At 43.1% G+C, this 115,343-nt stretch carries 100 protein-coding genes, 2 tRNA genes, 2 pseudogenes and 1 riboswitch (1 of these 105 cut by a window edge); of the genes and pseudogenes, 32 read left to right on the top strand and 72 right to left on the bottom strand.

What is annotated here, in order from left to right; all coding sequences use genetic code 11:
- Positions 1 to 106: 106 nt before the first annotated feature.
- On the bottom strand, positions 107 to 550 hold the full coding sequence (locus tag GMA13_RS00975; protein ID WP_255882312.1) for a zinc ribbon domain-containing protein: 444 nt from the start codon (positions 548 to 550) through the stop codon (positions 107 to 109).
- Positions 551 to 812: 262 nt separating this feature from the next.
- Here GMA13_RS00975 and GMA13_RS00970 point away from each other — a divergent pair, with 262 nt between their 5' ends.
- Complete coding sequence (locus GMA13_RS00970; RefSeq protein ID WP_255882311.1) at positions 813 to 1,709, top strand: YARHG domain-containing protein; 897 nt, start codon at positions 813 to 815, stop codon at positions 1,707 to 1,709.
- Between the two features lie 81 nt (positions 1,710 to 1,790).
- Positions 1,791 to 3,044: a serine hydroxymethyltransferase gene (gene glyA, locus GMA13_RS00965; RefSeq protein WP_255882310.1), complete on the top strand. Its 1,254-nt coding sequence runs from the start codon at positions 1,791 to 1,793 to the stop codon at positions 3,042 to 3,044.
- A 215-nt stretch (positions 3,045 to 3,259) separates the two neighbouring features.
- On the opposite strand, the gene GMA13_RS00960 is transcribed toward glyA, so the two are convergent.
- The 6 genes from GMA13_RS00960 to GMA13_RS00935 all read right to left on the bottom strand — a co-directional run bounded on the left by GMA13_RS00960 (position 3,260) and on the right by GMA13_RS00935 (position 9,055).
- Entirely contained in the window at positions 3,260 to 3,937 is a 678-nt protein-coding gene (locus GMA13_RS00960) for an ABC transporter ATP-binding protein (RefSeq protein ID WP_255882309.1), read from the bottom strand.
- Entirely contained in the window at positions 3,937 to 5,031 is a 1,095-nt protein-coding gene (locus tag GMA13_RS00955) for a hypothetical protein (RefSeq protein ID WP_255910236.1), read from the bottom strand. Before GMA13_RS00955 ends, GMA13_RS00960 begins: the two co-directional genes overlap by 1 nt.
- A 161-nt stretch (positions 5,032 to 5,192) precedes the next feature.
- Entirely contained in the window at positions 5,193 to 6,170 is a 978-nt protein-coding gene (locus tag GMA13_RS00950) for an FtsX-like permease family protein (RefSeq protein ID WP_255882307.1), read from the bottom strand.
- Between the two features lie 458 nt (positions 6,171 to 6,628).
- Complete coding sequence (locus GMA13_RS00945; RefSeq protein ID WP_255882306.1) at positions 6,629 to 7,369, bottom strand: amino acid ABC transporter ATP-binding protein; 741 nt, start codon at positions 7,367 to 7,369, stop codon at positions 6,629 to 6,631.
- Positions 7,359 to 8,090: an amino acid ABC transporter permease gene (locus tag GMA13_RS00940; RefSeq protein WP_255882305.1), complete on the bottom strand. Its 732-nt coding sequence runs from the start codon at positions 8,088 to 8,090 to the stop codon at positions 7,359 to 7,361. Before GMA13_RS00940 ends, GMA13_RS00945 begins: the two co-directional genes overlap by 11 nt.
- Before the next feature lie 128 nt (positions 8,091 to 8,218).
- Complete coding sequence (locus GMA13_RS00935) at positions 8,219 to 9,055, bottom strand: transporter substrate-binding domain-containing protein (protein WP_255882304.1); 837 nt, start codon at positions 9,053 to 9,055, stop codon at positions 8,219 to 8,221.
- A 317-nt stretch (positions 9,056 to 9,372) separates the two neighbouring features.
- On the opposite strand from GMA13_RS00935, the gene GMA13_RS00930 reads away from it, so the two are divergent.
- On the top strand, positions 9,373 to 9,861 hold the full coding sequence (locus GMA13_RS00930; RefSeq protein WP_255882303.1) for a deaminase: 489 nt from the start codon (positions 9,373 to 9,375) through the stop codon (positions 9,859 to 9,861).
- 80 nt (positions 9,862 to 9,941) lie between these two features.
- Here the strand turns inward: GMA13_RS00930 and GMA13_RS00925 are convergent, their stop codons facing one another.
- A complete protein-coding gene (locus tag GMA13_RS00925) occupies positions 9,942 to 10,856 on the bottom strand; it encodes a hypothetical protein (protein ID WP_255882302.1) in 915 nt (304 codons plus the stop codon).
- 721 nt (positions 10,857 to 11,577) lie between these two features.
- Here GMA13_RS00925 and adhE point away from each other — a divergent pair.
- The gene (gene adhE, locus GMA13_RS00920; protein WP_255882301.1) at positions 11,578 to 14,196 is read left to right on the top strand and encodes a bifunctional acetaldehyde-CoA/alcohol dehydrogenase; all 2,619 of its coding nucleotides are present in this window, start codon (positions 11,578 to 11,580) and stop codon (positions 14,194 to 14,196) included.
- A gap of 141 nt (positions 14,197 to 14,337) precedes the next feature.
- Here adhE and spo0A read toward each other — a convergent pair whose 3' ends face one another.
- Positions 14,338 to 15,108: a sporulation transcription factor Spo0A gene (spo0A, locus tag GMA13_RS00915; protein WP_255882299.1), complete on the bottom strand. Its 771-nt coding sequence runs from the start codon at positions 15,106 to 15,108 to the stop codon at positions 14,338 to 14,340.
- 319 nt (positions 15,109 to 15,427) lie between these two features.
- Positions 15,428 to 16,648, bottom strand: a complete 1,221-nt coding sequence (gene spoIVB / locus GMA13_RS00910) for a SpoIVB peptidase (RefSeq protein WP_255882298.1) — start codon at positions 16,646 to 16,648, stop codon at positions 15,428 to 15,430.
- A gap of 255 nt (positions 16,649 to 16,903) precedes the next feature.
- On the opposite strand from spoIVB, the gene GMA13_RS00905 reads away from it, so the two are divergent.
- The gene (locus GMA13_RS00905; RefSeq protein ID WP_255882297.1) at positions 16,904 to 19,276 is read left to right on the top strand and encodes a cation-translocating P-type ATPase; all 2,373 of its coding nucleotides are present in this window, start codon (positions 16,904 to 16,906) and stop codon (positions 19,274 to 19,276) included.
- A gap of 54 nt (positions 19,277 to 19,330) precedes the next feature.
- Here the strand turns inward: GMA13_RS00905 and GMA13_RS00900 are convergent, their stop codons facing one another.
- The 3 genes from GMA13_RS00900 to GMA13_RS00890 all read right to left on the bottom strand — a co-directional run bounded on the left by GMA13_RS00900 (position 19,331) and on the right by GMA13_RS00890 (position 22,354).
- Positions 19,331 to 20,722, bottom strand: coding sequence for a dockerin type I domain-containing protein (locus tag GMA13_RS00900; protein WP_255882296.1), 1,392 nt, complete (start codon positions 20,720 to 20,722; stop codon positions 19,331 to 19,333).
- A 105-nt stretch (positions 20,723 to 20,827) separates the two neighbouring features.
- Positions 20,828 to 21,523: a DNA alkylation repair protein gene (locus tag GMA13_RS00895; RefSeq protein ID WP_255882295.1), complete on the bottom strand. Its 696-nt coding sequence runs from the start codon at positions 21,521 to 21,523 to the stop codon at positions 20,828 to 20,830.
- A 96-nt stretch (positions 21,524 to 21,619) separates the two neighbouring features.
- Positions 21,620 to 22,354 (bottom strand): HAD family hydrolase, encoded by a 735-nt coding sequence (locus GMA13_RS00890; protein ID WP_255882294.1) that lies wholly within the window; start codon positions 22,352 to 22,354, stop codon positions 21,620 to 21,622.
- 132 nt (positions 22,355 to 22,486) lie between these two features.
- Here GMA13_RS00890 and nth point away from each other — a divergent pair, with 132 nt between their 5' ends.
- From nth to GMA13_RS00875, 3 genes are read left to right on the top strand one after another with little or no spacing between them, the layout of a single operon-like run.
- Positions 22,487 to 23,122 (top strand): endonuclease III, encoded by a 636-nt coding sequence (gene nth / locus GMA13_RS00885; RefSeq protein WP_255882293.1) that lies wholly within the window; start codon positions 22,487 to 22,489, stop codon positions 23,120 to 23,122.
- Between the two features lie 16 nt (positions 23,123 to 23,138).
- Positions 23,139 to 24,950 (top strand): translation elongation factor 4, encoded by a 1,812-nt coding sequence (gene lepA / locus GMA13_RS00880; protein WP_255882292.1) that lies wholly within the window; start codon positions 23,139 to 23,141, stop codon positions 24,948 to 24,950.
- Between the two features lie 15 nt (positions 24,951 to 24,965).
- Entirely contained in the window at positions 24,966 to 25,352 is a 387-nt protein-coding gene (locus GMA13_RS00875; RefSeq protein ID WP_255882291.1) for a DUF3783 domain-containing protein, read from the top strand.
- Between the two features lie 101 nt (positions 25,353 to 25,453).
- On the opposite strand, the gene tsf is transcribed toward GMA13_RS00875, so the two are convergent.
- From tsf to GMA13_RS00855, 4 genes are all read right to left on the bottom strand, one after another.
- Positions 25,454 to 26,365 carry a translation elongation factor Ts gene (gene tsf / locus GMA13_RS00870; protein ID WP_255882290.1) on the bottom strand — a complete coding sequence of 304 codons (912 nt, stop codon included), beginning with the start codon at positions 26,363 to 26,365 and terminating at the stop codon, positions 25,454 to 25,456.
- Positions 26,366 to 26,445: 80 nt separating this feature from the next.
- Positions 26,446 to 27,198 carry a 30S ribosomal protein S2 gene (gene rpsB / locus GMA13_RS00865; protein WP_255882289.1) on the bottom strand — a complete coding sequence of 251 codons (753 nt, stop codon included), beginning with the start codon at positions 27,196 to 27,198 and terminating at the stop codon, positions 26,446 to 26,448.
- A gap of 171 nt (positions 27,199 to 27,369) precedes the next feature.
- Complete coding sequence (locus GMA13_RS10595; protein ID WP_255882288.1) at positions 27,370 to 28,059, bottom strand: JAB domain-containing protein; 690 nt, start codon at positions 28,057 to 28,059, stop codon at positions 27,370 to 27,372.
- Between the two features lie 35 nt (positions 28,060 to 28,094).
- The gene (locus GMA13_RS00855; protein WP_255882287.1) at positions 28,095 to 29,057 is read right to left on the bottom strand and encodes a glycosyltransferase family 2 protein; all 963 of its coding nucleotides are present in this window, start codon (positions 29,055 to 29,057) and stop codon (positions 28,095 to 28,097) included.
- A gap of 319 nt (positions 29,058 to 29,376) precedes the next feature.
- Between GMA13_RS00855 and GMA13_RS00850 the strand changes: the two genes are divergently transcribed.
- From GMA13_RS00850 to GMA13_RS00810, 9 genes are all read left to right on the top strand, one after another.
- Complete coding sequence (locus tag GMA13_RS00850; protein ID WP_255882286.1) at positions 29,377 to 32,136, top strand: YfhO family protein; 2,760 nt, start codon at positions 29,377 to 29,379, stop codon at positions 32,134 to 32,136.
- The gene (locus GMA13_RS00845) at positions 32,133 to 32,639 is read left to right on the top strand and encodes a GtrA family protein (RefSeq protein WP_255882284.1); all 507 of its coding nucleotides are present in this window, start codon (positions 32,133 to 32,135) and stop codon (positions 32,637 to 32,639) included. Before GMA13_RS00850 ends, GMA13_RS00845 begins: the two co-directional genes overlap by 4 nt.
- A 361-nt stretch (positions 32,640 to 33,000) precedes the next feature.
- Complete coding sequence (aroF, locus tag GMA13_RS00840) at positions 33,001 to 34,017, top strand: 3-deoxy-7-phosphoheptulonate synthase (RefSeq protein WP_255882283.1); 1,017 nt, start codon at positions 33,001 to 33,003, stop codon at positions 34,015 to 34,017.
- Between the two features lie 41 nt (positions 34,018 to 34,058).
- Positions 34,059 to 34,889: a prephenate dehydrogenase gene (locus GMA13_RS00835; RefSeq protein WP_255882282.1), complete on the top strand. Its 831-nt coding sequence runs from the start codon at positions 34,059 to 34,061 to the stop codon at positions 34,887 to 34,889.
- Positions 34,886 to 35,947 (top strand): 3-dehydroquinate synthase, encoded by a 1,062-nt coding sequence (aroB, locus tag GMA13_RS00830; RefSeq protein WP_255882281.1) that lies wholly within the window; start codon positions 34,886 to 34,888, stop codon positions 35,945 to 35,947. Before GMA13_RS00835 ends, aroB begins: the two co-directional genes overlap by 4 nt.
- The gene (gene aroA / locus GMA13_RS00825) at positions 35,944 to 37,212 is read left to right on the top strand and encodes a 3-phosphoshikimate 1-carboxyvinyltransferase (RefSeq protein WP_255882279.1); all 1,269 of its coding nucleotides are present in this window, start codon (positions 35,944 to 35,946) and stop codon (positions 37,210 to 37,212) included. The genes aroB and aroA overlap by 4 nt, the downstream gene beginning before the upstream one ends.
- Positions 37,213 to 37,216: 4 nt before the next feature.
- Entirely contained in the window at positions 37,217 to 38,281 is a 1,065-nt protein-coding gene (aroC, locus tag GMA13_RS00820; protein ID WP_255882278.1) for a chorismate synthase, read from the top strand.
- Between the two features lie 27 nt (positions 38,282 to 38,308).
- Positions 38,309 to 39,439: a prephenate dehydratase gene (gene pheA / locus GMA13_RS00815; RefSeq protein WP_255882277.1), complete on the top strand. Its 1,131-nt coding sequence runs from the start codon at positions 38,309 to 38,311 to the stop codon at positions 39,437 to 39,439.
- Between the two features lie 67 nt (positions 39,440 to 39,506).
- Positions 39,507 to 40,481, top strand: a complete 975-nt coding sequence (locus GMA13_RS00810; RefSeq protein WP_255882276.1) for an aldolase catalytic domain-containing protein — start codon at positions 39,507 to 39,509, stop codon at positions 40,479 to 40,481.
- A gap of 74 nt (positions 40,482 to 40,555) precedes the next feature.
- Here the strand turns inward: GMA13_RS00810 and spoIVA are convergent, their stop codons facing one another.
- The 3 genes from spoIVA to GMA13_RS00795 form a co-directional block, all read right to left on the bottom strand.
- Positions 40,556 to 42,034: a stage IV sporulation protein A gene (gene spoIVA / locus GMA13_RS00805; RefSeq protein ID WP_255882275.1), complete on the bottom strand. Its 1,479-nt coding sequence runs from the start codon at positions 42,032 to 42,034 to the stop codon at positions 40,556 to 40,558.
- Between the two features lie 13 nt (positions 42,035 to 42,047).
- Positions 42,048 to 43,592, bottom strand: a complete 1,545-nt coding sequence (locus tag GMA13_RS00800; protein WP_255882274.1) for an SPOCS domain-containing protein — start codon at positions 43,590 to 43,592, stop codon at positions 42,048 to 42,050.
- 186 nt (positions 43,593 to 43,778) lie between these two features.
- The gene (locus GMA13_RS00795) at positions 43,779 to 47,318 is read right to left on the bottom strand and encodes an ABC transporter ATP-binding protein/permease (protein WP_255882273.1); all 3,540 of its coding nucleotides are present in this window, start codon (positions 47,316 to 47,318) and stop codon (positions 43,779 to 43,781) included.
- A gap of 400 nt (positions 47,319 to 47,718) precedes the next feature.
- Here GMA13_RS00795 and GMA13_RS00790 point away from each other — a divergent pair, with 400 nt between their 5' ends.
- Together GMA13_RS00790 and GMA13_RS00785 are read left to right on the top strand one after the other, a co-directional pair.
- Positions 47,719 to 48,129 (top strand): OadG family transporter subunit, encoded by a 411-nt coding sequence (locus tag GMA13_RS00790; RefSeq protein ID WP_255882272.1) that lies wholly within the window; start codon positions 47,719 to 47,721, stop codon positions 48,127 to 48,129.
- Between the two features lie 28 nt (positions 48,130 to 48,157).
- A complete protein-coding gene (locus GMA13_RS00785) occupies positions 48,158 to 49,399 on the top strand; it encodes a sodium ion-translocating decarboxylase subunit beta (RefSeq protein ID WP_255882271.1) in 1,242 nt (413 codons plus the stop codon).
- Positions 49,400 to 49,547: 148 nt separating this feature from the next.
- Here GMA13_RS00785 and pyrF read toward each other — a convergent pair whose 3' ends face one another.
- From pyrF to acpP, 4 genes are all read right to left on the bottom strand, one after another.
- Entirely contained in the window at positions 49,548 to 50,483 is a 936-nt protein-coding gene (gene pyrF / locus GMA13_RS00780) for an orotidine-5'-phosphate decarboxylase (protein WP_255882270.1), read from the bottom strand.
- 1 nt (position 50,484) lies between these two features.
- Positions 50,485 to 51,750, bottom strand: a complete 1,266-nt coding sequence (locus GMA13_RS00775) for a dihydroorotase (protein WP_255882269.1) — start codon at positions 51,748 to 51,750, stop codon at positions 50,485 to 50,487.
- Positions 51,751 to 51,766: 16 nt separating this feature from the next.
- Positions 51,767 to 53,206, bottom strand: coding sequence for a hypothetical protein (locus tag GMA13_RS00770; protein WP_255910223.1), 1,440 nt, complete (start codon positions 53,204 to 53,206; stop codon positions 51,767 to 51,769).
- Between the two features lie 194 nt (positions 53,207 to 53,400).
- On the bottom strand, positions 53,401 to 53,628 hold the full coding sequence (gene acpP, locus GMA13_RS00765; protein WP_255882267.1) for an acyl carrier protein: 228 nt from the start codon (positions 53,626 to 53,628) through the stop codon (positions 53,401 to 53,403).
- Between the two features lie 259 nt (positions 53,629 to 53,887).
- Here acpP and GMA13_RS00760 point away from each other — a divergent pair, with 259 nt between their 5' ends.
- The 3 genes from GMA13_RS00760 (at position 53,888) to GMA13_RS00750 (ending at position 55,834) form a co-directional block, all read left to right on the top strand.
- Positions 53,888 to 54,745: a shikimate dehydrogenase gene (locus tag GMA13_RS00760; protein ID WP_255882266.1), complete on the top strand. Its 858-nt coding sequence runs from the start codon at positions 53,888 to 53,890 to the stop codon at positions 54,743 to 54,745.
- A 12-nt stretch (positions 54,746 to 54,757) separates the two neighbouring features.
- Positions 54,758 to 55,309, top strand: coding sequence for a shikimate kinase (locus tag GMA13_RS00755; protein ID WP_255882265.1), 552 nt, complete (start codon positions 54,758 to 54,760; stop codon positions 55,307 to 55,309).
- 174 nt (positions 55,310 to 55,483) lie between these two features.
- Complete coding sequence (locus tag GMA13_RS00750; protein ID WP_255882264.1) at positions 55,484 to 55,834, top strand: type II toxin-antitoxin system PemK/MazF family toxin; 351 nt, start codon at positions 55,484 to 55,486, stop codon at positions 55,832 to 55,834.
- A gap of 107 nt (positions 55,835 to 55,941) precedes the next feature.
- Here the strand turns inward: GMA13_RS00750 and GMA13_RS00745 are convergent, their stop codons facing one another.
- From GMA13_RS00745 to GMA13_RS00725, 5 genes are all read right to left on the bottom strand, one after another.
- The gene (locus tag GMA13_RS00745; protein WP_255882263.1) at positions 55,942 to 57,663 is read right to left on the bottom strand and encodes an ammonium transporter; all 1,722 of its coding nucleotides are present in this window, start codon (positions 57,661 to 57,663) and stop codon (positions 55,942 to 55,944) included.
- Positions 57,664 to 57,770: 107 nt separating this feature from the next.
- Entirely contained in the window at positions 57,771 to 59,870 is a 2,100-nt protein-coding gene (locus GMA13_RS00740; protein WP_255882262.1) for a glutamine synthetase III, read from the bottom strand.
- Between the two features lie 330 nt (positions 59,871 to 60,200).
- Positions 60,201 to 61,142: a DUF4097 family beta strand repeat-containing protein gene (locus GMA13_RS00735; RefSeq protein WP_255882261.1), complete on the bottom strand. Its 942-nt coding sequence runs from the start codon at positions 61,140 to 61,142 to the stop codon at positions 60,201 to 60,203.
- 15 nt (positions 61,143 to 61,157) lie between these two features.
- Positions 61,158 to 61,712 carry a DUF1700 domain-containing protein gene (locus tag GMA13_RS00730; RefSeq protein ID WP_255882260.1) on the bottom strand — a complete coding sequence of 185 codons (555 nt, stop codon included), beginning with the start codon at positions 61,710 to 61,712 and terminating at the stop codon, positions 61,158 to 61,160.
- Entirely contained in the window at positions 61,712 to 62,023 is a 312-nt protein-coding gene (locus GMA13_RS00725) for a PadR family transcriptional regulator (RefSeq protein ID WP_255882259.1), read from the bottom strand. Before GMA13_RS00725 ends, GMA13_RS00730 begins: the two co-directional genes overlap by 1 nt.
- 177 nt (positions 62,024 to 62,200) lie before the next feature.
- On the opposite strand from GMA13_RS00725, the gene GMA13_RS00720 reads away from it, so the two are divergent.
- From GMA13_RS00720 to aspS, 4 genes are all read left to right on the top strand, one after another.
- Positions 62,201 to 63,430, top strand: a complete 1,230-nt coding sequence (locus GMA13_RS00720) for an HlyC/CorC family transporter (protein WP_255882258.1) — start codon at positions 62,201 to 62,203, stop codon at positions 63,428 to 63,430.
- A 46-nt stretch (positions 63,431 to 63,476) separates the two neighbouring features.
- A complete protein-coding gene (locus GMA13_RS00715; protein WP_255882257.1) occupies positions 63,477 to 63,848 on the top strand; it encodes a putative ABC transporter permease in 372 nt (123 codons plus the stop codon).
- Between the two features lie 189 nt (positions 63,849 to 64,037).
- Positions 64,038 to 65,336, top strand: coding sequence for a histidine--tRNA ligase (gene hisS, locus GMA13_RS00710; RefSeq protein ID WP_255882256.1), 1,299 nt, complete (start codon positions 64,038 to 64,040; stop codon positions 65,334 to 65,336).
- A 17-nt stretch (positions 65,337 to 65,353) separates the two neighbouring features.
- Positions 65,354 to 67,129 (top strand): aspartate--tRNA ligase, encoded by a 1,776-nt coding sequence (gene aspS, locus GMA13_RS00705; protein ID WP_255882255.1) that lies wholly within the window; start codon positions 65,354 to 65,356, stop codon positions 67,127 to 67,129.
- A gap of 59 nt (positions 67,130 to 67,188) precedes the next feature.
- On the opposite strand, the gene GMA13_RS00700 is transcribed toward aspS, so the two are convergent.
- The 35 genes and pseudogenes from GMA13_RS00700 to GMA13_RS10585 form a co-directional block, all read right to left on the bottom strand.
- Positions 67,189 to 67,653, bottom strand: coding sequence for a hypothetical protein (locus GMA13_RS00700; protein WP_255882254.1), 465 nt, complete (start codon positions 67,651 to 67,653; stop codon positions 67,189 to 67,191).
- A gap of 14 nt (positions 67,654 to 67,667) precedes the next feature.
- Positions 67,668 to 68,246: a putative phage tail protein gene (locus GMA13_RS00695; protein WP_255882253.1), complete on the bottom strand. Its 579-nt coding sequence runs from the start codon at positions 68,244 to 68,246 to the stop codon at positions 67,668 to 67,670.
- Between the two features lie 4 nt (positions 68,247 to 68,250).
- Positions 68,251 to 69,312: a baseplate J/gp47 family protein gene (locus tag GMA13_RS00690; RefSeq protein ID WP_255882252.1), complete on the bottom strand. Its 1,062-nt coding sequence runs from the start codon at positions 69,310 to 69,312 to the stop codon at positions 68,251 to 68,253.
- Positions 69,312 to 69,656 carry a hypothetical protein gene (locus tag GMA13_RS00685; protein WP_255882251.1) on the bottom strand — a complete coding sequence of 115 codons (345 nt, stop codon included), beginning with the start codon at positions 69,654 to 69,656 and terminating at the stop codon, positions 69,312 to 69,314. The genes GMA13_RS00690 and GMA13_RS00685 overlap by 1 nt, the downstream gene beginning before the upstream one ends.
- On the bottom strand, positions 69,656 to 69,991 hold the full coding sequence (locus tag GMA13_RS00680) for a hypothetical protein (protein ID WP_255882250.1): 336 nt from the start codon (positions 69,989 to 69,991) through the stop codon (positions 69,656 to 69,658). Before GMA13_RS00680 ends, GMA13_RS00685 begins: the two co-directional genes overlap by 1 nt.
- Position 69,992: 1 nt before the next feature.
- Positions 69,993 to 70,928 carry a hypothetical protein gene (locus GMA13_RS00675; RefSeq protein WP_255882249.1) on the bottom strand — a complete coding sequence of 312 codons (936 nt, stop codon included), beginning with the start codon at positions 70,926 to 70,928 and terminating at the stop codon, positions 69,993 to 69,995.
- Positions 70,922 to 71,446, bottom strand: coding sequence for a LysM domain-containing protein (locus GMA13_RS10590; protein WP_255882247.1), 525 nt, complete (start codon positions 71,444 to 71,446; stop codon positions 70,922 to 70,924). The genes GMA13_RS00675 and GMA13_RS10590 overlap by 7 nt, the downstream gene beginning before the upstream one ends.
- Complete coding sequence (locus tag GMA13_RS00665) at positions 71,443 to 71,571, bottom strand: hypothetical protein (RefSeq protein ID WP_255882246.1); 129 nt, start codon at positions 71,569 to 71,571, stop codon at positions 71,443 to 71,445. Before GMA13_RS00665 ends, GMA13_RS10590 begins: the two co-directional genes overlap by 4 nt.
- The gene (locus GMA13_RS00660; protein ID WP_255882245.1) at positions 71,561 to 72,322 is read right to left on the bottom strand and encodes a hypothetical protein; all 762 of its coding nucleotides are present in this window, start codon (positions 72,320 to 72,322) and stop codon (positions 71,561 to 71,563) included. Before GMA13_RS00660 ends, GMA13_RS00665 begins: the two co-directional genes overlap by 11 nt.
- Positions 72,312 to 72,677, bottom strand: a complete 366-nt coding sequence (locus GMA13_RS00655; RefSeq protein WP_255882244.1) for a hypothetical protein — start codon at positions 72,675 to 72,677, stop codon at positions 72,312 to 72,314. The genes GMA13_RS00660 and GMA13_RS00655 overlap by 11 nt, the downstream gene beginning before the upstream one ends.
- 1 nt (position 72,678) lies before the next feature.
- Positions 72,679 to 73,038 carry a hypothetical protein gene (locus GMA13_RS00650; protein ID WP_255882243.1) on the bottom strand — a complete coding sequence of 120 codons (360 nt, stop codon included), beginning with the start codon at positions 73,036 to 73,038 and terminating at the stop codon, positions 72,679 to 72,681.
- Positions 73,039 to 73,055: 17 nt separating this feature from the next.
- Positions 73,056 to 74,066 (bottom strand): phage major capsid protein, encoded by a 1,011-nt coding sequence (locus GMA13_RS00645; RefSeq protein ID WP_255882242.1) that lies wholly within the window; start codon positions 74,064 to 74,066, stop codon positions 73,056 to 73,058.
- A gap of 15 nt (positions 74,067 to 74,081) precedes the next feature.
- Positions 74,082 to 74,420, bottom strand: coding sequence for a hypothetical protein (locus GMA13_RS00640; RefSeq protein WP_255882241.1), 339 nt, complete (start codon positions 74,418 to 74,420; stop codon positions 74,082 to 74,084).
- Between the two features lie 14 nt (positions 74,421 to 74,434).
- Positions 74,435 to 75,376, bottom strand: a complete 942-nt coding sequence (locus GMA13_RS00635) for a hypothetical protein (protein WP_255882240.1) — start codon at positions 75,374 to 75,376, stop codon at positions 74,435 to 74,437.
- Positions 75,369 to 76,514: a phage portal protein gene (locus GMA13_RS00630; RefSeq protein ID WP_255882239.1), complete on the bottom strand. Its 1,146-nt coding sequence runs from the start codon at positions 76,512 to 76,514 to the stop codon at positions 75,369 to 75,371. Before GMA13_RS00630 ends, GMA13_RS00635 begins: the two co-directional genes overlap by 8 nt.
- A gap of 12 nt (positions 76,515 to 76,526) precedes the next feature.
- A complete protein-coding gene (locus GMA13_RS00625) occupies positions 76,527 to 77,774 on the bottom strand; it encodes a PBSX family phage terminase large subunit (RefSeq protein WP_255882238.1) in 1,248 nt (415 codons plus the stop codon).
- Positions 77,764 to 78,258 (bottom strand): terminase small subunit, encoded by a 495-nt coding sequence (locus tag GMA13_RS00620; protein ID WP_255882236.1) that lies wholly within the window; start codon positions 78,256 to 78,258, stop codon positions 77,764 to 77,766. The genes GMA13_RS00625 and GMA13_RS00620 overlap by 11 nt, the downstream gene beginning before the upstream one ends.
- Before the next feature lie 588 nt (positions 78,259 to 78,846).
- Positions 78,847 to 80,376, bottom strand: coding sequence for a sodium/proline symporter PutP (putP, locus tag GMA13_RS00615; protein WP_255882234.1), 1,530 nt, complete (start codon positions 80,374 to 80,376; stop codon positions 78,847 to 78,849).
- 203 nt (positions 80,377 to 80,579) lie between these two features.
- Entirely contained in the window at positions 80,580 to 81,257 is a 678-nt protein-coding gene (locus tag GMA13_RS00610; protein ID WP_255882233.1) for a signal peptidase I, read from the bottom strand.
- A 14-nt stretch (positions 81,258 to 81,271) separates the two neighbouring features.
- Entirely contained in the window at positions 81,272 to 81,808 is a 537-nt protein-coding gene (locus tag GMA13_RS00605; RefSeq protein ID WP_255882232.1) for a hypothetical protein, read from the bottom strand.
- 42 nt (positions 81,809 to 81,850) lie between these two features.
- Entirely contained in the window at positions 81,851 to 86,695 is a 4,845-nt protein-coding gene (locus GMA13_RS00600) for a starch-binding protein (RefSeq protein ID WP_255882231.1), read from the bottom strand.
- 19 nt (positions 86,696 to 86,714) lie between these two features.
- Complete coding sequence (locus tag GMA13_RS00595) at positions 86,715 to 88,556, bottom strand: starch-binding protein (protein ID WP_255882230.1); 1,842 nt, start codon at positions 88,554 to 88,556, stop codon at positions 86,715 to 86,717.
- A 29-nt stretch (positions 88,557 to 88,585) separates the two neighbouring features.
- A complete protein-coding gene (locus GMA13_RS00590; RefSeq protein ID WP_255882229.1) occupies positions 88,586 to 89,566 on the bottom strand; it encodes a hypothetical protein in 981 nt (326 codons plus the stop codon).
- A gap of 16 nt (positions 89,567 to 89,582) precedes the next feature.
- Entirely contained in the window at positions 89,583 to 91,706 is a 2,124-nt protein-coding gene (locus tag GMA13_RS00585; protein ID WP_255882228.1) for a hypothetical protein, read from the bottom strand.
- A gap of 20 nt (positions 91,707 to 91,726) precedes the next feature.
- Entirely contained in the window at positions 91,727 to 93,946 is a 2,220-nt protein-coding gene (locus tag GMA13_RS00580) for a hypothetical protein (protein ID WP_255882227.1), read from the bottom strand.
- Positions 93,947 to 93,996: 50 nt separating this feature from the next.
- On the bottom strand, positions 93,997 to 95,532 hold the full coding sequence (locus GMA13_RS00575; protein ID WP_255882226.1) for a hypothetical protein: 1,536 nt from the start codon (positions 95,530 to 95,532) through the stop codon (positions 93,997 to 93,999).
- Between the two features lie 136 nt (positions 95,533 to 95,668).
- Positions 95,669 to 96,370, bottom strand: a complete 702-nt coding sequence (locus tag GMA13_RS00570) for a signal peptidase I (protein WP_255882225.1) — start codon at positions 96,368 to 96,370, stop codon at positions 95,669 to 95,671.
- A gap of 57 nt (positions 96,371 to 96,427) precedes the next feature.
- Positions 96,428 to 97,312 (bottom strand): hypothetical protein, encoded by an 885-nt coding sequence (locus tag GMA13_RS00565; protein WP_255882224.1) that lies wholly within the window; start codon positions 97,310 to 97,312, stop codon positions 96,428 to 96,430.
- Positions 97,313 to 97,354: 42 nt separating this feature from the next.
- Entirely contained in the window at positions 97,355 to 98,179 is an 825-nt protein-coding gene (locus GMA13_RS00560) for a hypothetical protein (protein WP_255882223.1), read from the bottom strand.
- A gap of 27 nt (positions 98,180 to 98,206) precedes the next feature.
- Positions 98,207 to 99,043 carry a neuropeptide Y receptor family protein gene (locus GMA13_RS00555; RefSeq protein ID WP_255882222.1) on the bottom strand — a complete coding sequence of 279 codons (837 nt, stop codon included), beginning with the start codon at positions 99,041 to 99,043 and terminating at the stop codon, positions 98,207 to 98,209.
- A gap of 586 nt (positions 99,044 to 99,629) precedes the next feature.
- The gene (rpsR, locus tag GMA13_RS00550; RefSeq protein ID WP_255882221.1) at positions 99,630 to 99,881 is read right to left on the bottom strand and encodes a 30S ribosomal protein S18; all 252 of its coding nucleotides are present in this window, start codon (positions 99,879 to 99,881) and stop codon (positions 99,630 to 99,632) included.
- Between the two features lie 55 nt (positions 99,882 to 99,936).
- Entirely contained in the window at positions 99,937 to 100,419 is a 483-nt protein-coding gene (locus GMA13_RS00545) for a single-stranded DNA-binding protein (RefSeq protein ID WP_255882344.1), read from the bottom strand.
- A 31-nt stretch (positions 100,420 to 100,450) separates the two neighbouring features.
- A complete protein-coding gene (gene rpsF, locus GMA13_RS00540; protein ID WP_255882220.1) occupies positions 100,451 to 100,747 on the bottom strand; it encodes a 30S ribosomal protein S6 in 297 nt (98 codons plus the stop codon).
- A 233-nt stretch (positions 100,748 to 100,980) separates the two neighbouring features.
- Positions 100,981 to 102,291 carry a dockerin type I repeat-containing protein gene (locus GMA13_RS00535; RefSeq protein ID WP_255882219.1) on the bottom strand — a complete coding sequence of 437 codons (1,311 nt, stop codon included), beginning with the start codon at positions 102,289 to 102,291 and terminating at the stop codon, positions 100,981 to 100,983.
- Between the two features lie 229 nt (positions 102,292 to 102,520).
- A pseudogene (locus GMA13_RS10585) lies at positions 102,521 to 102,811 on the bottom strand (starch-binding protein); the annotation flags it as partial.
- 13 nt (positions 102,812 to 102,824) lie between these two features.
- Here GMA13_RS10585 and GMA13_RS10580 point away from each other — a divergent pair.
- The gene (locus GMA13_RS10580) at positions 102,825 to 103,037 is read left to right on the top strand and encodes a glycine zipper domain-containing protein (protein ID WP_370687031.1); all 213 of its coding nucleotides are present in this window, start codon (positions 102,825 to 102,827) and stop codon (positions 103,035 to 103,037) included.
- Here the strand turns inward: GMA13_RS10580 and pulA are convergent.
- Positions 103,034 to 106,255, bottom strand: a pseudogene (gene pulA / locus GMA13_RS00530) (type I pullulanase); the annotation flags it as partial. The gene GMA13_RS10580 and the pseudogene pulA sit on opposite strands and share 4 nt — an antisense overlap.
- 228 nt (positions 106,256 to 106,483) lie before the next feature.
- Positions 106,484 to 106,596, top strand: a riboswitch (THF riboswitch).
- Between the two features lie 109 nt (positions 106,597 to 106,705).
- On the opposite strand from pulA, the gene GMA13_RS00525 reads away from it, so the two are divergent.
- The gene (locus tag GMA13_RS00525; protein WP_255882217.1) at positions 106,706 to 107,257 is read left to right on the top strand and encodes a folate family ECF transporter S component; all 552 of its coding nucleotides are present in this window, start codon (positions 106,706 to 106,708) and stop codon (positions 107,255 to 107,257) included.
- 79 nt (positions 107,258 to 107,336) lie between these two features.
- On the opposite strand, the gene GMA13_RS00520 is transcribed toward GMA13_RS00525, so the two are convergent.
- Positions 107,337 to 107,516, bottom strand: coding sequence for a DUF1540 domain-containing protein (locus GMA13_RS00520; protein WP_255882216.1), 180 nt, complete (start codon positions 107,514 to 107,516; stop codon positions 107,337 to 107,339).
- A 169-nt stretch (positions 107,517 to 107,685) separates the two neighbouring features.
- On the opposite strand from GMA13_RS00520, the gene GMA13_RS00515 reads away from it, so the two are divergent.
- Positions 107,686 to 108,000 (top strand): hypothetical protein, encoded by a 315-nt coding sequence (locus tag GMA13_RS00515; RefSeq protein ID WP_255882215.1) that lies wholly within the window; start codon positions 107,686 to 107,688, stop codon positions 107,998 to 108,000.
- Between the two features lie 50 nt (positions 108,001 to 108,050).
- Here GMA13_RS00515 and GMA13_RS00510 read toward each other — a convergent pair whose 3' ends face one another.
- The 3 genes from GMA13_RS00510 to GMA13_RS00500 form a co-directional block, all read right to left on the bottom strand.
- Positions 108,051 to 108,929: a carbohydrate ABC transporter permease gene (locus GMA13_RS00510; RefSeq protein WP_255882214.1), complete on the bottom strand. Its 879-nt coding sequence runs from the start codon at positions 108,927 to 108,929 to the stop codon at positions 108,051 to 108,053.
- The gene (locus GMA13_RS00505; RefSeq protein WP_255882213.1) at positions 108,929 to 109,795 is read right to left on the bottom strand and encodes a carbohydrate ABC transporter permease; all 867 of its coding nucleotides are present in this window, start codon (positions 109,793 to 109,795) and stop codon (positions 108,929 to 108,931) included. The genes GMA13_RS00510 and GMA13_RS00505 overlap by 1 nt, the downstream gene beginning before the upstream one ends.
- A 77-nt stretch (positions 109,796 to 109,872) precedes the next feature.
- A complete protein-coding gene (locus GMA13_RS00500) occupies positions 109,873 to 111,228 on the bottom strand; it encodes an ABC transporter substrate-binding protein (protein WP_255882212.1) in 1,356 nt (451 codons plus the stop codon).
- A gap of 414 nt (positions 111,229 to 111,642) precedes the next feature.
- On the opposite strand from GMA13_RS00500, the gene GMA13_RS00495 reads away from it, so the two are divergent.
- From GMA13_RS00495 to GMA13_RS00485, 3 genes are all read left to right on the top strand, one after another.
- Entirely contained in the window at positions 111,643 to 111,951 is a 309-nt protein-coding gene (locus GMA13_RS00495; protein WP_255882211.1) for a hypothetical protein, read from the top strand.
- A gap of 170 nt (positions 111,952 to 112,121) precedes the next feature.
- A tRNA-Gln gene (locus GMA13_RS00490) sits at positions 112,122 to 112,195 on the top strand.
- 31 nt (positions 112,196 to 112,226) lie between these two features.
- Positions 112,227 to 112,303, top strand: a tRNA-Pro gene (locus tag GMA13_RS00485).
- Between the two features lie 662 nt (positions 112,304 to 112,965).
- On the opposite strand, the gene folD is transcribed toward GMA13_RS00485, so the two are convergent.
- The 3 genes in view from folD to yfmH are tightly spaced (each overlapping or abutting the next) and all read right to left on the bottom strand, a layout consistent with a single transcriptional unit that may run on beyond the window.
- Positions 112,966 to 113,820, bottom strand: a complete 855-nt coding sequence (folD, locus tag GMA13_RS00480) for a bifunctional methylenetetrahydrofolate dehydrogenase/methenyltetrahydrofolate cyclohydrolase FolD (protein WP_255882210.1) — start codon at positions 113,818 to 113,820, stop codon at positions 112,966 to 112,968.
- Complete coding sequence (gene lgt, locus GMA13_RS00475) at positions 113,820 to 114,659, bottom strand: prolipoprotein diacylglyceryl transferase (protein WP_255882209.1); 840 nt, start codon at positions 114,657 to 114,659, stop codon at positions 113,820 to 113,822. The genes folD and lgt overlap by 1 nt, the downstream gene beginning before the upstream one ends.
- Positions 114,652 to 115,343, bottom strand: the 3' portion of a protein-coding gene (yfmH, locus tag GMA13_RS00470; protein ID WP_255882208.1) for an EF-P 5-aminopentanol modification-associated protein YfmH. Its footprint extends 592 nt past the window's final position; only the last 692 of its 1,284 coding nucleotides appear in the window; its start codon lies beyond the right edge, outside the window; the stop codon is at positions 114,652 to 114,654. Before yfmH ends, lgt begins: the two co-directional genes overlap by 8 nt.

Below are 115,343 nucleotides of genomic sequence, written 5' to 3'. Positions count from 1 at the left end.
CATTCAAACAGAACATCATAAAAGTATATAACCCACTACGGCACTTTCAAAACTGAAAGGTGACATAGTGGGTTTTCTCTGCAAACTTGAATTTTATCACATAATATTATTTCCAATGCTTAAGCGTTGAAAGAAATGAATCGAATTGACGGCGGCGTTCATTATCGTCGATATTTTCCGGATTGGGCATATGACTTACAAGATAGTCAATTAAAGACTCCTTTGATTTATAAACAAAATTCCCATCCGCATAACACCATTTACAGTAATCCTCATTATAGCTTCCGTCATCTTCACGGCTAATTAAGCCATCATCATTTAGCGGCATTCCGCAGCACTGGCAAACAAGCTGTCTGGGAGAACCAAGAAGGGTATTTATTGATATATTAAATTCCTTTGACAACAATTTTAATGTGTCTGTATTCGGTTGTGTTTCTCCTGTTTCCCAACGGCTGACAGCCTGTCTTGTAACCATTACTCGCTCTGCCATTTGTTCCTGCGTAAGGTTATGGTCCTTACGCAATTTTTTAAGTATTTCTTGCATCTCCATAATGTTTCCTCCTGAACTATGATATGTCAATTATAAACCCGCACAGTGACTTAAGCAAGCAACCGGCTGTTTCTTTTATTAAACTGAATTTGCCTTGTATGAATTATACTGAATTTCACCCAAGGAAATAACTGTAGAAACCTCTTTTGGGGTTGCTTTTTTTCGGATTTTATAACACATTTTTCTTTCTGCGAAATATAGTTGTAATTAAGTGTAAAAAGTTGTATAATCTTGTCAATAACAATCGAAAGGCTGTGAAAAAATGAAATGCACAAACTGCAACAGAGATGTTGAAAACACGGCTAAGTTCTGCCCTAATTGCGGCACTAAGCTTGCAGTACAAGAGGAAAAAACAGAGATTTTCAGCAACAGCGAATTTGCTCCGTATGCCCCCGGTGACATTGACGAGTTCGGCAATGAAAAGCCGAAGAAACACAAAAAAGCTCTTGCAGCCATTATAATCATCGGTGCAATTCTTATAACCGCTATGGTTGTTTTTGCGGCGGTAGTTCTCGGCAATACCTGCACCGGAGGCTCTGCAACTAAGACGTCAGACGCATCCTCAACCGCTCCGACAGCACCCTCGACCGCAACAAAGCTTATGATTGAGCTGCCGGACGCTTGCGGCAAAACTCAGCAGCAGGCAACTGAAGAGCTTGAAAGCCTCGGCTTTAACGTAAGCATAATCAAGCAGAACAGTGACACAGTAGAAAGCGGATATGTTATAAACCAAAGTCCACGTGCCGGCAACACAGCCGAGGCAGGTGCGGCGGTTATACTATCAGTTTCAATCGGTCCGGAAGTAACACAGGCAGAAACCGACCCTGAAACCGAAACCGAGACAGAAACTGAAACGGCAAGCAACCCGACTCAGATTGAAAAAACAATCAGCACCTATATAATTCCCGACAGTAACACACGCTACCTTGACTACTCAGACCTTGAGGGAATTGACGGCGACCGGCTTGTGCTTGCAAGAAATGAAATCTATGCTCGTCACGGAAGATTGTTTGATTCAAAGGAACTGCAAGATTACTTTGACAAATGCACATGGTACAACGGCACAATAGCACCAAACGACTTTAACGAGAGCACCTTGAACAAATACGAAAGGGCAAATATAGACTTCATTCTGCAAAAGGAGTTAAGCGCAAGATAAAATTTACAAATTTTATTGCAATAAAGTGCAGATTGCCATATAATTAAGGGGATAACACAAAATACGAAAGGGATGTTTGAAATGTACAAGGATATGGTAGATACAATAGGCTTCCTCGGCGATTATGACAGCGATGTTGCAAGCGCTATGAACGAGGAGCTTAAAAGACAGAGAAGAAATATTGAGCTTATAGCCTCAGAAAATATCGTTTCACCTGCCGTTATGGCGGCTATGGGCAGTGTTTTGACAAACAAATACGCCGAGGGTTATCCGGGCAAGCGCTACTACGGCGGCTGTCAGTGTGTTGACGTTGTCGAGGAGATTGCACGCAAAAGAGCCTGCGAGCTTTTCGGCGCAGAGCACGCAAATGTACAGCCTCATTCCGGCGCACAGGCTAATATGGCTGTATACTTTGCAATGCTTGAACCGGGCGACACCGTTATGGGTATGAACTTAAGTGAGGGCGGTCACCTCACCCATGGCTCACCGGTAAACCTCAGCGGAAAATACTACAACTTTGTTGCATACGGGGTTGACCCTGAATCACACAGAATTGACTATGACAAGGTAATGGAGCAGGCTTTGGAGTGCAAGCCGAAGCTCATTGTATGCGGTGCAAGCGCATATCCAAGAATTATTGATTTCAAGAAATTCCGTGAAATTGCAGACGCCTGCGGCGCATACCTTATGGTTGATATGGCGCACATTGCAGGACTTGTCGCAGCAGGAGTTCATCCAAACCCTGTGGAGCACGCTCATTTTGTTACAACAACAACCCACAAGACCTTAAGAGGCCCCAGAGGTGGTCTTATCCTGTGCAAGGAGGAGTTTGCAAAGGCAATTGACAAGGCTATATTCCCCGGCACGCAGGGTGGCCCTCTTATGCATACAATCGCTGCAAAGGCTGTTTGCCTCGGCGAAGCATTGAAGCCTGAGTTCAAGGTTTACGGCGAGCAGATTGTCAAAAACTGCAAAGCTCTTGCTGACGGCCTTATTTCAAGAGGTCACAAGCTTGTATCCGGCGGCACAGACAACCATGTTTTACTGCTCGACTTAAAGGACACAGAGCTTACAGGCAAAGAGCTTGAGCACCGCCTTGACGAGGTTTACATCACCGCAAACAAGAACACCGTTCCAAACGAGCCGAGAAGTCCGTTTGTAACAAGCGGTGTAAGAATGGGTACAGCGGCAGTAACCACAAGAGGCTTCAAAGAAGACGATATGGACAGGATTGCCGAGTTCATAACAATGGTAACAGAGGACTTTGAGGGCAACGCAGATACAGTAAGAGCCGGCGTAACCGAGCTTTGCGCAAAATATCCTCTTTACGAATAATGCTTAAATAAAATATAATATTACAAAAACACCCCATTGATGAAGTAACCCCAAAAGTTTAGACACTTTTGGAGGCAGTTCATGCGAAGGGGTGTTTTTACGGATTAACAATTTTCAAAGAAAACCAAAACCGTATGGCACAGGTTAATCACCTTGCTATACGGTTTATTCATATTAATTGCACGGATAATTATAACAAAAAGATAAAACTGAATTTAGCTATTTTTACTGTCAAAAACAATTTTTCCATCTTTCATCTCTATCAGTCGGTTGCAATGAGCTGCAATTTCTTTATCGTGAGTAACAATAATTACTGTTATACCTTTATCATTTAACTCTTTGAACAATTCCATTATTGACTGAGATGTTTTAGAGTCAAGAGAACCGGTAGGTTCATCTGCAAAAATAACTGACGGACTATTTACAATTGCCCTTGCTATGGCTACTCTTTGCCGTTGTCCTCCTGATAACTGGTTTACATTTTTATTTTGCTGTTCATCCAGTCCAACTGCTTTTAACGCTTTATCTGCCTTTATTTTCATCTGACTGCCGGAAGTTTTATTAAAATACATTGGCAACATTACATTAAAATCTACTTTTTTCTGATTAATTAACGAAAAGTCCTGCAACACAAAACCAATCTTTTGATTTCGCAGTTTAGATGTTTTAGAATCATTCAGCGAAAAAACATCGACACCATCAATATAATATTTCCCACTGTCAGCCTTGTCAAGACAGCCAAGAATATGCAATAATGTAGATTTTCCTGCACCTGATGTTCCGCAGATTGCAACAAACTCACCGTCGTTTATAGTGAACGAAACATCATCAAGCGCATAGAACAGATTCTTGCCAAGTTTATATGTTTTAATTAGATTTTCAACTTTAATCATTATTCAACTCTCCGATATATTTCTATTGGTGTGCTTTTCCTGAAAATAATTAGTGCCAAAGCAACCGAAATGCCAACCGTTACGAACAAATACAATGCAGTAAATAGTATTGATATTCCGTCAAACAAAACATCTCCTATATTTAAAACACTAAGTGCAGACAGAGTATTATAACACAATATATAAATAATATTTATAATTCCGCCAATCGCACCTAAAAGCACAATGCCGCAGGCAACAATTGCAGAGCTTCGCTTTCTACTGCAACCACACAAAAAGTAAATGGCATGGTCATTTATGTTTTTGTTGACAAACAATACAGAAATACTCAAAAGAGAAAAGCTGACAATAAGCAGCAGAAAAGAAGGAACAGGCATTTTATGACGTAATTCTCTGCCAACTTTTTCGTCAGATTCAAGCTTTATCTCATCATAGGATTTAACTAAAAACTGATTTTTCAAAAAATCTATGTATTTCTCCTGCTCAATTTCATTAGTTTCCGACGAAACACCGGTTATAAAATTTCCCGAAGTTACAATTGCATATTTAGAAATAGAATTTATTTTATTATACAGTTCTTCTGATTTTAAAAAAACAAGTCCATTTAAATTGCCAAACATAGAATCGGCAGTTACTATACTACCTGACTGGTTAAAGGTTGGAACCGCATTGGGTGGAGCAAGCTTGCCGACTATTTTAACCTTTATATAGCTTGGCTGAGAGCTTTCACTATTAACGCTGATATAAACAATATTGCCTATTTTTTCGCCATCAAACTGAGCCCCTGATGCAACAGCGGTAAAAACACCATCAGTACTTTTATCTGATAAATCTTCCCAGGTTCCGTTTGTAAGTGGCATCGGATATTTCTCTACCATTGCTTTATCATATATTTTGCCTACAATCTGATGTCCGCTGTAATTGCACATAAAATGTTGATCCTTTAAAAAAGGTTCATATGCATTATATTTTTTAGCGTCATTCTCAATTCTATTTAGATTATCGTTGATTGGGTCGGTCCCGCTCTCTTTCATTATTTCTGACGGATCATAATCAAACGCACAATACAACATATTTGGACTGTTATAATTCACAAAGATATCCCTCGTATAGGAAATATATCTATACGATGCAAAAGCTGTATTAGCAACAAACAAAACCAACATATATGAAAATACAAGTATTATTGCCGCAGTCTTACTTTTAAAAAGGAAACTAAGTATTAACTTTATACTTTTCATATTTTTCTCCAAAATCATAAGTTATATTTATTCTTATTCTCAACAATCGAACACTTCATATAACTAAACACAAACGGAATTGAGGTCAACAGAGAAAGCATAATCATAAATGCTGTAATTAGGAAATAATCATTGGCGTTATAAATTATTCCTTGCTCAGTATTTATTTGTGAAAAGAACGACTCGTAGAATAGTATATGAACAAAAACAGCAAGAAACGAAATAATTGCGGTAATCGTTACACTCTCGGCAAGCAAAATAGAAACAACCTTCTTTTTTGTCGCACCTACGATAGAATAAATTATATTTTCTCTTCTACTTTTGTCCACCATAAACTTCATAAGGAACATAAATGATGTAATAGAAATAATATAGACAACAGACAGTAAAACCATTATTCCGGAATCCTGCCTTTGTGCCGCATTGTACATTTCAAGAGGAGAACTGATAACCTGCGCTACGGAAACACACGAATTAACCTCCGAAATAAACTTTTCGCTCTCTTCTCTGCTTACTCCGTTTTTCATATACAACGCAAAAGAATCTATACCTATGTTCAAATTTTGCATTGTTTTTTGGGGAATAATTAGTTGATCCCAACCGGCGTGAAAACCGATAACCTCAAATTTGCAACCGCACAGCGTTATTTCATCCCCTAACTGTATTGCCATCATATTATAATCTTGGGGGAGAATAACCACATTTTCGCCGTTTTGGTTTTCCTCTTCAGTAAACTCTATCCTGCCCTTTTCCTGAAATATATGGTCTTCTGAAATCAAGCCTGCACTTAGCTTAAAATAAGACGAGCTTTCATCTTGTAGATTTTTCGGCAACTCATTATTTTCAAAAGTGTGATAAAACCTAATATCTGCAACCTCATCCGATACTAAAACATCGTTTGAAAACAACTTGGAAAAATCCTCGCTGTTATTTATGCTAAACTCGAAATAATTAATATTATTCTCTTTTGACGGCAAAAGCTTTGATGGCATAGTATTTCCATAAAAATACGTAAAGCTTATAGCACACATAAAACATCCAAGTGAAAAAAGTACAAAAACGAGCTTATTAGAATAAAAATAGAAACACAAACGAGAAAATATGATTTTGCTTATTTTCATAAATATGTCGCCTTTTCTTTAAGTTATACCGTAAATGATTTTTTGAAGTCCCGATACATTTATAGTTTTGCAAAAAACACATCGAGAATAATATTCTCAATGTTAACAATTATATAATGGCACTTTTAACTAATCTTGTATTTATTTGTCATTTTATAATATATATTGATGATATCACTTTTTTTGTTTTTGTCAAGTACTACCTGCAATTTTTTATGTTATTAGTAATACAAATACTTTCATTTAAGGCTATTAAGTAAGCTATTTATTAAAATATAAACGGCGAATCAAAATGATTCGCCGTTTATATTTTAATATTCAAACTAAGCTTACAGCACCTTAGACAGAAAGTCCTTGAGCCTCTGGTTTTTCGGATTTTTGAAGAATTCCTCAGGTGATCCCTGCTCTAAGATAACGCCGTCATCAACAAACACTATCTCTGTTCCAACCTCTCTTGCAAAGCCCATTTCGTGGGTTACAACAACCATTGTCATTCCGTCCTTTGCAAGCTGCTTCATAACATCAAGCACCTCGCCAACCATCTCAGGGTCAAGCGCACTTGTCGGCTCGTCAAACAGCATTACGTCAGGGTTCATACATAACGCACGAACAATGGCTATTCTCTGCTTCTGTCCGCCGGAAAGCTGATTAGGATATGCGTTTGCTCTGTCTGCAAGTCCAACCCTTTCAAGCAGCTCCATCGCTCTTTTTTCAGCCTCTGCTTTTTCAAGCTTTAAAAGCTTTATTGGGCCGAGGGTCATATTTTTAAGCACCGTCATATGCGGAAACAAATTGAACTGTTGGAACACCATACCCATTTTCTGTCTATGCAGGTTGATGTTCACCTTCGGGTCGGTTATGTCTGTTCCCTCAAAGAGTATCTCTCCGCCTGTTGGCTCTTCAAGCTTGTTAAGACAGCGCAGGAAGGTTGATTTGCCGGAGCCGGAAGCTCCGATAACAACCATAACATCGCCCTTGCGGATTTCGGCATTGATACCCTTGAGCACCTCAACCTCGCCGAACGACTTCTTCAAACCATTTACTTTAATAAGTACATTATCAGTGGTCACTGTTGCGCAGCCTCCTTTCAAGCTTTTTGAGGAAGAATGTAAGGATAAGAACAATTATGAGGTATATTATTGCAATTGTAATGAGAGGGAAGAAAGCTTCATATGTACGGGAACGGATAAGATTTCCGACATATGTCAAATCCTTAAGCGCTACGTAGCCGGCAACAGAGGTTTCCTTAACAAGTACGATAAACTCGTTGCCAAGAGCAGGCAGAATATTCTTAAACGCCTGTGGAATAACAACGTGAATCATAGTGCTCTTGTAGTCAAAGCCGAGTGAACGACTCGCCTCAAACTGACCTTTGTCAATCGACATAATACCCGAACGAACAATTTCTGCAACATAAGCCGCCGAGTTAAGTCCGAAAGCGATAATCGCCGCAATAATGCCCTCACGCAGAGAAGCAAACACAACGTAGTAAATTATCATAAGCTGAATAACAACCGGCGTTCCTCTGATAACCGTTATGTAAATATTGCAAATTACATTGAGAACCTTAAGAAGATAGTCGCTCGGCTTGGAGCATTTTCTGCCCATAAGCTGCATATCGTGCGTTGAGCGCACAATAGCTATTAGAAAGCCGAGTACAACACCGATAACAGCCGCAAGCAGGGTTATCTCAACAGTAACACCGAGGCCCGCCAAAAGCTGAAGCCAACGGTCGTCTGTGATAAAGGTTCTTTCAAAGCTTGCCGCTATCTCGGAAAAGAATTGTTCCATTTACTTTCCTCCTTATTTGAAAGGCTTTGCCGTTCAACAATTATTTAATCCGTTCAAAACTGCAACACAGCCGTGCTTTAAGCAAAAGCCGAAAGCGCAGCTGTGTTGCCAGCGAACTCTAAATCAAATTACCCGTTAACAATAATAACCTGCTTTGCCTTTGTGTATGTATCGGTAAAGTTTATGGACTGCTTTCTTTCCTCATTAACAGTCATACCTGCCATACCGAAATCTGCCTTACCTGACTGAACAGCAGTAATGATAGCGTCGAAGTCCATATCGTCGATAACAAGCTTATATCCGAGCTTGTCGCAGATTGCCTGTGCAATCATAGCGTCAATACCTACAACCTTACCGCCCTCTTGATACTCATACGGCTCAAAGGTTGCATTAGTTGCCATGTGAAGCTCACCCTTAGAAGTGTCTGTTCCTTCCGGAGTTTCATAAGGTGTCTTTCCCTTTGTGTCATCGCCGATGTAGTTGTTGATAATCTTGTCGATTGTGCCGTCTTCTCTTAGCTCCTTGAGAGCCTTGTTGATGTTATCTCTAAGCTCTGTATTGTTCTTTGCAACGCAGATTGCATATTCTTCCTCTGCAAACGGCTCGTCAAGAATCTTAAGACCTTGGTTAGCAGCTACAAAAGCCTTAGCAGGCTCGTTGTCAATGATTACGCAGTCAATCTTGCCCTGTGTAAGTGCCAAAACTGCGTCTGCGCCCTTGTTATAACGCTCAATGGTTGAACCCTCTTTTTCGTAGTCACTTGCGTAAATATCGCCTGTTGTGCCAAGCTGAACGCCAATCTTTGCGCCTGCGAGATCGTCGATGCTCTTAACTTTTGCTTCAGTGCTGCTTGCAGAAGGCTGAGAGCTTGATGAGTCTGAACTTGAGTTACAAGCTGTAAGCGAAACTGCCGCTGTGCAAAGCATTGATAATGCGAGTAAGCCGGAAATGATTTTCTTCTTCATTTTGTGTCCTCTTTTCTTAACATATTGTTAAATAATATGATAATATAGCTTGCGCCAAATTGCAAGCGAAATGAATAAAATTATCTGAAAATCAGCAAATTAATTCACATAAAACACAGTTTTTTCCGTATAAGAATTAACAATAGCTCCTTCCCTCAAATTCATATTGCGCTTTAAGCTTTACCGAACAAGACAAAGGCAATATAGCTTAAAAATAAAATAAATTTTTTACTCATCAATACGCTTAATCTGTTGATTATCACCGCAAAATACGATATTATATACTTATATAATAAAACAGTTCGGAGGCGAGCAAAATGGACAGAATCGACAAGAATAATTATTACCTTGATATTGCCGAAACGGTTTTAGAAAGAGGCACCTGCCTGCGGCGCAATTTCGGCGCAATTATAGTCAACCGTGACCAAATTATTTCAACAGGTTATGTTGGCGCACCAAGAGGCAGGAAAAACTGCATAGACCTTGGCCACTGCATAAGAGAAACAAAGAATATCCCAAGGGGCGAGCGATATGAGCTGTGCCGCAGTGTTCACGCAGAGGCAAACGCCATTATACATGCCGCAAGAAACGATATGATAGGCGCAACAATGTACCTTGTTGGCAAGAACGCAAAGACAGGCGAATATATTGATCACGCAAACTCGTGCGCTATGTGCAAAAGAATGATAATCAATTCGGGAATTAAAAAGGTTATTATCAGAAATACAAAAACGGAATTTACTGCAATTTATGTTGAGGACTGGATTCACAACGATGAAAGCCTTGACGGCGTTTTTGGGTATTGATATATATAACAACAGGGTGCAGAAAACACAAGCTTATTTCCTGCACCCTGTTTATCTAAATTAGCTAACAGTAATTAAATTTATTTTACATCAATCGGCAGCATTTCCTCCTTATGTCTCTCAGGTGTGCCGTCACAGCTGAAGGTATAGAGCATAAGCTGACCATCATCAGTGGTTGTAATATAGCTATCGTCAATATTATGTTTCTTTGCCGCCTGCAAATAAGCCTGAACGCTTGTACCGCTGTTATTTGTATCACTCAAATCGGCATATGCTGCATTATCGTCGCTTCGCATTTGTAAGCTCTTGCCCTGATAACGGGAATATTTGCCCATATTAAAGCAATACGCTGAAAATACACCGCCGTTCGGCGTAATCCACGCACGAGCAACATCGTCAGTTTTTACACCGTTAAGGTAATAATAAAATCTGACGTCATAGACTCCGACGCCTCCGACGTCTTGCTCAACCGTTTCGGTATATACATAATCTTCAAAATTTTCCACAAAGCTTGACAAATAATCTGCTGCAACATCTACAGCCGTTTCTTTATTTACTTTAATGCTTCCTTTAATTTTGTCTAAATTTGTCGATGGATTTGTAAAGCCAAGGAATTTATCGGTATCATATAAATAGTGGTATGCTGTTCCGTTTTCATCAATAAAAATGTCCTCGCTGCCGTAAACGTCTGCTCTTTTATCAACTGCAATTTCATTATCGTTATACGAATAATCATACTTAAGCGTAATCATTTGTCCGTCAAGCTCTAACTTTTTCTGCGTCCCTGCAAGCTTATCATTTTGGAACCTGCCGGACGCTGTTTTAGTAACAGCTGTGTCAATATAGCCCGTGCTGTATTCATCACTGTATTCTGTTTCCTTATTATCGGCAGCACCAAGGTTCAAATTGCCGCTTGCATAGGATTGCACAATAAACACACCCGCTGTTAAAACAATCAGCATTACAGCGATCATAGCCTTTAATCTTGTTTTCATAAGCTTGCTTCTCCTTTCTGCTGTGTTAATAATAATACTACTAAAAGAATTGATATAATCAGTTAAATTTTATTTGTGAGCTTCCTTGAATTTAATAATTTTTAAGTAATTTCACACAAACCTCTGTACATCGGAATCACCCCATTTTTACGTGATTTTGACTTATGCTCTTTTCAATTAAATCTTACCATTATTATTTATTTTTTTCAATACACATAATCGCCAATGTTAGTAGGGCTTTTTTGGAATATCATACAGATTTTAGTATTTGTTTATATTTTTTAAATTATCACACAATAATTTATTGTTTCCTATAAAATTTTATTTGTTAAATACGAATTAACACTACTTTCAAAATAATCAATTTTGACAGGAAATTTTAATTCTCTGTTTTATCCAAAGATTAAAAACTTAATTGCAAAAATGTTGTTCAAAACTCTTTTTGCCTTGCAGCTTACTGACTTTATTCGACAAATTAATCGTCAAAATTCATAAATGTTGTTGCGTGTAATATAGAAAATATACAAAACAGACTATCAAAAATCCGCACTGTTCCGCCGGCAGAATATAAGCGGAAAAACAAGGCGGATTTTACAATAATTTCACTGAAAAAGATATTGACAATTTTTTAACAATCTCATATAATGAAACTGCAGAAAGAAAGAAACAAGACTTCTGTTGATTTTATTTATTAATCTACTACTAAATGGAGGAGAAAATCATGGCTAAGAAAGAAACAGCAGTACCGGAAATCATCGATAATGTTGAAGCTCTCGTTGCTAAAATGAACGCTATGAGAGAAGCCCAGAAGGTATTTGCAACCTACACACAGGAACAGGTTGACAAAATCTTTCAGGCAGCAGCAATCGCTGCAAACAAAGAGCGTATTCCTCTCGCAAAAATGGCGGTTGAGGAAACAGGCATGGGTATTGTAGAAGATAAGGTTATCAAGAACCACTATGCAGCAGAATATATCTACAACAAATTTAAGAATGAGAAAACCTGCGGCGTAATTGAAGAAGATAAGGCATTCGGCATCAAAAAGGTTGCAGAGCCTATCGGTCTTATCGCAGCAGTTATCCCGACAACAAACCCGACATCAACAGCTATCTTCAAAACACTTATCGCTTTAAAGACAAGAAACGCTATCATCATCAGCCCACACCCAAGAGCAAAGAAGTCAACTATTGCAGCAGCAAAGGTTGTTCTTGACGCAGCAGTTGCAGCAGGCGCTCCGGAGGGAATTATCGGCTGGATTGACATTCCGTCACTTGAGCTTACAAACGAGGTTATGAAGAATTCAGACACAATTCTTGCAACAGGTGGTCCGGGAATGGTTAAGGCTGCTTATTCATCAGGCAAGCCGGCTCTTGGTGTTGGCGCAGGTAACACACCTGTTATTATTGATTCAACAGCAGACATCAAGGTTGCAGTTAACTCAATCATTCACTCAAAGACATTTGACAACGGTATGATTTGCGCATCTGAGCAGTCTGTTACAGCTGTTGCTGATGTTTATGATGCAGTTAAGAAGGAATTTCAATCAAGAGGCTGCTACTTCCTTAAGGGCGACGAGCTTGATAAGGTAAGAAAGACAATCCTCATTAACGGCTCTCTTAACGCTAAGATTGTTGGTCAGAAGGCTCACACAATCGCTGCGCTCGCAGGCGTTGACGTTCCGGAAAGCACAAAGATTCTTATTGGTGAGGTTGAAAGCGTTGACATCAGCGAGGAGTTCGCTCACGAGAAGCTCTCCCCTGTACTTGCACTTTACAAGGCTGAAAGCTTTGATGACGCTATTGCAAAGGCTGAAAGACTTGTTGCAGACGGCGGCTACGGCCACACATCTTCACTTTATATTCATCCGTCAGAAACAGAGAAAATTAAAAAGCACTACGAGGCTATGAAAACCTGCCGTATTCTTATCAACACTCCGTCATCACATGGCGGCATTGGCGACCTTTACAACTTCAAGCTTGCTCCGTCACTCACACTTGGCTGCGGCTCTTGGGGCGGCAACTCAGTATCTGAGAACGTTGGCGTTAAGCACCTTATCAATATAAAGACTGTTGCCGAGAGGAGAGAGAATATGCTTTGGTTCAGAGCACCGCAAAAGGTTTACTTTAAGAAGGGTTGTATGCCGGTTGCCCTTGATGAGCTTGGCACAGTTATGGGCAAGAAAAAGGCATTTATCGTTACAGACCAGTTCCTGTACAAGAATGGCTACGCTAAGGGCATAGAGGAGAAGCTCGACGAGATGGGTATTCAGCATCAGTGCTTCTTCGACGTTGCTCCGGACCCGACACTCGGCTGCGCACTTGAGGGTGTTAAGCAGATAAGAGCATTTGAGCCTGACACAATCATCGCACTTGGCGGTGGCTCTGCTATGGACGCAGCTAAGATTATGTGGGTTCTCTATGAGCATCCGGAAGCAGACTTCTTTGATATGGCTATGCGCTTTATGGATATCAGAAAGAGAGTTTACACCTTCCCGAAGATGGGCGAAAAGGCTACTTTTGTTGCTATCCCAACTTCATCAGGTACAGGCTCTGAGGTTACTCCGTTTGCCGTTATCACAGACGAGAACACAGGCATCAAGTATCCGCTTGCTGACTATGAGCTTCTCCCGAATATTGCTATTATCGACGCTGACAATATGATGAACCAGCCTAAGGGTCTTACAAGCGCATCAGGTATTGACGCTTTGACACATGCACTTGAGGCTTACGCTTCCATTATGGCTACTGACTATACAGACGGTCTTGCACTCAAGGCTATGAAGAACATCTTCAAATTCCTCCCGAGCGCATACGAGAACGGTGCAAACGATCCGGAAGCAAGAGAGAAGATGGCTGACGCTTCAACAATGGCAGGTATGGCTTTTGCCAATGCATTCCTCGGTGTTTGCCACTCAATGGCTCATAAGCTCGGCGCTTATCACCACCTCCCGCACGGCGTTGCAAACGCACTTCTTATCAACCTTGTTATGAAGTTCAACGCTTGCTCGGTTCCGACAAAGATGGGTACATTCTCACAGTACAAGTACCCGCATACTCTTGAGAGATACGCAGAGTGCGGACGTTTCTGCGGCTTCACAGGCAACAGCGACGAAGAAGTATTTGAGAACTTCCTCAAGGGCATTGACGAGCTTAAGGCTAAGGTTGGCATCAAGAAGACTATCGCAGAGTACGGCATTAAGGAAGAGGACTTCCTTGCAACTCTTGATGAAATGGTTGAAAACGCATTTGACGACCAGTGCACAGGCGCTAACCCAAGATATCCGCTTATGAGCGAAATCAAGGATATGTACCTCGCAGCTTACTACGGCGAGAATAAATAATCGCTAATAAATAAAATCAACAATAAGCGGCGGCATACAGATTTCTCTGTATGCCGCCGCTGCTTTTATTATTAAGCTAAAACTAAAAAAGCAAAGCCTTGACCGTCAAAAGCCAAGGCTCTGTTTTTGTGTGTCTTTGTATTAACCTGCATTTTTAAGCTGTAATCTCAGCTTATCAGAAATCATTGCAATAAACTCGCTGTTTGTCGGCTTCCCTCTGCCGTTGTGAATAGTATATCCAAAATAAGAGTTCAGTACATCAACATCTCCCCTGTCCCACGCAACCTCAATAGCGTGACGAATAGCTCTTTCTACCCTTGAAGAGGTTGTTTCATAAAGCTTAGCAACCGACGGATAAAGCTTCTTTGTAACTGCGTTGATAATTTCCGGAGTTTCTATCGACATAATAATCGACCTTCTCAGGTAGTGATAGCCCTTAATATGTGCAGGAACACCAATCTGGTGCAGAATCTCAGTCACCTGCATCTCTATTGAATCGCCCTTTGCTTCGCTCAGGTGACGGATATTGTCTTTCTTGCTGCCATTAACAAGGCCTGCTATCTCCTGCGCAAGAGCGGCAGTATCAACGGGATATGAAGCAAACAGCGACGCTCCGCTGTTTATCACCTCACGCTCAAGCACAGGACTGTCAAAGCTTGAAAGCATAACAAACTCCGGCGGATTCTCACCTTGGTTAATTACGCTGCGCAAAACTCCGATTCCGTCAATCTTCTTCAAAAACAAATCGGCAATTACAATTCTCGGCTTCAGCGTATTAATCCGCTCCATAAGCTCAATTCCGTCTTTGCCGCAAATCGACAGTTCAATACCGCATTTGTCAAAATGAGCAAGCTGTTCTCTGCTAAATTCCTGAGGTTCTGCTGTTAAAATTGCTAAAATCTTATTTTCCATTTTATATCCCCTAACTGTTTTGTTGTTGTACCAATATTACCATATTTTGGTAAATAATGCAAGAGCTTACAGAAACTTTTTTAAAAAAATTTTATATTCATTATTTTTGTAATCGTAATTTAGCCGACCATAATAGACGAGTTGTAATAAAACTCGCTGATAACATTCAGCACTCGCCATAATCTCGCTTTTTCCAACAATTTGGAGTTGACATTGATTCAATATAAAATAACGCAACACAAGCATTAAGGCAAGCTCTTAACCTGAGAGCTTGCCTTTGTTGTTGCGTAAGAGCATAATGTTTCCGCCTAAAGCCACTTTAAGCAGCCTCATCATACAGCCCTGTTGACCTTGCATAATCAGACAGCATATTCTCGGCAAAAATTGCATAACCCTTGTCGGGAGCATTGACAAATACGTGTGTAACTGCACCGGCAAGCTTGCCGTTTTGAATTATCGGGCTTCCGCTCATACCCTGCACTATTCCGCCTGTTTTGCTTTTAAGCTCCTCATCTGTTATCCTTATAACCATATTCTTTGTCTTGTTGTTTTCATCATAGCCTATGCTCTCTATTTCAATGTCATATTCGCCCGGCTCGTCCCCGTTTAAGGTTGTCAGCAATGTGGCTTTGCCTGTTTTTACCTCCTGAATTGAGGCTACGGAAACCTCATTTTCCAGATTGTCCGGCATTTTATTTACAGTTCCGTAAACGCCTGTTTCCATATTATCATTAAGCTTTCCAACTGCGCCTAACTCAAAGTGCCCGTTAAGGCTTCCGGGTGTTCCCTCTATGCCCTTTGTAATCGTGTCTATACTCGCATTTAAAATCATACCGTGGTCAAGCGGCATAAGTCCTCCTGTGTCAACGTCACATATGCCGTGCCCAAGCCCTGCAAATCCACCGTTTTCATTGCAATAAAAGGTAGTTGTGCCTATGCCTGCCGAGCTGTCCCGTATCCAAAGTCCTATTTTGTAGTTGTTCTCACCCATTTTAATCGGAGTAACGCTTGTAGTAAAGTCCTGCATATCTCTGCTAACCTCAAACACAAGCGGCTTACCGTTGCTTTTATTGACAAGCTTAGAAAGCTGCGAATTGTTCAGCACAACATCACCGTTTACGCTTTTTATAGTGTCGCCAACCTTTATACCAGCGTCAACAGCGGGACTGCTTTTTCTGCCGTTTGACGCAAGCTCCTCTGTTTTTACGACCATAACTCCGCTTGTGAAAATTTCAACGCCAAACGGTGTGCCGCCGGGTATAACCTTAATATCCTCACGGCTTGTAATACTTACGCTTTTAACGGGAAATATATTAGCAAACACAAGCTGTCCGTTTCCGCCTTCTCCGTTTGCGTTAACTTTTTCGTCCTTTACAATGGTCAGTGCCGGCATTGCGCTTAAACCCTGCACTGTGCTTTCATCTGTCACAGTAAAGCTATCCGGTATTGAAGACGCAAAGAACGCAGTGCAGCCAAACAGCGCAAGAGCAGACAAAGCTGTCACCGTATAACAAAATTTAAATATTTTTTTTGCTCTCATTTTATCACCTCCAAGCTCCTGCATTAATAGCATTAATCAAAAGCGGCGGTATAATCACCCAAAAATATATTCCAAAGCAATTTTATCCGCAAACCTTTAAAAAACAGCTTGAAAAAACACTTATTTCAAAAAAATTTCATTTGTGGAAAAACAACGCAACTCAAATCATAATATTATTGTAAAAAATTTCCGCTTATGATATTATTAAAAAAATGCGGAAATATAATCCGCAAATTATTGAAAGTCGGTGATAAAATGAACAACGAAGCAAGCCTGCCTGAGCGACTCAACCCAACGGCGAAAGACGGACTTACCGCCGAACAAGTAGAGTGCCGCTTAAGGGAAGGACTTTACAACAAAGAATCTACCCTGCCGACAAAAAGCATACCCCGCATTTTTGCCGACAATATCTGCACACTGTTTAACCTTATTAATATAATCCTTGCAATAGCAGTGTTGCTTGTCGGTTCTTACAAGAATATGCTTTTTATGGTTGTCATACTTGCAAACATTGCAATCGGCATTTTTCAGGAGATTCGAGCAAAGCGCACTGTTGACAGGCTATCGATAATAAACCAAGCCAAGGTCAAGTCAGTGCGTAACGGCAAGATACAGGAAATTTCAATTAATGATATTGTCCTTGACGACATAATCGAGCTTTCCTCAGGCAATCAGGTGCCTACCGACTGCATCGTTATGAACAGCGAGGTTGACGTCAATGAATCGCTTTTGACAGGTGAATCTGAACCAATACATAAAAAGCCAGGCGACACACTTCTATCCGGCAGCTTTATTGTAAGCGGCAGATGCCGCTGCAAGGCGGAGCATATTGGAAACGACAACTATGCCTCAACAGTGTTCAGCGGAGCCAAGTATGTTAAAAAGGTCAATTCCGAGATAATGAGAACGCTGAACAGGATAATAAAAATAATCTCTATTGCAATTTTCCCGATTGGTCTGTTGCTCTCGTTCAATCAATTCTTTCAAAACAACGGCAACATTCAAGAAACTGTAACACACGTTGTCGCCGCCTTAGTCGGTATGATTCCGGAAGGACTTATCCTGCTGACAAGTACCGTGCTTGCCGTAGGTGTTATAAGACTTTCAAGGCACAATGTACTTGTTCAGGAACTGTACTGCATTGAAACGCTCGCAAGGGTTGATGTGCTGTGTCTTGACAAAACAGGTACTATCACAGAGGGTAATATGGTTGTGCATAAAGCTATACCCATAAACGGCACAACAGATGAGGAATTTAAGGACGCTTTGAACGCTTTGACAGCTTCTCTTAACGATGACAACCCAACCTATAATGCCGTTAAGGCAATGTTTAACGGCACAAGTAACAAAACGGCGGTAAAAATCCATCCGTTCTCTTCCGCAAAAAAATGGAGCGGTGCGTACTTTGGCAATGACGGCTCACTTGTATTCGGTGCGGCGGAATTCATTTTCAAGGATATTATCCCCGAAAGCGTATCCGAATCAATTAAAGAATATTCAAACGGGTACAGAGTTCTTGCCGTTGCTCACTCCGCGAGCGATTTCAACGGAGAAAGCTTGCCCGATAAATTAGAGCCGATTGGCGTCCTTGTTATCAAGGATAAGGTTCGTGACAGCGCACACGACACGCTTGAGTTTTTCGCATCACAGGGTGTTGAGCTTAAGATAATATCGGGTGACAATGTGCATACCGTTGCAAGCATAGCAAAGGAAGCAGGTCTTAAAAATTATGATAAATACATTGACGCTTCAACCCTCAAAACCGACGAGGACATTAAAGAAGCTATTTTGAAATACTCCGTATTCGGCAGAGTAACGCCCGACCAGAAAAAGGCGTTTGTTCTTGCGCTTAAAGAGGCAGGTCACACTGTTGCAATGACCGGCGACGGCGTAAATGATGTACTCGCACTCAAAGAGGCTGATTGCAGTGTTGCAATGGCAAGCGGCAGTGAGGCGGCAAGAAATGTTTCTCAGCTTGTGCTGATGGATTCTGACTTTTCCTCAATGCCCCGTGTTGTGGCTGAAGGCAGGCGGTCAATAAACAACATTCAGCGCAGTGCTTCTCTCTTTATTGTAAAGACAATCTACTCATCTATACTCAGCCTGCTTTTCGTCTTTCTACCACTCTCCTACCCAATTGAGCCAATACAGATGACTCTTGTAAGCGCATTTGCAATTGGTCTGCCGTCCTTCGTGCTGGCTCTTGAGCCAAACCACGAGCGAGTCAAGGGAAATTTCTTTATCAATGTCATATCAAGGGCTTTGCCCTGCGCACTTGTTGTTATACTTATGACTGTGGCTAACGTCATACTTCACATTACATTCGGAACAACTGACATTGAATATTCAACGCTTCAGGTTGTCATTCTGTCTATTGCAGGAATTATGCTTATCACAAAAATCAGTATTCCGTTCAACGCAATAAGAACGGCTTTGATAACGGTATGTGCCGGCGGACTGGCACTTGGCATTACGGTGTTCGGGTGGTTCTTCGGAACAAACCCGTTCAGCGTCAGAATGCTGATTTTAATATCAGTAATAACAGCTTTGAGCGCAGTGCTTTTCGTTGTATTCAACAAAACTGCGGATAAAATGAAACTTCATAAAATGATTAAAATAGAAATTTAAACCAACAAAAAGAGCCGAGGTAATTTTAAAACCTCAGCTCTTTATTTTTCTGTTCTATTGTTTAGCCGCAACGAGCAAATCAAGCACATCACACTCGCTGTCACCGTTTATATCAAGCGCCGCCTTAAACGGAAAATCGAGCTGAGCCTTGCCGCACAGGCACCTCATATAACTTCTGACATCAAGGCTGTTTACATTGCCCTCACCCGTTAAATCACCCGAAACAATCAGCGTGTAGCTTTTCTTGTCAGCTCCCGTAAACTCTGCGGTGAAGCCTGTACCTACATTTCCGCTTGTCCTTGTCTTACCGTCATAATTTCTGAACACAGCCTTATAGTCGCTGTAATCTATATTCGTTTTAAAAACCGCAATAGTAGTTTGTGGCTTAATTCCCGTCACCGTCATCGCACTGTTATCAATAGTGTATAAATCGGAGGTAATTCCACCCTTCCCGTTCAGCTCAGAGCTTATGCTTTCCGGAGGCTTTGAATCACTTGAAGCTTCGGGTCGGGTTGGCTTAACCACAGGTTCCATCTCATTGGCAGCTACCGTCATAAGCTCTCCGCTGTCATTCAATGCGCCAACTTTTGTTCCGCAGGGAAAAAGCTGATAAATATATTCTCCTGTGTCGAGATATGATAAAACCTCACCGCTGCCCGACATAGAATAAATCATACTTCCGTCAGAATAGTATACCATATTTCTGATTACAGCACAGCTGCTGCTCGGTACCGTGCAAAGGCTTTTTATTGTTCTGCCGTTTATCGCATACACCCTGCCGCTGCTGCTTATGACGGCAGATTTTCCGCACAATGTAACAGGTGTTTGAAGATTGCCCAAATCATACAGAACATCACCGTCAAGCAAACCGATACCGTCACTGTAAACTACATACAGACAATCTGCGGCACTGTCATACAAAAGCTGATCAACAGGACGAAATGACCTCACACTGAACTTAAATACACTGTCCAAGCTGTATGCTCTTATTGTTTTCAGGTCATCCTGTAAGATATAATATTCGTTCTTGCCAAGAGCAAAGCTATCCCTGCCTGCAATTGTTGCACTTACAGTGTTTATATCATTGAAATTTTTCTTGAAATCATACGTCAGAATTTGCAGCTGAGAGATATTAACCCCGTTTTCACTCACATCTGTTCCACTCAGCACGGCACCGACAATACCGTTGCTGCCCGAAAATGCTTCGAGCGTCAGACCGTCAGGCTCAAATGAAAACCCTGAGGCTCCGCTGCCGTTTATATACATAAACTCAAGAGCTGAGCCATACTTTGCGGAAAGAAAAATTCCTCCGGACGAGTCTGCACAGGAACGAAAATCATCGGCATTCATTAATTTTGATACATCATAATATGTATATGCTCTTGCTTCAAAACACGAAAGGACAAGAGTGACTGCCAAAAGCACAGCAGCAATGCGCTTTTTCATAATCATCACCGCACGAAAGAAAATACTTTATTTAATTATCCTATGAAAGTAATTATCTCCGTCAGTTTGGTGAATATTTTCAACTGTAAATTTTGCCGAATTTTATCATTCTCGTTTATGCAACTTTAACATCCGCTTATCCTCATCAGATACTCTAAATGACTCTCGGCACTTTTGAATAGCTTTATTTTGCGTAACTTTGTCAAGCCTGTTTGACTTGAACAGTTCAAGCGTTTTTTCACGATATTTGATGAAGCATACCGACAACGCCCACGCTCTTGCCATCATAACGTAATAATCTGTGCGTTTTATTTCGGATATTCGGTCAAGAGTTAAGTCTATGTACTCATCATCGACAAAATAATCCATCAGCATACAGACAGCAAAGCGAACAGTGAATTCCTCATTTGATAAGAGGCACTGTTCAATATACGGCAGGATAAGCTCACGGTTTTTCTTAAACACTTTAAGTCCTCCCGTAAAAATATCGCACACCGCCCAGTTGTCAATATGCGGAACAAATTCCTTTACAAGTGAAAGCCTTTCATCAATTCCGCATTTAGCCATACCGATTACAATGCCTTTCAACATTTCTTCCTCATACAGACCTCGGCTTTCACAGCGCAAAAACTCACGCCAGTTATCTGCCTTTGCAATCTCCTTTGCAAGCAACCTGAGCTTTGGCACTCTTACTCCGACAATTTTGTCATTACCCGGAACAAGTGATGAATGAAAGCTTTTGTACTTTTCATCGGAAAGCTCAAAAATTTTGTTGTATATTCTGTCATAATCAAAGCTCATATTATACCTCTGTAATTTAATTAATCGTACTTGTCGTCTTAAATAAGTCTGCCCCACACCAAAAAAACGTGTGGGGCTGTGTTATACCATTAGCCTTTATTTCACAATAAGCTGTGCTATCTTTCTGAAATTTCCGTCCTCAACAACATATGTGCTGTCAACATTTTCAGGCATAGGCTGAGGTGAAATCTCTGTGTGGATATATAGCGAGTCAATTCCGAAATCATTTGCACCCTTAATGTCAGAGGTTGCATCGTTGCCAATCATAATGCTTTCTTCCTTTTTAAGATCAAACTTAGTAAAAAGCTTTTTGTAAAAAGCAACGTCCGGCTTACAGCAAAGTGCGTCACTGCTGATAAGCACACCGTCGAATTTGTCGTAAATTCCTGCGGCCCTTAGCTCAGGCTCGGTAAAGCTGCGCTGTGCGTTTGACAGCAGGAAAATCTTCTTACCCTTACTGTGCAGCAATTCAAAAAGGTCAAACACTCCGTCATATGGCTTTACCTGCATTGTGGTTGACAGACAACGGAACAGCCTTGCGGTTATTTCAACAAGCTCTCTTGACGGTTTAACGTCACAGTCAGTATAGAGCTTTTTGAATACATTTTTAATCTCTATATCTATTTTCGTGAATTTAGGATGCTTTGCCTTTACAGCTTCCTTTTCAGCCGCCACATACTCGCAGTATTTTTCCTCAAGCTGCTCAGGGGCATAGGCTGCGCCGTTGAAGGTGTAGAACGACGCCATATTTTCCCAAAGCGACTCCATACCCTCATCTGTTCTTATATCAAAAAGTGTTCCGTACAAATCAAAAATATAGTTTTGATACATAGGAATTTCCACCTGCCATTAATATAATTTTCCAGCAAAAGTATACCATAGCGACAACAAAATGTAAACTTAAAAGGTGACAAAACTGTCTGTTTGTGGTAGAATAATTGGTGAATTATACGGAGGTGCGAAATGACAGATAAACAGCGTGCGCTTATGGCAATAGAAGCGTTAAAAAAAGAATATCCAGACGCAATCTGCTCACTTGTGTATGATGATCCGTTGCAGCTTCTTATAGCAACACGGCTTGCCGCACAATGCACCGATGCAAGGGTAAATATTGTAACGCCTGCATTGTTTGAGCACTTCAAAACAGTTGATGATTTTGCAAACGCCGATGTCAGCGAGGTTGAGGAATACATCAAAAGCTGCGGTCTTTACAAAACAAAGGCGAGGGATATTGTGGCTATGGCTAAGGCTCTTAAGGATAACTTCGGCGGTGTTGTGCCGGACACAATAGAGCAGCTTATCACTCTGCCCGGAATTGGCAGAAAAACAGCAAACCTTGTTGTCGGTGATATTTTTCATAAAAGTGCCGTTGTTGTTGACACGCACTGCATAAGAATAACTTCTCGGCTTGGCTTTCACAGCATAAAAGACCCTGCGAAGATAGAGAAAATATTAAGGTTAATATTACCTGAGGACGAGTCAAACGATTTCTGCCACAGGCTTGTGCTGCACGGCAGAGCAGTATGCCAGGCACGAAGCCCCAAATGCGAACTCTGCTGTATGAAGGACTTCTGCCCAAGCGCATCAAACGCAAAATAACGAAAAAGGTGATTGAATGTCATTTTCAAGAGATAAAATAAGGAACTTCAGCATAATAGCGCATATCGACCACGGCAAAAGCACGCTTGCCGACAGAATACTGGAGCAGACAAGCTCAGTAGCTCAGAGAGATATGGAGGACCAGCTTCTCGACAATATGGACTTAGAGAGGGAGAGAGGAATTACAATAAAGGCACACGCTGTAACGCTAAACTACAAGGCGGATGACGGTGAAGAATACACCTTTAACCTAATTGACACTCCCGGCCACGTTGACTTTAACTACGAGGTATCAAGAAGCCTTGCCGCCTGCGAGGGAGCAGTTCTTGTTGTTGACGCCTCGCAAGGCATTGAGGCGCAAACGCTTGCAAACACATATCTTGCAGTTGACAGCGGACTTGAGATTGTACCGGTAGTCAACAAGATTGATTTGCCCTCAGCAGACCCTCAGCGTGTAATAAACGAGATAGAGGACGTTATCGGAATACCTGCACAGGACGCACCGCAGGTTTCGGCTAAGGCTGGTATAAATATTCGTGCTGTGCTTGAGAAAATTGTAACCGATATTCCTGCACCACAGGGTGACGACAGCGCACCGCTTAAGGCGCTTATATTTGACTCATACTATGACTCCTATAAGGGCGTAATTATATATGTAAGAGTAATGGACGGAAAACTCAAAACGGGCGATGAAATTGAGCTTATGGCGACAAAATCACGCTTTACCGTTGTTGAATGTGGCTATCTGCGAGCAACCTCACTTGAGCCTGCAAAGGAAATTCACGCAGGCGAGGTTTGCTACATTGCGGCGGCTATTAAGTCGGTTAAGGACGCAAAGGTTGGCGACACCGTAACACTCAGCTCAAACCCCGCCAAAGAGCCGCTTCCCGGTTATCGTGAGGCTCAGCCGATGGTTTACTGCGGTATCTACCCTGCCGACGGCGCAAGATACTCTGATTTGCGTGATGCTCTTGACAAGCTCAATCTTAATGATGCATCACTTTCGTTTGAGCCGGAAACCTCTGTGGCTCTCGGCTTCGGCTTCCGCTGCGGTTTTTTGGGACTTCTTCATATGGAGATTATACAGGAGCGTTTAGAGCGTGAGTATAACCTTGACCTCATCACAACTGCGCCAAGCGTAAGCTACCGCCTGACAATGACCGACGGCAGCGTTATGATGATTGACAACCCGACAAACTACCCGTCAAGCGCACTTATAGCAAAGGCCGAAGAGCCGATGACAAACGCACACATTTACGCTCCGTCCGAGTATGTCGGCAACATTATGGAACTTTGTCAGGACAGACGAGGAGTTTTCAAGGATATGACCTATATAGACTCCGACAGAGTTGACATTCACTATGAGCTTCCGCTGGCAGAAATTATTTACGATTTCTTTGACACACTCAAATCACGTACAAGAGGCTATGCTTCGTTTGACTATGAGCTTAACGGCTATGCCGAAAGCAAGCTTGTTAAACTTGATATATTCTTAAACGGCGAGGTTGTAGATGCGCTGTCGTTCATTATTCACGCTGACAAAGCCTACGGCAGAGCCAGAAAAATGGCAGAAAAGTTAAAGGAGAAAATTCCAAGACAGCTCTTTGAGGTGCCTATTCAAGCGTGTATCGGCGGAAAGATTATCGCAAGAGAAACAGTTAAGGCTATGCGCAAGGACGTTCTTGCAAAGTGCTACGGCGGCGATATTACAAGAAAGAAAAAACTGCTTGAAAAGCAGAAGGAAGGCAAAAAGCGTATGCGCCAGCTCGGCAGTGTAGAAGTGCCGCAGGAGGCGTTTATGGCAGTGCTGAAGCTTGACACGGAATAAAACGGAGAAGTGATTATGAAAGAAACTGTTTTGCTTTACAATTTCAGTGATGAACGGCTTGCAAAAATTCAGCGTGCGCTACTGCCGCTTAAAATCCGAATAAAGGCTGTGAGCATTAATGAATATTCACAGCCTCTCGGCTATCTTGCAGGAATAAAGGATATTGAGCCGACTGATGAAAAATTCAGCGGAGATGGCTTTACAGATGAGCTTATGCTTATTTGCGGTTTGAATAATACTAAGCTTGAGGCGCTTTTGCGTTCGCTTTATAAATATGGAGTTGGCAGGATTGACCTCAAGGCGATGCTCACACCGACAAACATAAGCTGGAACAGCACACAGCTTTATAAGGCTGTCAAGGCTGACCATGAGGAAATGAACAGAAACAAAGCCGCAAATTAAGCGTAACGCTGTGCGGCTGATAAAAGAGCTTTATGCGACAAAAAACCGGATATCCGCAATGGATACCCGGTTAAATTATTTATATAAGCTTTGGGCGGTGATTATTTCACCATACCTGCAACCTCTTCAGCAAAGTTGTCCTGACGCTTTTCAAGGCCTTCGCCCTTCTCAAAACGTGCAAAGTCAACAATAGCAATGTTGCCGCCGAGGTCCTTAGCAACCTTATCAGTGTACTTCTTAACTGTGTAGTCGCCATCCTTAACAAAGATCTGGTCAACAAGGCAGTTTTCCTTGTAGTACTTGCCGATTTTACCCATAACGATTTTCTCAGCAATCTGAGCCGGCTTACCCTCGTTAATAACCTGCTCTGTAAGGATCTTCTTCTCATGCTCAATAACGTCAGCCGGAACTGCAGCCTCATTGAGGTAAAGCGGATTTGCAGCAGCAACCTGCATTGCAATATCCTTTGCATATGTCTTGAACTCGTCCTTATCGGCTACATCTGTGTCAAACTTAACCATAACGCCGATTCTGCCTGCTGCGTGAATATAGGTTACAACTGTACCCTCGTAACGAACAAAGCGGCGGATTTTGATGTTCTCGCCGATTGTAAGAACCTTTTCCTGAAGCAAAGCTGCAACAGTTTCCTCGCTGCCTGAAGCCTTGCACTCAAGCAATGCGTCAACATCAGCCGGATTCTGCTCCATAACTGTATCTGCGCAGGTCTTTACAAAAGCCTGGAAATCTGCGTTCTTAGCAACGAAGTCTGTTTCTGCGTTAACCTCAATTACTACGCCACAGGTATTGTCTGCATTTGTCTGAGCGTAAGCAACGCCCTCTGCTGCAATTCTGCCGCTTTTCTTAGCCTGCTTTGCAAGACCCTGCTCTCTCAAAAAGTCAATAGCTGCGTCCATATCGCCGTCAGCCTGTGTGAGAGCCTTTTTGCAATCCATCATACCACAGCCTGTTTTTTCTCTGAGTGACTTAACGTCCTGTGCTGTAAATGCTACCATTTATATTCTTCCTCTCTTGTCATTATATAGTTCGGCAAGGGCAGCCCAAGCTGCTCCTGCCGTTTTATTTCAATCAGATATTACTCCTGAGCCTCTGCCTCTGCCTCTTCTGCTTCAGCTTCCTCAGCCTCAACTGCTGCTGCGCCCATCTGACCCTCGTGGCCCTCGATGATAGCGTTTGCAATTGTTCCTGCAATGAGCTTAACGGCACGAATAGCGTCGTCATTACCCGGAATTACATAATCAATCTCGTCCGGATCACAGTTTGTGTCAACAATAGCTACGATTGGAATACCAAGCTTGTGAGCCTCTGATACAGCGATTCTCTCTTTTCTTGGGTCAACGATAAACAAAGCACCCGGTGCTTCCTTCATATCCTTGATACCGCCCATGAACTTCTCAAGCTTTTCAATCTCAAGGTTCAGCTTGATTACCTCTTTCTTTGGGAGAAGGTCAAATGTTCCGTCTGCCTCCATAGCACGCAGCTGCTTTAATCTTTCAATTCTTCTCTTAATTGTTGCGAAGTTTGTGAGCATACCGCCGAGCCAACGAGCGTTTACATAATAAGCGCCTGCTCTTTCAGCCTCTTCCTTAACAGAATCCTGAGCCTGCTTCTTTGTACCTACAAAGAGAACGCTCTTGCCCTGTGTTGAAAGGTCACGAACAAATGAGTAAGCCTCTTCAAGCTTCTTAACTGTTTTCTGAAGGTCGATAATGTAGATACCGTTTCTCTCTGTGAAAATGTACTCTGCCATCTTAGGGTTCCATCTTCTTGTCTGGTGACCGAAGTGAACGCCTGCCTCCAAAAGCTGTTTCATTGATACTACTGCCATTGTAAAATCCTCCTTAGGTTATTAACCTCCGCTGCACCTTAGATTTTCCGAGAAACCGCAAAGCGGCACCATTTCGGAGATGTCAGCGTGCGTAATGCCTTGATATTATACCACAGCGAATGCGAAAAATCAAGGATTTTCTTAGCTATTTTCGGATATTTAACTATTTTTTTACAGTGCGTCACTGCAAAGATTTGACTGCTTCATTGAAACATAGTCGTCATCAGCCACAACAATGTGGTCCAAAAGCCTGACGCCGACCAGTGACAGCGCAGAGGAAAGTGTTTTTGTGGTTTCAATATCCGCCATTGACGGCAAAGCTATTCCGCTTGGATGATTATGAGCTATCACCGCAAAGGTTGCGTTGTAAATCATTGCATGCTCTATTATCTTTCTTATATAGAGGTCACAGGAATTCACCGAGCCCTTGCTTATAACGCCGCAGAAAACCTCCTTGTACTTAACATCAAGCAGCATAAGCACAACAGCCTCATAATCACGCCCGACAAACTTATGCACAAGTCTGCCGCCTATGTTCTTTATGTCAACCGCCTTGCTGCTGTCAACTTTATCGTCAAGATACAGACGGCTCATCTGAGGTATAAGCTTCAGAAGAATCGCAGTGTTCTCGCTTAAGCCACATTCCTTTATTGCGTCAACAGGTGCGTCAAAAACAGCCGAAAGCGAACCAAACGAATCAAGCAGCCTGTGTGCAATCGGGTTAGTGTCCTTCCTGGGCACAGCGTAATACAGCAGAAGTTCAAGCGATTCGTGCGCTTCAAAGCCGTCTAATCCGCTTTGAAGAAACTTTGACCTCAAACGCCGTCTGTGTCCGGAATGAATCTGCTTATCATCCTGCACGCTGTCACCTCCAGAATTATATTAAAAAATAAGAATCAAAACTCATCACCAAAGCCATCGTCATACTCGTCATCTATGTTTGTGCTTTTTGTAAGATAAATTGGCCTGTCCTTTGATTCCATGTAAATTCTGCCGATATACTCGCCGAGAATACCAACAGAAAACTCAATAATACCGCCTAAAAACAAGGTTATTATCAGCGTTGTGGCATATCCAGGCACATCAACTCCAAATATAAGCGTTTGCAGCAGAACAACAATCGCATAGATAAATGCCAAACCCGAAATAATAAGTCCTAAAAGAGAAATAAACCTAAGCGGAGCAACCGAGAATGCGGTGATACCGTCAATAGCGTATTTAAAAAGTCCCCAAAAGCTCCACTTTGTAGTTCCTATTGTTCTCTCAACATTCTCATACGGCAGCCATTTTGTGTCAAAGCCAACCCAACTGAATATGCCCTTTGAAAAGCGCTGAACCTCGCTTAAGGAAAGCACCGCATCAACCATCTGGCGTGACATTATTCTGAAATCCACTGCACCATATGGCATTTTCACATCTGTAATCTTGTTGCTGAACTTATAGAAGTTGCGGCTGAAAAAGCTTCTTACCTTTGATTCACCTTTACGGGTTGTTCTTCTCGCTGCACAGCAGTCGTGTCCCTCTTCTATGCCCTTTATCATATCTGCAATCATTGCAGGCGGATGCTGTAAATCAGCGTCCATTACAATAACGTAATCTGCGCTTGAGTTTTTAAGTCCGGCGTACATTGCCGCCTCTTTGCCAAAATTGCGGGAGAATGAGATATACTTTACATTTCTGTACCTTTTCGCAAGGCTGCGCATAACCAAATAGGTTTTGTCACGGCTGCCGTCATCTACAAGAATGTATCTGAAACGGTAACCGTCAATAGCATTGATATATTTGTTGGTTGTTTCAACAAATACCTCAAGTCCCTCCTCTTCGTTATAGCACGGTACAACTATATCAACAGTTTTCATTTTATAGGTCCTTTCAATGTTTCTATTTACTATTACCTTAAATATGCCAAATGAGAGTTTACCGAATAACTGAAAAGCTCACATTTATAACAATCTTTTCAAGACAATGATTTATCTTAAATTATAACAAAATTCTACATAATATGTAAAGTGTTTTTCGACAAAAGGCTAACACTTTTCTTTAGAATTTAAATTATTTGCTGCACTTTCCCAAATCAACAGCTAAAAATGTTAATTTTTGAAATATTCTGTTTACCTTTTTGCAATTTAGTGATAAGATTGTATATGTATTGTTTAAATTTACACGGAGGTAATTTTAATGAGTAAAACAAAAACAAAAAAGGCAGGTGCGGCTAACTATAATCGGCTTTCTAAGCTTGCCGACGAACCGGTTATGTCTGATAAAAAGCTGTACCTCATTCTTTGCTTTGCCGTTCCGTTTTTGCTTATGGGCTTTGCCTTTGCATTCAACGGTGTTTTCCCCTTTGGCGAAAAGCAAATTCTGGTAACAGACTTCTGGCAGCAGTATTTTCCGTTCTACACTGAGGTACAGGACAAGCTGCAAACCTTTCAGTCAATGCTTTATTCGTGGGACACAGGTATGGGTTCAAACTTCTGGGCGCTTGCAGCTTATTATTTTGCAAGCCCTATGAACTTGCTCTTGGCAATTGTACCTTATGAACTCCTGCGAGAGGCTCTGACATTCTTCTTGTTGTGCAGAATAGGTCTTGCCGGTCTTTTCTGCGGCGTATTCCTTAAGGGCGTATTCAAACGAAACGATATATCGCTCGTTTTCTTCGGCACAATGTACGCACTTTGCGCCTTTACGCTCGGCTACTACTGGAACGTTATGTGGTTTGACACATTTGCGCTATTCCCGCTTGTCGCCTACGGCACATACAGCCTTGTAAAGTACGGCAGAGTAAGGGTTTATATTATCGCTCTTGCTGCGTCGCTTTTGTTTAACTACTATATCGGCTTCTTCACCTGCATTTTTACAGTGATATTCTTCATCTGTCTTTGCATACTGTTCAAAATGCCAATTAAGCTTATCCTTCGCCGCTTTGGCAAAATAGCTGTTTCGTCAGTTATCGGCGTTGGCATATCGGCAATAATGCTGCTTCCGGAGCTGTTGGCTCTGAGCCTTTCATACAGTGCCAACAACGTATGGCCGTCAATTACTAAGTTCCGCTACGAAATTCCCGACCTTATCGGCAATTTTGCATCCATGGTAACGCCGAACGTTAAGGAGGGTCTGCCGAACATAAACTGCAGCTTTGTCTGCGTTATTCTTGCCGGCGTGTTCCTGCTGTCAAAGAAAATCTCTCTTCGTGAGAAGATAGTTGCAAGCTGCGTTATGGCATTTATGCTGTTCAGTATTGACAACAGACTGTTTGACTTTATGTGGCACGGCTTCCACTCAACCAATATGATTCCGCACAGATTCTCGTTTATAGTTTCGTTTGTACTTGTTGTTGCGGCATACAGGGCGTTTACACTGCTCAAGGACATTACGCCTGTTGAAATTATCGGTATGCTCACTGTCGCGTCAATTGTTATAATTTGCGCAAGCATCGGTCAGCAGAGCGACACCGCCGTTTACACAAGTGTTGCTTTAACTGTTTTATATGTCGGCATATTCTTTTTGCTTGAGAGAAAACTGATAACAATTAAAGTTGCATACATTCTTTTGGGCATTGTATTGCTCGGCGAGATGATAAGCAGTGTACTTTTGAGCGTTGAAACTGTTCGTGTAACCCAAAGAACCGGCTATCCGGACAAGCGCACAGAGATTCGTGCCTGCGTTGAAGACATTAAATCTAAGGATAAAGAAGCCTTCTACCGTATGGAGCTGACAAAGTTCTACACACTCAATGACCCTCCGCTTTACCAATACCCCGGTGTTGCGCAGTTCAGCTCAACCGCTAATGTAAATGTTACAAACTATGTTGAGGGCATCGGCGGAATCGGCTGGGATGCCGGCAACAGATATTATTACGCTGAGTCAACTCCGGTTACAAACGCATTCTTAGGAATTAAATACCTCATAGCTAAGTTTGAACCGCTTGCTGACACAAACAACTGGAAATTTTTCGGTAAACAGAAAAATATGAGCTATTACAGAAACAACACCTATCTCTCACTTGGCTTTATGGCTGACAGCAAGCTTGAGTATTTCAAGGCAGACAAAACAAATCCGTTCAAGTCACAGCAGGATTTATTTGTGAAATCAACCGGAATCAAAGATGATTTGTATGAGCGTATCAAGGTTTCCTCGGCAAGCCATGAAAATCTTGACGTATATTACAGAGGCGTTGACAGCAACAACAGTGGAATTTACGGACAGTACAGCTACAAGCCAAAGGATGTGAACAAGGATTCAAAGCTGAGCTGGAACTACACAATTCCTGAGGATTGTTCGGTTTATGTATATGCAAAAATAGACAATTCGGAGAGCATAAGCATTTTCGGCGGTTCAAAAACCACTTCGCAAAGCTACAATATAAAGCGCCCGTATCTGCTGTCGGCAGGCACCTACAAAAAGGGCGACAACATGAACATTACCTCAACTGTTGAAAAAGGAAAAAGCGGTAGTGCAGACATATATGTTTGCATATTTAACCAAAGCGTTTACAACAAGGGCTACAAAATTCTTAAGGATGAGCTTCTGAATGTTACAAGCATTGACTCAACAAACATCAAGGGTGACATTACCGTAAAGCAGGACGGCTTGATGTATACATCTATCCCATACGAATCCGGTTGGAGCGCATATGTTGACGGCGAAAAGGCAGAGATTACGCCGATTGACAACGCAATGACAGGACTTAAGCTTTCAAAGGGCAAGCACACCGTTGAATTCAAATATACACCGGCAGGCTTTAATCTGGGTCTAACCATTTCCATAAGCTGCACACTGCTGTTTGCTCTGTTCTGCTTTGTTCAGTGGTACTTGAAGAAAAAGGGCAAAACCTTTGGCCCTATCGGCAAGCTGCCGGAGGTTGCCGGAGAATTCCCTGACACAGATGACAGCAAAAGCGAATCTGTATCACTCGAAAGGAGCGCCAAGAAAAAATGAAGAGCTTTTTAAAAAAATTCTTTGACGAAAAGTTTTTAAAATTTATCATCGTCGGCGTTATCAACACGATTGTCGGAATGGCAATAATGTACGGTATGTACTTTCTCGGTGACACCTTTCATTGGTATGACGGCATAGCCGCCGCCTACGGCTGGAAACCGGCAGACGTGAATTTTTGGGTAAGCTCCGCTCTTAACTACACCCTGACAAGCATATTGAGCTACATTCTGAACAAGAACATTACCTTTAAGAGCAAGGGCAACACAGGCAGGTCGCTGCTACGATTTGCAATCAACATAGCAATATGCTACCTGATTTCATACGGCATAGCCCGCCCGTTCACCACTTGGTTTATGACAAGCTTCTTCCCCTCTGTCGGCGAAAAGGCTGTTGAATACCTTACAATGTTCGTCGGAATGGTATTCTTCACCGGCTGCAACTACATCGGTCAGCGCTTCTTCGCTTTCAAAGGCAAGGATGATAAGCCGAAAGAAACAGAATAATCACTATGCGGCATCTGTCTTACGTCAGGTGCCGCACTTATTTTTCTTTCGGATAAATCGCTTTATTACATTTTTTGTGCTTTAAAGCGATAAAACTCTTGACAAATTCCAAAAATAGTATTATTATCATATTAATGTATAAAACGGGAGAACAGCTATGATACACTCGATTAACACACGATTTACAGGCTACTTTTATTTCGGCTATTACTTTAGTCGGAACAATTTGTCGTGCCCTGTTTGCCGTATGTGATTATGGCTGTTTAACGCTTTATCAAGGTGTATTACAACGGGGCTAAGGCTCCGTTTTTTTATTGCTGTAATATCGGAGCAACCCAAAGAAAAGAAAGGATTTGTTATTATGATTATCGTATTAAAACCTGAATGTTCAAGAGAACAGCTTGTCAGCTTCAAGGAGCAGCTTGAAAACAATTATGCGGTTAAGGTGAACACCTGGGAAGGAGTTCACTCAACTGTGCTTGGTCTTATCGGCGACACAACAGCAATCGACATTGACTACATCAGCGCACAGGATATTGTTGATGATGTACGCCGTGTGCAAGAGCCTTACAAAAAGGCAAACAGAAAGTTCCACCCCGAAAACACAGTAATTGAGCTTTCTAACGGCACAAAAATAGGCGACGGCGGTCTTGTTCTTATGGCAGGTCCCTGCTCAGTTGAAAGCAGAGAGCAGGTATGCTCTATTGCAAAATCGGTTAAGGCTTCGGGCGCTCAGATTTTAAGAGGCGGCGCATTTAAACCAAGAACCTCACCGTATGCTTTCCAAGGCTTAAAAGCCGAGGGCCTTGACCTTTTAAAGGATGCAAGACGTGAAACAGGACTTCCGATTGTAACGGAAATTATGAGAACATCTCATATTGATATGTTTGAAAATGTTGATATTATTCAAGTCGGCGCAAGAAATATGCAAAACTTTGAGCTTTTAAAGGAGCTTGGCAAAACAAACAAGCCTATCCTCTTAAAGCGTGGTCTTTCAAGCACTATTGAGGAGCTTCTGATGAGCGCCGAATATATTATGGCAGGCGGCAACGACAAGGTTATCCTGTGCGAGAGAGGAATAAGAACCTACGAAACCTTCACAAGAAATACACTTGATTTGTCGGCTGTGCCTATCTTAAAGAGCCTTTCTCATCTGCCTGTTATTGTTGACCCAAGCCACGCAACAGGCAAAAGCTGGCTTGTTGAGTCAATGTCTATGGCGGCAGTAGCGGCAGGCGCAGACGGACTAATCATTGAGGTTCACAACAACCCGAAATGCGCTCTGTGCGACGGCGCACAGTCACTCACACCTGAGCAGTTCGACAAGGTAGCCGGAAAGGTAAACGGCTTAAAGAAGTATTTGAATGAAAACGAGTGATTTTATCACACACTCAAGCATTTCACAAAGGGGAAGTAAAAATGAAGATTGCAGTTGTCGGCTTGGGCATTATCGGTGGCTCTATGGCCAAGGCTATCAAAAAATATACAGAACACTATGTAATCGGCATCAACCGAACAAGGTCAACTCTTGAAAAGGCGCTTGAATGCGGCGCAATAGACGAAATCGGCGACGAGGACAGCGTAAAGGATGCAGACATTATTATTCTTGGGTTGTACCCTGCTCTTGCTGTTGACTTTATTAAACGCAACTGCGATAAAATCAAAAAGACCGCTATCGTAACCGACACAAGCGGAATAAAAGCGGCTATATGCCCTGAGCTGGACAAAATAGCCCGGGAAAACGGCTTCACCTTTATCGGCTCTCACCCGATGGCAGGAAAGGAAACAAACGGCTTTGACTCTGCCGACGCTGACTTGTTCTTCGGCGCAAGCTTTATTGTTGTGCCGGGCAATGCGCCTTATTCAAAGGTACGCAAGCTGTGCAGGCTCGCTATGAATATGGGCTTTTCGAGCGTTCGCTTTACAACAACCGAGGAGCACGATAGAATGATAGCCTATACATCTCAGCTGCCTCACGTTTTAGCCTGTGCATATGTGTTAAGCCCACAATGCCCAAACCATAAGGGCTTTTCAGCAGGCAGCTACCGTGATGTTTCCCGTGTTGCGAAGATAAACGCAACGCTTTGGAGCGAGCTTTTCATAGAAAACCGTGAACCGCTTATGGCGGAAATTGATACGCTGATAAACAACCTTAAGCTTATTAAAAAGGACATCGAAGCAGAAAACACCGATGAGCTTATAAAAACGCTTGATAAATGCAGGCAGATTAAGGAGCAGCTTGACGAATGAAAACGCTAAATGTTAAATCAGTAAGAAGCTATGATATACATATTGAAAGAGGTCTGATAAGCCGCTGCGGTGAGATTATCAAGCCGCTTGCAAGAGGCGGCAAGGCTATGATAATCTCTGACACAAACGTATTCCCCATTTACGGCGAGGTAGTTTCAAATTCTCTAAGGTCCTGCGGCTTTGAGGTTTACTCACACATCTTCTCTGCCGGTGAAGCGTCAAAGAGCCTTTCCACCATAGCGCAAATGTATGACTCTCTTGCCGACAACGGTTTTTCACGCAAGGACTTTATTGTAGCGCTCGGCGGCGGCGTTACGGGCGATATGGCAGGCTTTGCCGCCGCTACATATCAAAGGGGAATAGACTTTGTTCAGATTCCGACCTCACTTCTGTCACAGGTTGATTCTTCTGTCGGCAGCAAAACGGGAGTTGACATTAAGCAGGGCAAAAATCTTGTAGGCGCATTTTGGCAGCCTTCAGTTGTAATAATCGACCCAAACACGCTTAACACACTCACACCCGAATTTTTCGCCGACGGTATGGCTGAGGTCATCAAGTACGGCTGTATCAAGAGTCTTCCGCTTTTTGAAAGATTAGAGAAGGAAAACGCAGCCGACATTATAGAGGAAATAATTTTTGACTGCGTATCAATAAAGCGTGATGTTGTCGAGCGTGACGAACATGAAGCAGGCGAGCGAATGTTGTTGAACTTCGGTCATACTCTTGGTCACTCAATTGAAAAGGCTTACGGCTACACGGGCATCACTCACGGCGAGGCAGTCGGAATTGGTATGACTATTATCACCAAGGCAAGCGAGAAGTCGGGCATAACCGAATCAGGGGCAACACAACGGATAAAGGCTCTGCTCGAAAAATACTCACTGCCAACAAGTGACAAAACACCGCTTGACGTTATAGCAAGCGGCGCATTGGGCGACAAAAAGGCAAGCGGCAACAGCATTAATGTTGTACTGCTGAACAAAATCGGCGACAGCTTTACTAAAAAGCTTAAAAAGAGCGAGCTTTTCGACTTTATCAGTCAGGGGGCAAAAAAATGAGCGAGGTAACACTTTCACCGTCACGCTTAGTCGGCAAGGTTACGGTTCCGCCGTCTAAAAGCGACGTTCACCGAGCCATAATCTGCGCCGCCCTTTCAAAGGGCGTAAGCGTTATTTCACCCGTTGAGCTTTCAAAGGATATAAACGCAACAATCGGTTGTGCCAAAGCATTGGGAGCAAAAATCACGATGGACGGAAACACCGTCAAAGTTGACGGCAGCGAATTTCTAAGCGTTAAGTCGGCGCATCTTGACTGCTGTGAATCAGGCTCTACTGTGCGGTTCTTTATACCGGTTGCAGGCGCAGGCGGCGTATCCTGCGAATTTACGGGGCAAGGAAAGCTGCCGCAAAGACCAATCGGAATATACCTTGACTGCCTTCCCAAAAACGGCGTAAAGTGCGATACACACGGAGGTCTGCCGCTTAAAATAAGCGGCAAGCTTCAAAGCGGAGAATACAAACTGCCGGGCAACATAAGCTCTCAGTTTATTACAGGCTTGCTGTTTGCATTGCCTATACTTGACGGCGACAGCAAAATTATTCTCACCTCTCCCCTTGAGTCAAGCGGATATGTCGATATGACATTAAAAGCGATGAAATGCTTCGGAGTTGAGGTTAAAGTTGAGAAACAGGCATATATTATAAAAGGAAATCAAAGCTATAAGCCGTGTCGCTACACCTGTGAGGGTGATTGGTCGCAGGCGGCGTTCTTTATGGCGGCAGGAGCTTTGGGCGGCGACATTACGATAAAAGGGCTTAACGCAGGCTCTGCACAGGGCGACCGTGAATGTGCCGAGATATTCAAACGCTTCGGCGCTGATGTGGAGCTTTCTGATAGCTCGGTCAAGGTAAGGCAGAATAAGCTTCACGGCATTAAAATTGACGCACGGCAAATTCCGGACCTCGTTCCGGCTTTGGCTGTTACAGCCGCCTTTGCCGAGGGAGAAACCGTAATTTTCGGAGCGGAAAGGCTGAGGATAAAGGAATGTGACCGTCTTGAAGCGGTTTGCAGCGGAATAAAAAATTTAGGCGGCTGTGCTGTTCAGACCGAGGACGGTCTTATTATAAAAGGTAAACCGACTCTTTGCGGCGGCAGGTGCGAAGGCTACAATGACCACCGCATTGTAATGTCAATGAGCATAGCGGCACTGCGATGTGAAAATGACGTTACGATAACTGACCGTGAAAGCATCAGCAAAAGCTACCCCGACTATTTTGAGGATTACAAAATGCTCGGCGGAATTATAAACAATATTCAGAGGTGATTGTATGTCATCGTGGGGAAACAAGGTTAAAATATCAATATTTGGTGAAAGTCACGGTCCTGCTATCGGCGTTGTGCTTGACGGCATTGCTCCGGGAATAAAGCTTGATATGGACGAGCTTTTGCTCAATATGGGCAGAAGAGCACCCGGCAAGGACAAGGCGGCTACACCACGCAAGGAGGCAGATACACCGAATATTTTATCGGGCGTATTAAACGGCGTAACAACAGGTGCGCCGATATGCTGTGTTATAGAAAACACAAACACTCGCTCTGGTGACTATGGCAATATACTCTCAAAGCCTCGTCCGGGTCACGCAGATTACTCCGGCTATATGCGTTACAACGGCTTTAACGATATAAGAGGCGGCGGTCATTTTTCCGGCAGGCTTACTGCTCCGATTGTCTTTGCAGGCTCGGTATGCAGACAGGCATTGAAGCTTGACGGAGTTAAGATAGCCTCGCATATTTACTCAGTGAACACAATAAAGGACACGCCGTTTGACCCTATAAACATAGAGGACAACCTGATTGACAGGCTCAATCAAAAAAGCTTTCCGCTTATCAACGAAGCTATCGAGGACGAAATGCGGCAGGCTATTGAAAGCGCAAGGCTTAATCAGGACAGCGTCGGCGGCATAATTGAGTGCTGTGCTACGGGAGTAAAACCGGGGCTTGGAAGCCCGATGTTTGAGGGCGCTGAAAATGTTATTTCATCGGTAATGTTTGGCGTTCCTGCCGTAAAGGGAATTGAATTCGGCGCAGGCTTTGATATAACAAAAATGCATGGCAGTCAAAGCAACGACCCGTTTAAATATGATAACGGCAAAGTGGTTACAACCTCAAACAACAACGGCGGTATAGTCGGCGGCATAACAACCGGTATGCCGATAATACTAAGGGCGGCAATCAAGCCGACGGCATCAATATCGCAGCAGCAAAACACAGTTGATTTACAGACAAAAGAGAACACAACCCTTGTTGTAAATGGCAGACACGACCCCTGCATTGTGTCAAGAGCATCGGTTGTAATCGAATCAGCTCTTGCGCTTGCGCTTATTAATCTTTGAAATTAGTCTTATTTAAGAGGTGATAATATGGAGCTTGGCGAGATAAGACAGGATATTGACCGTATCGACAAGCAGCTGCTTGAGCTTTTCAAGCAGAGAATGGATTGTGCAAGGCGTGTTGGCGAGTATAAGCTTGAGAACAGCCTGCCAATACTAAATATGGAGCGAGAAAACGAAATTCTCGACAACGTTGAATCCAAGGGCGGTGAATACGGCTATGCCGCAAGGCTTTTGTATTCTAATATAATGGAGCTTTCAAGGGCGCTTCAGCACGATATAGTAGGAAGCGGCAAAAACATTCGCTGTCTTCTTGAAACAAGCGAGCTTGAAAACACAGCTGCACCCGAAAACCTTAAGATAGCATGTCAGGGAATTAAAGGCGCAAATTCACACGAAGCGGCAACAACGCTCTTCCCCTCATCTCAGATTTGCTTTTATCCGAGCTGGGAGGACGTGTTCACAGCGGTTGATAAAGGAGAGGCTGACTTTGGTGTTTTGCCTGTTGAAAACTCCTCGGCAGGCTCTGTCAGCGATGTTTACGACCTGCTTTTAAAATACCGTTTCTACATAACCGGAGCGCTTGATTTGCCTATTTCGCATTGTCTGTGCAGCCTTAAGCAAAGCGAGCTTTCCGATATTGAGCAGGTTTGGTCGCATCCGCAGGGTCTTGCACAGTGCTCGTCCTTTATAGCAAAAAACAATCTCAAGGCTGTTCCCTGCTCAAACACAGCGGTTGCCGCTAAAATGGTAGCCGAAGAAAAGCGGCTTAACTGCGCTGCAATTTGCTCTGAACAGGCGGCAAAAGAATATGGACTCAAGGTGTTAAAACGCCACTTCCAAAATTGCGACCAGAACAGCACAAGATTTATTGTAATATCAAAAAAGCTGTATATTCCGAATAATGCAGACAAGATTAGCCTTTGCTTCTGTCTGCCGCACCGCACAGGCTCGCTTCACAATGTACTGTGCCGCTTCAGCAGTCACGGGCTCAACCTGACAAAAATCGAGTCAAGACCGCTGCCGGGCAGCAGCTTTGAATATCTGTTCTACCTCGATTTTACCGGCAATATACGCAGCGAGCATGTTATGAATCTTATGTGCGCATTAAGCGAGGAGCTGCCGGAGTTTACGTTCTTCGGCAACTATCGTGAAATGTAAGAAAGAATTTCAGTTAATGATTATTTTAATGATATTGTAAAATAGTATTCAGAAAGGAAGTATTGAAATGTCAAGAAAAGGAAATTTAATGTCGGTCAGAAACGACATTAAGGTGCTTGACGCAACAATTCGTGACGGCGGTCTTTGCAACAACTTTGAATTCACAGACGAATTTGTACGGGAGCTTTACAAAACAAACATTCAGTGCGGCGTTGACTATATGGAGTTCGGATACAGAGCTTCAAAAAGGCTGTTTAACGAAAGCGAGTTCGGCAAGTGGAAGTTCTGCTCTGAGGAGGACATAAGGAGCATTGTCGGTGACAACAACAGTCCGCTGAAAATTGCAGTTATGGCTGATGTTGGCAGATGCGATTTCAGAACAGACTTCGTTCCGAAAAGCGAAAGTGTAATTGACCTTGTGCGTGTAGCCTGCTACATTCATCAGATTCCTGCTGCGCTTGAAATGATTGAGTATTTCCACACTCTCGGCTATGAAACCTCCTGCAACATTATGGCAATAAGTCAGGCAAGTGACTCTCAGATTGAAGCTGCGCTTGATATGCTTGGCAGCAGCAACGTTGACGTTATCTATCTTGTCGATTCATACGGCTACTTCTACCCGGAATCAGCCGCTGAGCTTGCGCAAAAATATGTTAAATTTGGTGAAAAGTATAACAAGCTTATCGGATTTCACGCTCACAACAACCAGAACCTTGCCTTTGCAAACACAATTGAAACTATGTCATACGGCGTAAGCTTTCTTGACGCAACTGTATGCGGTATGGGCAGAGGTGCAGGAAACTGCGCAATGGAGCTGCTTCTCGGTTTCCTCAGAAACCCGAAGTACAGCCTGTATGATTTGCTCACCTTTATTGAAAAGCAGATACTGCCGCTTAAGGCTCAGGGAGTAAAATGGGGCTTTGACATTCAGTATATGCTGACGGGTCAGCTCAACCAGCACCCAAGAGAGGCAATTGCCTTTACCAACGCCAACAGAACCGACTACTGCAACTTCTTCAAGAGTATTTCCGACAACGAATAAACAAATACACAAAATAAACTGCACCCCATTTGTCAGGCAACAATATGCGTCTGACAGATGGGGTGTTTCCTGTTTTATAAGATAATACAGATAAGTCCGTTACAGCCCTCGTTGATAATGCGCTCAATTGTGTCACGCATTTTGTTTCTCGCATCCTCCGGCATACGCAAAAGCTTGTTGTGCAGTCCTTCGCTTACAAGCTCGTGCAGAGATTTGCCAAATATGTTTGACTCCCAAATTTTCGACGGGTTTTCCTCAAACTCCTTGAGCAGATACATAACAAGCTCCTCGCTTTGCTGCTCACTGCCGACAATCGGCGTTACCTCTGTTGTGATATTCGTCTTTATCATATGAATACTCGGCGCAGACGCCTTTAGCCTTATGCCGTATTTGCCGCCCTGCTTAACAATCTCCGGCTCCTCAAGCGACAACTCATCCATGCCGGGCATTACTATGCCGTAGCCCTTTTCGTTGACGTTGTTGTACGCATCAATAATCTTCTCGTACTCGCTCTTGATTTTCGACAGCGACAGCATACATTCAAGCAGGCTCTTTTCATCGCCTATCTCAAACCCTGTTTTTTCGCCCAACACACGGTAAAACAGCGCATTTGAAACTGCAAGCGATATTTTCGCCGTACCTGTACCCAAGTCGATAGCGTCAACACCGCAGCGGTCAATATACTCGCACTCAGGCAGACGGTTTATTGCACCCTGAAGCTCTCTGATTTTTTTCAGCGGTGACGTACAGGCAACTATTGAGGAATATATGCTGCTTCTGATGTAGTGGTTTCTTTCAAGCGTAGAAATCCACCTTGGCATATCAAGCTTAATTTCCTTTATCGGGAACTCAAACAGAATGGAGGCTAAAATTCTTTTAATCTCGTTTTCGTCAAGGTCAAGACAGCTTTCCGGCAGTACAGGCACTCCGTAGCGGCGTGAAAGCTCCTGTGCAAGCGCAATACTTGCAGGTGCTGCGGGCGACAGGCAGTTTAATATAACCACAAACGGCTTGTTTATAGACTTAAGCTCGTCAACAACTCTTTGCTCTGCCTCCTCATATTCGGCTCTGGGTAAATCGGTTATAGAGCCGTCTGTCGTAATTACAAGACCTATTGTGCTGTGGTCGGTTATAACCTTTTTCGTACCTATTTCAGCCGCCATATTGAACGGCACAGCCTCCTCAAACCAAGGTGTTTTCACCATTCTTGGCTGTTCGTCCTCAATATATCCCACTGCGCTCGGCACTATATAGCCTACGCAGTCAATCATTCTCACGTTAAAGCTTGCGTTTCCTCCTATTGTTACCTCAACGGCGTCCTCCGGAATAAACTTAGGCTCGGTTGTCATTATTGTTTTTCCGCCTGCCGACTGTGGCAGCTCGTCAACGGCACGTTCACGGCGGCTGTCATTTTTTATGTTCGGTATAACAAGCGTATCCATAAAACGCTTGATAAAGGTTGACTTGCCAGAGCGCACCGGTCCGACAACGCCAATGTATATATCGCCGTTTGTTCGCCTTGAAATGTCTTCGTAAATATTTCTCTCCTGCATAATGTAAACCTCCTCATATCCCCGGAATTAGCAGCATAATGTCGCTGTCAAGAGCGTCATCTGCTATCTCGTTTTCACGCATTATATCATCCGGTCTTGCGCTGTAGCTTCTTGAAATGTCCCAAACGCTCTCGCCCTTGTGCGCATAATACAAGGTCATCGCACAATCAGACTGCGCTTTTTTATGCTCATCGTCGCCGTGAGCCAACGTCAGTACACGCACCGTTTTTGCACAAAAAGCTCTTGCCTCAACCATAATTTCGCAGCGCAAATCAATAGTGTTGCCGCTGCTTATGCGGTAGCTCACCGATTCTGCGCTTGAAAAAGCGTCAAGCATTAAGTCGCCGCCATATGTTTCTCCAAGCTTAAGCGGACAGATATAATCAACGCTTCTCTCGGTATAAAACGGTGTTGAATCGTTATCGAGCGCCAAAATACATACGCACAGCTTGCCCTTGACTATTGCCGTGTCATTGTCAAAGCCGCTTTCGGCTGTGCAGGACTCGCCCCATATGTCGATAACCTTTGATATTCCGTTCGTTTCAAGCTCGGCGCTGCTCTTTGTTATGCAGGTTTCACGGCATATATCGCTAAGCCTTGCTATCTGAAGCGGTGAATACTCTCCTTCAAGCTCACACTCTGTTGAAAACGCATCGGAAACATAGCTTATTTTCTCGTCACAGTAAGCCGCAATATATGCGCAAAGCCGTGCCTCAACCGCAATAGCCGCTCCCTTGTCGCCTGCGCCGTCCTCCTTTAATCGAACGTCACAGGACAAAAGTTGTAAGCGGTAGTCAGTTTTTGCATCGTTCTCAATTCCCGGAGTGTCAAGCACCTGACCAACAGGAACGCTAAACTCCATAACGGCGGTTTCGGCAATCTCATTGTCGGCTATGTAAAGCACACGCACAGTAAGCTCACCCTTGACCATTGCCTTGTCGCCGGCTATTCTGCACTCGCCGCTTTTTACTCTCACACTTGATTTAAGTATTGTGCGAACGGCAGGACTTCCCTGTGACGGCTCAAGCTCCTCATTAACTGTGAACTGCTGCTGTGACAAGGCGCAAAGACGTGAGCAGACATCCTGATTTAGCTTAAGCTGAACATCGTCCTCACGGCAGGAAACGGCTGTTTCTTTGTCTACGATAGCCTCAACTCTGGCGCACAGCGAAAATGCCCCGTGAATGTCGAGTCTGCGTGGACTTATTGCTCGGCAATTGACATAATCCGGCTTGGCAAAAGCAAGAACAACGGCGTCCGAACAATCGCACCTGACATTAAGACTTCCCGAATACGGCACGCTGTGCTCACAGCTTCGCACACAACGCTTTTCCTCGTCGATATAAAGCACACAAACGCTTGCCGCACCGTCAATAGTCAGCCTGTCGCCGTTTAAAGACTTTGAGTGAATTTTGGGTGTAACTGTGCATTTTAGGATTTTCTCTATTCCCGGGCAGTAATCCGGAAGAGTAAAGTCGAGGTCTATCGGCTGTTCTAAGCACCCGTCAAACACAGCTTCCCTCACAGGCACGGACTTCTTTTCAAGAGTGTAATCCATTAATTAATCTCTCCTTTTTTTAATCCCTGTACGCAAGAGTGAACGGCAAAGCGCACAAATGCAGGGGTATTTGTTTCTAAATAATCTTATGAGAGGGTTGGCTGTGATATGCTAAAATGTTATTTTATATTTGCACTAAAAATAGCCGCAGCTTTCGCTGCGGCTAACCCGAATTAAATTTGTTGATTATTCTGTTCTCAATGCCGTTACAGGGTCATTCTTGGCTGCCTTTCGTGACGGGATAAGACCACCAATCAATGTCAGCACCACGCTGAGCAAAACAAGCACTGCGGCATTGGTTAAAGGCAAAGACGCATATAAATTTGTCATACCGGATACGGCGTGAATAATCGCATTTGCTATAACAATCATAACAAGAGATATTCCTATGCCGAGCAAGCCGGCACAAAGCCCTATAATAAATGTTTCGGCGTTGAACACCTGAGAAACATTACGCTTTGACGCACCGATTGCCCTGAGTATGCCAATCTCTTTTTTGCGTTCAAGAACACTGATATATGTAATAACGCCTATCATAATGGAGGAAACAATAAGCGAAATCGCAACAAACGCAACAAGCACATAGCTTACTATATCAATTATTGTTGTAACCGAGGACATAAGTGAACCAACCATATCGGTGTAGGTAATAATCTTTTCGTCTTCGCCAAGCTTCTCCATACGGCTGTTGTAGCTGTCTAATGCCTCAATTATCTTCGCCTTGCCGTCAAAGTCAATTGGATAAATTGAAATTCCCGTTGGCTTATCCATATCGGCATAGCCAAACTTTTTCATATTGCCGTCATAGGACGAATCCTCGGAGGACATCATCGACATCATAAGCTCGGTAAGCTCCTCCTCGTTCATATTCGTTTGAACAGCCTTTTTGAATGCGTCGCCGTCAACGCTGAGTCCGTCGCCCATCTCAGTACCTGCGCTTGACATAGCCTGCTGCATAGAGCTTTGCATATTTGTGCTTATCTGCGTCATAATCTGCTGCATTGCAGATGTAATCTGACCTTGCAAGGCAGTTGAAATTGCGCCTGTAAAGGACGACATAGATTTTTCCAGCGCTGCCGAAACTTGCTTTTCCAAATCCGACGAGCTTGCTATTTTTGTTATACCGTCATTAATCAGCCTTTGCGCCTCAGGCGTGTTGAGATAATCGGCAAAAAACTCGCCCAATCTGCTTGGATCAGGGAGTGAATTTTGTGCGGCATACTCGCAGTAGCCTGCCATCATATCACTCGCCAAAGCCTTAAGCTGCTCCGGAAATAAATCTAAAGCTGCGCTTATCTGCTGCTTAATGTTTGCTGCATTGTCGCTTAATCGCTGTTTGGCGTCATCCGTTTTCAGATACATAAACAGGTATTCGTTGAATTTTTCCGGGTCTGTCAGATTATTTGCAGCTGCGTATTCCTGATAACCCGCCATAATATTGCTGACCATCTGCTCTACTTGGTCGGGACCTATTACCATATCGCAGCTGTTTTGAACAATTACCTTGAGGTTTTCAAGAAGCCTCTGCCTTCCCTGCTCCGAAACAAGATACTGCGCAAAACTTTCGCCCAGACCGGACATATCGGCGGCAGGATTGTCTGCTACATAATCCTTATAGCCGTTCATAAGACCGCCAAACAGCGCCGACATATCCTCCTCAGAAACCGATATCTCAAAGTCGCCCATAATGTCCGCCAGACTCATACCTTCAAGCTCAGGCATATCAAGCTTAATTTCACTTAAGTCGAGCATCCCCGACATATCAGGAATAGCACTGTTAAAGCTTAGAAGCTTTGACATATCCATATTGCTCATATCGCCGCTAAAGCTGAACGCCTTTTTTAGCTCGTCCGTATTTATCTTGAACAGAGAATCCAGCTTGAATTTATCACGGTCGCTTTCTGTTCCGAAGGAATCGCCTGTGAACACGTTGATTCCGGGATTTTTAAGCTGTTGCTTTACAATTTTGCTCGACGACGCCTGCTCAATTACCTTATTAGTTAGCGAAGCAGGATAACCTATGCCTGTGCGCAGCATAGCCGCAGTAGTACCTGCTGCCGGCTGAACGATGCCGACAATGGTCATGTCCTCGCCGTTGTTTACAAGCTTTTTCATATACTCCTTGTCGCCTGACTTATCCTTCCAAACCTCGTACTCCTTATCGTACTCATAGTAATCGGTGCCGTAAACAAGCTTGAATTTAGTTCCGAGAATTTCATCATAAGAAAACGGGCGAATATCTGACGGAGCTTCAACATCTTCCTCGCTTATAAAGCTCTCAATCATATCGTCAAGCTCTGCACTGTCACGCAGACCTATGGCATACATCACATAATCGCTCATATTTCCGCTGCCGGTAAGCACAAGAACACATTCGTTATATTTCTCAGGCCAATGACCCGCCTTAACCTCATACTGATTTTGATAAAGCTTTTCGTTCTCAGGCATTTCGTGGAACACGTCGGTACTCATAACCGTAGACATTATGCTGTTTGCGCCTGCTCCTGCACCCAAGCCGAGAGCCGAAAAGGTTTTATCGGGGTTAACTTGCTTTATGCCGTCCTTGTCCTCCCTGAAAATCTGAGGAGAAATATCGTAGCTGTACTCAATCGCATTTGTGTATTCATCAATGCCGCTTTCCTCGCTCTCAAGGAAAAGCTTTAATGACTGCAAATCGTTTGAGTTCATTTTGGAGAACATATTTGTCACCATCTGTGTAACGCCAACCTCGCCCTCGCCGCCTTGAATACTACTGCCGGCCGGTCCGACCATCATTGAAGTAATATCAATACCGGTGCTTTGAATTTGCAAAGGATACTCTGAAAGCGTGTCCTCCTCTATTGATTTTATGTACAGGTTAACGCCGTTTGACAACGCAAGAATCAGAGCAATGCCGATTATGCCGATAGAGCCTGCAAACGATGTAAGCAAAGTACGAGCCTTTTTTGTTCTAAGATTATTAAAGCTCAAAGACAACGCCGTTAAAAACGACATAGACGATTTCCCCATATTCCTGTGCTCAGGCTCCTCAAGGGTTTCCTCCTCTATCTCAAACGGGTCGGAATCCGACCTGATTTTACCGTCCTGAAGTCTTACGATTCTTGTGGCGTAATCGTCGGCAAGCTCAGGGTTATGTGTTACCATAACAACAAGGCGGTCCTTGGCAACCTCCTTAAGCAGTTCCATAACTGCAACGCTCGTTTCGCTGTCGAGTGCGCCTGTCGGCTCGTCTGCAAGCAGAATGTCGGGGTTGTTGACAAGCGCTCTTGCAATTGCAACTCTCTGCATCTGGCCGCCGGACATCTGGCTTGGTCTTTTGTGTAACTGCTCTCCGAGTCCAACCTGTTCCAAAGCCTCTGTGGCACGCTTTCTGCGTTCCGCTTTAGATATACCGGATATTGTCAAGGCAAGCTCAACGTTTGCAAGCACCGTTTGATGCGGAATAAGATTGTAGCTTTGGAAAACAAAGCCTATCGTGTGGTTACGGTAGGAGTCCCAATCTCTGTCTTTATATTTCTTGGTGGAAATTCCGTTGATAATAAGCTCGCCGCTGTCATATCGGTCAAGACCGCCGATGATGTTAAGCAGTGTGGTTTTACCCGAACCGCTCGGCCCTAAAATTGCGACAAATTCGTTGTCACGCAGATTCAGGCTTACATCATCAAGAGCCTTCTGCACCAGATTGCCGGTTTTATATTCCTTGTGTATATTCTTAACTTGAAGCATAAATCAAAAATCGCTCCTTTTCGTGTTTTTCATTCTACCCTCTTCACAAATCGCAAAATTGTTTGCTTTTTTGCAGGAAAAAACAAAAATAAATATGCTTATATCCTTTAAGCATTTATTGTACCACCTACTGCCGAAAAACACCAGCAATTTATAATGTCAAATGATGTAAATTTTTTATGACATAAATATTATAGCAAATACCTTTTTATTCACATATAAAAAGATGTATCAATTATTAAAGCATTTAAGATTTATTTTGGGGAAATTTACAAACTTTTTTTGACACACAATAAAACGATATTTAATTTGTTGAAATAAAGCCGCTTGTAGGTTATAATGGATAGGTAAATTAAAGTGCGGAAGTTATATTTCCGCTGAGAATACAGGGGGACTTACAATGGAAAATCTTAACCTGTGTCTTACAATCCTCATCACCGGCTTTGTCGTTGTTTTTGCCGTTTTGATTTTGCTTATTTTTATTATCAAAATCTACGGAACAATCGTTTCAAAGGCGCTTAGTGTATCGCAGGAGAAAAAGGCACAAAAGGCAGCAGAGAAGAAAAAGGCTCTTGAACAGGAAAGAGCACAGCAAAGCAAAAAAACAAGCCCTTCACCGGCTGTAAGCAACGCACCGGCACCGACTGCTCAGGGTATCAGTCCGGAGATTGTTGCGGTAATTGCGGCGGCTGTTGACTCAACCTACGGCGCAGGCACTGCTAAAATTACAAGCATTAAGAAGAGTAAATCTTCTAACTCCCGTCCTGCTTGGGGCATGGCAGGTGTTTTTGAAAACACAAGGCCGTTTTAATCGAGATTTAAGGAAAGGATGTTGACTGATGGAAATTCTTAGTGGCTTTTGGACGTCTATTGAAAGCCTGTTTCAAAGCAGTGGTCTGACCTCTTTGGGATGGCAGAATTATGTTATGATAGGCATTGCGATAGTGCTTTTATTCTTGGCAATCAAAAAGGAGTATGAACCGCTCTTGCTTTTACCGATAGCATTCGGTATGCTTCTTGTAAACCTTTTTCCGGCAATTATGGCAGCCCCGTCCACCGATATGGTGCCTGTTGCCGATTATATGGCTCAGCACGGAGGCGAAGCGGCAAATTACGCCGTTACGACAATACAGGGCGTTGACTACTACAACGTACCGACAAACGGCGGCTTGTTCTATTATTTGTATCAGGGTGTTAAGCTTGGTATCTATCCTCCGCTTATTTTCCTTGGCATCGGCGCTATGACAGACTTTGGACCGCTTATTGCTAACCCGAAGAGCTTTATCCTTGGCGCTGCGGCTCAGATTGGCATATTCATCACATTTATAGGTGCAATTCTTTTGGGCTTTGACCCGAAGGCAGCAGGCTCAATCGGCATCATCGGCGGTGCTGACGGCCCGACGGCAATTTATGTTACATCAATTCTCAAGCCTGAGCTTTTAGGACCGATAGCCGTTGCGGCTTACTCGTATATGGCTCTTGTTCCGATTATTCAGCCGCCTATTATGAAGGCTTTGACCACAAAAAAGGAGCGTTCCGTTGTTATGGAGCAGCTTCGTCCGGTATCAAAGCTTGAAAAGATTATGTTCCCCGTAATCGTTGTTATTCTTATAGCAATATTCCTGCCGGATGCAGCACCGCTTGTTGGTATGCTTATGCTCGGCAACCTCTTTAAGGAAAGCGGCGTTGTTGACAGAATCTGCAAAGCTGCACAGAACGAGCTGATGAATATTATCACAATCTTCCTCGGCGTTACAGTTGGTGCAACCGCAACAGGTCCGGTATTCTTAAGCCCCGACACCTTGAAGATTATCGTACTTGGTCTTGCAGCGTTCTGCATTGGTACAGCCTGCGGCGTTCTGTTCGGCAAGCTTATGTATATCTTCACAGGCGGCAAGGTTAACCCGCTTATCGGCTCTGCAGGTGTTTCGGCTGTTCCTATGGCTGCACGTGTTTCACAAAAAGTTGGTCAAAAGGAAAACCCCGGCAACTTCTTGCTTATGCACGCAATGGGTCCAAACGTAGCAGGTGTTATCGGTTCAGCAGTTGCAGCCGGCGTGCTTATCAGTATTCTTAAGTAAGCCGAGGCGTAAATTTAAAGTTAATATAAGCGCACAAAACCGCAGGGTGTTTGCCCTGCGGTTTTCTTGTTGTATTAAACGCTCAGAGTTTTCGCACGTCTTTTTTGAGCTAAACTACAATTTAAAGAACAATCCAAGTAAAAGACTATTACGGCAGCTTTATCTCGCCTGTAACATCTGTCAAAAGCTTTTTCATCTTGAGAGCCTCACGCTTTGCAGCTTCAGCATACTCATGCTCGTCACAGCCTTCCTTCTGCCATGCGCACATAATGCCTCTTGATGAGTTTACTATTGCACCGAGTCCGTTGTTGTCAAAAGCGCCTGCTATATCGTCTGCTGTGCCGCCCTGTGCGCCGTAACCGGGAACAAGGAAGAATGTGTGCGGCAGCTTTGCTCTCAGCTCTGTAAGCTGCTCAGGATATGTTGCGCCGACAACTGCGCCGACTCCGGAATATCCGTACTCTCCCGACAGCTCCTCGCCCCACTTTTCACACAATCTGCCCATATGCAGATATATTGTTTCGTCGTTTTTAAGCTCTAAATTCTGAAGCTCGCCTGAGCTTGGGTTAGAGGTTTTAACAAGCACAAACATACCGCAGTCGCTTGTCTTTGAAACCTTGATAACAGGCATAATACCGTCTGAGCCTAAATAGCCGTTTACAGTAAGAGCATCTGCGCCGAAAGCCTTAAGCTGTTCACCCTCGACCTCAGTATCACCAAGATGAGCCGCTGCGTATGCCTCCATAGTTGTGCCTATATCGTTGCGCTTGGCGTCTGTAATAACAAACAAGCCCTTTTCCTTAGCGTATTTAATCGTTCTCTCAAGCGTCCTCACGCCCTGCCAGCCGTACATCTCATAATATGCCGCCTGCGGCTTAACAGCCGGTACAATGTCGCACAGTGCGTCAATAAGACCCTTGTTATACACCCACAGTGCTTCAGCTGCACCCTCTAAGGTTTTGCCATACTTTGCAAAGGCTTCCGCTTTGATGTAATCGGGAATATAAGCAAGCTTTGGGTCAAGACCTGCAACGGTCGGGTTCTGCTTTTCAACAATTCTCTTAATTAGTCTGTCAAGTGCCATTTTAATTCTCCTTATCGTTATATACAATTTCGCCGCCGAGTATTGTGTATTTTACCTTGCCCTTGAGTGTTTTGCCCTTGAACGGACAATTCTTTGACCTTCCGTGAAGCTTATCTGTATCAACAGTCCACTCCTCATCGGGGTTGAACACTACAACATCGGCATTTGCACCGACTGACAGCGTTCCGGCAGGAATGTTAAGAATTTTAGCCGGATTAAGGCTCATAAGCCTTATTATTTCATCAAGGGTAAGCTCGCCTGTGTGATATAGGTTTGTAAGCGTTGCCGCAAGCGAGGTTTCCATACCGATAGAGCCGTTAGGCGCTTTTACAAAGTCAGATTTATCCTCTGCTGTGTGAGGTGCGTGGTCGGTTGCTATTGCGTCAAGCACGCCTGCTTTAAGCGCATCTTTTATTGCCGCTACGTCCTGTGCAGTGCGAAGCGGCGGATTCATTCTGTAATCTGCGTCACGCTTTAAAAGCTCTGTTTCGTCCATAGAGAAGTAATGCGGCGCAGTTTCTGCCGTTACTTTTACTCCTCTGTTTTTAGCGTCCCTGATAAGCGCAACAGAGGTTTTTGTGCTGACATGGCAAATATGAATCGGCACATCATAAGCCGCAGCAAGCGCAATCTCCCTTGCTGTGCCGCAGTCCTCGGCAGCCGCAGGAATTCCCTTTATACCAAGCTGCCTTGAAATCTCTCCCTCGTTTATCTTACCGCCCTTAGCAAGGTACAAATCCTCGCAGTGAGCAACAACCGCCATATCCTCTTTATTTGACTCAACCATAGCCTGAGCCATAAAGGCTGTGTTTTCAACGGGTCTGCCGTCGTCTGTAAGGGCTATTGCTCCTGCCGCCTTAAGCGACGGAATATCGCACATTTCAAGGCTCTTAAGCGCCTTTGTAATGCTCGCAGCAACATACACCCTCGCCGCTGCCTTCTCGGCTTTGTTTATTATATACTGAACTGTTTCGGGACTGTCTGTTGTTGGGTCGGTGTTCGGCATAGCAAGCAGGCTTGTAACGCCGCCGGCTGCTGCGGCACGGCAGCCTGTTAATATATCCTCCTTAGCTGTGTAGCCGGGGTCACGCAGGTGAACGTGCATATCAACAAGGCCGGGTGCAGCCACAAGACCGCTGCCGTCTATAACAATACTTCCGTCTGACGGTACGTTTGTTATTTTGCCGCTTTCAATAAACAAGTTCCCAATTCTGTCTGTGCTGTTTGCAGGGTCTATTATACGGATGTTTTTAATTGTAATGCCCATAAAAGCTCCTTTTGTTTTACCTGTATTTATCCCAGTAGCTGTCGTTGTCAAAGCTCTTTACAAACTCACTGTCGGAATATGTGCTCTTGTGCTCGGAACGGTTTGCCTGCCGCTGTGCTCTGCGCTGTGCGGCTTGCTGCCTTTCCTCCTCTGTGCGCTGAGGTCTATCTCTGCGAGCAGGCTTGCCGCTTTGCTTTACATTCTCGTCTTTTTCACGTTCAGGCTTTGCACTGCTGCTCTCACTATTATCCCTTTGATTCTTGCCGAATATGCCCTTTACACGTCTGCCAAAGCCATCGTCCTGCGCATATTCATCATCCGACACAGCCTCGTCATAATCCTCGTTATTGCTGCGTGAAAGCTCGTAAAGGTCTGAATCCTCTGCATCATCGCCTTCATACGTCGGCTTTATTATGTCAACCCTCATTCTGACAGGATTGTTCTCAAATTTTTCATCGCCCGGCTGGTTTTCGATAAAGTCAAGCTGAACCTGCGTCGGAATGTCCTCTGCCGCCTGCTCGTCAAACAGTCCGTCGCCTGCAATTTCATTATAGAAGCTCTCAGCGGCGCTGTCTGCTCTTGTATCTCTCTTCTTTGGTTTTATCGGCTGTGATTTTTCGGCTTTTACTGCTCTCATTGGCTTTTCTTCCACCACAGGATTTACAAAATTCATCTTTGGTTTTTCAGACTCGGCTTTAACCTCCGCCATTGCCGCTGTTCTTACCTGTGGCTTCTGTGACTTATGTGCCTTATGTGCCTTACCGCTGAGAGAAATTTTATTTTTATCTGTCTTTTCCTTGTTAGGCAGCTTCTTTCTTATACTGCGTGCAACAATAAATGCCAAAGCAACTACAACAACCACTCCGATTACAATGCACACAACCGTAACAATTGTTCCAAGCACATTTACCTCTGCCGGCTTTTGCTCAATGCTGTCAAACACAATGCTCCTTGCGGCAGTGTTGAATATTCCGTGGTCGGAAATTGTAAGCTCACGTCTTTCAACCGAGAGCTTCAATTGATATTTATAGCCGTTTACAATGGTTGTGGTGAGCAAATACTTGTCCGTGTTGCTTATGCAGTCAAAGAAAACAGCCTGCGAGGTTTCATAGGTGGTCACCTTTTCGGCGTTCAACTCAGCCTGAATATCCTTCTGAGTCTGGTCTATTTCTGACTTTGACAAATCCTTATAGGTAAATATATCTCCCGATTTTTCAGCCTCAAGGGTCAGCTTATATGTATTGCCCGGATCACTTGCACTCATAAGCTCGCCTGTGTCCGCCTCTTTGATATTATAAATGGCGTCTCCCGGAATCTCAAGGCTTATGCCGGGAGTGTTAATATGAACATTCTGGCGTTCAACCGCCGCACTAACAGGCAGACAGACTGCAAATATAGTTATGGCTGCGAAAAAAAGCGCAAGTAAATTCTTTGAAAATATACGTTTCATATTCATAACCACAAGATCCTTTCACAAAACTCGTTTGAGAGAAATGTTTTAAGCAGTACAATCAGTTACTCAGTTCAACCCAAACAACCACATCTTGTACATTCTTATTCTTATTATACTATTAATGCGAAAAAAACACAACAAAAAAATAAGAGACCAAACGGTCTCTTAAAGTTTTTTTAAATTTTCACAAGAAAAAATTAAGAATTTTTCTCGATAAAGTCAACAAGGCTGCCAACTGTCTTGATGTTTTCGATTTCCTCGTCCGGAACCTGAACGTCGAACTCGTCCTCGATTGACATCAAAAGATCAACAACATCGAGTGAATCTGCACCCAAATCGTCCTGAATTGTTGTTTCTGTTGTGATTGTATCCTCCTCAACATCAAACTGCTCAGCAAGGATTGACTTTACCTTTTCAAAAACCATGATTGTAACCTCCGTAAAATTTTATTTCGCGCATTGCCTCTGAATTATAGACAAACCACATAATAATGTGCTAAAATGTAACATAAGCCAGGGACAAAATTCTGCAATAGTCTGCAACGCTTTAATTGTTACAAACACATATTATTAGCAATTATTGTCTTTGTCAATTACAATTTTGTAATTTTTATGGATTTTCTAAAATTTTTTATTTTAATAATCTATCATTATGAAAAATTCACTTATGAAAGCTGGTCTTATTATGGAGAAAAAGAAATATGCAGTGATTGGACACCCAATCGGTCACACAATGTCACCTTTTATACACAAGCGACTTTTTGAGTTTGAGGGTATTGACGCCGATTATTCGGTATATGACATAACACCCGAAGAACTTACTATAAAGTACAAAGAAAAACTTAAACATCTTGACGGCTACAATATTACAATCCCCCACAAGCAGACAATTATCCCATTACTTAACTGTCTTGACAAAAAAGCCGAGATGTACGGCAGCGTTAACACAGTAAAAAATTCCGACGGCATTGCAAAGGGCTTTACAACCGACCCTAACGGCTTTTTGAAGGCTTTAGAAGCTAATGATATTCCTCTAAAGCGTAATGTTGTTATAGTCGGCACCGGCGGCGTTGCAAGAGTTATGGCTTTTGAGGCTGCTATTGCAGGCTGTGCGCTTACTATTGCTGTAAGAGAGAGCGATTTGCACGATGTTGCAGCTCTTGCGGCAGAGCTTAAGCTTAAGGTTGCCGGAGTTAGTGTTGACACCTGCAAGATAAGCCGTCTTGACCATTTTGAAAAAAGCACAATAGATTTGCTCATCAACGCAACTCCTGTCGGGATGTACCCAAACGAGGATGCCTGCCCAATAGAGGACGATGTTATCTCAAAGTGTGCTAATGTATTCGACGCAATTTACAATCCGCTTGAAACAACGCTTGTTAAAAAAGCAAAAGCAAACGGAGCCAAAGCAATCGGCGGTATATCTATGCTTGTATGGCAGGCGGTTGTATCACATGAAATCTGGAACGGCACAACCTTTAACAAGGAAGATATAGACAAGCTGTGCATTGACAGTGCGCAAGAGCTGAAGAAAACATTTTAAGGTGGCAAACAAGTGAATCAAACCAAACCGATAGTGCTGTGCGGCTTTATGGGTTGCGGCAAAACAACAGTAGGAAAAATTATAGCAAAAAAAACCTATCTTGATTTCATTGATATGGATAGGTACATAGAAGAAAAGGAAGGCTGCACTGTCAAGGAAATTTTCGACAGGCACGGCGAGGATTATTTCCGTGACCTTGAGCATCAAGCGTGCATAGAGCTTGCAAACCGAGAGAACTGTATAATAAGCTCCGGCGGAGGTTCGCTTATTTATGAGCGAAACGTAAAAGCGCTTGAAAAAAACGCCTTGATAGTTTATCTGTCGGTTCCGCTTGAGGATATTAAGTATCGTCTGAGGAATGATAAAATACGTCCTCTTTTACAGCGACCTGACAAGGACGAGGCGATGGCAGAGCTTTACAACAAGCGTGAACCGCTTTATATGAACGCCGCTCGCTTTGTTATTCGCCCCGGCAAAGGACCGGGGGCAACAGCCGATAAAATTATTGAGATATTAAAGCTTCCGAAAAAGCACAGACACAAAAAAGCAAATAAACCGCAGTAAGGCATTACATAACCGCAGTCTTACTGTGGTTTTCTTTTGTATCAAATTTCCACGCAAAGTAATATTATGTAATGGGTTGAATAAATAAAAAGTTATAAGACAAAAATAGTAGCGAAGGGTAATCATTCAAAGAAATGATAATTACCCAAAACAAAATCTCGGAGCGTGGAAAAATTGAACATTAAACGAGGAGATATATATTATGCCGACTTGAGCCCTGTTGTTGGCTCAGAGCAGGGCGGAATTCGCCCTGTGCTTATAGTACAGAACGATGTAGGCAACAAATTCAGTCCGACAGTAATAGCCGCCGCAATAACAAGCCGCCAGTCAAAAGCAAACCTACCGACCCACATTATGCTGTGCGCCGACCAGAGCGGACTGCTTAAGGACAGCGTTGTTCTGCTTGAGCAGATACGCACCATCGACAAGCGCAGGCTAAAGGAGAAAATGGGCACACTTGAGGACGAGTCAATGAACGAGGTGGACAAAGCAATTTCAATAAGCTTCGGCTTGGGAACTACATAACCCGAATCAGAGTTATGTAACTGTAACAGAAAAGCGGCGCAAGAAAAAGCCCCGAGGTTTCCCTCGGGACTTTTTCTTGTTATGTGAATTAAAAAGGATAGGGCTTATCAATCCTCCGGATCAACCAGAGCTTCGCCGCCGGATTCACCGGTACGAACCTTAACTACGTCCAATACCTCATATACGAAGATTTTACCGTCGCCGATATGACCTGTGTACAGAGCCTTAACTGCTGTATCAATAACCTGCTTAACAGGAACAGAGCATACAACGATTTCAACCTGTACCTTCGGAAGAAGGTTAACCTCAACAGGAACACCACGGTAGAACTCAGGCTTACCCTTCTGAACGCCGCAGCCGAGAACCTGTGTTACTGTCATACCGGTTACGCCGATTGCGTTAAGAGCGTTCTTAAGCTCGTCAAATTTACTCTGCTTACATATGATGTCAATCTTAGTAAGCTTTTTGCCGTCGGGGTTGCTATATACACCCTCGTTATTAACGTGTACCGGAACAGCAGCTGTCACAGGAGCCGCAACCTCACCGTCTGTAAAGTTAGACGCGCTCAGCGGAAGTGACGCCGGCATAAAGTCTGCATAGGAGCTTGCAAGACCGTGCTCTGTTGAATCAAGACCTGCAATTTCTTCCTCTTTAGAAGCTCTCAAACCAACCGTGTGCTTAATAGCCTTGAAGGTTATAATCATACAAACTGCTACAAATGCGATGATGCTGACAATACCCAAAAACTGAATACCAAGCTGTCTGAAGCCGCCGCCGTAGAACAAGCCTTTGACGCCGTTTTGACCGTTGCCTGTTGCGAAAAGACCTACTGCAAGAGTACCCCAAACACCGTTTACACCGTGAACTGCAACAGCGCCGACAGGGTCATCTATCTTGAGCTTGATGTCGATAAATTCAACTGCAACTACAACGAGAATACCGGCTACAAGACCAATGATTGCGGCTCCGATGGCGTCAGTATCTGCACAAGGAGCTGTGATTGCAACAAGACCTGCAAGTGAGCCGTTAAGTGACATTGAAACGTCCGGCTTACCGTTCTTAATCCATGTAAATATCATTGTTGCACAGGTTGCAACAGCAGGAGATATTGTTGTTGTAAGGAATATCTGACCGAGGTAATCAGTGTTACCGGCAGCAGCGCCGTTGAAGCCGTACCAGCCGAACCAAAGAATGAATACACCGAGTGCGCCAAGTGTAAGGCTGTGACCCGGAATAGCGTTTACCTTACCGTTTTTGCCGTACTTACCAATACGGGGTCCAAGAATGATTGCACCGATAAGAGCAGATACACCGCCGACAGTATGAATGGCAGCAGAACCGGCGAAATCAAGGAAGCCGAGCTGTGCAAGCCAGCCGCCGCCCCATACCCAGTGAGCTTCAATCGGGTAAACAACCAAGCTGATAATACCGCTGTAAATGCAGTAAGAAATAAACTTTGTTCTTTCTGCCATAGCACCGGAAACAATTGTTGCAGCTGTTGCGCAGAATACCATATTGAACACGAAGTTGTGCCACGGGAATTCAGCAAAGTTTGTGAAAAGGTCAAGGTTTGGAATACCTACAAGACCAAACAGTGCATCCTCACCCATCATAAGGCCGAATCCCAAAACCATAAACACCACAGTACCTATACAGAAGTCCATAAGGTTCTTCATTATGATGTTTGCTGCATTTTTGGCTCTTGTAAAGCCTGTTTCAACCATTGCAAAACCGCATTGCATAAAGAAAACAAGTGCTGCGCCGATTAAAAACCATACACCTTCTGTACCGAAGATAACGGAGTTTACGGCATTTAATACATTATCCATTATTAATTCCCTCCTGAATAATTGTAAAAAGATAAAGGCGTATAATCGAGCCTTCGTTTAAAAACCCGTTACACGCCTTTGTGCCTAAGTAATAATTAAAAAATTTATCAAACGCTGAACAGCATATCGCCGTATGAAGGATACGGCCAGTACTCAGCAGATACATTGACCTCCATCTCATCGCCAACAGCTCTTAGCTCTGACATTGCAGCAAATACAACCTGCTGGTAATAATCAGCCAGCTCCTGCGCACCCTCAACGTCCTTAGCCTTGATAAGAGACTCTTCAAGAGCTGTAATCTTCTTTGCAAAGCATGAAAGCAGTCTTGAAAGTTTTTCTGCAAGCTCAACCTCTACATCGCACGGGATAGTATCGGAAAGAGCCTTCTTGGATAGCGCTGTGTCAGCAAGCTCTCTGACAAATGCTGATACAGACGGAAGAATATCCTTCTTAGCCATATCAAGCATTGTTTCAGCTTCAATGTTGATAATCTTTGAGTAGTTCTCAAGCTGAATCTCATATCTTGACTGGAGTTCAACCTCAGAATAAACATTGTGCTTTACAAACAGCTCAACATTCTTCTTTGTAAGATATTTCTTAAGAGCCTCCGGTGTTGAACGCAGGTTTGAAAGTCCTCTCTTCTCTGCCTCAACAACCCACTGCTCGTCATAGCCGTCGCCGTTGAATATAATTCTCTTATGCTCTGTAAGAGTCTTTTTAATAATAGCCCTAACAGCGCTGTCGAAATCGTCAGCCTTTTCAAGCTCATCTGAAAACTCTGCAAGCTCCTCAGCAACTATTGTGTTGAGCATAATGTTCGGGCAAGCAATGTTAAGAGCCGAACCAAGCATACGGAACTCGAACTTGTTGCCTGTGAAGGCAAACGGTGATGTACGGTTTCTGTCTGTTGTATCCTTAGTGAAATCAGGAAGAACATTTGAGCCAAGCTGCATTTTCGGAGCCTTGCCTGATGAATATTCTGTGCCGCCAACGATTGAATCAACAATAGCCTGAAGCTCGTCGCCAAGGAACATTGAAATAATAGCCGGAGGAGCTTCATTAGCGCCAAGGCGGTGGTCGTTGCCTGCGCTTGCAACAGAAACTCTGAGAAGATCCTGATATTCGTCAACACCCTTGATAACAGCAGCAAGGAAAAGCTGGAACTGAATGTTATCTGCCGGATTTTTACCAGGGTCAAGGAGGTTTTTACCTGTATTGGTTGAAATTGACCAGTTATTGTGCTTACCACTGCCGTTAACGCCTGCAAACGGCTTCTCGTGGAGAAGACAAACAAGACCGTGTTTCTCGGCTGTTTTCTTCATAATTTCCATTGTAAGCTGGTTGTGGTCAGTTGCAAGGTTTGTTGTTGTAAAGATTGGGGCAAGCTCATGCTGAGCCGGAGCAACCTCGTTGTGCTTTGTCTTTGCAAGAATTCCAAGCTTCCAAAGCTCTTTGTCGAGGTCAGCCATAAACTCAACTACCCTCGGTCTGATAGCACCGAAGTAGTGGTCCTCAAGCTCCTGTCCCTTTGGTGCCTTTGCGCCGAAAAGTGTTCTGCCTGTGTAAATAAGGTCTTTTCTTTCAAGATAAAGCTCCTTATCAATAAGGAAGTACTCCTGCTCCGGGCCAACTGTTGTAACAACTCTTGTTGTTTCTGTATCGCCGAAAAGCCTTAATACTCTCAAAGCCTCGGCGCTGATTCTCTCCATTGAACGAAGAAGAGGAGTTTTCTTGTCTAATACCTCGCCCGTATATGAACAGAAAGCTGTTGGTATACAAAGTGTGCCGTCTTTAATAAAGGCATATGAGGTTGGGTCCCAAGCTGTGTAGCCTCTCGCCTCAAATGTGGCTCTTATACCGCCTGACGGGAAAGAAGACGCATCAGGCTCGCCCTTGATAAGCTCTTTGCCCGAAAACTCCATAATAACCTTGCCGTCATCAGTCGGGTTAATAAAGCTGTCATGCTTTTCTGCGGTGATGCCTGTCATAGGCTGGAACCAATGGGTGTAGTGGGTTGCGCCCTTTTCTACTGCCCAGTCTTTCATAGCGTTAGCTACGATGTTAGCTACGTTAAGGTCAAGAACGTCGCCGTCTTGAATTGTCTTTTTCAAAGCCTTATAGGTCTGCTTTGGCAAACGCTCTTTCATAGTAGCGTCATCAAAAACAAGACTTCCGAAAATTTCAGGAACATTTACTACATTTGACATTTTAAAACTCTCCTATCCTGTTTAAAAATTGTCTAAAAAACGACAAGGGCGCTGAAGGACTAACTTCCCTCAGCGCCTTTGCTGTGTTTCTGTGCCTTAGTATATATCATAAAATTGAGTTTGTCAACCCTTTTTATATAATTTTGCAAGATTTTTTTTAAAACTTGCATTTTACCGTCCAATATTGCTTCTTAAGCAGGTTTTTTTGTTCATTTTAACAATTTGGTAATTTACGGTTGCAAAATTACAGACTTAAAACGCAGCCACCTCTCATTAACAAGGAAAGCTGTGCGGCACACATATATATATTACTCTAACTTTGTAATTATGTTACTGCACATACGAAACTTCAATATTTCCGTTTGAGGTCTTAAAGTAAGCAGTCTTGCCGCCGTTGCCTGTCATTGGCAAATTACAGCTATTGTTGCTGCTGGTTTCAGCTGTAATATTATAATCGCCTTCCTTGCCAATGAGCGTACCCTCGATTTTGCCGTTGATTGTCTTTGCCGAGATTGATTTAGTCACATCTGTATCCCAGAACTCTATCTTTCCGTTACTCGATTCCATTGATATTTCCTCAGCCTCAGCCTTGTTAAGATACACCTTTCCGTTGCTTGTTTTTATATTCAATCGGCTTGAGCTGTCAAAATCCTGTAACGAAACTTCACCGTTGCTCGTTTTCAGCTCGACATTCCCCTTAACGTCAAGGTTGCTTATATTTACTCTGCCGTTGCTTATTTGTGCGATTAACTCACCTTCAATTTCATCGTCTGAAAAGCTGATTTCTCCGTTTGAAGTGTGCAGTTTTACATCGTCTTTAACATTTATGCCGCTGAACGTGATTTTTCCGTTTCTGTTGTCAACGCTTATGCTTGCGTTTATTTCGGCGGGAAGCTTAACTGTGAGCTTATTGCCATTATCAAAACTAAAGAAATAATCGTACCACTTGTAATGTGTGTGCTCTGTAAGTGAAAGAGTGCCGTTGCTCTCACTTATCTCAATTTTTCGCTTTTCGTTTTCAGTGTATTCAAAATGTATCATATCGTCATCTGATTTTTGAAAATCAATTTTCCTGTCCACTGTGTTCAGTGTCAGATTGCTGAATTCATTTTTAAAGTCTGCCTTCATTTCTTTTACCTCCTTACCCACAAGAGACGTGCTGAATTCGGAAAAATTAAAGCCGGACATTGAAAAAGATACGGCGCAGATAATAATTCCCGCAAACATAAGCGCAACTGCTACTATTATAAATATATTTCTTGTCTTTTTCATTTGTTATTCCTCCCCTCAGAATGACGCCCTTCTGCAAATAAAGCCTATAAACTTTACAAGAGCCTTTGTGTAATAAATGTTTCCAATAAGCCAGATAATTCCGAATCCTGCTGAAAAAACACAGGTACCAAGGGCAAATACTCCCTTTATCACCATTCCGTCCGCCATAAGCAGGAACGATACGGGTATTCCACATATGCCTGCCAGTATACACGAACCGCTTCCGGCAAAAAAGGCTATTGCAATTGCCCATGCGGCAATGAACAGACCTATCCACAGCGGAAACAGCACTATAAGCAAAATAAGTATAACCACGCCGGTTTTCGGTCTTTTCTCCTCAACAACCTGCCGAGTATTCTGCATATGAACCCTGTTCGGCGTTTCGGATATTATCCTCTGCGCTATCTCGTCAACACTTTCAAGCTCCTCTATCGCCTCTTGCTCAGTTTTTCCGTCCTCGGTCATATCGTCAATGATTTCGCCGTAGTAATATACCGTTCTGTCAATGTCATCCTCAGGCAAGACGGCAAGCCTGACCCTTAATTCATGCAAAAATTCACCCTTCGTCATTATTCGTGCTCCTCCCTTATAAAGTAATAGACATTCATTACATCCTGCCATTCGTTTAAAAATTCGCTTATCCTATTCTTACCGGTTTCGGTTATTCTGTAATACTTTCGCAGTCTGCCGTTATGCTCAACCGAATAAACTATAAGGCATTTGCTGCTTTCAAGTCTTTTCAGAATCGGATAGAGAGTGGATTCGGAAATTTTAATGCAGCAGGAAATATCTTTGATTATTTTGTAGCCGTAGGAGTCCTCCTTTTCAAGTGCAGCAAGCACACATATCTCAAGGAGTCCACGTTTAAGCTGAACATCCATTTTATACCACCTCTTGCGTTATACTATATAACACGTAGTATCATTTGTCAATAGCCAAAAACCACTTTTTGTAAAATCATTGTATAAAATTTGCCAAAACGGCTTTTTTCTGATATAGTATTGGTAATATTCAATGCTTATTGTACTGGGAGTGTATCAAGCTTGGGAAATATTATTATGGGAATAGTCATTCTTATCTGCGTTATGCTGTCGGCGTTCTTCTCAGCGTCAGAAACGGCATTTTCAACCGTAAACACAGTAAGAATGAACCACGCCGCAGAACTTGGCAACAAAAGAGCCAAGGGTGTTGTGTATATAACTCAGCACTATGACAATGCGCTGACAACAATATTAATAGGAAACAATATTGTAAACATCGGCTGTTCATCAATCGCAACGGTTTTATGTATGAACCTGTTCGGCGATGCCGGTGCCGCCATAAGCACAGGTGCGCTGACGCTTATAATACTCACCTTTGGCGAAATTTTGCCGAAATGCATAGCCAAGGAGAATGCAGAGTCAATAGCAATGGCAACCGCAAATATTCTGCGCATACTTATGACAGTTTTATCTCCGATTGTTTTCCTGTTTATGAAGCTTAAACAAGCGGCTCTCGCTCTTGTAAGCAAGGGTGACAAAGCGCCGAGCGTAACTGAGGATGAGCTGAAATACATAATTGACAGCATTGAGGAGGAGGGCGTTCTTGAACAGCAAGAGCGTGAGCTTGTTAAATCAGCGCTCGACTTTGACGAAAAGACAGTACAGGAGGTTTTGACTCCAAGAGTAGATTTAACGGCAATCGACATTGACGATAACGAAAACGAGATAAGAAAGCTTATATTTGAAGAAAGATATTCTCGAATTCCCGTTTACGAAAACAGCATAGACAACATTGTCGGCATACTGTACACAAGGGATTATCTTGAAGCTCTTGCAAACGGCGAAAGCGTTAGCCTGCGTGAGATTATACAACCTGCCTACTATGTTTACAAAAACAAAAAGCTATCGTATGTTCTCAGTGATATGAAGCACAAGCACCAGAACCTCGCCTTAGTTACAGACGACCACGGCGGTATTCTCGGCATAGTTACGGTTGAGGACCTTGTAGAGGAGCTTGTCGGCGAAATATGGGACGAGGACGAGGAAATTGAAGCGTCCTATAAAAAGGTTGACGACAGCACCTTTGAGTTGTCGGGCGATTTAAGCCTTGAGGATTTGTCGGCATTGCTAAACATCAAGGAAAGCAAATTTGACAGCGAGAGCGTATCGCTTGGCGGCTGGATATTTGAAAAACTCGGCAAAATTCCCGATGCCGGCGAGGTGTTTGAGTTCTGCGGCTATAATTTCAAAATACTTGATGTAAGCGAGCAGAGAATAACGCTTGTCAACGTTACAAAAACAGATTAAGAATAAATTTGCCACTGCGGTTGACAATAACTGCGGTGGTGTTTTTATGATGATAAAAAAAGACGGCGGCCTTTTTCTTCTGGGCGGAAGCGCCTATGCTATGATAGAAATAATCTGCCGCAGAAGAACGCATTGGTCAATGTTCTTGGCCGGCGGCACATGCTTTTTAACTCTGTTCAAGATTTTTAGGCGTTTTGGCAATATGCGTCTGCCGCTTAAGTGCGTTGTCGGCACAACAGTGATAACCTCGGTTGAATTTGTTACAGGCTGTATTGTAAATCTTAAGCTGAAAATGAACGTTTGGGATTACAGAAATACAAAGTTCAATGTATTGGGGCAGATATGCCCGTTTTACAGCTTTTTGTGGGCGCTTTTGACCGTTCCGATTTCAAAACTGTGCAAAAAGCTTGACAATTAAGCTTTTGCGGATTTTCAACGCAATTTTCAGCAATAATTTTTCCAAAACTACTGCATTATTCGCCGTTTTGTGTTACAATAATGAGTAAGTTTGTGTATTTGCAGACATTCTGCTGATTTACACAGCGGTATTCTGTACCGCTACATAAAAACTACGTAAAATATTCAATTACACATTGGAGGAACATATATGTCACTTATCACAAAAAGGGTGTACGGCTCTGAGGACGTATTGCCCAAGGACAGTTATAAATGGCAGTTTGTTGAGAGCCTTATGCGCTCAGAGGCAGACTCCTTTGGCTTCAAGGAAATCCGCACTCCTGTTTTTGAGCATACTGAGCTTTTCAAACGAGGAGTAGGCGACACAACAGACGTTGTACAGAAGGAAATGTATACCTTCGACACAAAGGGCGGCACATCGCTCACTCTCCGTCCTGAGGGTACGGCAGGAGCCGCAAGAGCCTTGCTTGAACACGCAATATACAACGACGGCTTGCCTGTAAAGGTATATTACCTTGTTTCTTGCTACCGCTACGAAAAGAAGCAGGCAAACCGCTACCGTGAATTCCATCAGTTTGGTCTTGAAACCTACGGCACAGCCTCCCCTGCTGCTGACGCAGAGATGATTTGCGCCGCACAAAGCATTTTTGACCGTCTGCAAATTGGCGACAAGCTGACGCTTGAACTTAACTCCATCGGATGCCCTAAGTGCAGGGCAAAATATTATCAGGCGCTTAAGGAATATTTTTCACAGTACACTTCAGAGCTTTGCGAAACCTGCCTTTCACGTCTTGAGCGTAACCCAATGAGAATTTTAGACTGCAAAAGTCCTGTTTGCTCAAAAATTGCAGAGGGCGCCCCAACCGTACTTGACTTTATCTGCGACGATTGCCGTGAGCACTTTGAGAGCGTTAAGCGACTGCTTGACAACGCAGGAGTAAAGTATGTTATTAACCCTAAAATCGTAAGAGGCCTTGACTATTACACCCGCACAGTTTTTGAGTTCGTAACAAATTCACTCGGCGCACAGGGTACTGTTTGCGGCGGAGGCAGATATGACGGACTCATTGAGGAGCTTGGCGGTCAGAGCCTGCCGTCACTCGGCTTTGCTTTAGGCATTGAAAGACTCCTCGCTCTGCTTGATGCGCAGGGCGTGGAGATACCTAAGCCTGAACAGTGCGGTCTTTACATAGCCGCTATGGGCGACAACGCCCAGGCAAAGGCTTTCGATTTGCTCAAGCAGGTTCGCAGCTGCTCAATTCACGCTGAAACCGACATTGTCGGACGAAGCCTTCGTGCTCAGCTAAAATATGCCGACAAGATAGGTGCAGCGTACAGCATTGTGCTTGGCGACAACGAGATTGCCGAAAACAAGGCTGAGCTTAAGAATATGAAAACGGGCGAAAAAAGAAAAATCAACCTTGATAATCGCTTTGCCGATGAATTTATTGCGGTATTTTGCGATGAAGGCACAACTATATCATTTTAATAAGCGAGGAATTTGTCATGGCAGAATTTATGACGGGAATGAAAAGAACAGATTACTGCGGAGATTTGCGCATCTCGGACGTCGGGCGTGAGGTAACGGTTTTCGGCTGGGTACAGCGTCAGCGTGACTTGGGTCAGCTTATCTTCATCGACCTGCGTGACCGCACAGGCATAGTACAGCTCAGTCTTGACGACACAAGCGACAAGGCTGTTTTCGATAAGGCTGTTTCAGTAAGAAGCGAATATGTTCTGGGCGTTGTCGGCACTGTGTGCGAGAGAAGCGCAAAGAATAAGGAAATTAATACAGGTGACATAGAAATCAAGGTTAAGGAGCTTCGCATTTTAAACGAAAGCGAAACACCTCCGTTTGAAATTGTAGAAAACTGCAAAACAGGCGAAAGCACACGCCTTGAATACCGCTATCTCGATTTACGCCGTCCCGACTTACAGAAAAACATTTTGCTCCGCCACAAGATTGCAAAGGTTACAAGAGATTACTTTGACGAAAACGGCTTTATTGAGATTGAAACACCTATGCTCATTAAGTCAACTCCTGAGGGTGCAAGAGATTTTCTTGTTCCGTCAAGAATCCACAAGGGAAGCTTCTATGCCCTGCCACAGTCACCGCAGATGTATAAGCAGCTTTGTATGGTAGCAGGCTTTGACCGCTATATGCAAATTGCCCGCTGTTTCCGTGACGAGGATTTGCGTGCAGACCGCCAGCCGGAATTCACTCAAATTGACCTTGAAATGTCCTTTGTAGATATGGAGGATATAATTACAATCGGCGAGGAATACATAAAGAGATTATTCAAAGAGGTGCTGGATATTGACATTCCTACACCGTTCCCCCGCTATAAATACGACGAGGTTATGGATAAGTACGGTTCAGACAAGCCTGACACACGCTTTGGAATGGAGCTTTACGATTTGTCCGACATCGTGAAGGACTCAGGCTTTGGTGTGTTCAAAAATGCGCTTGAAGGCGGCGGCACTGTAAGAGCCTTTACTGCGAAGAATGCCGTTAAGACATACAGCCGTAAAGAAATTGACAAGCTCACCGAACAGGCAAGAGGAATCGGTGCAAAGGGTCTTGCGTGGATAAGAATGACTGACGACGGCATGGCGTCAAGCTTTGCTAAATTTATGACAGAGCAAGAGATGAACGCAATCCTTGAGCGTGCAGGTGCTGAAAAGGGCGACGTTGTGTTCATTGTTGCAGATACAAGCAAGAACCTCACTCTCTCCGTTTTGGGTGCGCTTCGTCTTACCGTTGCAAAGCGCCTTGATATTATCGGCGAGGGCTACAACTTCCTTTGGGTTGTTGAGTTCCCGTTCTTTGAAAAGGACGAGGAAAGCGGTCAGTGGCTTGCAATGCACCACCCGTTTACCTCTCCGACAGATGAATGTCTTGACAAGCTCGACAGTGATAAGGGTCAGGTTTATGCCAAGGCTTATGATATGGTATTAAACGGAGTTGAGCTTTCGTCAGGCTCAATACGAATTACAAACCCGGAGCTTCAGAAAAAGATGTTTGATATGCTCGGAATGAGCGACGAGGAAATAAACGCAAAGTTCGGCTTCCTAACAAACGCCTTCAAATACGGCGCACCGCCTCACGGCGGCATGGGCATCGGTCTTGACAGACTTGTTATGCAGATGATAGGCGCACCGACGCTCAGAGATGTTGTTGCATTCCCGAAGGTACAGAATGCAAGCGAGCTTATGACAAACGCTCCGTCACCGGTTGACGAGGAACAGCTCAAAGAGCTTGGAGTTAAGGTTGACAATTAAAAAAACAGCCGCCTGCGGAATTACACAATCCGCAGGCGGCTTTCACTTTACATATATTTTTATCTGAATGCCGCTATAATATAAGCGGCATTTTCCTCGTTAAAATTTGCCCTTGCCCCATTTGTCATTGCGGTAGCATACGAGAGTGTAAGTACGCCGGACATAAGCGACAAACCCTGAGTGCCGCCGTAGCCCGGCGTGACAAAGCCGGAATTAATCACAACGCCTGATGATGAATAAGACACAGGCGGTGAATTTTTCTTCTGCACAAGCACAAGCTTTGGCTCAAATGCAAAATTAACCGTAATGCTGGTAGCTCCGGTTCCGCTGTATTGCTTTATGGTAACAGGGTTTGAAACTCTTGCCTTTTCCGCACTTGTCAGGTGGATATTTGCATCTGCACAGTGTGTGCCGACAGCATTGTCGATAATGGAATTATCCTGCACAAAGTCGGTTCTTGTTGGGTGGTCGCTGCCAATCCACTGGTTAAGTCCGAGATGTTCAGTTTTATTTGTTGAAGCCATATATTATCACTCCTTTAAGCATCAATTATTAAGGTGTCAATACTGTTCCACGTGTATCCTTTTGCGTCCATTTGGTCAGCGGTAAGCTGTAAGCTGTCAATATAATTCCAGCTTGCGTTACCAAAAATCACCACAATCTCAAGATGAGCAGGCAAAAGCTCCTCAAGCTGCTCCTTAATCCACCTTCTGCGTGCTTTTGAATAGCTCTGTGCGCTTAAATCAATCGTCAGCAAATTAAGCGATGGGTTTTCACTTACATCAAAGCTATCAATACCGAGCGAGCGTATAATCTCCTGCACTCCGGCAGGCGTAAAGCTGAGATTTGAAAGCTTCATTCTTGCCTTAATAAGTTCACGCCTGCGCTGAACATCAACTCCGTTTTGAACAGCTCCGAAAAGCTCCTCCCACATTGAAAGTCCGTAATCCTCAGCGCTTGCAACAAACGCCTCTCGTATAATAACGTCAAGCTCGTCGTCCTTGCTGTCAATACCCTCCGAATATGTCTTAAGCTCGCTTGACACCGCTGCGTTTTCTTCAAGCAAATAAAGTCCGGTGGGCTTAAGCTTTTTTGTCATACTTTCATACGCCTTCATCACATCACCCCTGTTCAATCGTGATTCTGCCGACAGTTAAAAGTTGTGACGGTCCCGCCGACACATTGTGTATTGAGCTTGACTCAAACAAAAAGCGTTCAACCCCCTGTGCACTCGCCACCGCTGCGCCGAGGGAGGAAACATAAACACTTTCTCCAACCTGCAAGGAGGCGAAATATTCCTTGATTTTTTCAATCACACTCTCCTTGACCTCGTTGAAATCATATCCGCTTTTTTCGCTGAGAATCAGGTTTACGGAAACACCTGCGGTGGTTGCCGCTGACACAAGCACATCAACATTAATCTCTCTTTCCCTGTTTGCAATAGCCTGTACCTCGCTTACATAACGGCTGTCAATAGCAGCTCCCTTTGCGGCTATATAAATATCAACTGTTCCGTTACCTCTTGCACGTGATACCACGTTCGCAGAATAAACGCCGTCAACACTCTGTGCAAGGCGCTTGTAATAAGCCTTGTTCGTGCCTGTTGACGGTTTATTTATATCCTCCATTATTCTTCTGCGCAGCGAGTCGTCATCCTCAACATCAGCACCGCCGCTGAAAAATTCAGGATTTGTCACACTTAACAACGAGTTTGATAAGTTAGTTATAACGCATACCGTATCGGGTGCAACATTGCTTGTTTCACCGTTAGCAATTGCCATTGCATTAACAATTGTTTCAGTACGTCCGGCGCCGATTGAGGTTGTTAGATTTGTTGCAAATCTAACCGGATTTTTTCCTGCTGTTGAACATACTGTTCCGGCAGGTATTACAACAGTGCTTTCCGCTGCCGCAGGCAGTGAAAACTTAAGTTTGCCCTGCGCTTTGGTTGCCGCCTTTCTTTGAAGCCCCCTCATCTGAGCATGAAGCTCAAGGCTGCTGCCCGCCGCTGTTTGCGGAAAAAGCTGATTATTAAGCCAGCTTATCGAAGACTGCAAATTAAAAAGCTCTCCTGCAAGCAGCTTAATTTTTATTGATGTGTCGGACGCATCATGGCAGTCACATCCTGTCAGCTCCTTATATTTTGAAAACATTCTGCTTTCAATTTCATTGTAGCTTTCCATTATATAATCACCTCCACAACACCGTTTTCATCCCTAAGCCTTATCTCTAAGGTTATTTTTATTTTTCCGTTTGCCGTTTTGGTTACCTTTAATTCGCCAAGGCTTGTCTGCGGCACCTCAGCCACAGCCTCTCTCGCCAAAAGCTCAGCACGGCTGTGAACAGCGTCCTCAACTTCTTTAACGCTGTTAAGCTCACTGCCGAGAGTGCGTGAGTATATAAAGCTTGCACGCTTCATTTTAAGGCAAACTGCAACCCTCTGCATCAGCTCGGCAAGTCCCGTAATAATATAAGGCATACCTCGGCTGTCAAGGTCAAATTCACCGTTTAACAGTGCGGTATCCATCACCCAACCGCCTTTCCGTTTATAAGCACCTCTCCGCTGTTTTTCAGCACAATAGTTGCACCTCCTGAGGAGTATAGCATTACCTCGCCCGGTTCAAGGTTGTTTTCAGGCACAATTACTCCAATTGAAGCGCATCCCTCTCCAAGCGGAATAAGTACACAGCGGCTTCCGCCGGGCATTGCATAGGCAAAACCATACGGCGCAACACACGGTTGTGCTGCGTGCGGCTTTGAGCCGTTTGCGTCAATATGCGCTCCCGATGAAGCTGTAACCCTTGCATTCTCTGCGCTTCTTTGGCGACGTGTTTGCTCCTCAAGATTCTTTGTAAGCCACATTTTACTCTCTCCCTTCCATTATTCCCGACAAAACCACAGCGGTTTCAAAGCCATTTCGGCTTAAGCTCAGCTTAACCTTAACGCACCGCAGGCTTTCATAGCGTCTTCCACTGTTCAGCTTTACGGCACATCGGCAGTTGAGCGTGCAGTGCACAAAGCTTGGCACAGTAATGCGCACCTCAAGACTGCTTTCGTTTCCGCTTTCTATCATCCGAATCCCTGCGTCATTGCCGGACTGCTCGCCGTCGGCATACCTTGTTCGTATAATTCCAAGTTCCTTTGCAAGCTCGTTTGTATGCTCAATGTCATATTCCGCCCTGCCTAAAGCCTTTGTGTGCACCGATGAAATAAGCTTATAGTATTTGCTGTTGACAATGGCACTGCTGTACGGAATACCGCCGCTGTTGCAAAAATAAAGCGTTTCATCGCTGTCCTTTTCACAAAGTACAACCTTTCCCTCCTCGTTGACATACGGCTCTTTACCGTAACATTTGTCGCAAAAGCTTTTTATCACCTGCCAGTGAGAAACGCCCTTGAAAATACTTATGTCTGTATATTCACCGTCGTCATCGCAAATGCAGTCAATGCCAAACGGCGCAATGTGGTTTTGCACAATTAATGCCGAGTCGGCGTTATTGTAATCGGCAGGCTTTGCCTCGTTATCAAGCAAAATACCTGCCGTGCTTCTTGCGTAAATTACGGTCAACTCTCCGCTCCTGCTTTCGCTTATACTCAGCTCGTCAATTATGCCGGAAAACTCAATATGCCCGCCAATTTTCAACTCAATGCGTGAAGCGTTCAAATTACCTAAACCACCCTGTGCAAGGCAGATTGTCAAATCGTCCGCTGCACCTATTTCCCGATTAACCGTAAAGCTCATTATTTTCTCAAGAGCTAACCTGCTCCCGTCTGCTTTTATCAGGTAAGCCTCTACCACAGCGTTATCACCCAACCATTCTCAAGAATATCCGGACGCTTAACCGCAGGATTGAGCTGTAACAGCCGTTCAACCGGAATATCATATCTATACGCTATATCCCACAGCGTTTCATTTTCTGTTATCTTTACGCTGTGCGGAATTTCGCTTTCAAGAGCCTTAGGCGAAGCAGAGCTGACAAATTCAAAGCTTATTTCAATTGTGTTTTCCTTCGGAGTCAGGGTGTATTCAAGCGTTCTTAAAACAGCTTTTACCGACGGAAAAGGCGAAACGGACAGCAACTCGCTTTTACCGCTTTTCATCGTTTCAAGCAGCATAAGCAGTCTTTCAAAGCAGTCCTCGCCGGTTATAACTCCCTCGCCCTTAATTATAGAGTTTTCAAGCGCAACCGCCTCAAAGTGTGAACCACAGTACGGAATAAACGCAGAAGCTCCGCTTATTTTATTTGAAACAGTAAGCCTTTTCGGGTTGTGCATAAAGGTGTATTCTCCGAATTTAAGCTGCGTAAAATTCCTCACACGCTCGCCTCCGTTTCTCTGAAACCCGAATACCGCCTGCTGTCACGTTCCAATATCTCGCAAAGCTGCTCGGCAATCTCGCTTTTATCGCTCAGCAATTCAGTCATTTTCTCGTCAAGCTCCATATTCCTCATTCCTTCCCGATATTGTTACGATCTCCTGCAAATTTTCGTCAAGCTCATAACTTACAACGGCGCAGTCAACAAGATAAAGCCCCTCGTCACTCATACCACTGATAACAAAAGGATACTTTAAATGCCGTAATGACGCACCGTCATCGGATATATTCCGCTTAACCCTTGCAATACAGAGCTTGCTGTCCTGAACAAAATTAACAGGGCAGCACTCACCATAACATTCAATCGGTGTATTCATCGGTGAAAGCTCAAAGCGTACACTGCGGCACACATATGGCAATCCGTCAAAGTTCAGCTTAAATATGCTGTCGGTATCATCGTTATATAAATTCTCAAAGCTTTGGCTGACTGTGACTTTTAAACGTGTTTTGTATGCATAGCAGCCGCTTAAATAGCTTATGTCCCCGACAACAACCTTAACCTTATACTCATCTTTAAACCCTTCGAGAGCGGCGCACAATTCAAGAGCACAGTCCGACGAAAACTGACCGCCCTTTGATACAGGCGTATAAATATCAACAAAAGCACTTATCGTGTTTTCTGTATCAACTGTCACTCCATTAATTGAGCGGCTGTCTTTTCCGGCACTCAAAAGTCCTATGGCGCATATACACCGTTTCACCGGATTGTCCGACTGTGACGGAGGAAATGCGTCGGTTATGCGGCACTGTTCAAGCTTAGTACATCTTGTTATCGCCTTACTTATCAATATCTTCACATCTTCATATTTAAGCTCCATCGCTTTCCTCACCGTCCTGTCTGTAATTCCCCAAAATCGCCCAAAGGTACAGCGGAGTGTCCTTCAGATAATAGGTGTCGCACTTTTTAATCGTAAAGCGCCTGTTCATTGTCGCACACTCAACAACGTAGTTTTCAAGCGGCAAATCAAGCACAAGCTCAGGCGGCGCAATCATAAGGCTGTGTGAACCGTCAAGAAGTCCCTGCGAAAGGCTTGTACCGTCAAGATAAATCTTGTTTTTATACCTCAGCGGCTCAATAAATACCGAACACTCACTACGCTGTTCACCGTTAATTACACATATTTTGCAGCCGAAGCGATGTATAAGGTCTACAATAACTTTAGCGCCTCTCATCTCACACCGCCTCAAATGAAAAATCGCTGTCGCTCAGATACGGTCTTACATCTTCCAGCATCGTGTTGTAATACGCCTTTGCGCTGTCAAGTGCTGATTTACTGTTAAGCGAAATTGTTACATCGCCCGCCTTAAGCGAATCGGCAGCATCACCAAGCTTTAAACGCTCGTAATTCAGTGCAGCCAGGGCTGCGGCAGCAGCGTTAAAGCTGCTGCCCTGCTCGCAAAGAACCTTCTCGCTTTTAGCTCTCGACTTAAAATAACGAATCGAGTCCTTGCACAAAAAGCGGTATTTATCGCCCTCATCTTCACTTAAGCCGCACAGTGTTAAAAATCGCAAATAAACAATAAAGCTGTCCATACCGCTGCCCTCCTGAATTAAATTGACAATACCTTAGCCGCACCTGTGAACAGCTTAGAGAAACCTGTTGTGCAGGTGATTGCGGCACGCTCAAGCTGGCGGTCGATAAGCTTGTCATAATCTGTTACAATGTCGCCCGATTGCACCATCTCAAGGGCACAGTTTTTGTCAAGACCGATGATTTTCTTGCCTGAAATAGACGGAACGTGAATAAGCGTTGCACCCATTGGGGTAACAAGCTTGCCTGTGCCGTGAAAGTCAAGTCCGGCACGTGAATCTTGCATTTCAGGAAGTGCAAGAATTGACTGAATCATCTCAGTTGATGCAAGAAGCGTGTTAAGCTCGTACGGTGCAAACTTGCCCCAGAAATTAAGCAAATCGTCATAGGTAAGCTTGCCTGACGTTGCAACATTTATAACCTCGGCATGGTTGTTGTTGCCGTCACCGTTTATAAGCACATTCACCGCATCAGAAAGCTGCATTCTGCCTATATATGCTCCAATCTGCTTAAGCGTTACGGTGAACAAATCAAGTCGCTGAAAACGCAAAGCCTCATATGAAGACACCAACATTCTGCCTCGCTTTATAAGCTTAACAAGATTGCTCTGAATTTTAATCTTGGTTTCAGGAATAAACGCACCCTCTGCAACAGGCTTAAGCTCCTTGCTCTCGTCAAGAGGGTCTGAGGCAATACTGCGGTAGTCAAGACCATCAATCTTAGTTGTGGCGGCTACGATATCACCAACAACATTGTTCTGCTCAACACCTGTAAAAACAGCTCGTCTTATGTACTCAGGAAAGAGCGCCGCTGATGAAGAGGTCTGAAAAAACTTCTCTACCGTATCGCTGTTTTTGCCCTTAACCTTAATGTCAAAACGCTTAAGCTGTCTTTGAAATGCGTCAGTGCCCTCAAGGGAAGTACCCCTGTACTGCTCGGATGGGTCAAGCTGTTCAAGCGTCTGAGTAAGGCTTCTGCCGCATACGCCGTACATACTCTTATCAATTTTAATTGTTTCATAATTAGCCATAATAGCAATTCCTCCTTAAAGCAAAATTCCTGCCTTGCCGCTTAATGTTTCAACAACAAGGCACTTTATGCCGTTTGTATTGTCAAGCTTCACCGTTTTATCGTCACTTGCTGAAATATTGCGATATCCAATATTCAAAGTGCCATCATGATTAACATTAATATAACCACGAATAGTAACGGCGGCAAATCCGTTTCTTACATTCTCAACCACGCCTATCGGCTGGTCACCGCTTGCGCATTTTCCAACCATTCCGCTTGCAATAAGCTTTACAAGCTGACCCGGCTCGGTAACAGTTGAGTTGCAGTTAAATGTTACAACCTCTGAATTCAAGCCCTTAAAATCTGCATACATAATTTCATCTCTCCTTAAATGTTGTATTCGTCGCAGGTACTGCCGCAGGTCTTGCCTGATTTATACAACTGCGGCTGTGTCTCCTTTTTTGTATAAGCCGCCTTAAAAGCCTTAAGCTCAGGTATTGTCATTCGCTCAACTACGGCAGACATAACACTGTGGTCTATACCGCCCTTTATGGCGTTTAGCCTTAAAATATCGCTTTTCAGCTCCTGTCTGTACTCCTCGCCGTCAGCGCAAATTCCCTTGAGCTTTTCAATGTAGGCGCAAAGCTTAGTCTTATCATCATCGCTCAGCGTAAGCTCACCCGGCTTTTCAAGTCTTTTAAATACACTTTCCAACATATCGCCCTCCAAACCTTTATTTTTAATTACTCCCGCTGCTCTTTGCGACGGAACAGCAACAAAGCTCCATTCGTAAGCGTCGCTGATGCCGCAAAGCTTGCCATAACACTGCACACCGCCGTAAATCTGCCCTTTTCTGTGAACACATTCACCTCGGTACATATCCTTTCCGCAGATTGAGCATACAGTACCTAACGCACTGCAACCGATGCTTACTTCCTTTTTTATGCCCGAATCAATATCCTCAACAAGCTGTTTTGTACCGTCATTTACAGGGATATATGCCTTTGCCATAACACAGGCATACTCCTCGCCAACACTGTTTTTTCTTGTAATGTCCACCTCAACACAGCAGTCATAAAGCCTTGCGCACTGGTTTTCTGTACTCGGATTGTGGTCAAAAATTCCTGTCCTTCCAACAAAAAGCTCCGCAATTTTATAAAGCTCCTCAGTCGGGAACTGCTCAAAATCCCTGTCAATTTCGTTATCGCACAAAACAATAGAAAAGCAGTAAAGCTCGTCCTTGCTCATCTGTCGCCTTGTGTAAGCGTTTATAAGCGATAAATCCTCGTCGCTTATGTCAAAGCTCTTCACAATTTTTCCGTTATTCACCTTTCCCCTCCTTTATCCTCAGCTCAATCTCCTGCGCCTGCGCACTCCAAAGTCTTGCCTGAGCAAGCTCTGTTTCGTCCTGTAAATTGATGTTGCCCCACTCTATCTCCACGTTGTCATCAAACCCTGACATACGCAGAAACAACCGACATATTTTATCAATAACAGGAGTAATCAGCGCACGGTACCACTCAAGCTCACTTGTCAGAATATCGCACTGCTGAGAAGCCATTCGCTCGGTTGACGACCACGAAAGCCCCAGCAAAAACGGCGGAACCGACAGCTTTGCAACAATCTGCTCAAGAAGCTGTCTAACAGGCACCTCACTGTCGAGTATCTGATTATCAGCGCCGATAACCTTAATTGAAACATCACCTACCGACACAAAATCACGGGTCTGCTCCTTGTCGCTCATCGCAAGGCTCCATTGCCGTGCAATCTGCTGTGCTCTCTCCTTAGCATTTGCACCGTCTGAGGAACAACTGACGGCAAAGCGGATATTCCCGACTCTCTCCCAGTTTTCACCTATCGTATTAAAGATTTTGAGCAAAATATCGCTCACAAACGGCAGTCCTCTCAACACAGAGGTACCGTACACCTTATCCGGACTCGGATTAAGCGCCGTATGCAGAACAAGGTTCGGGTTCTTAATAGGCTCGCTCACACCGCCGTCTTTTCTTGCACATATTTGCAAGTCAAGCGGATTGTCGCCGCATTGCAGCTCAACTGCGTCAAGGCTTGCGTTGTAAAGAGCCGCAATACCGCTTTGGTCGGTGTACGGCACAATCTCACCGACAGCTGTTCCGTAGGTCAAAAGCTGATTAAGATATGTGTTTATAAAGCACGCAATACCTCTGCCGCTTGCGCCGACCTTAACATTTTCGAGAAAGCTCCCAAGATATGCCTGTGCCCGCTTACTTTTACAGTGAACCTCAAAGCCGTTTGTCAGCCGCACTATCTTGTCGAGCGCACCGTCAATCAGCGGCACAGACTCTCGCAAAGCCTCGTAAAGTCTGCGCTGAGTTAAGTCAGAGGAATAGTCCGACAAAATACCAAACGGGTGTCGGCAAAATCGCCCTTCGGCAGTCTGAACTGCACAGTCGCTTTTGTCAGCCGTCCTTTTCTTAAATAGCCTCACCTAAAGCCTCCTTTACCTTTCGGCGGCAACGACAAAAAAGCCGTCAGAGCCGCCGTTTAGAATAGTTGCGACAAAATATCTTATGTCGTCCATTGCGTGGTCGTTTTCTTTTATTGGAACATCGTTTACACTGCTCTCATTCCAGCGGTAGAGCGAAAATTCACGTATGCTGTCTGCGCATTTGCGGCAAATTACAACTCGCTTATCTTTAAGTGCGGCGGCTGTCTGCCTTATTCCGTCAAGCACATTATTGCGTGCAGGAATAACAGTAAATTGCCCGTGCCGGCGAATAACCTCAATAAAGCTTGCCGCAGACGGATCAACCGTCACCGTTGAAACAGCCTTACCTTCGCACAGTCTTTCAAGCTCTCTGTAATGCTCCTCGTCGGTTCGCTGAAAGCCTTCACGGCGGGAATCAAAATAGTACTCGTCAATACGATACCAAACTCCGTCAAAAAGTCCCCAAAGCCCAAACGAGGCAGGATTTACTGTTCCGTAATCTATCGACACCGCATAGTCCTCAAAATCATATAGAGGCACCTCTGCGAACATTTCTTCAGTCATAAACGGATACACAGCACCCTGCGCCGCAACCCACTTGCCCTCAACAAACCGTCGGTAAAACGCACCCGAATAAAGGCTCTTGTAGCGTTTGAGCATCTTTGGAGAAAGTGACGGATTGTCCTCCATTTTAAAGTGAAGGTAAAGCGCATTTTTCTCTTTCCGCTTTAAAATCCACTCACGATAAAACCAGTGTCCGGGATGCTCCGGGTTGCAGTTAAACCAAAATTTTGAACCGCCGACAGAGCATCTTGCTATCGCCTGCTCAACAAACGAGCGAGGCATAAGCGCCACCTCGTCAAACAACACCCCTGCAAGCGTAATGCCCTGTATCAGTGCCGCTGAACTTTCATCTCTGCCGCCAAAAAGATAATATCTGTTGCGCATCTTACCATACTCAATTTCGATAAGATTAAGGCTGAGCCTTTCGTTTACGCTAAATCCAAGCTCCCTGAGCGTAGATAAAAGCGGCGACACAACATTTCGCCTTACTCCTCTTACGGTTTTGCCGCAGATTGCAAAGTCCCTGCCGTTAAAAGCCGACAGCGACCACAGAATGAACGAGATGCTCATACACAATGTCTTACCGCTTCTCACGGCGCCGTCACATATAACGGCGTCACAGTTTTTGTACGGGCTGTTTTTGCACCACCAGCCGAGAGCGCAAAGCTGTTTTTTAGAGAAGGTTTTAAACTCCATCGGCATCACCGCCGCTGATTGTTTGGGAAGCCTCACACAACGCATTGTAAAGAGGAAGAGCTGCGGAACTATCCGTTAAGCCGTCCTGCATAAGGCGTTCAAGTGCCTTTAACCGGTCAAAAAATTTAATCTCCATCGCTCCGTCCTTAGGCTTTTTGATTTCGCTTATCAGGAACAAATCAAAGCTTTCAAGGCTCAATAAAGGCGGAGAATCACTGCACACAAGCCTGACAGCGTCAGATATGCTGCCAAAGGCTATGCGCTCAAGGCCTTTTAAAGCTTTAATTTTTAAAAGCTCACGTTCACGCTCCATTCCCTTTTTAATCTCGGCGATAACCGCATCGTTTGCAAGCAGCTCAAGACCCTGCTCCTCTGGATTTTGTGTATATCCCGAACGCACCGCTGCTTCTCTGGCATTGCCTGTTGCACAGTACAAGCGGCAGAATAACCGTTCCCGCTTGCTTAGTTTTTTTGATTGTTCCAAAACTTAAACGCCCCCACAAATTATTACAGGGTAGAAGCTCCCTGCAATATCCCTCTGAAAAAACAAAAAACTTGACCCGAAAAAGTCAAGTTTTAAAAAATAAATATATTTTTTGAAATTTGCTTATATATTGCTTCTTGCCGCAGTATTATTTACGACAACCATTGTTAATTCAACTTTTCTGCTTTTGCACACATTGCGGCAAGAGCATATCCTTTTCTTTGCTTTACTTTTCTCTCCTCTTCTTTTCTTTGTAAATTGATGTAAACATTTTCTTGATAAATGTTTACATTTTCCCGATAAATGTATACATTAACTCGAAAAATGTTGACATTTAAAATTTTGATGTTTAGCAGACACCTAGAAACGCAAACATAATTCTTCAGTCGGATAATGCTGCCATTTCCATTTAAATGTAGACAAGACAACTATCGAAAATTGCTCAGACAGAACAAATCCCTCAGTCTGCCAAGACAGCCACCTTTCTTTAACAAGTGAGGCAACATTCTATCAGACTCTTTCATTCATAGCAAAAAATCCCCATCCAAACGGACAGGGATTTTGATTTATTATTATGTTTTACTGTGGTTACTTCATAGCCTTAACCGTGTCGAACTCGTCGCAGATTTCCTTTGACGGAGCCTTTGTGAGAAGACTTACAACAACTATGAAAATACAGCTTACTATGAACGCCGGAAGAAGCTCGTAAATATTCCAAACAGCGCCAAGAGGACGAACAAGATACTTCCAAGCGAATACTGTAATACCGCCTGTCACCATACCTGCAAGAGCGCCGTAAAGGTTACTGCGCTTCCAGAACAGAGCGAACAGCACAACCGGGCCAAACGCTGCACCAAAGCCCGCCCAAGCAAATGAAACAATCTGGAATACAGAGCTGTTGCTGTCCCAAGCAATAAATATGCCGATAATCGCAACTATAACAAGTGTAATTCTTGCAATAATCATCTTCATTTTAGGTGAAGCCTTAACTTTGAACACACCGCTTATAATATTCTCAGAAACACTCGAAGAAGCCGCCAAAAGCTGAGAGTCAGCGGTTGACATTGTAGAAGCAAGAATACCTGCAAGGATAAGACCTGCAACCAATGCGGCAAGAACGCCATTATTGCTCAAAAGATTAGCAATCTGAACAATAATAGTTTCAGGGTCGGAAAGCGGAGCAAGCTCGCCTGCGTTTACCATTCCAAGACCGATAACACCAATCAATACGCCTACTGTAAGCGAAATTACAACCCAGATAGAAGCAACTCTTCTTGAAAGCTTAAGCTTATGGCTGTCTTCAATAGCCATAAAGCGCAGGAGTATATGCGGCATGCCGCAGTAACCAAGACCCCAAGCTGCAGTTGAGATAATAGTGATAAATCCATACGGGTTAGCCGAATTTGATGCGGAGTCATATGTTTCAGTCAGACTAAGGTAACCGGGAAGAGCCTTTGCATTTTCAATAACGGCGTCAAAGCCGCCCGCAACGCTTATACCGAATCCAAACACAACAAACAGTGCAACCGTCATAACAATACTCTGAATAAAGTCAGTCGTACTTGCCGCCAAAAAGCCGCCAATAGTTGTATAGCCAACGATAACAATCGCACTAATCACCATAGCAAGCTGATAGTTAATACCAAACAGCGAAGCAAATAGCTTTCCGCAGGCGGCAAAACCTGAGGCTGTGTACGGAACAAAGAAAACAATAATAATCAGCGCCGCAATGCACATTAAAAGCCGCTTACTATCACGGTATCTGTTCGAGAAAAAGTCCGGAAGTGTGATTGAATTTTTGCAAACGGAGGAATAATTTCTAATCCTCTTTGCAACTATAAGCCAGTTAATGTAAGTACCCAGAGCCAAGCCTATTGCCGTCCAAGCTGCGTCGGCAACACCTGTTAAGTACGCAACGCCGGGAAGCCCCATAAGCAGCCAGCTACTCATATCAGAAGCCTCAGCGCTCATAGCCGTAACTAAAGGGCCTAACCTTCTGCCGCCTAAATAAAAATCGTCAACGGTGTTGTTTCGTTTAGAACACCATACTCCCACGCCCAGAACAATAACGAGGTACGCCGCAATTGACACAAGCATAAGAATTTCGTTAGTTTGCATATTTCCTCTCCTTACCCGACAAAGTGTCGAATTAATATAACTAAAATCAATATTAAATATATCATATTTTGACGAATATAACAAGCAATTTATTACAATAAAGCATTAAAGAGCGGAAGTTTATCATTTGTAACAAATATAAGAATGCATTTTTATTGCAAATGCAAAAAATAGAGCCGTACATTCAGTACGGCTCTTAAATATTAATCATTATCAGGATTGTCTAAAGCATCTATTGTAATACTGTCGTCCGAATTACCGTCGCTATTGTTATCGCTTTTATACTTCTCAATAGCCTTGTCAAGCATTTCTGCATCAACTTTCGGCAAATCATTCTCAGGATTACGTGAAAGCTTAAAGATATTCCAAAACTCGCCTGCAAAGAGCAATAGAATAACGGCAATAGACAGAAGCAGCCCCCACGGCGTAAGGAAAAAGCCATAAATTGCGTCAAGAAACGGTATCTTGCAAACAAGCTCGCCTTCAATTTTATCAACTGAAACAGGCTCATCCTCAATAAGGTTTGCAACTCCCTTTGTAACAACATAGGTAATACCGTTTTCCTGATACGGCGCTTTAACAATTTTGTGCGTTATAAGCTGGTTTTCATACTCGCCTATTGAGCCTCTGAATGTTATAACATCGCCAACCTCAAGAGAATTATAATCCGTTACCTCGTGCGTGAGTATAACATCGCCAACCATTAGCTCCGGTTCCATACTTCCCGAAGAAACACGGAAAATACTGTAACCGAAAAAGCTTGGGGTGTTGCCCGTAACCCTGATGAACACTGTAACGGCTATAACCAAAGCCAGAATGATTATCACTAAGGAGAGCAGAACATTGGTAATTTTGCTGAAAATAGATTTTTTTGTTTTCACTCGGTAATTGCTCCTTAGTTATAGTACAAAACCTTAGGCAGGGCAGACATTGTTATTGTCTTTGCAGAACTGCCGCTATTGTATAAATACCAGTCAATATTCATTTTACCACCGGCGTCAATAGTAAGATGTTGTGTAATTGCAACTCCGGAGGAATATGCAGCTTGCGTTTTAAGCGGTGAAAGACAGATTACGTTAAGATTTGTACCATTGCTTAGCTGTAAGCCGCCAAGCATAATGTTATTCTTTGCAGAGCCGTTTTGTACAACAGTGCGGAAATACTTGCACTTTCCTGCGTCAACCGTAATAGAGGTTGATGTTGTAACCGCAGTTTTTTCAGGTTCGATAATGCCGTTATTAAGCTCAGCCAAGTAGGTGGTAGCTGTGCAGCCCGAAGATTTTATAACAGCCGAGCCTGTAAAGCCCAATGCATCGCCTTGCTTTGGAGTTGAACCCGGACGGGCGAGCCACGAAAAAGATGTGCCGGTCGCCAGAACCGAGAGGACAATCACACAAATTGCGATTAAACCAAGCTTATTTATTTTTTTCATGGTCTCACCTCGTTTGATTCGTTAGTAATAAACAATAGGTAATTATTCTTTTGTGTAAATAGCCTTATCTCCACTGTAGTTGTAAACATAAACTGTGTTATAGGTTGAAGCGTTACCATTACTTCCAAACCATGTTGTATCACCTATATGGAACTTGAATTCCGTAGTATCAGTCGGAATATCCGCAGTGAATTTTTGGAAGGTTTGGTTACTATTCCATTCACTCATGAACCTGGATTTAGTAGTGTTTTTGTTAACACATGTAACGTCTTTGTCACTATAAGATCCACCAACACAGCGTATTTTGTAATTGCTATAATTAGTTTGTGCGTTATATATGTAATTTATAACATAAACATTTATAGTTTTTTTCGGTACATACACAGACCACGTGCCATAAACAGATCCACTATCCCATTGAGAATCAAGCGTAAAGAGATCCTGGGTTGCAGTCGGATTAGCAATTGCATGTGCATTGTAGTATGAACCAATATCATTTTGTCTGCGTAATGTTATTCCGGTAACATTAGTCGGCACATCGCAGTAGAAATAAGTCTTTGAACCTACAGTTTTTGTATTGTTCTTCAAGTAGATAAAATCACTGTGACCACTATAATTAATAGCCGGATAGAAAGATTGACTTAAGAACCAAGTACACGGAGAAACATCAAAGTAAATCCTCTTCAAAGCAACCTTCTTCTCAACCACCGCTGAAACTGTAACATTAGAGTTAACTGTGTAAGTCTTTGTTTGCGTTCCCTCGGTTGTATAATTGGTCGAATCAGAGCCTATTTTAATCGACTTAACAAGATAACCTGTAATAGGCGTTACACTTACTGTAATCTGAGTATTTGCAGGAACCTTTCCACCGCTTGCAACAGTTGCATTTGTATCATTACGCTTTACAGTTATAGTAGCATTAGATACAGAGCTGATTGTTACTGTGTATTCAGGCGGGAATTTTACCCATGTACCCAAATAATGAGCTTGACCATTTTGTGTCGTCCTATAAGTATTAATATCAAACATATCTGTATTAGCAGATTCATTCGGAATACTAAGATCAAACGTCTTGTTTGCATCACTGTTGTAACTGAATATTACTTTCGTATAGCCTGGGTCAAGCTCTATCTTATAAATATTATCGTAGCCGTCAACCTTAGTCATTACTGCACCGGGGTATTGAGCATTATGATTATTATTATTATCCCAAGCGTAGGCCTTAGGCTCTGCCCAGTTATTATTGTTACGGAAGTAGATAGTGCGCTTTGTTATCTCAGTAGCGTTAGCTACAACACTAATATTAGCAGTGCCAACCGTAAACTCAGTCTTATTGACTCCGGTAGGTGTTGCTGTTGCGCCTGTAACAGTAAAGCCATTACAATTGTAGCCTTCCTTGGCAGTTGACGTTATTGTAATCTTTGTACCCACAGGAACAGTGAAATGACCGCCTGTTGAAGAATCTGTACACAGGTTTTGTGTGTAGCCAATGGAGGTGTCGGCACAATTTGCGGTTAAGGTCAGTGAGTTGCTAAGCTGTGAGGAAATATTCAGCTGAACAGTCTGAACCTTAGTTTCAGTAACAACAACAGTTGTATCACCATTCATATTAACATTAATGGTAGCGTCGCCTTTGTAATGCGTGTCGTGCGTGTTGGCTGTTGTGCCGTTACTACGAACTTGTGCAGTTACCTTATAGAAATTGCTATCATCCGGTCTTGTCGCTGTAAATGTTATCGGCAAGTTTTTATTTGACACATACTGTGTTACTGTACCGCCACCCATTGTCGCAGAAGGTGCGCCGACTATATTTGTCTTAAGGGTTTGCCCTGTAACGCCACCTGAGCCAACAATGCTGTATGTCAGCGCATAGAGCTTACTGAAGCTCACAGCAACTACCGTATCGCTGTTAATTGCCGGTGTCGTGTATGTATCAGAATAAGATTGATTATCGCCTGTATATGAAACATCACGTTTCACAGCATTGTTTACTCTCCAAACTACGTTATAGTTAGTTAACGTTGGAGCAGTCGCTGTAATAGTTACTTTTGTTCCCGGAGCTACATAAGCAACATTATCTGTAAAGGTAACGCCGTCTGCCGAGTAAGAACAATTTGTTGCATTTACTGTCAGCTTATACAAACGGCTAAAGGTAGCCTCAACCTTCATATTTGCAGCAGTCATTGTAACAGTTTTATTAGCAGCGCCGTTTATTGTGTTTGCAGTACCGGCAACTACACCGTCAACAGTCCACTTTACATTGTAAGGCAGACTACCTGCTGAAGCTGTCAAGTTAACTACCGTGCCTTCCTTTAAGTAGGCAGGACTCGTTATTGCCGTTGAGCCTACCTTTGCAGTTAATTTTGTGTTAGTGTCTGAAGCAGAGTTATTTACAAACTCAAACTTATAAACACGAACCAAAGCAGCCGTTACGGTTTTATCACTATTCATTGTAACAGTTCTTGAGCTTGTACCGGTAGGCGGGAAAATCTGTTCGGGTGAACCCGGTGTATCAACGCCGGACCAAGTTACTTCATACGGATTGTTGTTAGAAGCCCTAACTGAAACAACAACTGAGGTTCCGGCAGGGAGATATATACCCGAGCTTACAGATGTACTGTTCGAGCTTGCTGAAATTACAGCTACATCATTCGGTGTTGCAGAGTAAGAAAGCTTATACAAGCGTGTGAACGTAGCTAAAACATTAACATCTGCGCTGTTTATTGTAACCGACTTTGTGGTCGAGGTGCTGCTAATAAGATCAGCAGGTGCGCCTGACGCAGTGCCGTTAACCTTCCAACTCACACGGTAATTATTAGCTGTTTTAGAGGCTGTTAAGACAACCGTTGTTCCATTTTCGAGGTAAGCAGGACTTGTAAGCGTTGCCGTTTGTCCGCTTATACTTGCAGTAAGTTTTATTTTACTGTCTGATGCAGGAGTTTTAGTAAAAGTAAACTTATACAAACGCTCAAACTCGACGGTAACATTATGGTCAGTTTGGATATTATTGATGGTGTAAGCTGAGCTACCGTTAGGCACAACTTTATCAGTCTTAACAACTGTACCGTCAACAGTCCACGTTACTTTATATCCGTTTATTCTGTCAGGCAAGACCGCAGTAAGGGTAACATTAGTCCCCTCAAGAATCTCAGCGGAGTTGTTTGAGAATGTTATTGTATTATTTCCACTGTCTTTTGCAGTAAGTTTTTCCTGATCATTTACATTAAGCTTATAAACCTTTTTAAAGTTTGCATACAGAGTAAGATCACTCGTAATTGTCTGACTATATGGATTTTCAGTATGCTTAATTGCGCCACCATTTGTTGATGACCAACCAACAAACCTATAACCCTCGTCAGCCGTTGCGTTGAAGCTTACTGTCTTTATTGCGGCACGGCGGTTAACTTTTATGGTTGTTCCGGTATTAGCACTGTGAGTAACCTGCGCTGTACCGCCGCCTGATGTGCTGACATTAGCTGATACGGTGTATTGTGCCACATATGTATTGCCTGAGCAAACCTCAACCGTATTATCGCTTAAGTAATAGACTACAAGAATCTTTTCGCCCGAAACCGAAGTAGTATAGCTTATGCAGGTGTTTGGAGATGCTTGACCGTCACTTTTAAGCGTTGTTATGTGTCCGCCCTTTTCAAAATTAGGAGCGTTAAGTGACACGCTGTACTTTGTTGAATCTCTATAAGTACTTGATACACCTTTTTCCGAAATTTTAAATATACCACCGGTACCGTTTGCCGTTAATGCAGCATAAACACAGTTGTTAATAGGATCATAATTAGAAAGCATTGTAGTATTATTTGCAGAATCCCAAACTGAGTTTTCCTTAATACCGGGGCCGACAATATGGAATTCCTCCATATCGGTATTAGTCTTAATTACTATATCGCCGGACGTACCGTCGTCAGGCACTGTATATGTATATGTTGTAGTTGCAATATGTGTGGTTGAGTTTGTGCTGCCCGGTGTAGATTTAAGCACCGTGCTGTTTGCCTGTATATTCTTAAACTTAAAGCCGTTCAAATCGCCGTTGTCACCTTTAACAATACCGTCGGCTGTTTTAACAGTAATATAAACCTTGGTACCGGGAGCCATTGTTCTGCTCTGTCCCTCGGTAAATGACAGATTTGACACGCCGTCGTTATATGTAGCAGAAACCTGAGCATGAGCAGACTCAGCAAGTGTAATTATGCGTCCGGATGTATCCGTTTCAGTCTCTAAGGTAAGATTAATGCTCACGTCCTTACCCGCAAGAGCTTCAGCAGCTGCTTCATCAGTGGCGTCTAACCAAATCATAACTTTAAGATAGTGGGTAGCACCCGGAGCGGCAGAAAAAGCAACCTTTTTTGCGTTGGTGTCCTCAAGAGCGCTGTTAAAAACCTTAGGAGTTGCACCATCAACAGATGTCAATACTTTAACCGGGTTGTTAGTGCTTCCGCCTACGGTAATTTTACTGTCAGCGGTAAAGGAGAACATAAAACGCTCTGCAACAGTGAACGGCACATTAAACTCAATATAGTTGTTACCAATATCGTTGGTAGTTGCCGCTGTGTAAGTGCCATTATCACGCTTTATTGTAAGCTGTCCGCTTGCATTACGCTTAGCAGGAGCAAGGAACAACGAGTCTACATTCGCAATGTAATCATTAAGGCTGACAGTATTAGAGTTTGATCGGTCAACTTGAACAACGCCGGCATTTGTACCCTTGGCAGAAATTACATTACTTGCATCATTATAAACAGTAAGCGAATTTGCAGTTTCAATCCATGCATATGATACAGAAACAACTGTAACAAACAATGCAAGAAGCGCCGCAATGACAAGAATAATATTCAATTTGCTGCTATGCTTTTTAGCGTTGCGCACTCTCATTACAGCACCTCCTTATATATTAAGTGAAATCGTAGGTAGTGTAGGACTTTTCGCGGGTAAACTTAAATCCAATTTTCGTCTTTCCACCGGCAGCTGTGGCCAAATTAATATCGTCTGACACCAATCCGTGTCCTCCGAACTTAAGTACAGCGTCAGCAGGCAGGAACATTCTATTCTTCTTGTTAGTGCTGTCAACAGTATACATACTTAAGCCATAGTTTGTTTCCTTATCATAATTAACCATCGGGTCAAAATGTCCGTCGCTCATAGAAGCGTCAATATTATGCAAGACATTATTATAGGTAGATGATTTAAAGTAAGTGTTCGGTGGATATGTGCCAAAGCTAAACAAATCCACTTTAGGACGAGTAGTACCCCATTCTCCTACGGTCAAAGCCTTATCATCTGTACCACCTGTAATATAATAACCCTCGGTATTGCTGATTTCTATATTCTCGGTTTGTTTTCCATTATCATTATTATTAAATACAACGTGGGTTGCGTTTGCCGGTATGTCAAAAACATATACCGTTTGACTCATATCATTACTTTCTGTTCTCTTCGCTGCATTACCCGGCCATTTTTCTGCTACATCACCGTTTTTGTCGTAGAAATAAGCCTTAACAGTTTCCCAGCTATAATTATTAGTAAACTTTAACTCTGTTGATAAAGCAGGATCCTCAGTCAATTCAACCTCTACAACAGAAGCACATGATTTCTTAACCCAATAGCCATAGTTTGCACCGTCAATATCTTTACCGCAGCCAATAGCATAATAAGTTGGAATGTCCAAACCCTCACATACCTCCATTTTATCACTACTAATGCCTTCGGTCCACTTGTTGTACGAACTGCCCTCAACTGAAGTATCCTCTCTCTCAAAGAAAACATCATTCAGGCTATTTGGAATATCACCAATGTAGGTTCTGCCGTCAGTCTGAGCAAACAGCTTGTATTTCTCACTAACATTATCAGGGTTAACGGCATACAAGGTTACAGTTCCGTAAGAAGAGGTATCATTAACCCAATTTGAAGGTGAATAGTCAACAAATTTAACCTTCTTAGTATTATCCATACTGCTTGTCAGGGTAATGTTAACTGTAATATTGTTATCCGATGTAATATTTGTTGAATTAAAGCCTGTGTAGGTACCCTCAATCCAAACGCTGAGAGTTACACGCTTTGAATCACCATATTCAAACTTAGGGATTTTCGGATTGAAGCTTTGCAACGGCGAGAAGTCTTTTAAGGAATTTACCTCTTGCACAGTTGTAGTTGCCACACCACTGCTATTGATTGAGCTAATCGGTTGCTGAACATCCTCAAAGTTTTTTCCCTGGTCCAAGCCCGGACAAAAAACAAGCGGCGCTGTCCCGTCGTTAAAATTCAGCGAAACACGAACAGCGTTTAATAAATTTTGATCTTCACAGTCAACAGCTGAATCTAAGGAAATATACAGTCCGGTAGCCGCATAAGAAATTACATTAAAATCGCAGCTTACATATTTACCGGCAGCCAAATCATCATTTGTTCCTGCATAAAAGCGCATCTTCTCGGTAGTACCGTTGTTAACGCTCTCAGAAGTGGGAAAGAAAAAGTTTCTGCCGTCTGCGCTGGAACACTCAACAAGATTAGCGGTATTCAAACTCAGCGACCTAATCATAGCACCGTTTAAGTCAGTAAAGATAATTCCATCACCGGCTGTAACAGTTGAGTGGTCTTCATTTAGCGTACCGGATTTTCTAATTTCAATCCAAGAAAAAGTTACAGCACAAAAGATAGCCGCAACTTCAAGGAGTGCTATCACAGCTATCAAAAATTTTCTGTTTATTTCAAAAAAAGTCTTCAGCCTATTAGCCATAATAACACCTCCCTAATATTATACAATAATTATGCGTTTATTGCAACAAGATTTAGATAAACTTTAAATTTTCCGTCAACAAATGCACGGCGAGCCTCATTATCACAACCCTCAAGCCAAATGCATATATCAATTTGGCCTGTATAGTTTTCGCCCGTTCCGTCATCCTGAAGCGTAACCAATGTCTGCTGTGAAGCATTGGTTATATTTCCTGTCACAGTTAATCCGCTGGCCAAGTTCTTTTGCGTGTAAGCACTGCCGGAATTTGAATAAAACTTATGACTATAAGATTCTCCGCTGGTTTTATTAACAACAACACTGTCAATTGCACCCGCATAAGTACCTGCAGCAACATTTGAAGCATAAATCTCCGGTCTTGGAATCCATGTAAATTTATGATTACTTCCGTCAATTGCGCTTACTCTTACTGCGCCTGCAACAAGGTCCTTTGAAAATGTCAATGGGCTTGCACCCTCTCGTGTAAGAGTAATTGCGTTGGGTGCGTCTGCACCTAACAAATCACTCAGCTTACTGCTTGAAGCCGGGTTAACCGATGAGCCGGGACCAAGCGTGACAGCATATTTAGTGTTAGATTTCATATAAAGCGTAAAGCGAACATAATCATAATATTTCTCGCTAATAGCGGCATTATCACTTGTATCAGTTACTTTGGGTGTGGTCCATGTTCCGTCCGCATCAACAATAGCGTCATTTGTACGAAGCTCAAGAGTTGGTCGAACAAAAGTACCGTTACCCGAACCGGTAATGTCGGTAAAATTAGTCCGTTTAAACCACTCCTTATTTGAAAGAGAAATGCTGTTAGACCAGTTTTTCTCCGTACCTGGATCAACCGAGAGAAGTAAATCTCCGTCTGCAATTACCTGCACCTCATTTGATGCAACTGAGTTTTTATAATTGCTCGCAAACCACGCAAACGCCGTGCCGAAAATTAATACAGCAAGGAGAAGGGAATTTGCAACTATTAACTTTTTCTTTCTTTTATTCTGCATATTTCTTTCTCCTCTCTCAGGTTGTTGTAGTTAATTTATTAAACACAAGCTTTGTGTTAAATATTCCGTTAACAAGCGGCGTTTTCGCTTCTCTGTCTGTTCCCTCAATCCAAATTCGGACTTTAATGTGACCTGTATAATAAGCGTCATCCGGATTAGCCTTTGTCAAGCTTACAATCGGTAACCCTGACACGGCGTTAAGATTTGTTACTATCTTACTCGTCGGATTAACAGCACTCCAAGCACTTACAGCTGTACTAACCTTGGTTAATGACGTGCTTAGTGGTGTATTGCCTTTGTTTAAATACATATAATCAGTTTGAGGAGTACCGTTCGCATTAAAGGTATAATTGTTAGTAGTTGTGTCCGAGTTAATAAAAATACGGGTATCGGTAACGGAGGGTGACAAGTAAGCGCCCGTTACATCTATTGAAAGATATTTACTTGATACCGTAGATTTCAATCGGCATAAAGTAAAATTCTTACCGTCTACTGAGTAATCATTGCCATTGGTAAGCTGAAACGCTGTTGCGTAAGCTTCATCCGCCGTTAAGCTTAGCGTTCCGCCATTATCATAAAGGTAATAATTTGATTCGTTATGTTTAAACTTATATTCTCCTACGTTTGCGGTTGATATAACCGAAAAATCAGAGCCAATTGGTCGTGATTGAGGATTAATTCTGTAAGTATCCCTGGTAGCGCCCTCCTCAGTAACAGTTGTAGCATCAAGGCTAATCTGCAGCGATGACAACTGAGGCGGTGTTTCTTGAGAAGCCACCAAAGCATATGTCGGCTCAGAAGAAGGATTTGTATTTGGAGAAGCTAAAACTACATTCTCTCCGTCAGTAAGACTGAAAGCATCTGAACCCTCGCCGAAACCAATTGTACCTCCGCCGTAACCGCCGGTTGTTGAATTATAAAATGCAAATTCAGCAATTTTCATATGACCTACTGATCCGTTGCCGTTTCTCTTAGTTGGATCATATTCAACAAGAATCTGGAATCTATCAATATCACTGAAAAATTGACTCTTGTCCGGGTTAGCGTCAATTGTTAATTTAGCCCATTTACGAGAATTCGTGTCGCCGCTGCACTGTATATACTTTTCATTATCAAAATACAAACCAATGTAATTATATAAATGATTATTAACAGTTATATTTGAAAGCGTACACTCTTCAGAACCTTTGTACTGAGCTATATCAGCATAATCTGCACGTGGGGTATTGGATGGTTTAAGATTGGTAATCTCACTTCCTGTAAGCTTAACAGGATACAGACCGTGATCAAGATTCATTGTCGATGACAGATCCAACGCTGCATAGTATTTTTTATTAGTAGAATTATAACGCATTACTATACCCTGCGGATTAGTCTTGCCTGAGTCTGCCGCCACGGGCTTGTTCTGGTTATCTCCGGAATTGACAGTCTTAACTTCCCACATATAATAGTAATTTGTTCCGTCAGTTTGGGGAAGTGTGTTAATGCCAAATGTTATTTCAGGGTTAGAATTAAGACCTCCGCCGGTTGCGCCTGCATTCTTTCTAATTTCAACAAACTCACTGCCGGGGCTTAGCTGGTATTTTTCATTAGGCGCCCAAACAAACTTAAGCTTGTCATCCTTATCATAAACGCCTACTCTTGCGGCGCCGGCAATATAATCTCTTGAGAAATTGCCGAACTCGCTGAGGCGCTCAGTTATTTTTTTCGGAGTAACCTGACTCTCGCTCGAAATTGAAACGTCAAGAGCTTCCGTACTTCTGAAATAAACATCAGTTTCAAAGAAATGCTTACCTTCTTCAGCGGAAATGCCTTGATAAACACCGTCAGTCAAAACAGGCTCGCCTACCGTCCTGTTAAGCTTCGGCATGAACAAATCAATGTTGCCGTTGGTTACAACGCCGCTGCCTGTAACAAGGGGATAAGCTTTTTGTGTGTTATTAACTATATCATAATCCCAATTGTTCTGTCCGTCAAAAGACACCTCCAAGCCGGAGCTTTGTGCGGCTTTAACCGACAAGCCGTCTGCAGTTGCCTCTGATTTTGAGGTGAACCACGCCATAACAAGTATGAAAACTGTTACAAGCAAAACTAAAAAGAGTATTAAGGTTCTGAATAGTGATGTGCTTGTTTTTTTCATAGCTTAATACTCCTTATCGTTTAATCTAAATGTTCAAGTTCTTCTTTTGTAAACATTTTCTTCCTTGCCTTAACTTTAGCAAGCTTTGCCTGTTCCTTTGCTTTCTTTATAGCGGCAGCCTTTTCTTTCTCAGCCTTAGCCTTAACCGCTCTAACCTTATTATTATAGTTGTTGTTAAGATCCTTTTCGAGCTTAGCAAGCTTCGACTTAAACTTGCGCTCCTCAACCTCATATGCCTTGTCTTTCTCTTTATTCACAGCGGCAATCTTACGTTCATACTCCTTACGCTGAGCTTCAAGAGCCTTTGCATGATGCTGTTCAAGCGCTGTTCTCTCTTTATCAAAGGCAATCTGAGCATCAAGCTTCTTTGCCTCGTAATCCTTTTGTGCTGCAAAAATCTGCTGCTCACAGTTTTGCTTTGCATTTTCAATTTGCGACTGACAGTCTTTTTGAATGCTTGCAAGTTCTGAAGCGTGTGCTGCGTTGTTGTCAGAAATCTGTCTTTCATAACCGGCCTTCTGTCCGGCAAGCTCAGTTTCATATGAGCGCTTCTGAGTGTCAAGCTGTGTTTCATAAGCCTGCTTCTGCTCGGCAACGTCACGCTTGTGGCTTTCAATCTCATTAACAAGGTTGGTTTCAAGCTCGCTGTTCTTGCTTTCTAAACTTGCAATCTGAGCAGTCTTAGTTTTAATTTCCTGATCCTGTTCAGCAACTCTTGCGGAAAGTCTGTCATTCTCACGCTGTGCAGCTTCCAGCTGATGGGTGAGAGTAGCAACCTGCTCTTCCAAAGCAGAAATTCTTGCCTCACACTCTGCAACCCTCGCTCTGAGAGCTTCATTCTCGGCAGTAAGTTCAGCAACCTGCGCAAGCAACGATGCTTTCTCCGCTTCAAGCTCTTCAATACGCTTTGTCTTTTCGGCAACCTCTATTGTCAAGCGGTCAATTTCAGCCTTTTGCTGTTCTATAATCGCCTGCTGCTCTTTAATCTTATTCTCAGCTTCAAGCAGCTTAAGCTTAAGCTTTTTAAGCTCATCTTCAAGCTTATCAACCTGATCCTGAAGCATTGAAACCTGACCCTTAAGAGTCAGAATCTGCTGATCTCTCTGGTCAATTATCATCTTCAGGTTCTTTATTTCAGATTTTAATTCTGCAATCTTCTTTTCACGCTCACGGATGTCCTTAAGGTAACCCTCAATTTCCTCCTGCTGTCGGGCATAAACCTGAGCCTCAATAACTCGTTTAAGCTCCTCCATCGGGCGCTTTTGCTCTTCCTCAAGAGCTTTGTTTTCTTCCTCATATTTTTCTGCAAGCATTTTTCTCAGCGCTGTGTTAGTGCTGATTGACATCATAAAATGCTCAAAACCCATTGCCAAATACAAGTCATCCTGAACTTCCTTCGGCATTTGTCCTGAGAACTCCTCGCCGACAATCTCGAAGCCTTTTTTCTTATAGCTCTCGATGAAGTTCCAAAGCTCAACAGCCTTTTTAAAGTTCGGGTTCTTTTTCAAAAGGTTGGTTTGCTGGAGAGGAGGTCTAACCGGAGTAGTCTTAGAAAGCGCCTGCATAAGCTGCGTCGAAAGGAAGTCACGCAGAGTCTGGCGGATTCTGCGGACACGGTCGAAGTCAGACAATGTGTTAAGGTCTATAACGTCCAATTCGTCCGCTCTTGTTTCGTGGCTTTCATTAGTATAGTTAATATCAAACTCAACAACCTGCTCATTCAGAACAAGCTTTCTTTTCATTTTTATCTCGTTGTATGAATCAGTAGGAGCTTGTTTGAGGTTTTTATACTTATCATTTACGAACCTGAGTGCATTATTAATAAGTGTAAAAAGGACACGGTTTTCGTAAATCTCAAAGCTCTCTTCACGCTCAACAGTGAGAATGTTGTTCGGTGTAACCATATCATTCTCAACCTTGGCGATAAAGTTTGTGTGCTGCGCCAAATGCTTTACAGAGTCGGTAGTAATTTTCTTCGCCTTTTCAATGCGTACTACATTATCAACCTGCCTAATAAAACGGCGCTGCTCATCAATAGCTTTCTGTATGTAGGGCAAAGCTTCCTCAAAGGCAATAACCCAGTCCATATCAATGACCTTTTCATTGGTTTTACCCTTTAATATGTCCTCTCCCTTGTCGGAGTCCTCCATACAGCGGTTTAAATACTTGTGAGTAAAATCAGGGGTCAGAATTTCCTGCATATATTTATACGCACGATAGTATTTACTGAAATCGTTCATTAATTTTACTCACCTTTCATAGATAAATCAAAAATATGTATAAGCTTATATTATACAAGCTTTTTAAGCATTCTTAAGTAATCCTTACATTCGTTCATATTTTCTTCTCCGAACAGTTCATCAAGATAAGCGCACAGTCCGTCAATTTCATCACGAATGTAAGAAAGGTTCAAGGATTCAAACTTACGGAATACTTTACGTGCAAGAACATAGTCAAGACCGTCAACCTCAGTGCCGCCGCATCCAACATAAGCCGGAATGTAGTCTTTCATCTGCTTAACAATACGGTTACCAAAAGCAATACGGAAGTGCTTGATAACATAATCATCAAGGAGGTTAACCTTCTTAATTGTATCCTCAGAAACTTGGTTGTTAGCCTTAGCCTCATTGAGCAAATCCTCAAAGTGATGATAGTTAATATAAACAGCCTCAGTGTCCGGTGCTTCAAACGGAACACCCTTGGTATTAATGTCGATAGGCATAGCACGGTCGTAAACCTTATCAGTAATAGCGAATGTAGAGTCATCGTTATTAGCTGTACCGATATACCACATATTCGGCGGAATTGTGAGCTGACCGTTGTTGAGGTGTTTCGGGTCAGTTTCCCAAGCATTAGGAACAATGTCTACAACCCATTCATCTCTTGACGGCATTTCAAGGATTGACAGCATTTCTGCGAAGTAATACTCAACACGGGCGATGTTCATTTCGTCGAGGATAACGCCATAAACATTCTCGTTGTAAGAAGCTTCGTACATAGCTCTCAAAAGCTCGGTTTCGTTATATCTCTTCGTAAATTCGTTGAAGTAACCAAACAGCTCAGAACGGTCACGCCATGACGGCTGAACAGAAGCTATAACTGCGGGATTGCTTACGAACTTACCAAATGCATACGGAAGTGAAGTTTTACCTGTACCGGAAATACCTTGTAAGATGATAAGTCTTGTAGAAGCAAATGCCGAAATAAACAGGCGGATAATCTTAATATCGTAGTAGAGGCGGAGTCTTGAGCAAGCGAAGTTTCTAAAGCGCTCGCAGAAGTCCGGAAGAGTAATCTCATTATCATAGATTGGCGGAACATAGGTGCTCCAAAGATCATCAATCTCATTAAGCTTGTAGAATCTCGGCTCGCCTTGAGCTTCCTTCTCGCCGTCTGTAAGAGCTTCCATCTCCTCACCGGTAAGCTCGGAAATCTCGTTCGGGTTAAGACCAATCTGAGAAACCTTCATAGAAAGGATCTTATCCTTCTCAAGGTTCAAGCGCATAACCTCTTTATTAAGTGCGTTAACTTCGTCTACCAAATCGTTAGTATCTTTAACTTTCTTCTTGAAACGGAAAAACTTTTTTAAGGACATTACAATAAGGAAGACAGCCAAGCCAAGAACAGCAATCAAGCAGAGGATTGCTATAACAGCAACAACCCATGCAAGGCCGCCAAGCTCTGTGGTGTAGTTGTCAATAAGCTTCATATATTTTGAGAAATCGAACATTCCGCCGATGCCGTTGAATATTCCCAAAACTATTGACCATAGGGACCAGAAGAACTGGCCAAGAAATTCATATAGAAAGCCAAATATAGTATCCACGTTAATTCTCCTTTTTGCAATGCAGCAGGGCATTGCGTAATGTCAATAAAAAATATTTTTCGTTCTGCCTCAATGTGTGTGGTGAGAGGATAAAATCTTTTCTGCATTGCTGACCTGCAGAAAAGATTATGCGTCATTATTCCTCTGCATTTTCACTGTCAGCACTGTCGGTATTCTCCTGTGACTGCTGAGCAAGATACTGCTCAACTGCCGCTTTCATCTCGTCCTCAGAAAGTCCGCTTGCGGCTGCAACGGCTGAATTCTCCATTGCCTGCTCAAGTGCCTTTTCCTTGTTGTATTCGATAAGGTTCTTTACGAATCTTATAATCTCGTAGATAAAGAAAATAATAAGCGGAAGTAAAATAACAAGGAAGAAACCGAACTGACTTGTTAAAAAGTCATATGCGTCGCCCAAGCCATCAAATTTTATGCCTTCCCATTTGGCGGCAACAGATACTCTGGCAACAGGCTCTGCATCTTCAATATTGTTGTTATCACCCTTAGTTGTGTAAAACTCCATACCCTCGGTTTGTGTTACATCTACAATTCTGTGGGTGTTAAGAGCCTCTTCACCCATAATTTCAGTTTTAAAAGTGATAACATCTCCCTTTTCAAGGGCGGTGGAATCGTCCACCGCCTTTGAAATTATCAGGTCGCCCTTCTCAAATTCAGGTATCATTGAGTCGGACTGAACGCTCAAGGGAACATAGCCTAAAACACTGGGAACCCCTCCGCTCTTTGACGCTAACGCCAAAGCCGCAACAAGTACGGAAACAGCCAAAAGTAAAACTATAAGTATGTTGATAATTATGTTTATGATTTTTTTGAATATTTGCATAGGGGTCTCCTGTTAATTTTATGGGATAGTCTTTGCTAAAATTTTGGTTAAGCTAAATCAGGTTGTACTACCAGATGTACCTGTTACTTTGAATGAAATGCTCGGTGCTGTAAGTGATGAAGTAGTTGTATCGTAGCAATCACTATCTTCACCCTCGAACCATACCAAAACTCTATATGATGCAACTTCATTAGCAGCCAAAGAAGGAATTATTACAGTAGCACCATTTGCAGCTGCCTTTATTGAGTAATTATCAGTTGTAACTGCTGTACCTTTATATGGTTTCCAAGTATCATCGGCTGCTGCGCCGTAAATATTAGCCTTGAAGTTAGCCTCTGTAACTGCCGGCTTTGTACCAGCTGTTGTCTGATCATCAACAGGAACAAGTGCCAAACGATAGAATTTACTTGTTGACTCAGAAGTAATAGTAATAGTAACATTAGAACATGCTGAACCACCGTTATTTTTAATGTTCAACATATCATCAATTAAATAGTCATTAAGAGCAGCACCTGTTACCTGTGCGTATGTACCAGCCTTAGCTGTTGATGCAGTCTTTGCAGCAGCATTTGCCTTGTACCAGTTTGAACCGTCAGCAGAAGAAATAGGTCTCAAGACTGCATTAGGCTTTAAATAGTCTACCGTATCACCCCATACTAAGTCAGACTTAGATACTACCAATTCAGATGATTTTGTTGTCTGAACATTGATGTTAGATGCTGTAGCTTGTGTACTTGATGTGAACCATGCGAATGTTGCTGAGCCAACCGCAACTGTTGCTACCAAGAGCATTGAAAGTGAAGAAAGTAACGCCTTTTTTCTAAATGATTTTTGTGTTTTTTTCATAAGAGAATCCTCCTTAAATTTTATTTTCCGCCAAACACACAGCGGATTAGTTTTAACTTTATATCCAATGAATAAACGATTTAACCGACTTTTCACGATCTACATAACACACATACCTCTGCGGTTAATTATGGCAGCTTACTGAGCTTCTGAAGTTTCCTCTTCGTCGTCAGCAATTCCGAAGAGCATATTCATTCTCATATAACCGCCCATAATATCGTTTATACATTCAGGATCATTTCCCTCAACCCAAGCAACAACTGTGTACTTGTCCATTGCGCCGGGCTCAAAGTCCTCTGTTGACGTTTTCATAACTGAAGTATCGCTGTCAAACAGTGTAGCGTCAGTTTCGGCAACGTCTGCATCCTTCTTGTACTGATGCTTGCCGTAAATATTCGGCTCGCCGTTTTTGTATACCATAACACGAATTGCTTCATCCATGCTCTTTGAAACACCCTTGATTTGCAAATCGCCATCATAGTCAACTGTTTCTGTTCCGTTATTGATAACATAAAATGTGTAGCAAAGATAATTCTTGCCGTTGTTGCTGCCGTCCTTTGTGTCAAGCTCTTCAAGCGGCAACCATTCATATGTAATATTAGTTACTTCCGTTACCTTCGGTGCACTAAGAATTGTAACGCCCTTTGCCGGGTCGGGTTCTTCTGCAACTACAATTCCCTTTGACCGAAGCGGACGTTCCAGACTGATAACAAGGTCACCGTACTGCGAAATGAGCATTGATATAATCCACATTATAAGCAGTATCACAGCCAAAGCTATCATTAACCAAAATCCTCTGCGGCGCCATATCTGCGTCTTTGAAAGCTCTTGCGCCGAACGCCTTGCAGAAAAGCGCTTGAAAATACTTTGACCCTTGCGCTGCTCCTTGTCGCCCTTATCTCTCAGCTTTGATAAATCAGAGGGAGTAAACTGTTCTTCTTTTTTCGGTTTTTTGTTAAACAATTTTTATTCCTCCCGGTGGTGTGGTTTTTATGCTATCGCTTCGTTATTCTCATCTGTACCCATAAAGCACATTGCAACTGTAAGCTGTGCGTCCTGAACATCATCGTCGCACTGAGGATCTTCACCCTCAACCCACAGGCGAACCATAATCTTCTTTGGCTTCATAGCGTCAAGGTGGAAAAGACGAGTGTTGTTGGTGTAGCTCATCGGCTTAGGTAAATCAAATGTTGTTTGCCCTGCAACCGGTGAACCTTGGTTTGGCTCCCAGATTCTTGTTGAGCCGTTATCTTCAAAGGAAACTCTTGGGCAGTTAACAACATCAGCCTTAGCTCCTGTGCTTGATGTCGAAACCGCTGAGCCGTCATTCTTATTTGAAGCAGTGTTATCAGACGTAAGATGAACGTACATATCTTTGGTACCGATAAAGTAGATTGGGAACTCAACGTAGCCTTCGGTGTTCGCTGCACGCTTTTTGCCGCCTCTTGTAAGAATATCAATGCCCTTGTCCGAGGTTGACGGGTCAAGCAAAATTTTGCTTACGTCTGCGTTATTATCGTTAAGGCTTTTTCTCAGATAATCATTAATCATCTCATTGGTAATTACCTTAACGTATTTTGAAAGGTCGGTGCCGTGATCCTCAGTACTTACAAGAAGCTGTGCGCCTGTTCCGATTGTCATTTCAAGGTCATTTACTGATGAGAATGTATTGAGTGTGAACCAGGCTAAAGTACCTGTGCAAACAGCAAGCAAGGCAATAATGGCAATCATTACCGTTGTTTTAAGCTTCATCCGTTTTTTAATTCTTTCAATCATTGTGCTGTTATTATCCATGCTGTTGTCGGGTTGAAATTGTGAATTCGTCATAATAATAGCCTCACACTCCGTCGGGTTTTATCGTTTTTTTGACACATCTTCAGGGTTATATACATTTTATGTACATTTAAAGACACGTGCTATATTTATTTCAATATAGATATTTTAGCATATTCACCAATTTAAGTCAACAATTTTTATTTCAAATAAAACAATTGCAACAACATCTAAATTTCAATTTAGAAAAAATGTTGTATTTATTTCTATATTAGAATTATTTTACAATTTTATAAACAAAACATATGAACTGTTTTTGTACAAATTGTTAATGAAGAGGTTAAATTATACAAAAATTTTACAATTAATTTGTTCCGCCATTTCGAGCATAAACACATTATATTTTTAATATTACTGTGTGTTTTTGTTTAAAATAATTCATATTCAAATATACCTCGCTGACCAAAAAATAACCGCCCAACTGCCATTGGACGGTTAAAACAACATAAAACAATCGAAAAATTGATATCCGCTTTCGGTTTCCCTGTAATCAACATTCATATAAATCTAAGCGTTTTTCAAAAAAATGCACAGCACCAAACAAAAATCCCCGCACATTTGAAGTACGGGGTAATTTTTATCAGTCGCTTGTGTACGGAAGCAAAGCAAGGTGTCTTGCACGCTTGATAGCTACTGTGAGCTTTCTCTGGTGGCAAGCGCATGTGCCTGTTACTCTTCTCGGAAGAATCTTAGCTCTCTCGGAAAGGAAACGGCGAAGCTTTGCGATATCCTTGTAATCTATGTTTTCTACCTTATCAACACAGAATGTGCAAACCTTTCTGCGACCCTTACGGCCGCCTCTGCGGTTGTCTCTCTCAGGTCTGTCAGCCATTGTTAAATCGCTCCTTTACTTTAGAATAACGCCTAAGCGTAAAATTTGAATTTGTTTAGAACGGAAGGTCCTCGTCCAGCGGCATATCCTCAAAGTCGCCGGCGCTGCCGCTTGAATAAGCGCTTGCCGGAGCCTGCGGAATAGGAGCAGGCGCACTCTGCTGATATGAATTCTGGTAAGCAGGCTGATACTGCTGATATCCGCCCTGCTGTGAGTTTCTCTTATCTCCCGTAAAATACGCATTGTCTACAACAACCTCAAATGCTGTGCGGTTGTTGCCGTTTTTGTCAACATAAGAACGAGTTTCAATTGAGCCTTCAAGCGCTATAAGCTGACCTTTTGTGAAGTACTTGCAAATGAATTCTGCTCTCTGTCGCCAAGCAACAATGTTGATAAAATCTGTTTTGCGTTCCTCACCCTGCTTGACATAATTTCTGTCAACCGCAAGGCTGAAGCTTGTAACCGAAGTTCCGTTCGGTGTTGTTTTAAGCTCCGGATCTGTTGTCAGTCTTCCCATTAAAATGACTTTGTTCATAATACACTCTCGCTTTCAGGTTTCTTACACTCAATTACTCTTCGTCTTTCTTAATGATGAGCGAACGCAGGATGCCGTCTGTAATCTTATAACGTCTGTCAAGCTCTGCCGGGAACTCGGCTGTGCTCTTGAAGTTAAAGAGAACATAATAACCCTCAGATTCCTTGTTGATAAGGTAAGCAAGTCTTCTCTTGCCCCATTCATCAACGCTCTCGAGGGTAGCGTGTCTTTCAATCAAAGCCTTAAACTTCTCAACCATCTCTGCAATTGCCTCATCGCCAAGCTTTGTTGAAATAACCATTACTGATTCATAAGAACTTACTACTGCCATGATTAGCACCTCCTTCTGGACTTTAAGGCTCACATCAGTGAGCAAGGAACAGATTATAAAATAATCTGCGCTATGATAGCACCTGACCTGTGAACATAACAGGATTATTTTATCAAAACAGTCAGACAAAGTCAAGAGCTTTTTCCTGCAAAATAAAAATTCCCCGTCAGCCGTTTGAGCCGACGGGAAATTCCAAATTGCAAAAGCAATTAATAGATTATATTATTAAGGTTTTAAATTGCCTGTCCAACACCGTAGATGTTGTTTGTAAGCAAGCCAAGAGAATATCTTTGGATAATAATTGCGTCACGAAGCTGAACCTTGCCGTTTTTGTCAACATCAGCGCACTTAAGAGCGTCGCCTGTGAATGTTGTGCCTGTAATAAGCTTTTTCTGAATCTGAATAGCGTCAAGAAGCTCAACTTTGCCGTCAAGCGTTACATCGCCAAGCAGATTTGCCGGGTCTGTTGGGTCTGTTGGGTCTATAACGGAGCCGCCGCCAACTCTTGCAAACGGAACCGTGATAACATCATCGTCGTCCTTCTCATGAGAGGTTGACGGATCAGCTCCGTAGCTGCCGGTTGCATTATCAAGCATTGACGGATCATGCGGAATACAGTCAATACCAGACTCACCACGAGTAGCAACCTGCATTACGCCGATGCCGTTTTTCTCAAGATATGAAGCGTCAATTCCAAGTGCTTTAAATGGAATTTTAATCTCATAGAAAGAGTCGTACTTTGTATTGTGGGTTTTGCCGTCTTCTGATACAAATGTAAGTGCGTCAACATATTCTCCTGTGCCACCGTAAATTTCCTCTTCCGGTGTTGTTGATACGCCGTTAAGCATCCAAAGCTCATTCGGCATAAAGCCTTCAGCCATAGCATACTCAATGCCGTTGTTCTTAAAGCCTAAGCAATACGGCTCATCATATGTTGTGTTGCCTTCTGCGTCAGCAGCCTTAAACAGTGACGGGTTTCCAAGACCAACCTTACCGCTCATAAGAAGCAGCATATCGGCGTGAGTTTCAAAGCTGTAACCCATTCTTTGCCCCCAAATCGAGCCGCCGCTTGTGTTCTTGCAGGAAATTGTCGGGCTGTTCGGGTCAACACTGAGTGCAAGTGCCAGTGGAACGTCAAGAACTCGTCCACCGTCGCTGAGCGGACCGTCGCCCTCTCTCCAGAATGTGTCGGTAATATTTACCATCTGCCAGCCTACATAAAGGTTGTTGTCATCCCATGCTGCATATAAAGCGTAATCATCAAGCACACAGTTTTCGTGTGCGCCCTTGTACCTGTTTGCTACGTCCCATGCTGCACCCTGTGCAACAAGCATATCATCGCTCCAGTCGCTGAAGGAACCGTCGATTGTAATTGTAGCTCTCTTGCCTGTGCCGTTTGGGTTTGTGGCGTATTTGCCAACTGTTTCCGCCGCTGCCTGTGATGAAATATCCGCAGAATTAACAGCAGCTGCCGCAGCTATTGATGACGCTGCAATAACCGCAGCCAAGCAAGCACTTACTGCCTTCTTATGAAGTTTTACCATTATTAAATCCTCCTTTGAATTTGCAAAATGCAACGATTATATTATATAGTTATTTTTTCCAAATCACAATACTTTTTCGCCTTTATCCCAAAAATTATACACTGTCACAAATCCGCCTAAAATTTTTATGCATATTACCACTTATCTTCCCACAAAACTGCCCCAAGACAGTCATATTGAAACCACCTTGGGGCTGAAAGTACAATACGAAACTTCAGTTCAAATTGCTTTATTCATATATATAGGTATCGTAAGTCATTGAATTGCCTGATGTGCCTGTCAGATAGAATCCCGTGCCATCCATAGATTTATTTAACTCAATATTTTTTGTCTGATAATCGGCACCGTTGTTAAAGATTATCATATCATACTTGCTTAAATCCACCTCGACCTTATAGATATCTTCACCGTAATCATTTGTTTTTACATATGTCATTGCCTCACCGGACCACGCACTTTGGACTTCACCTGATTTGTTGTTCCAAATATAAGCCTTTACGTTATCCCAGCGGTAGTTGTTTGAGAAATAAACAGTGATAATATCAGAAACCGGATCAGTAATCGGGTCTGTAACAGGATCGGTTATAGGGTCGGTAATCGGGTCGGTTACAGGGTCTGTAATTGGATCTGTTACAGGGTCTGTTATTGGGTCGGTAATCGGGTCTGTCACGGGGTCGGTAGTAATAGGCATTATCGGTTGTCCGATGCCCAGGTCATTTTCAAGCAACTGTAAAACATATTTTTGAAGCACAATTGCATCTCGCAGATTCACTTCACCGTTTTTATCTATGTCGCCTGTCAATTCTTGTTCGGCTGTGAACCCGTCGGATTTAGCCATAACCAACTGTATGGTTATTGCGTCACGCAAATTAACCTTTTTGTCCAGATTTACGTCACCCAAAATAAGTGTGCTAATCGGGTCGGTTACAGGGTCTGTTGTAGGAATAGTCGGATCAATTACGTCACTTCCGTAAATGTATATTACGTTCTTTGTTCCAACACTCCATTTGCCGCTTGCATTTCCTATAATAACAGGAGTTGAACTTTGTGACGCAAGCCCCTCGGTTGTATATGAATCAGAAGCTGTAACCTTTGTTCCCGTTATAACCTTGTCTTCTGCAAGCTTCTTTCCGTTTGAATCAATGTAGCTTACTACAACCTTGCTATTAAAGGAAACGGTTTGATTTTTTATCCAAACCTCACCGGTAACCTCATAGCCCGGCTGGTTTGCGCCCGGCTCCTGCAAGGTGCCGGAAGCAGCACCGTTTGTAAACATTGCTTTCGCCATTTGAACATCAATTGAGGGATATGTATACCAGCTTGAGCCTTCCGACGTCATTGCGCTTCCCGGCCATTCGCCTGAGAGATTCTTTGAAACTGCGCCGTAATCGTCATATGAATACAGGCAAACCTTTGACCAGCCGTTTGAGTTGTAATAATGAATTTTCAGCGGATCATACGCAGAAGCTTTATATACATATGTAACAGTTGTGTTCGCTCTGATAGTACCGCTTGCGTTGTTCGGCAGCTTTGAAGTGTCAAGCTCATAGCCGGACACAGTCTCAAAATCTGTTGTGTAGCTGCTGCCATCCTTAAGCTTCTTTGTCTGCTGCGTCGCAAGGCTTTTACCGCTTTGGTCAACAAACTTAGTTGTCAGCGTAAAGCCTGCAACACTGTCGGGAACATAATAATATGTAACCGTCTTATCAGAGTTTACAACTCCTGTTGTTTCGCCAACCGGAGTTCCGCTTAAATTGTAGTCGAAAAGAATATCGCTGTCAGCATTGGTGCGGTAGGTTGTGCCGGCCTTATATGTAGCCTCGTTAGTCTTGATAACCTCGCCTGTGTTTTTGTTCACATGCTTTGTGGTTACGGTGTAGTATGTAGGCTCCTGAATTTTTTTACTGTTAAAGCTTGCTGCGTCAACAAGAACCATTGCGCTTCTTGCAGGCACGCTGATTGTAGTGCCGCTAACGGTGCCAAGGCTTTCAAGTCCTGCCTTGTTGCCGTTTGCTACAACCACCCAGCTTGTCGGCAGTGTGCTCTGACCCTTAAGGGCGATGCTCTTAGCAGACGATGTGTTGTTTGTCAGCACAGCAACAGTGCCCCATTCCTTTGCGGCGTTGGCTGTTTTGTTCTGGATTGTATAACCGATTGCGCTTCCGTTTTCAACAAAATAAGATGAGTTGCCGGACGTTGCCGTGCCGTCGCTAAACGGTGAGTAGCAATCTCTAATCAGCATAAGACCTCTGTAATAGTCAACAAGGTTCTGATATTTTGTGATTCTGCTCCAATCAATTTTATTTACAGAATCCGCTGAGTTATAGCTGTTGTGGTTGCCGTATTTTGTTCTTGCAAACTCCTCGCCGGCAAGATAGAACGGTATGCCCTGTGATGTCATAATAATTGCCGCCGACAGCTTATTCTGTGCAAGCAAAGTTGCGTTTGTTCCGTCATAATCTGTCGAGCCGTTTGACTTCATTATTTTATCCCACAATGTCAGGTTATCGTGAGCCGAATTGTAGGTTACGCACTGCGACGGCTGCTTTGCCCATTTTCCAAAGGTTGTGCTCGATCCGCCCATCATACCTGCCTTAATGTCGCCGGTAACGGTTGTTGAGCCTTGAATATAGCCTTTTGTAGCGTCGTCTGTGCCGCCCTTAAGCGCATTTCTTATCTTATCACTGAACATAGCGACTCTCTCACTTACTGAACCCGCATTATCCATAATGCAGGCGCTTGATTGTGAAATTCCGTTTGAACTCCAATCAGCCATCCACGGCTCGCCGTACATTAATATTCTCTTGTCAACCGTGTCAAGATTTGCACGAATCTGATTCATGGTTGTTATGTCATGACAGCCCATAAGGTCAAATCGGAAGCCGTCAATATGATACTCTTTCGCCCAATACATTACCGAGTCTATCATATATTTTCTGAACATTGTCTTGTCAGACGCCGTTACATTTCCGCAGCCTGAGCCATTCAAGAAGGTTGAGCCGCTCATTCGGTAATAGTATCCCGGCACTGTCTTTTCAAAGCAGGAATCAGTTGAGTAGGTGTGGTTATAAACAACGTCCATAATAACGCCTATTCCTCTGTCGTGCAAAGCCTGCACCATCTGCTTGAATTCCTTTATTCTCACTGCGCCGTTGTATGGGTCGGTGGAATAAGAGCCTTCGGGAACATTGTAGTTTACAGGGTCATAGCCCCAGTTATACTGCGGCTTATCAAGCTTTGTTTCGTCAACAGAGCCGTAATCATAAACAGGGTTTAAATGAACATACTTGACGCCCTGCTTAACAAGGTAGTCAACACAGGTTGAAATATCTCCGCTGCCGTTTACCTTTGTTCCACCCTGAGTAAAGGCAAGATATTTACCCTGATAAGCGTCGCTCACGCCGGAAGTATCTGATATTGAGAAGTCACGAACCTGAACTTCCCAAATGTTTGCATCAGTCTGCTCGCTGTATAAAACGTGCTTGTCACTGCTCCAGCCGTCAGGGTCGGTAGAATCAAGGTCAATTACCATTGAACGCATACCGTTAACGCCGGCTGCATTCGAGTAAACGTCCTGTGTTTCCTTTGTTGTGCCGTTAACGGTAACAAGATATGTATAATACACACCGTTTAAGTCACCGCTTACAGTTACAGACCAAACTCCCGTAGAGCTGTCCTTTGTCATATTTTTTGTTCCTAATTCGCCTGCTCCACTCTCTGCGTCGGAGCCTGTCTTATACATTTTAAGATTAACGCTGCTTGCGCTTGGCGCCCAAACCTTAAATGTTGTAGCAGTCTTAGTGTACGTCGCTCCTAAATCTCCGCCTGAGTAAGTAGCGTAGCTGCTGCTCTGGTTTGAATAACCTGAAACAATGTCCTGGGTAGTTACCGCACCTGCAGATACAACAGCAGAGCCTGCCAGAGTTGCAGCAAGCAGTACAGATAACAGCTGCTTGAATTTCATAATTCTCGCTCTCCTTTCGCTATACGGATATTGTTGTGTGTTTTTGAAAATCCGATACATTAATTATATCACAACAAAAAAAATTTTGGTAATAATTTCTGCACAATATTTAGGTGCTGTTTTTTATCATCTTAACCAAATTTGGCGTTTTTCTTAACCAAATTTGGCGTTTTTCGTCATTGACATTCCCCTTATACTTTGATATTATATTGGTGTCGATTAATGACACACAGAGTAGAAATTTGTGCGTGGCGCCATTGGCGTGCAGTGCTGCTTGAACGGGGAGTTGTCAGGCAGACGAAAAGGGAAGCCCTGCGGTACAAATTTCGCATCCCGCTGTTAATTAAGGATACATAACTTATTTATGCGGAGATGAAACGTCTGTTTCCTCTCCGTTTTTATTCTCTTTTATGCCTCCTTTTTTACAGCTTAATATTAGGAGGAGTTTTTATGACCACACTCAGAAACATCAAAAAATCAGCGCTAGAGCTTAAAAGCATTTATGCCCTCACGCTATGCTCAGTACTGCTTGCATTAAGAGTAGTTCTCGGCTTTGTAAGTGTTGGCGGCGACACCTACCGCATAACCTTCTCTCACCTGCCGGTGTTCATCTGCTCGTATATCTTCGGGCCTATTCCGGGAGCTATCGTCGGCGGACTCGGCGACATTGTAACGCTTATCGTAAAGCCGACAGGTCCGTTCAACATCGGCATAACTCTAAGCGAAATGCTCGCAGGCTTTATCTCAGGTCTTTTCCTTTACAAGCACAAGGCGCATATTGTAAGAACAATTTTATCCTGCCTGACTGTCGCAGTTATTTGCAGCCTCGGAATTACCACTGTAAGTATTCTTATTATGTATAACATATCAAACCCGTGGATAATGTTTCTTGGCAGAGTTGCAACTAACGCAGCAACCGTACCCGTAAACATTATTCTGCTGTTCGCCTGCCAGCAGCTCATACAAAGAATACGTCTTCCGCACCTCAATGTTGTAAGATAAAACCTAATTAAGACGCCAAAACGCCTGTCCACTGTTTGAGTGAGCAGGCGTTTTTGTGCTATTTTGTGCAATATTAAATTTAGCAGCAGCTTGATTTCACTACGAATGACTCACAGTCTGTACACTTCGGCACTGTCGGGTTAGGTTCGTGTGTGCCTACCTTAATGCTGTCGAGTGAGCAATAATTTTCTGATGTGTTGTTGTGCTTACACTGTGAAACAGTACAGTGAATACTCTTGTTTGCAAAGGTATTATCCATTTTACTTCACCTCATAATAATTTGATAAAGCAAATTGTCAAGGCAATTATGTTAACGCCTTAATTGCTTTATCTGATTATATTTTTTTCCTCAGTACGCCGTTTATTCGCACAGCTATTTAAATTTTTCATATTATATAAATATAATAAAAGCGGTGGAGTTGATTATTATGCTGTCGGCGCTGTGTGACATTATCATTATTTTTCTGTCAGTTATAGGTCTTGTTGAGCTAATACGCCTGATTATCTGCCGACTTTTTAAGACAAAAGGCGACAAAAGCATAGTCATTCTCGTACCGATAAAAAGCGGAGCAAAGGACGCAGAACTGCTGCTTCGTTCCGCAGCGGCAAAGGCAATGTGGGTATATTGCGGAGCTATTGAGAGGGTAGTATGCCTTGACTGCGGTACTGATGAAGAAACAAAGAAAATATGTATGAAAATTTGCGATCAGTACGAATTTATGGAGTACAAAACAAAGCTATAAAAAATACTCCGGCTCGGTTGAGTCGGAGTAATTTTTTGTAAACTAAAATTTTATCCCTTAACAGCGCCTGAAACAATACCCTTGATAATGTGCTTTTGGCAGGAAAAGTAGAAAATAATAATCGGAATAATGCTGACAACAACAAGCGCCATAATAGCGCCGGTGTCAGACTGACCGTAGCTGCCGTTAAGATATTGAATCTGAATCGGTATTGTTCTATATTCGTTCTTGTCAAGTACGAGATACGGAAGCAGATAGTCGTTCCAAATCCACATTGTTTCAAGAATACCAACGGAAATAAAGGTCGGCTTCATTATCGGCAGAACAATGCCGAAAAATACTCTCAGCGGACCTGCGCCGTCAATGCTTGCCGACTCCTCAATCTCAAGCGGAATCGACTTGACAAATCCGGTAAACATAAATATCGCAAGTCCTGCGCCGAAGCCAAGGTAAATAATTACAATTCCCCAAGGAGTGTTAAGCGAAAGATCGTTAGCTGTTTTTGAAAGCGTAAACATAACCATTTGGAACGGAACAATCATTGAGAAAATGCAGAAATAATAAATAATCTTGCAAAGAATGCTGTTAACCCTTGTAATGTACCATGCACACATAGCCGTACAAATAAGAATTACAAAAACAGTTACAACGGTTATGAACAAGCTTATTAAAACAGCCTTGTAAAACGGATAGTTTCCGGAAACCATACCTCTTATGTAGTTTTCAAACCCTACAAAGGTTTCACTTGTCGGAAGCATAAACAGCTCTTCACTGATAGCCGTTTTAACCTTAAAGGAGTTAAACAGTACAATAAAAATCGGTGAAACATAAATTACCGACACTATTGAAAGAATAACAGTTAAAACAATTTTTCCGACTTTTCGCGGCTGCTTGAACTCAGTTGCGTCAAATTTTTTAGCGTTATCCATTACTGCTGAACCTCCCTCTTTCGTGTAAAGTAAAGCTGAATAAGGGCAATTCCGGCAACAACAATAAAGAATATTACCGCCTTTGCCTGTCCTACGCCTCTGTAATTATTGTTTGCATAGAAGGTATTGTAAATATCAAGCGCGAGCATTTGCGTTTTCTTGATGGCAACTCCCGTTGAAAAATCAATCGGGGCACCGTTTGTAAGCGCAAGGTTCTGGTCAAAGAGCTTGAACGAGTTTGTAAGCGTAAGGAAAGTACAAATTGTGATGGACGGAGCCATCATAGGAATTGTAATCTTGGTAAGAATCTTTGACTTTGTAGCGCCGTCAATCTTAGCCGCCTCATAAAGATGATTCGGTATAGACTGGAAGCCGGCAATATAAATAATCATCATATATCCCGCCTGCTGCCAGCACATAAGAATAACAAGCCCCCAGAAGCCGAAGGTTTCATTAAGGACAATTGAAGTGCCGTAGTATTTAAGAATACCGTCAAAAATCTGCTGCCATATAAATCCAAGAACAATACCGCCGATAAGGTTTGGCATAAAGAACACTGTTCTGAACACGTTACTGCCCTTGATACCCAAAGTAAGAACATAAGCAATAGCAAATGCCAATACATTTATAAGAATAACAGAAACAACAACGAACATTACTGTAAACCAAAATGCGTATTTAAATGAATCGTCCTGTAAGGCAGTTACATAGTTATTAAAGCCGACAAAGGTTGCATTGCTGGTGGTAATAAATTTACAAAACGAAAGATATATACCCTGGAAAAACGGATATATAAAACCTATTGCAAACGCCGCCAAGGTAGGCAAAACAAAAATAAGAAAGTACCATTTCTTCATTTTTGTCAAAGGAATCCCCTCCTTTGTTGATTCATCAAGAAAGGGAGCGTTACCGCTCCCCTTCGATTAAGCGTATAAATTAACGATTAGCCCTGGTGAGCCTTTGCATACTCTATTTTCCAGCCGTCTACGAAAGCAGCCTTAACAGCGTCCCACTCACTTGTGCCTGCTGCATACTGTGTAAGAGCAGCGCCAACGCCGTTTTTCCAATCCTCTGACGGAATTGATGAGAAGTTCCAAGATACTGATACTGTGCCATCAGAAACGTACTGGTCAGCGATAGTAACAAGCGGGTTTGTAGCAGCCTTAGCTGACTTAAACGGAATTACAAAGCCCATATCCTCAGCAAGAGCTGTTGTAGCCTTATCACTTGTTACGCACCAATGCATAAACTTAAGTGTAGCTGCAATGTCGTCTGCTGAAGCCTTGCTGTTTACACACCAATAGTTCTCAGAACCTGTGCAAAGTCCCTGCTTCTCTTCGCCCTTAGCGCCAATGTAAATCGGGAGCATACCAAACTCGTCGTCCTTAAGTCCTGCTTTGCCGTCGTCCTTTACATTGCCGTAAGCCCATGTGCCGTTCTGATAGAATACAGCCTTACCTGTCTTGAACTCTGTTTCTGCGTCTGCACCGGTCTTGCTGGCAAGCTCAGTCTTATCGCAGGTTGAGTTGTTTATGTAGAGATCCCAAATGTTCTTGTAGTTTTCAAGATATGTTCCCTCGATAGCGTCTGTCTGAGAAATACCCTTATCCTTGTATTCATAGTAGATAGGCATATTTGCAAGGTGAGTCTTAAATCTCCAGTCAGATGAGCCGTCCATACCTGCTGATGTGAACGCACCGTCTACGCCGAGAGCATCTTTATTCTTCTGAATTTCCTCTGCAACTGTCTTAAGAGCTGTGAAGCTATTGAGGTCTTCAATCTTCTTGATGGTTGCAAAGTCTGAACCAAAGTATTTGTCAAGTAATGTCTTGTTGTAGATAATGCCGTATGTTTCAATAACATAAGCAATACCCGGAATCTTGTCGCCGTCTTTAAGTGCAAATTCATCGGACTTAAGCTCCTTGCTGAAGTCTGAGCCTGCAAGGTCATAACAGAAATCCTTCCAGTTAGCATAGCCAACAGGGCCGTTAACCTGGAACAGTGTAGGAGCATCAGCCTTATCCATCTCTGCTGTAAGCGTCTGCTCATACTGACCTTCAGCCGCTGTAAACACCTTAACCTCTGTACCTGTTTCTTCTGTGTAAGCCTTAGCAAGTTCCTGCCACTGCTTATCCTGTTCCGGCTTAAAGTTAAGGTAATAAACCTTTCCCTTTGAAGCGTCGCCCGAAGCCGCCGGAGCGTCTGAGCTTGAATTTGTTGTTGAGCCGCATCCGACAAATGCTGTTGCAGCCATGCAAGCAGCCATACCGAATGCTAAGATTTTTGATAATCTGCGCATAATCTTAGTCCTTCTTTCTCTTTTTGTATTTACCATTTTAAATAATCTATCAACCGCAAATATGCAAAAATGCGGAAAATAGTACGGATGAACAGAAAAGGTCGATTTGTGCAATATTGACGAAAATATTATAGCAACTCGCCCTTTCTGTCAATATAATATCACACAAAAAATTAAAAAGCAATACATATATTATTTTTTATCCTTTCGCATTAAAATTTCTGATTTTTTTGTGCACTTTTTCAAAGCATATAAAACCTACAATAATCCATATTAAACATTTATACAATATTAAACATCTACAACCCCGTTATCTCCGGCACCGAACTTGAAAACACACTCAACGTAGGCTCTCGTTCTCCAAAAGCTCAAGACGGTCAGATAGCATATCTCGAACAATATTCAAGCTTTACCTTGGACTACGAAAACCAGGAAGCTGATGATTTTTGCATTGATATTGTCGGAGTAACAGATTTATCCAAAGAGGAATATAATCAACTGTTTGGCGATATAGAGGATATTTCAGAAGATGTTGAAACAGAGGTCAAAATCTTCAACAAACTGCTAAAAAACACCTTAATTGACGTAACGGTTAAATTCACTGACGGCACAACACAAACGCAAACCGTTGTTATCGGCTGTGAAGCAAAGCCATACAGCGACGCTCCAAAGTCCGGCATTGCACAATGCATCATGTTTTCATTAGCGCAGGATGAAAACTAATAATAACCAAAAACAAAACCGCAAGCTTGTCAACAAACGGCTGTACCGAAAACACTTTGTACAGCCGCTTTAGTCTGCTTGAAGAATAACGGTTAAATTAATTGAAAAAATCACAAAAAAGTCTTGACATTTCCAAAAAAACGGATATAATATATATTGCTGTTCAGTGATGCGGAATTGTGTAAGGGTAGCACGACAGACTCTGACTCTGTTTGTCTGGGTTCGAATCCTAGTTCCGCAGCCAACAAGCCCCGAACATTCGGGGCTTTATATTTCGAGGTGTAGCTCAGTTTGGTAGAGTGCTTCGTTCGGGACGAAGAAGCCGCAGGTTCAAGTCCTGTCACCTCGACCATGTAAAGAAACCTCTTTTGTCTACTAAGACAAAAGAGGTTTCTTTTTAACTAAGTGTGCCTTGCGGCACGTTAAGCACACCTTCGGTGCGTGAAGCTCGCTTCGCTAGTGAAGTGCCTGCGGGCGTGGGTGGCACACTTAACTTCACTTCGTGCATAAGCACGATACTTCACAGCGGCATTGCCGCTGCTTCACTTGGCCACAGCAAACTTCACTATTATGTTGCGCAAGCGATATATCGTTGAAAAGTGCAACAATTTATGATACAATAGCATAGTAAAGGAATGGCGGCGGCTGTTTCAGCTCCCTTGCGAAAGGGGGTGTATATTATGTCAGAAGTGATTTTATTACTTACATATGTAATTGTTCTGATTACTGTAAAGGTAGTCATTGATGATATAAAAAAGAAATAACCGCCCTGTGTTCGCACCACAGAACGGTTATTGTTAAAATAATTTAAATGTGATAGCGGAACAGCTAAAACCGTTCCTTTACACTATTATATTAGCACAGCAATGGTTTTGTGTCAACTAATTTCTAAGTGTTTTTGTGGCAATTAAATTATACCAAGAAAGCATTAACCGGGCTACCCTTTCGGGCTGCCCGGTTTCTTTTTTGCTGTGGCTTAATGCGACAGATTCATTTTTCCTTTGTTTATTTTCGTCACACTAAACCGTTTGCTATCTTTGCAGACATCAGAGTGTTTTTCATCAGCATTGCAATAGTCATGGGTCCTACTCCGCCCGGAACGGGAGTAATATACCCCGCCTTCTTCTCAACCTCAGCAAAGTCAACGTCGCCACACAGCTTGCCGTTTTCATCCCTGTCCATACCAACGTCAATTACAACTGCACCATCCTTGACCATATCCGCCTTTAAAAACTTAGGTATGCCGACCGCCGCTACGATAATGTCAGCCGCAAGGCAAATTTCCTTAAGATTTTTTGTTCGACTGTGAGTAATCGTAACAGTACCGTTGCTGTGCAGTAAAAGCATAGCCATTGGCTTTCCTACAATGTTGCTTCGGCCTATTACTACACAACTCTTGCCCTCTATTTCAATATTCTCACTCGCCAAAAGCTCCATTACTCCGGCAGGTGTGCATGGCAAAAACTTGTAGTCGCCTATCATAATTTTACCGACATTCTCGGCGTGGAATGCGTCAACGTCCTTTTTCGGATCAATAGCCGCAATAACCGCCTTGTCATCAAGGTGCTTCGGAAGCGGAAGCTGAACGAGAATTCCGTTTATCTTGTCATCATTATTAAGTTTTTTAACCAGTGTCAAAAGCTCTTCCTGCGTTGTTTCTCCGCTTAAAGCATACTCCTCAGAGTGAAAGCCGACAAGCTCACACGCCTTTTTCTTGTTGTTAACATATACTCTTGAAGCAGGGTCGTCACCGACAATTACAACAGCCAAACCCGGAACTATTCCCTTCTCCTTAAGTCTTGCCGTTTCCTCTTTAACCTGTTCTTTTACAGCGGCTGAAACCGCCTTACCGTCAATTATTCTTGCCATTACGCTTTCTTCCTTTCCAGTCTGTTTACCGGTACGGCTATGGTGTCCTTCTTGTGAACAAAATTGATTATCAGGAACACAAGTCCGACAATCACCAAAGCCGCCGACAATACCTGAGAAACCCTTAAATTGAATATCGGAGTCATAAGGCTGTCTGTTCTCAGTCCCTCAACAACCATTCTCTCTACTCCGTACCATACAAGATACATAAGAAAAATCTGTCCGTCATATTTTCTGAAATATTTGCTGAAGAAGTGCAGCAAAACAAATCCGAGCAAACACCATAAGCTTTCATACAAAAAGCACGGATGAACGGCTACGCCGCCTGTGTTTTCACTTACCATACCCCAAGGCAAATCAGTAGGTGTTCCGAACGCCTCCTGATTCATAAAGTTTCCCCAGCGACCTATTCCCTGCCCTATTAAGAATCCGAGCACAGCAACATCTAAAACAGCCGGTATGTTCAGGCGGCATATTTTCGCAACGATAAGCCCGCCTATCAAAGCGCCGATTAATCCGCCGTAAATTGCAAGTCCGCCTTCATTTATACTGAAAATCTTCATCGGGTCCTTGCTGTAAGTTTCCCATTCAAACGCTACATAATATAATCTTGCGCCTATAATTGCCGTAATAAGTCCGACAATCGTGCAGTTCAAAAGCTTGTCCGGGTCAATACCAAAACGCTTTTTGCACACCGTCATTGCGTAAATCACCGCAAGCACAAGTCCTGCGGCTATTATCACGCCATACCAGTATATCTCACGGTCACCTATCGTAAATGCGACCTTATTAATCGGCAAATTGTTTATTCCAAGGTCAGGAAACGACACATTATACATTTTCCTGTCCTCCCCTTATAACAGAAAGCGTTGTATTTTCGGGATTGAGCAGGAATTTGAGCATCTCTTCAGCCTCTTCAATTTCAAGCTGAGCCACAGCCTCTATTGTCTTGAACAGCTCTCTGCCTGTAAACGCACAGCTTATCAGCGCACCGCCGATAGAGCTTACACTGTTCAGATATGAAGCATAGTCGGCGTAAATAGCCTTTTTTGCTATCTCAAAATCGTCCTTGTCAAGTCCGTTTTCAAGTGCATTTGAAACGTGCTTTTTAATTATCTCAGCCGCCGCCTTCGGATTCTTTGATTCACCGCTGAACAAAAGTCCGTTGTAATACGGTCCCTCAAGCTGTTCGTAGCCAAAGCTTTCGTTAATAAGCCCGTTGTCCATAAGCTCTTTATACATAGGAGAATAGTTTGAGGCAAGCGTCATCAGCATTACCTCACAGGCGGCTGTCTGCTTCTCGCTTAGCTTCACACTGCCGTCAGCCTTAAAACCGAGCTGAAAAAGCGGTACCGTAACCGGCAGAACCTGCTCCACATAATCAGTCGCAACACTCAACGGCTCGTCAGGAAAAATGCGCTCCACCTGCTTGCTCTCTGTCTTCTTCACAAGCTCGTCAACAAGGCTTACAACCATATCAACATCAGCATTGCCGACAACGCACAGCGCCATATTCTCCGGAG

It is taken from the genome of Ruminococcus sp. zg-924, assembly GCF_024433635.1.
Taxonomy (GTDB): Bacteria; Bacillota; Clostridia; order Oscillospirales; family Acutalibacteraceae; genus UBA7067.
The sequence above is the reverse complement of the archived record's forward strand: the minus strand, read 5'-3'. Positions and strand labels throughout refer to the sequence as shown.

Excerpts from the sequence above, each read along its gene's own strand:
- GMA13_RS00975 (WP_255882312.1), bottom strand. The coding sequence starts at position 550 with ATGGAGATGCAAGAAATACTTAAAAAATTGCGTAAGGACCATAACCTT.
- GMA13_RS00970 (WP_255882311.1), top strand. The coding sequence starts at position 813 with ATGAAATGCACAAACTGCAACAGAGATGTTGAAAACACGGCTAAGTTC.
- glyA (WP_255882310.1), top strand. The coding sequence starts at position 1,791 with ATGTACAAGGATATGGTAGATACAATAGGCTTCCTCGGCGATTATGAC.
- GMA13_RS00960 (WP_255882309.1), bottom strand. The coding sequence starts at position 3,937 with ATGATTAAAGTTGAAAATCTAATTAAAACATATAAACTTGGCAAGAAT.
- GMA13_RS00950 (WP_255882307.1), bottom strand. The coding sequence starts at position 6,170 with ATGCCATCAAAGCTTTTGCCGTCAAAAGAGAATAATATTAATTATTTC.
- GMA13_RS00940 (WP_255882305.1), bottom strand. The coding sequence starts at position 8,090 with ATGGAACAATTCTTTTCCGAGATAGCGGCAAGCTTTGAAAGAACCTTT.
- GMA13_RS00935 (WP_255882304.1), bottom strand. The coding sequence starts at position 9,055 with ATGAAGAAGAAAATCATTTCCGGCTTACTCGCATTATCAATGCTTTGC.
- GMA13_RS00930 (WP_255882303.1), top strand. The coding sequence starts at position 9,373 with ATGGACAGAATCGACAAGAATAATTATTACCTTGATATTGCCGAAACG.
- GMA13_RS00925 (WP_255882302.1), bottom strand. The coding sequence starts at position 10,856 with ATGAAAACAAGATTAAAGGCTATGATCGCTGTAATGCTGATTGTTTTA.
- adhE (WP_255882301.1), top strand. The coding sequence starts at position 11,578 with ATGGCTAAGAAAGAAACAGCAGTACCGGAAATCATCGATAATGTTGAA.
- spo0A (WP_255882299.1), bottom strand. The coding sequence starts at position 15,108 with ATGGAAAATAAGATTTTAGCAATTTTAACAGCAGAACCTCAGGAATTT.
- spoIVB (WP_255882298.1), bottom strand. The coding sequence starts at position 16,648 with ATGAGAGCAAAAAAAATATTTAAATTTTGTTATACGGTGACAGCTTTG.
- GMA13_RS00905 (WP_255882297.1), top strand. The coding sequence starts at position 16,904 with ATGAACAACGAAGCAAGCCTGCCTGAGCGACTCAACCCAACGGCGAAA.
- GMA13_RS00900 (WP_255882296.1), bottom strand. The coding sequence starts at position 20,722 with ATGAAAAAGCGCATTGCTGCTGTGCTTTTGGCAGTCACTCTTGTCCTT.
- GMA13_RS00895 (WP_255882295.1), bottom strand. The coding sequence starts at position 21,523 with ATGAGCTTTGATTATGACAGAATATACAACAAAATTTTTGAGCTTTCC.
- GMA13_RS00890 (WP_255882294.1), bottom strand. The coding sequence starts at position 22,354 with ATGTATCAAAACTATATTTTTGATTTGTACGGAACACTTTTTGATATA.
- nth (WP_255882293.1), top strand. The coding sequence starts at position 22,487 with ATGACAGATAAACAGCGTGCGCTTATGGCAATAGAAGCGTTAAAAAAA.
- lepA (WP_255882292.1), top strand. The coding sequence starts at position 23,139 with ATGTCATTTTCAAGAGATAAAATAAGGAACTTCAGCATAATAGCGCAT.
- GMA13_RS00875 (WP_255882291.1), top strand. The coding sequence starts at position 24,966 with ATGAAAGAAACTGTTTTGCTTTACAATTTCAGTGATGAACGGCTTGCA.
- tsf (WP_255882290.1), bottom strand. The coding sequence starts at position 26,365 with ATGGTAGCATTTACAGCACAGGACGTTAAGTCACTCAGAGAAAAAACA.
- rpsB (WP_255882289.1), bottom strand. The coding sequence starts at position 27,198 with ATGGCAGTAGTATCAATGAAACAGCTTTTGGAGGCAGGCGTTCACTTC.
- GMA13_RS00855 (WP_255882287.1), bottom strand. The coding sequence starts at position 29,057 with ATGAAAACTGTTGATATAGTTGTACCGTGCTATAACGAAGAGGAGGGA.
- GMA13_RS00850 (WP_255882286.1), top strand. The coding sequence starts at position 29,377 with ATGAGTAAAACAAAAACAAAAAAGGCAGGTGCGGCTAACTATAATCGG.
- GMA13_RS00845 (WP_255882284.1), top strand. The coding sequence starts at position 32,133 with ATGAAGAGCTTTTTAAAAAAATTCTTTGACGAAAAGTTTTTAAAATTT.
- aroF (WP_255882283.1), top strand. The coding sequence starts at position 33,001 with ATGATTATCGTATTAAAACCTGAATGTTCAAGAGAACAGCTTGTCAGC.
- GMA13_RS00835 (WP_255882282.1), top strand. The coding sequence starts at position 34,059 with ATGAAGATTGCAGTTGTCGGCTTGGGCATTATCGGTGGCTCTATGGCC.
- aroB (WP_255882281.1), top strand. The coding sequence starts at position 34,886 with ATGAAAACGCTAAATGTTAAATCAGTAAGAAGCTATGATATACATATT.
- aroA (WP_255882279.1), top strand. The coding sequence starts at position 35,944 with ATGAGCGAGGTAACACTTTCACCGTCACGCTTAGTCGGCAAGGTTACG.
- aroC (WP_255882278.1), top strand. The coding sequence starts at position 37,217 with ATGTCATCGTGGGGAAACAAGGTTAAAATATCAATATTTGGTGAAAGT.
- pheA (WP_255882277.1), top strand. The coding sequence starts at position 38,309 with ATGGAGCTTGGCGAGATAAGACAGGATATTGACCGTATCGACAAGCAG.
- GMA13_RS00810 (WP_255882276.1), top strand. The coding sequence starts at position 39,507 with ATGTCAAGAAAAGGAAATTTAATGTCGGTCAGAAACGACATTAAGGTG.
- spoIVA (WP_255882275.1), bottom strand. The coding sequence starts at position 42,034 with ATGCAGGAGAGAAATATTTACGAAGACATTTCAAGGCGAACAAACGGC.
- GMA13_RS00800 (WP_255882274.1), bottom strand. The coding sequence starts at position 43,592 with ATGGATTACACTCTTGAAAAGAAGTCCGTGCCTGTGAGGGAAGCTGTG.
- GMA13_RS00795 (WP_255882273.1), bottom strand. The coding sequence starts at position 47,318 with ATGCTTCAAGTTAAGAATATACACAAGGAATATAAAACCGGCAATCTG.
- GMA13_RS00790 (WP_255882272.1), top strand. The coding sequence starts at position 47,719 with ATGGAAAATCTTAACCTGTGTCTTACAATCCTCATCACCGGCTTTGTC.
- GMA13_RS00785 (WP_255882271.1), top strand. The coding sequence starts at position 48,158 with ATGGAAATTCTTAGTGGCTTTTGGACGTCTATTGAAAGCCTGTTTCAA.
- pyrF (WP_255882270.1), bottom strand. The coding sequence starts at position 50,483 with ATGGCACTTGACAGACTAATTAAGAGAATTGTTGAAAAGCAGAACCCG.
- GMA13_RS00775 (WP_255882269.1), bottom strand. The coding sequence starts at position 51,750 with ATGGGCATTACAATTAAAAACATCCGTATAATAGACCCTGCAAACAGC.
- GMA13_RS00770 (WP_255910223.1), bottom strand. The coding sequence starts at position 53,206 with ATGAATATGAAACGTATATTTTCAAAGAATTTACTTGCGCTTTTTTTC.
- acpP (WP_255882267.1), bottom strand. The coding sequence starts at position 53,628 with ATGGTTTTTGAAAAGGTAAAGTCAATCCTTGCTGAGCAGTTTGATGTT.
- GMA13_RS00760 (WP_255882266.1), top strand. The coding sequence starts at position 53,888 with ATGGAGAAAAAGAAATATGCAGTGATTGGACACCCAATCGGTCACACA.
- GMA13_RS00745 (WP_255882263.1), bottom strand. The coding sequence starts at position 57,663 with ATGGATAATGTATTAAATGCCGTAAACTCCGTTATCTTCGGTACAGAA.
- GMA13_RS00740 (WP_255882262.1), bottom strand. The coding sequence starts at position 59,870 with ATGTCAAATGTAGTAAATGTTCCTGAAATTTTCGGAAGTCTTGTTTTT.
- GMA13_RS00735 (WP_255882261.1), bottom strand. The coding sequence starts at position 61,142 with ATGAAAAAGACAAGAAATATATTTATAATAGTAGCAGTTGCGCTTATG.
- GMA13_RS00730 (WP_255882260.1), bottom strand. The coding sequence starts at position 61,712 with ATGACGAAGGGTGAATTTTTGCATGAATTAAGGGTCAGGCTTGCCGTC.
- GMA13_RS00725 (WP_255882259.1), bottom strand. The coding sequence starts at position 62,023 with ATGGATGTTCAGCTTAAACGTGGACTCCTTGAGATATGTGTGCTTGCT.
- GMA13_RS00720 (WP_255882258.1), top strand. The coding sequence starts at position 62,201 with ATGGGAATAGTCATTCTTATCTGCGTTATGCTGTCGGCGTTCTTCTCA.
- GMA13_RS00715 (WP_255882257.1), top strand. The coding sequence starts at position 63,477 with ATGATGATAAAAAAAGACGGCGGCCTTTTTCTTCTGGGCGGAAGCGCC.
- hisS (WP_255882256.1), top strand. The coding sequence starts at position 64,038 with ATGTCACTTATCACAAAAAGGGTGTACGGCTCTGAGGACGTATTGCCC.
- aspS (WP_255882255.1), top strand. The coding sequence starts at position 65,354 with ATGGCAGAATTTATGACGGGAATGAAAAGAACAGATTACTGCGGAGAT.
- GMA13_RS00700 (WP_255882254.1), bottom strand. The coding sequence starts at position 67,653 with ATGGCTTCAACAAATAAAACTGAACATCTCGGACTTAACCAGTGGATT.
- GMA13_RS00695 (WP_255882253.1), bottom strand. The coding sequence starts at position 68,246 with ATGAAGGCGTATGAAAGTATGACAAAAAAGCTTAAGCCCACCGGACTT.
- GMA13_RS00690 (WP_255882252.1), bottom strand. The coding sequence starts at position 69,312 with ATGGAAAGCTACAATGAAATTGAAAGCAGAATGTTTTCAAAATATAAG.
- GMA13_RS00685 (WP_255882251.1), bottom strand. The coding sequence starts at position 69,656 with ATGGATACCGCACTGTTAAACGGTGAATTTGACCTTGACAGCCGAGGT.
- GMA13_RS00680 (WP_255882250.1), bottom strand. The coding sequence starts at position 69,991 with ATGTGGCTTACAAAGAATCTTGAGGAGCAAACACGTCGCCAAAGAAGC.
- GMA13_RS00665 (WP_255882246.1), bottom strand. The coding sequence starts at position 71,571 with ATGGAGCTTGACGAGAAAATGACTGAATTGCTGAGCGATAAAAGCGAG.
- GMA13_RS00660 (WP_255882245.1), bottom strand. The coding sequence starts at position 72,322 with ATGGAGCTTAAATATGAAGATGTGAAGATATTGATAAGTAAGGCGATA.
- GMA13_RS00655 (WP_255882244.1), bottom strand. The coding sequence starts at position 72,677 with ATGAGAGGCGCTAAAGTTATTGTAGACCTTATACATCGCTTCGGCTGC.
- GMA13_RS00650 (WP_255882243.1), bottom strand. The coding sequence starts at position 73,038 with ATGGACAGCTTTATTGTTTATTTGCGATTTTTAACACTGTGCGGCTTA.
- GMA13_RS00645 (WP_255882242.1), bottom strand. The coding sequence starts at position 74,066 with ATGGCTAATTATGAAACAATTAAAATTGATAAGAGTATGTACGGCGTA.
- GMA13_RS00640 (WP_255882241.1), bottom strand. The coding sequence starts at position 74,420 with ATGTATGCAGATTTTAAGGGCTTGAATTCAGAGGTTGTAACATTTAAC.
- GMA13_RS00625 (WP_255882238.1), bottom strand. The coding sequence starts at position 77,774 with ATGGAGTTTAAAACCTTCTCTAAAAAACAGCTTTGCGCTCTCGGCTGG.
- putP (WP_255882234.1), bottom strand. The coding sequence starts at position 80,376 with ATGCAAACTAACGAAATTCTTATGCTTGTGTCAATTGCGGCGTACCTC.
- GMA13_RS00605 (WP_255882232.1), bottom strand. The coding sequence starts at position 81,808 with ATGAAAAAAATAAATAAGCTTGGTTTAATCGCAATTTGTGTGATTGTC.
- GMA13_RS00600 (WP_255882231.1), bottom strand. The coding sequence starts at position 86,695 with ATGAGAGTGCGCAACGCTAAAAAGCATAGCAGCAAATTGAATATTATT.
- GMA13_RS00595 (WP_255882230.1), bottom strand. The coding sequence starts at position 88,556 with ATGGCTAATAGGCTGAAGACTTTTTTTGAAATAAACAGAAAATTTTTG.
- GMA13_RS00590 (WP_255882229.1), bottom strand. The coding sequence starts at position 89,566 with ATGCAGAATAAAAGAAAGAAAAAGTTAATAGTTGCAAATTCCCTTCTC.
- GMA13_RS00585 (WP_255882228.1), bottom strand. The coding sequence starts at position 91,706 with ATGAAAAAAACAAGCACATCACTATTCAGAACCTTAATACTCTTTTTA.
- GMA13_RS00580 (WP_255882227.1), bottom strand. The coding sequence starts at position 93,946 with ATGAACGATTTCAGTAAATACTATCGTGCGTATAAATATATGCAGGAA.
- GMA13_RS00570 (WP_255882225.1), bottom strand. The coding sequence starts at position 96,370 with ATGCAAATATTCAAAAAAATCATAAACATAATTATCAACATACTTATA.
- GMA13_RS00555 (WP_255882222.1), bottom strand. The coding sequence starts at position 99,043 with ATGACGAATTCACAATTTCAACCCGACAACAGCATGGATAATAACAGC.
- rpsR (WP_255882221.1), bottom strand. The coding sequence starts at position 99,881 with ATGGCTGACAGACCTGAGAGAGACAACCGCAGAGGCGGCCGTAAGGGT.
- rpsF (WP_255882220.1), bottom strand. The coding sequence starts at position 100,747 with ATGGCAGTAGTAAGTTCTTATGAATCAGTAATGGTTATTTCAACAAAG.
- GMA13_RS00535 (WP_255882219.1), bottom strand. The coding sequence starts at position 102,291 with ATGGTAAAACTTCATAAGAAGGCAGTAAGTGCTTGCTTGGCTGCGGTT.
- GMA13_RS00525 (WP_255882217.1), top strand. The coding sequence starts at position 106,706 with ATGACCACACTCAGAAACATCAAAAAATCAGCGCTAGAGCTTAAAAGC.
- GMA13_RS00520 (WP_255882216.1), bottom strand. The coding sequence starts at position 107,516 with ATGGATAATACCTTTGCAAACAAGAGTATTCACTGTACTGTTTCACAG.
- GMA13_RS00515 (WP_255882215.1), top strand. The coding sequence starts at position 107,686 with ATGCTGTCGGCGCTGTGTGACATTATCATTATTTTTCTGTCAGTTATA.
- GMA13_RS00510 (WP_255882214.1), bottom strand. The coding sequence starts at position 108,929 with ATGGATAACGCTAAAAAATTTGACGCAACTGAGTTCAAGCAGCCGCGA.
- GMA13_RS00500 (WP_255882212.1), bottom strand. The coding sequence starts at position 111,228 with ATGCGCAGATTATCAAAAATCTTAGCATTCGGTATGGCTGCTTGCATG.
- folD (WP_255882210.1), bottom strand. The coding sequence starts at position 113,820 with ATGGCAAGAATAATTGACGGTAAGGCGGTTTCAGCCGCTGTAAAAGAA.
- lgt (WP_255882209.1), bottom strand. The coding sequence starts at position 114,659 with ATGTATAATGTGTCGTTTCCTGACCTTGGAATAAACAATTTGCCGATT.